This window comes from Arthrobacter sp. GW460-12-1-14-TSB2, from assembly GCF_059423525.1.
The window spans coordinates 8,951-122,137 of sequence record NZ_JBWKYC010000016.1 but is presented as its reverse complement, the minus strand read 5'-3'; the positions used below and the strand labels follow the sequence as shown (position 1 = coordinate 122,137).

99 protein-coding genes, 1 other RNA gene and 1 riboswitch are annotated in these 113,187 nt (G+C 64.3%); of the genes, 40 read left to right on the top strand and 60 right to left on the bottom strand.

The window, feature by feature from the left end; translation table 11 throughout:
• Window positions 1-73: 73 nt before the first annotated feature.
• Entirely contained in the window at window positions 74-910 is an 837-nt protein-coding gene (locus AC07YR_RS17800) for a sulfurtransferase (RefSeq protein ID WP_436058010.1), read from the bottom strand.
• A 112-nt stretch (window positions 911-1,022) separates the two neighbouring features.
• Between AC07YR_RS17800 and AC07YR_RS17795 the strand changes: the two genes are divergently transcribed.
• On the top strand, window positions 1,023-2,117 hold the full coding sequence (locus AC07YR_RS17795; RefSeq protein ID WP_494734713.1) for a PLP-dependent cysteine synthase family protein: 1,095 nt from the start codon (window positions 1,023-1,025) through the stop codon (window positions 2,115-2,117).
• Here AC07YR_RS17795 and AC07YR_RS17790 read toward each other — a convergent pair.
• The gene (locus AC07YR_RS17790; RefSeq protein ID WP_055796295.1) at window positions 2,114-2,770 is read right to left on the bottom strand and encodes an MBL fold metallo-hydrolase; all 657 of its coding nucleotides are present in this window, start codon (window positions 2,768-2,770) and stop codon (window positions 2,114-2,116) included. The genes AC07YR_RS17795 and AC07YR_RS17790 overlap by 4 nt on opposite strands.
• Window positions 2,771-2,889: 119 nt before the next feature.
• Between AC07YR_RS17790 and AC07YR_RS17785 the strand changes: the two genes are divergently transcribed.
• Window positions 2,890-3,354 (top strand): Fur family transcriptional regulator, encoded by a 465-nt coding sequence (locus tag AC07YR_RS17785; protein WP_055797229.1) that lies wholly within the window; start codon window positions 2,890-2,892, stop codon window positions 3,352-3,354.
• Between the two features lie 43 nt (window positions 3,355-3,397).
• On the opposite strand, the gene AC07YR_RS17780 is transcribed toward AC07YR_RS17785, so the two are convergent.
• The 6 genes from AC07YR_RS17780 to AC07YR_RS17755 form a co-directional block, all read right to left on the bottom strand.
• Window positions 3,398-4,285 (bottom strand): metal ABC transporter permease, encoded by an 888-nt coding sequence (locus AC07YR_RS17780; protein WP_494734712.1) that lies wholly within the window; start codon window positions 4,283-4,285, stop codon window positions 3,398-3,400.
• Window positions 4,286-5,101, bottom strand: coding sequence for a metal ABC transporter ATP-binding protein (locus AC07YR_RS17775; protein ID WP_494734711.1), 816 nt, complete (start codon window positions 5,099-5,101; stop codon window positions 4,286-4,288).
• Between the two features lie 107 nt (window positions 5,102-5,208).
• On the bottom strand, window positions 5,209-6,171 hold the full coding sequence (locus tag AC07YR_RS17770) for a metal ABC transporter solute-binding protein, Zn/Mn family (protein ID WP_494734710.1): 963 nt from the start codon (window positions 6,169-6,171) through the stop codon (window positions 5,209-5,211).
• Between the two features lie 124 nt (window positions 6,172-6,295).
• The gene (locus tag AC07YR_RS17765; RefSeq protein WP_055796304.1) at window positions 6,296-7,366 is read right to left on the bottom strand and encodes a hemolysin family protein; all 1,071 of its coding nucleotides are present in this window, start codon (window positions 7,364-7,366) and stop codon (window positions 6,296-6,298) included.
• Entirely contained in the window at window positions 7,363-8,700 is a 1,338-nt protein-coding gene (locus AC07YR_RS17760) for a hemolysin family protein (protein WP_055797234.1), read from the bottom strand. Before AC07YR_RS17760 ends, AC07YR_RS17765 begins: the two co-directional genes overlap by 4 nt.
• 329 nt (window positions 8,701-9,029) lie before the next feature.
• Window positions 9,030-10,511 carry a GuaB1 family IMP dehydrogenase-related protein gene (locus AC07YR_RS17755; RefSeq protein WP_494734709.1) on the bottom strand — a complete coding sequence of 494 codons (1,482 nt, stop codon included), beginning with the start codon at window positions 10,509-10,511 and terminating at the stop codon, window positions 9,030-9,032.
• 330 nt (window positions 10,512-10,841) lie between these two features.
• Here AC07YR_RS17755 and AC07YR_RS17750 point away from each other — a divergent pair, with 330 nt between their 5' ends.
• The 6 genes from AC07YR_RS17750 (at window position 10,842) to AC07YR_RS17725 (ending at window position 18,526) form a co-directional block, all read left to right on the top strand.
• On the top strand, window positions 10,842-14,651 hold the full coding sequence (locus AC07YR_RS17750; RefSeq protein WP_494734708.1) for a multifunctional oxoglutarate decarboxylase/oxoglutarate dehydrogenase thiamine pyrophosphate-binding subunit/dihydrolipoyllysine-residue succinyltransferase subunit: 3,810 nt from the start codon (window positions 10,842-10,844) through the stop codon (window positions 14,649-14,651).
• Window positions 14,652-14,842: 191 nt separating this feature from the next.
• Entirely contained in the window at window positions 14,843-15,442 is a 600-nt protein-coding gene (locus AC07YR_RS17745) for a GDSL-type esterase/lipase family protein (protein ID WP_055796312.1), read from the top strand.
• Window positions 15,443-15,579: 137 nt separating this feature from the next.
• Window positions 15,580-16,839: a serine hydrolase domain-containing protein gene (locus tag AC07YR_RS17740; RefSeq protein WP_494734707.1), complete on the top strand. Its 1,260-nt coding sequence runs from the start codon at window positions 15,580-15,582 to the stop codon at window positions 16,837-16,839.
• Between the two features lie 77 nt (window positions 16,840-16,916).
• Complete coding sequence (locus AC07YR_RS17735; protein ID WP_436058018.1) at window positions 16,917-17,744, top strand: DUF4097 family beta strand repeat-containing protein; 828 nt, start codon at window positions 16,917-16,919, stop codon at window positions 17,742-17,744.
• On the top strand, window positions 17,745-18,368 hold the full coding sequence (locus tag AC07YR_RS17730) for a PadR family transcriptional regulator (protein ID WP_494734706.1): 624 nt from the start codon (window positions 17,745-17,747) through the stop codon (window positions 18,366-18,368).
• A gap of 83 nt (window positions 18,369-18,451) precedes the next feature.
• The gene (locus AC07YR_RS17725) at window positions 18,452-18,526 is read left to right on the top strand and encodes a 50S ribosomal protein bL37 (RefSeq protein ID WP_369299106.1); all 75 of its coding nucleotides are present in this window, start codon (window positions 18,452-18,454) and stop codon (window positions 18,524-18,526) included.
• A 123-nt stretch (window positions 18,527-18,649) separates the two neighbouring features.
• Here the strand turns inward: AC07YR_RS17725 and rsrA are convergent, their stop codons facing one another.
• Complete coding sequence (rsrA, locus tag AC07YR_RS17720; RefSeq protein ID WP_028270137.1) at window positions 18,650-18,910, bottom strand: mycothiol system anti-sigma-R factor; 261 nt, start codon at window positions 18,908-18,910, stop codon at window positions 18,650-18,652.
• A complete protein-coding gene (locus AC07YR_RS17715; RefSeq protein WP_494734705.1) occupies window positions 18,907-19,716 on the bottom strand; it encodes a sigma-70 family RNA polymerase sigma factor in 810 nt (269 codons plus the stop codon). Before AC07YR_RS17715 ends, rsrA begins: the two co-directional genes overlap by 4 nt.
• Window positions 19,717-20,075: 359 nt before the next feature.
• Between AC07YR_RS17715 and AC07YR_RS17710 the strand changes: the two genes are divergently transcribed.
• The 11 genes from AC07YR_RS17710 to AC07YR_RS17660 all read left to right on the top strand — a co-directional run bounded on the left by AC07YR_RS17710 (window position 20,076) and on the right by AC07YR_RS17660 (window position 28,856).
• Window positions 20,076-20,624, top strand: coding sequence for a DoxX family protein (locus AC07YR_RS17710; RefSeq protein ID WP_055796325.1), 549 nt, complete (start codon window positions 20,076-20,078; stop codon window positions 20,622-20,624).
• Window positions 20,625-20,630: 6 nt separating this feature from the next.
• Window positions 20,631-22,007 (top strand): 3-phosphoshikimate 1-carboxyvinyltransferase, encoded by a 1,377-nt coding sequence (aroA, locus tag AC07YR_RS17705; protein ID WP_494734704.1) that lies wholly within the window; start codon window positions 20,631-20,633, stop codon window positions 22,005-22,007.
• A complete protein-coding gene (gene rsgA, locus AC07YR_RS17700) occupies window positions 21,997-23,112 on the top strand; it encodes a ribosome small subunit-dependent GTPase A (protein ID WP_494734703.1) in 1,116 nt (371 codons plus the stop codon). Before aroA ends, rsgA begins: the two co-directional genes overlap by 11 nt.
• A 64-nt stretch (window positions 23,113-23,176) precedes the next feature.
• Window positions 23,177-23,989, top strand: coding sequence for a histidinol-phosphatase (gene hisN / locus AC07YR_RS17695; RefSeq protein WP_055796334.1), 813 nt, complete (start codon window positions 23,177-23,179; stop codon window positions 23,987-23,989).
• Between the two features lie 218 nt (window positions 23,990-24,207).
• Window positions 24,208-24,321, top strand: a riboswitch (SAM riboswitch).
• A 35-nt stretch (window positions 24,322-24,356) separates the two neighbouring features.
• Window positions 24,357-25,769, top strand: a complete 1,413-nt coding sequence (locus tag AC07YR_RS17690; protein WP_494734702.1) for an aminotransferase class V-fold PLP-dependent enzyme — start codon at window positions 24,357-24,359, stop codon at window positions 25,767-25,769.
• Between the two features lie 90 nt (window positions 25,770-25,859).
• The gene (locus AC07YR_RS17685) at window positions 25,860-26,633 is read left to right on the top strand and encodes a class I SAM-dependent methyltransferase (RefSeq protein ID WP_494734701.1); all 774 of its coding nucleotides are present in this window, start codon (window positions 25,860-25,862) and stop codon (window positions 26,631-26,633) included.
• Window positions 26,634-26,664: 31 nt separating this feature from the next.
• Complete coding sequence (locus tag AC07YR_RS17680) at window positions 26,665-27,378, top strand: metal-dependent transcriptional regulator (RefSeq protein WP_494734700.1); 714 nt, start codon at window positions 26,665-26,667, stop codon at window positions 27,376-27,378.
• Window positions 27,379-27,393: 15 nt separating this feature from the next.
• Window positions 27,394-27,810, top strand: coding sequence for a fluoride efflux transporter FluC (locus AC07YR_RS17675; protein ID WP_055796344.1), 417 nt, complete (start codon window positions 27,394-27,396; stop codon window positions 27,808-27,810).
• Window positions 27,807-28,175: a fluoride efflux transporter FluC gene (locus tag AC07YR_RS17670; RefSeq protein ID WP_436058027.1), complete on the top strand. Its 369-nt coding sequence runs from the start codon at window positions 27,807-27,809 to the stop codon at window positions 28,173-28,175. The genes AC07YR_RS17675 and AC07YR_RS17670 overlap by 4 nt, the downstream gene beginning before the upstream one ends.
• 95 nt (window positions 28,176-28,270) lie before the next feature.
• Window positions 28,271-28,642, top strand: coding sequence for a hypothetical protein (locus AC07YR_RS17665; RefSeq protein ID WP_028270148.1), 372 nt, complete (start codon window positions 28,271-28,273; stop codon window positions 28,640-28,642).
• A 79-nt stretch (window positions 28,643-28,721) separates the two neighbouring features.
• Entirely contained in the window at window positions 28,722-28,856 is a 135-nt protein-coding gene (locus tag AC07YR_RS17660; protein WP_268760395.1) for a hypothetical protein, read from the top strand.
• A gap of 114 nt (window positions 28,857-28,970) precedes the next feature.
• Here the strand turns inward: AC07YR_RS17660 and ssrA are convergent.
• The 17 genes from ssrA to AC07YR_RS17575 form a co-directional block, all read right to left on the bottom strand.
• Window positions 28,971-29,339, bottom strand: a transfer-messenger RNA (tmRNA) gene (gene ssrA / locus AC07YR_RS17655).
• 136 nt (window positions 29,340-29,475) lie between these two features.
• Entirely contained in the window at window positions 29,476-29,946 is a 471-nt protein-coding gene (smpB, locus tag AC07YR_RS17650; RefSeq protein WP_028270149.1) for an SsrA-binding protein SmpB, read from the bottom strand.
• Between the two features lie 91 nt (window positions 29,947-30,037).
• Window positions 30,038-31,426, bottom strand: coding sequence for a M23 family metallopeptidase (locus AC07YR_RS17645; RefSeq protein ID WP_055796355.1), 1,389 nt, complete (start codon window positions 31,424-31,426; stop codon window positions 30,038-30,040).
• Between the two features lie 27 nt (window positions 31,427-31,453).
• Window positions 31,454-32,368, bottom strand: a complete 915-nt coding sequence (gene ftsX, locus AC07YR_RS17640; RefSeq protein WP_494734699.1) for a permease-like cell division protein FtsX — start codon at window positions 32,366-32,368, stop codon at window positions 31,454-31,456.
• Window positions 32,365-33,162 (bottom strand): cell division ATP-binding protein FtsE, encoded by a 798-nt coding sequence (ftsE, locus tag AC07YR_RS17635; RefSeq protein ID WP_494734698.1) that lies wholly within the window; start codon window positions 33,160-33,162, stop codon window positions 32,365-32,367. The genes ftsX and ftsE overlap by 4 nt, the downstream gene beginning before the upstream one ends.
• 188 nt (window positions 33,163-33,350) lie before the next feature.
• The gene (gene prfB / locus AC07YR_RS17630) at window positions 33,351-34,466 is read right to left on the bottom strand and encodes a peptide chain release factor 2 (RefSeq protein WP_055796362.1); all 1,116 of its coding nucleotides are present in this window, start codon (window positions 34,464-34,466) and stop codon (window positions 33,351-33,353) included.
• A gap of 54 nt (window positions 34,467-34,520) precedes the next feature.
• On the bottom strand, window positions 34,521-34,934 hold the full coding sequence (locus AC07YR_RS17625; protein ID WP_436058028.1) for a pilus assembly protein TadG-related protein: 414 nt from the start codon (window positions 34,932-34,934) through the stop codon (window positions 34,521-34,523).
• A 44-nt stretch (window positions 34,935-34,978) separates the two neighbouring features.
• Window positions 34,979-35,476 (bottom strand): hypothetical protein, encoded by a 498-nt coding sequence (locus AC07YR_RS17620; protein WP_494734697.1) that lies wholly within the window; start codon window positions 35,474-35,476, stop codon window positions 34,979-34,981.
• Window positions 35,457-35,801: a TadE family protein gene (locus tag AC07YR_RS17615; RefSeq protein ID WP_494734696.1), complete on the bottom strand. Its 345-nt coding sequence runs from the start codon at window positions 35,799-35,801 to the stop codon at window positions 35,457-35,459. Before AC07YR_RS17615 ends, AC07YR_RS17620 begins: the two co-directional genes overlap by 20 nt.
• Before the next feature lie 105 nt (window positions 35,802-35,906).
• Window positions 35,907-36,158, bottom strand: coding sequence for a hypothetical protein (locus tag AC07YR_RS17610; protein WP_494734695.1), 252 nt, complete (start codon window positions 36,156-36,158; stop codon window positions 35,907-35,909).
• 65 nt (window positions 36,159-36,223) lie between these two features.
• On the bottom strand, window positions 36,224-37,165 hold the full coding sequence (locus tag AC07YR_RS17605; RefSeq protein ID WP_494734694.1) for a type II secretion system F family protein: 942 nt from the start codon (window positions 37,163-37,165) through the stop codon (window positions 36,224-36,226).
• Window positions 37,162-38,016: a type II secretion system F family protein gene (locus AC07YR_RS17600; protein ID WP_494734693.1), complete on the bottom strand. Its 855-nt coding sequence runs from the start codon at window positions 38,014-38,016 to the stop codon at window positions 37,162-37,164. Before AC07YR_RS17600 ends, AC07YR_RS17605 begins: the two co-directional genes overlap by 4 nt.
• Complete coding sequence (locus AC07YR_RS17595; protein ID WP_494734692.1) at window positions 38,016-39,239, bottom strand: TadA family conjugal transfer-associated ATPase; 1,224 nt, start codon at window positions 39,237-39,239, stop codon at window positions 38,016-38,018. Before AC07YR_RS17595 ends, AC07YR_RS17600 begins: the two co-directional genes overlap by 1 nt.
• Window positions 39,240-39,368: 129 nt before the next feature.
• Window positions 39,369-40,784 carry a glycosyltransferase family 39 protein gene (locus AC07YR_RS17590; RefSeq protein WP_494734691.1) on the bottom strand — a complete coding sequence of 472 codons (1,416 nt, stop codon included), beginning with the start codon at window positions 40,782-40,784 and terminating at the stop codon, window positions 39,369-39,371.
• Between the two features lie 128 nt (window positions 40,785-40,912).
• Window positions 40,913-43,009 carry an acyltransferase family protein gene (locus tag AC07YR_RS17585; protein ID WP_494734690.1) on the bottom strand — a complete coding sequence of 699 codons (2,097 nt, stop codon included), beginning with the start codon at window positions 43,007-43,009 and terminating at the stop codon, window positions 40,913-40,915.
• 331 nt (window positions 43,010-43,340) lie between these two features.
• A complete protein-coding gene (locus AC07YR_RS17580; protein ID WP_494734689.1) occupies window positions 43,341-44,759 on the bottom strand; it encodes an oligosaccharide flippase family protein in 1,419 nt (472 codons plus the stop codon).
• On the bottom strand, window positions 44,760-45,752 hold the full coding sequence (locus AC07YR_RS17575) for a glycosyltransferase family 2 protein (protein ID WP_494734688.1): 993 nt from the start codon (window positions 45,750-45,752) through the stop codon (window positions 44,760-44,762).
• A 738-nt stretch (window positions 45,753-46,490) separates the two neighbouring features.
• Between AC07YR_RS17575 and AC07YR_RS17570 the strand changes: the two genes are divergently transcribed.
• Window positions 46,491-48,329, top strand: a complete 1,839-nt coding sequence (locus AC07YR_RS17570; RefSeq protein WP_494734687.1) for a GH25 family lysozyme — start codon at window positions 46,491-46,493, stop codon at window positions 48,327-48,329.
• Window positions 48,330-48,447: 118 nt separating this feature from the next.
• On the opposite strand, the gene AC07YR_RS17565 is transcribed toward AC07YR_RS17570, so the two are convergent.
• The 3 genes from AC07YR_RS17565 to AC07YR_RS17555 are packed head-to-tail and all read right to left on the bottom strand — an operon-like array spanning window position 48,448 to window position 50,534.
• Entirely contained in the window at window positions 48,448-49,344 is an 897-nt protein-coding gene (locus AC07YR_RS17565) for a glycosyltransferase family 2 protein (protein WP_494734686.1), read from the bottom strand.
• Between the two features lie 3 nt (window positions 49,345-49,347).
• Complete coding sequence (locus tag AC07YR_RS17560; protein WP_436058040.1) at window positions 49,348-49,758, bottom strand: DUF2304 domain-containing protein; 411 nt, start codon at window positions 49,756-49,758, stop codon at window positions 49,348-49,350.
• Window positions 49,755-50,534 (bottom strand): glycosyltransferase family 2 protein, encoded by a 780-nt coding sequence (locus AC07YR_RS17555; protein WP_436058041.1) that lies wholly within the window; start codon window positions 50,532-50,534, stop codon window positions 49,755-49,757. Before AC07YR_RS17555 ends, AC07YR_RS17560 begins: the two co-directional genes overlap by 4 nt.
• A 113-nt stretch (window positions 50,535-50,647) precedes the next feature.
• Here AC07YR_RS17555 and AC07YR_RS17550 point away from each other — a divergent pair, with 113 nt between their 5' ends.
• Complete coding sequence (locus AC07YR_RS17550) at window positions 50,648-52,690, top strand: DUF6541 family protein (protein ID WP_494734685.1); 2,043 nt, start codon at window positions 50,648-50,650, stop codon at window positions 52,688-52,690.
• Between the two features lie 89 nt (window positions 52,691-52,779).
• On the opposite strand, the gene AC07YR_RS17545 is transcribed toward AC07YR_RS17550, so the two are convergent.
• The 5 genes from AC07YR_RS17545 to glf all read right to left on the bottom strand — a co-directional run bounded on the left by AC07YR_RS17545 (window position 52,780) and on the right by glf (window position 58,732).
• Window positions 52,780-53,841 carry an ABC transporter substrate-binding protein gene (locus tag AC07YR_RS17545; RefSeq protein WP_436058043.1) on the bottom strand — a complete coding sequence of 354 codons (1,062 nt, stop codon included), beginning with the start codon at window positions 53,839-53,841 and terminating at the stop codon, window positions 52,780-52,782.
• A gap of 92 nt (window positions 53,842-53,933) precedes the next feature.
• Window positions 53,934-54,683 carry an ABC transporter ATP-binding protein gene (locus AC07YR_RS17540; RefSeq protein ID WP_436058044.1) on the bottom strand — a complete coding sequence of 250 codons (750 nt, stop codon included), beginning with the start codon at window positions 54,681-54,683 and terminating at the stop codon, window positions 53,934-53,936.
• The gene (locus AC07YR_RS17535) at window positions 54,684-55,550 is read right to left on the bottom strand and encodes an ABC transporter permease (RefSeq protein ID WP_436058045.1); all 867 of its coding nucleotides are present in this window, start codon (window positions 55,548-55,550) and stop codon (window positions 54,684-54,686) included.
• Window positions 55,551-57,548 (bottom strand): glycosyltransferase, encoded by a 1,998-nt coding sequence (locus AC07YR_RS17530; RefSeq protein WP_436058046.1) that lies wholly within the window; start codon window positions 57,546-57,548, stop codon window positions 55,551-55,553.
• The gene (gene glf, locus AC07YR_RS17525; protein ID WP_494734684.1) at window positions 57,545-58,732 is read right to left on the bottom strand and encodes a UDP-galactopyranose mutase; all 1,188 of its coding nucleotides are present in this window, start codon (window positions 58,730-58,732) and stop codon (window positions 57,545-57,547) included. The genes AC07YR_RS17530 and glf overlap by 4 nt, the downstream gene beginning before the upstream one ends.
• 199 nt (window positions 58,733-58,931) lie before the next feature.
• Between glf and AC07YR_RS17520 the strand changes: the two genes are divergently transcribed.
• Window positions 58,932-62,993 (top strand): FtsK/SpoIIIE domain-containing protein, encoded by a 4,062-nt coding sequence (locus AC07YR_RS17520; protein WP_494734683.1) that lies wholly within the window; start codon window positions 58,932-58,934, stop codon window positions 62,991-62,993.
• On the opposite strand, the gene AC07YR_RS17515 is transcribed toward AC07YR_RS17520, so the two are convergent.
• Complete coding sequence (locus tag AC07YR_RS17515) at window positions 62,950-63,456, bottom strand: hypothetical protein (protein WP_436058049.1); 507 nt, start codon at window positions 63,454-63,456, stop codon at window positions 62,950-62,952. The two genes, AC07YR_RS17520 and AC07YR_RS17515, sit on opposite strands and share 44 nt — an antisense overlap.
• A 239-nt stretch (window positions 63,457-63,695) precedes the next feature.
• Between AC07YR_RS17515 and AC07YR_RS17510 the strand changes: the two genes are divergently transcribed.
• Window positions 63,696-63,944, top strand: coding sequence for a WhiB family transcriptional regulator (locus AC07YR_RS17510; RefSeq protein ID WP_003804966.1), 249 nt, complete (start codon window positions 63,696-63,698; stop codon window positions 63,942-63,944).
• Window positions 63,945-64,046: 102 nt separating this feature from the next.
• On the opposite strand, the gene AC07YR_RS17505 is transcribed toward AC07YR_RS17510, so the two are convergent.
• The 4 genes from AC07YR_RS17505 to AC07YR_RS17490 are packed head-to-tail and all read right to left on the bottom strand — an operon-like array spanning window position 64,047 to window position 72,413.
• On the bottom strand, window positions 64,047-65,516 hold the full coding sequence (locus AC07YR_RS17505) for a sensor histidine kinase (RefSeq protein ID WP_028270180.1): 1,470 nt from the start codon (window positions 65,514-65,516) through the stop codon (window positions 64,047-64,049).
• A gap of 34 nt (window positions 65,517-65,550) precedes the next feature.
• Entirely contained in the window at window positions 65,551-70,404 is a 4,854-nt protein-coding gene (locus tag AC07YR_RS17500) for an NAD-glutamate dehydrogenase (protein ID WP_494734682.1), read from the bottom strand.
• 57 nt (window positions 70,405-70,461) lie between these two features.
• Window positions 70,462-71,772, bottom strand: a complete 1,311-nt coding sequence (locus AC07YR_RS17495; RefSeq protein ID WP_494734681.1) for a CpaE/TadZ family protein — start codon at window positions 71,770-71,772, stop codon at window positions 70,462-70,464.
• Window positions 71,769-72,413 carry a CpaB family protein gene (locus AC07YR_RS17490; protein WP_436058052.1) on the bottom strand — a complete coding sequence of 215 codons (645 nt, stop codon included), beginning with the start codon at window positions 72,411-72,413 and terminating at the stop codon, window positions 71,769-71,771. The genes AC07YR_RS17495 and AC07YR_RS17490 overlap by 4 nt, the downstream gene beginning before the upstream one ends.
• 153 nt (window positions 72,414-72,566) lie before the next feature.
• Here AC07YR_RS17490 and AC07YR_RS17485 point away from each other — a divergent pair, with 153 nt between their 5' ends.
• Window positions 72,567-72,782 carry a helix-turn-helix domain-containing protein gene (locus tag AC07YR_RS17485; protein ID WP_436058053.1) on the top strand — a complete coding sequence of 72 codons (216 nt, stop codon included), beginning with the start codon at window positions 72,567-72,569 and terminating at the stop codon, window positions 72,780-72,782.
• A gap of 64 nt (window positions 72,783-72,846) precedes the next feature.
• Here AC07YR_RS17485 and AC07YR_RS17480 read toward each other — a convergent pair whose 3' ends face one another.
• Window positions 72,847-73,419: a hypothetical protein gene (locus AC07YR_RS17480; RefSeq protein WP_494734680.1), complete on the bottom strand. Its 573-nt coding sequence runs from the start codon at window positions 73,417-73,419 to the stop codon at window positions 72,847-72,849.
• Window positions 73,420-73,576: 157 nt separating this feature from the next.
• Here AC07YR_RS17480 and AC07YR_RS17475 point away from each other — a divergent pair, with 157 nt between their 5' ends.
• Both AC07YR_RS17475 and AC07YR_RS17470 read left to right on the top strand, forming a co-directional pair.
• The gene (locus AC07YR_RS17475; protein ID WP_494734679.1) at window positions 73,577-74,338 is read left to right on the top strand and encodes a LysM peptidoglycan-binding domain-containing protein; all 762 of its coding nucleotides are present in this window, start codon (window positions 73,577-73,579) and stop codon (window positions 74,336-74,338) included.
• A 60-nt stretch (window positions 74,339-74,398) separates the two neighbouring features.
• A complete protein-coding gene (locus tag AC07YR_RS17470) occupies window positions 74,399-74,851 on the top strand; it encodes an Rv3235 family protein (protein WP_436058056.1) in 453 nt (150 codons plus the stop codon).
• Between the two features lie 129 nt (window positions 74,852-74,980).
• On the opposite strand, the gene secA is transcribed toward AC07YR_RS17470, so the two are convergent.
• From secA to mtrA, 7 genes are all read right to left on the bottom strand, one after another.
• The gene (gene secA / locus AC07YR_RS17465; RefSeq protein WP_436058057.1) at window positions 74,981-77,722 is read right to left on the bottom strand and encodes a preprotein translocase subunit SecA; all 2,742 of its coding nucleotides are present in this window, start codon (window positions 77,720-77,722) and stop codon (window positions 74,981-74,983) included.
• A 70-nt stretch (window positions 77,723-77,792) separates the two neighbouring features.
• The gene (locus AC07YR_RS17460) at window positions 77,793-79,040 is read right to left on the bottom strand and encodes a winged helix-turn-helix domain-containing protein (RefSeq protein WP_494734678.1); all 1,248 of its coding nucleotides are present in this window, start codon (window positions 79,038-79,040) and stop codon (window positions 77,793-77,795) included.
• A 49-nt stretch (window positions 79,041-79,089) separates the two neighbouring features.
• Window positions 79,090-79,815 (bottom strand): ribosome hibernation-promoting factor, HPF/YfiA family, encoded by a 726-nt coding sequence (gene hpf, locus AC07YR_RS17455; RefSeq protein WP_028270189.1) that lies wholly within the window; start codon window positions 79,813-79,815, stop codon window positions 79,090-79,092.
• 177 nt (window positions 79,816-79,992) lie between these two features.
• A complete protein-coding gene (locus tag AC07YR_RS17450; RefSeq protein WP_494734677.1) occupies window positions 79,993-80,904 on the bottom strand; it encodes a ComF family protein in 912 nt (303 codons plus the stop codon).
• A gap of 102 nt (window positions 80,905-81,006) precedes the next feature.
• Window positions 81,007-82,728, bottom strand: coding sequence for an LpqB family beta-propeller domain-containing protein (locus AC07YR_RS17445; protein ID WP_494734676.1), 1,722 nt, complete (start codon window positions 82,726-82,728; stop codon window positions 81,007-81,009).
• Window positions 82,725-84,710, bottom strand: coding sequence for an MtrAB system histidine kinase MtrB (gene mtrB, locus AC07YR_RS17440; protein ID WP_436058061.1), 1,986 nt, complete (start codon window positions 84,708-84,710; stop codon window positions 82,725-82,727). The genes AC07YR_RS17445 and mtrB overlap by 4 nt, the downstream gene beginning before the upstream one ends.
• Window positions 84,682-85,356: an MtrAB system response regulator MtrA gene (gene mtrA / locus AC07YR_RS17435; protein WP_011692552.1), complete on the bottom strand. Its 675-nt coding sequence runs from the start codon at window positions 85,354-85,356 to the stop codon at window positions 84,682-84,684. Before mtrA ends, mtrB begins: the two co-directional genes overlap by 29 nt.
• Before the next feature lie 258 nt (window positions 85,357-85,614).
• Between mtrA and AC07YR_RS17430 the strand changes: the two genes are divergently transcribed.
• Genes AC07YR_RS17430 through AC07YR_RS17405 form a run of 6 tightly spaced genes read left to right on the top strand, consistent with a single transcriptional unit; the run spans window position 85,615 to window position 91,982 of the window.
• Complete coding sequence (locus tag AC07YR_RS17430) at window positions 85,615-87,012, top strand: DUF7847 domain-containing protein (RefSeq protein WP_436058062.1); 1,398 nt, start codon at window positions 85,615-85,617, stop codon at window positions 87,010-87,012.
• Between the two features lie 23 nt (window positions 87,013-87,035).
• A complete protein-coding gene (locus AC07YR_RS17425; RefSeq protein WP_436058063.1) occupies window positions 87,036-87,689 on the top strand; it encodes a DUF4129 domain-containing protein in 654 nt (217 codons plus the stop codon).
• Complete coding sequence (locus tag AC07YR_RS17420; protein ID WP_436058064.1) at window positions 87,686-88,918, top strand: DUF4350 domain-containing protein; 1,233 nt, start codon at window positions 87,686-87,688, stop codon at window positions 88,916-88,918. Before AC07YR_RS17425 ends, AC07YR_RS17420 begins: the two co-directional genes overlap by 4 nt.
• Window positions 88,915-89,943 carry an AAA family ATPase gene (locus tag AC07YR_RS17415; RefSeq protein ID WP_436058065.1) on the top strand — a complete coding sequence of 343 codons (1,029 nt, stop codon included), beginning with the start codon at window positions 88,915-88,917 and terminating at the stop codon, window positions 89,941-89,943. The genes AC07YR_RS17420 and AC07YR_RS17415 overlap by 4 nt, the downstream gene beginning before the upstream one ends.
• A 4-nt stretch (window positions 89,944-89,947) precedes the next feature.
• On the top strand, window positions 89,948-91,240 hold the full coding sequence (locus tag AC07YR_RS17410) for a DUF58 domain-containing protein (RefSeq protein WP_436058066.1): 1,293 nt from the start codon (window positions 89,948-89,950) through the stop codon (window positions 91,238-91,240).
• 28 nt (window positions 91,241-91,268) lie between these two features.
• Complete coding sequence (locus AC07YR_RS17405; RefSeq protein ID WP_436058067.1) at window positions 91,269-91,982, top strand: DUF4166 domain-containing protein; 714 nt, start codon at window positions 91,269-91,271, stop codon at window positions 91,980-91,982.
• Here AC07YR_RS17405 and AC07YR_RS17400 read toward each other — a convergent pair.
• The 6 genes from AC07YR_RS17400 to AC07YR_RS17375 all read right to left on the bottom strand — a co-directional run bounded on the left by AC07YR_RS17400 (window position 91,979) and on the right by AC07YR_RS17375 (window position 99,162).
• Window positions 91,979-93,004: a uroporphyrinogen decarboxylase/cobalamine-independent methonine synthase family protein gene (locus AC07YR_RS17400; RefSeq protein ID WP_055796498.1), complete on the bottom strand. Its 1,026-nt coding sequence runs from the start codon at window positions 93,002-93,004 to the stop codon at window positions 91,979-91,981. The genes AC07YR_RS17405 and AC07YR_RS17400 overlap by 4 nt on opposite strands.
• Window positions 93,005-93,007: 3 nt before the next feature.
• Window positions 93,008-93,451 carry a chorismate mutase gene (locus tag AC07YR_RS17395; RefSeq protein ID WP_055796502.1) on the bottom strand — a complete coding sequence of 148 codons (444 nt, stop codon included), beginning with the start codon at window positions 93,449-93,451 and terminating at the stop codon, window positions 93,008-93,010.
• A gap of 135 nt (window positions 93,452-93,586) precedes the next feature.
• Window positions 93,587-95,281 carry an ABC transporter ATP-binding protein gene (locus AC07YR_RS17390; RefSeq protein WP_436058068.1) on the bottom strand — a complete coding sequence of 565 codons (1,695 nt, stop codon included), beginning with the start codon at window positions 95,279-95,281 and terminating at the stop codon, window positions 93,587-93,589.
• Window positions 95,278-96,303 carry an ABC transporter permease gene (locus AC07YR_RS17385; protein ID WP_436058069.1) on the bottom strand — a complete coding sequence of 342 codons (1,026 nt, stop codon included), beginning with the start codon at window positions 96,301-96,303 and terminating at the stop codon, window positions 95,278-95,280. Before AC07YR_RS17385 ends, AC07YR_RS17390 begins: the two co-directional genes overlap by 4 nt.
• Window position 96,304: 1 nt before the next feature.
• Entirely contained in the window at window positions 96,305-97,396 is a 1,092-nt protein-coding gene (locus AC07YR_RS17380; protein WP_436058070.1) for an ABC transporter permease, read from the bottom strand.
• A 131-nt stretch (window positions 97,397-97,527) separates the two neighbouring features.
• Window positions 97,528-99,162 (bottom strand): ABC transporter substrate-binding protein, encoded by a 1,635-nt coding sequence (locus AC07YR_RS17375; protein WP_055796513.1) that lies wholly within the window; start codon window positions 99,160-99,162, stop codon window positions 97,528-97,530.
• 297 nt (window positions 99,163-99,459) lie between these two features.
• Here AC07YR_RS17375 and AC07YR_RS17370 point away from each other — a divergent pair, with 297 nt between their 5' ends.
• On the top strand, window positions 99,460-100,287 hold the full coding sequence (locus AC07YR_RS17370; RefSeq protein ID WP_436058072.1) for a caspase family protein: 828 nt from the start codon (window positions 99,460-99,462) through the stop codon (window positions 100,285-100,287).
• A 43-nt stretch (window positions 100,288-100,330) separates the two neighbouring features.
• Here AC07YR_RS17370 and AC07YR_RS17365 read toward each other — a convergent pair whose 3' ends face one another.
• Window positions 100,331-102,025 (bottom strand): gluzincin family metallopeptidase, encoded by a 1,695-nt coding sequence (locus AC07YR_RS17365; RefSeq protein ID WP_494734675.1) that lies wholly within the window; start codon window positions 102,023-102,025, stop codon window positions 100,331-100,333.
• 82 nt (window positions 102,026-102,107) lie between these two features.
• Entirely contained in the window at window positions 102,108-103,247 is a 1,140-nt protein-coding gene (gene mnmA, locus AC07YR_RS17360; RefSeq protein WP_055796522.1) for a tRNA 2-thiouridine(34) synthase MnmA, read from the bottom strand.
• A 235-nt stretch (window positions 103,248-103,482) separates the two neighbouring features.
• On the opposite strand from mnmA, the gene AC07YR_RS17355 reads away from it, so the two are divergent.
• On the top strand, window positions 103,483-104,733 hold the full coding sequence (locus AC07YR_RS17355) for an NAD(P)/FAD-dependent oxidoreductase (protein ID WP_436058074.1): 1,251 nt from the start codon (window positions 103,483-103,485) through the stop codon (window positions 104,731-104,733).
• Here the strand turns inward: AC07YR_RS17355 and AC07YR_RS17350 are convergent.
• Window positions 104,712-105,941: a cysteine desulfurase family protein gene (locus tag AC07YR_RS17350; RefSeq protein WP_055796526.1), complete on the bottom strand. Its 1,230-nt coding sequence runs from the start codon at window positions 105,939-105,941 to the stop codon at window positions 104,712-104,714. The two genes, AC07YR_RS17355 and AC07YR_RS17350, sit on opposite strands and share 22 nt — an antisense overlap.
• A gap of 57 nt (window positions 105,942-105,998) precedes the next feature.
• Here AC07YR_RS17350 and AC07YR_RS17345 point away from each other — a divergent pair, with 57 nt between their 5' ends.
• A complete protein-coding gene (locus AC07YR_RS17345; RefSeq protein ID WP_436058075.1) occupies window positions 105,999-106,877 on the top strand; it encodes a DMT family transporter in 879 nt (292 codons plus the stop codon).
• Here AC07YR_RS17345 and AC07YR_RS17340 read toward each other — a convergent pair.
• Window positions 106,864-107,526: a helix-turn-helix transcriptional regulator gene (locus tag AC07YR_RS17340; protein ID WP_436058076.1), complete on the bottom strand. Its 663-nt coding sequence runs from the start codon at window positions 107,524-107,526 to the stop codon at window positions 106,864-106,866. The two genes, AC07YR_RS17345 and AC07YR_RS17340, sit on opposite strands and share 14 nt — an antisense overlap.
• Window positions 107,527-107,615: 89 nt before the next feature.
• Here AC07YR_RS17340 and AC07YR_RS17335 point away from each other — a divergent pair, with 89 nt between their 5' ends.
• On the top strand, window positions 107,616-108,035 hold the full coding sequence (locus AC07YR_RS17335) for a hypothetical protein (RefSeq protein WP_436058077.1): 420 nt from the start codon (window positions 107,616-107,618) through the stop codon (window positions 108,033-108,035).
• Between the two features lie 10 nt (window positions 108,036-108,045).
• On the opposite strand, the gene AC07YR_RS17330 is transcribed toward AC07YR_RS17335, so the two are convergent.
• Complete coding sequence (locus tag AC07YR_RS17330) at window positions 108,046-108,756, bottom strand: hypothetical protein (RefSeq protein ID WP_494734714.1); 711 nt, start codon at window positions 108,754-108,756, stop codon at window positions 108,046-108,048.
• A 90-nt stretch (window positions 108,757-108,846) separates the two neighbouring features.
• On the bottom strand, window positions 108,847-109,755 hold the full coding sequence (locus AC07YR_RS17325) for a diacylglycerol/lipid kinase family protein (protein WP_055796538.1): 909 nt from the start codon (window positions 109,753-109,755) through the stop codon (window positions 108,847-108,849).
• Between the two features lie 124 nt (window positions 109,756-109,879).
• Between AC07YR_RS17325 and AC07YR_RS17320 the strand changes: the two genes are divergently transcribed.
• The 4 genes from AC07YR_RS17320 (at window position 109,880) to AC07YR_RS17305 (ending at window position 113,124) form a co-directional block, all read left to right on the top strand.
• Window positions 109,880-110,824, top strand: a complete 945-nt coding sequence (locus AC07YR_RS17320) for a J domain-containing protein (protein ID WP_436058079.1) — start codon at window positions 109,880-109,882, stop codon at window positions 110,822-110,824.
• Between the two features lie 95 nt (window positions 110,825-110,919).
• Window positions 110,920-111,387 carry a tRNA (cytidine(34)-2'-O)-methyltransferase gene (locus tag AC07YR_RS17315; RefSeq protein ID WP_436058080.1) on the top strand — a complete coding sequence of 156 codons (468 nt, stop codon included), beginning with the start codon at window positions 110,920-110,922 and terminating at the stop codon, window positions 111,385-111,387.
• Window positions 111,388-111,656: 269 nt separating this feature from the next.
• The gene (locus tag AC07YR_RS17310) at window positions 111,657-112,262 is read left to right on the top strand and encodes a sigma-70 family RNA polymerase sigma factor (RefSeq protein ID WP_436058081.1); all 606 of its coding nucleotides are present in this window, start codon (window positions 111,657-111,659) and stop codon (window positions 112,260-112,262) included.
• A gap of 1 nt (window position 112,263) precedes the next feature.
• Window positions 112,264-113,124, top strand: coding sequence for an anti-sigma factor (locus AC07YR_RS17305; protein WP_055796548.1), 861 nt, complete (start codon window positions 112,264-112,266; stop codon window positions 113,122-113,124).
• The last annotated feature ends 63 nt before the right edge of the window (window positions 113,125-113,187 follow it).

The following is a 113,187-nucleotide window of genomic DNA, read 5'->3' as shown; positions in this document are numbered from 1 at the left end:
GCGGTACGGGGCGTCCGGGGGTCATGCTCCGACGCTACCCCCGCCCCCGGCCGGCGTTCCAATCGGCCCAGGCCTACGGGGCCGCTCCCGCGGCCACCTCGTTGGCGGGATCATTGGACCACTGCGAGAACGAGCCCGGGTACAGCGCCGCGGGGAACCCGGCGATTTCCAGGGCGGCGATTTCGTGCGCGGCCGTCACGCCCGAGCCGCAGTACACAGCGGTGGGCACATCCGGCCGCACGCCCAGGGCCGTAAACCGCTCGCGCAGCTCCTCCGGCGGCAAAAACCGTCCGTCGCCTCCAATGTTCCCGGCCGTGGGGGCACTCACGGCCCCCGGAATGTGCCCTGCCCGCGGATCCACCGGCTCGACCTCCCCGCGGTATCGTTCGGCCGCCCGTGCGTCCAGCAGGACACCCCGTTCCGGCCACTGCGCAGCCTGCGGCGCATCGATGACGGGCATGGCACCGTCGGTGAGCGTGACGTCGCCCAGCGAAGCCTGCTCAAGGCCGCCTTCCACGGCGTATCCGGCCGCCCGCCAGGCGGACAGGCCGCCGTCGAGCAGGAAAACGGTGGACATCCCCGCGTTGCGCAGCATCCACCACAGCCTGGCGGCGGCAGTGCCGCCCGTGTCGTCATAGGCAACCACGACGTCGTTGTCCCGGATGCCCCAGCATCGCGCCGATTCCTGGAACTGCTGCAGCGGCGGCAAGGGATGCCGTCCCTGGGCGGGGTCCGCCGGCCCGGCCAGCCTGGTGGGCAGGTCCACGTACACGGCGCCCGGAATATGTGCCTCAAGGTAGTGCTCACGGCCGTGGGGGTCGCCCAGCGCCCAACGCACATCCAGCAGAACGGTGCGCTTGCCGGAGGTCATCCGGTGGTTCAGCGCGGACACGTCCATCAGGGGGTTCATCAAATCTCCTTTGGTTCGGATGACAGGCTGTCCGGCCTGGTCCGCAGACGCGGGCGGGCAGCCGGTTCCAACTGTAGCCGTGGACGCCTCCGGTCCCGGGTAGGCTGAATCGGTGAACACAGTGGGTAGCCGTGCGGGCAAGCAGGACCGGGCGTGGGCGGATGAAGCCGTCCGCAGGATCAACGCCGAGAACAACAGATCAGCGGACACACACCTATACTCCGTCCCGTTGCCGGAGCACTGGGGCGTCCAGCTGTACCTGAAGGACGAATCCACGCACCGCTCCGGCAGCCTGAAGCACCGGCTGGCCCGTTCACTGTTCCTGTTCGGACTGGTCAACGGCTGGATCCGGGAAGACACCACCATCGTGGAGGCTTCCAGCGGCAGCACGGCGGTCTCCGAGGCCTACTTCGCCCAGCTCCTCGGACTGCCGTTCGTCGCCGTCATGACCCGCACCACCAGCCCCGAAAAGATTGCCCTGATCGAGCAGTTCGGCGGGTCCTGCCTCCTGGTGGAACACGCCTCGGAGGTTTACTCCGCCGCCGAGGAAGTCGCCCGGACCACACGCGGCCACTACATGGACCAGTTCACCTATGCCGAGCGGGCCACGGACTGGCGGGGGAACAACAACATCGCCGAGTCCATCTTCCAGCAGCTGGCCCTGGAAGAGCACCCGGTCCCGCGGTGGATCGTGGTGGGCGCAGGCACCGGCGGCACCAGCGCCACCATCGGCCGGTACCTGCGGTATCACCGCCACGGCACGGAGCTCGCCGTCGTGGACCCGGAGAACTCCGCCTTCTACCCCGGCTGGAGGGACGGCGTGCCCGGGTTTAGCACCGGCATGCCCTCCCGCATCGAGGGCATCGGCCGGCCGCGGATGGAGTCCAGCTTTGTGCCCGCCGTCATCGACCACATGATCCAGGTGCCCGATGCGGCATCGGTGGCCGCCATGCGGCACCTGTGGGACCTGGCCGGGCTGCACGCGGGCCCGTCCACCGGGACCAATCTCTGGGGTGTGTGGCAGCTGATCGCCGGGATGGTCTCGGAGGGCCGGCGCGGCAGCGTGGTCTCGCTGATGTGCGACGCCGGAGACCGGTACGCCGGCAGCTACTACAACGAGGAGTGGCTGCAGGCCCGGGGGCTGGATCCCAGGCCGCATGAGGCCGCCATCAAGGAATTCTTCGAATCCGGAACCTGGCGGGCTTAAACCTCCACGGAGTCTCCGCTGGAGAGGTGGATGTACTCGGTGCCGTACTTGGCTCCCAGCCGCTTCACGTGACCTTCGATGAGGCCCAGTCCGGTCTCATTGAGCAGTGCGTCGTGGATGGGGAATGCCTTGGCGGCCCGGACTCCGATGACGAAATCCACTACCTCGCCAACTTTGTTCCAGGGCGCGTGGACCGGGACCAGGAGGGTCCGGACTCCAATGCCGTCCGGAATCACGAACGAGTCGCCCGGGTGGTACACGTTGGAGTCAATCAGGTACCCGATGTTGGCCACCACGGGGATCTGGGGGTGGATCAGCGCGTGCTGTCCGCCGAACGTCTGAACGTCGAATCCCACCGCGGTGAACGTCGACCCGGGCTCGACGTCCCGGATCCGGGACTCCGCAAACGGCGCCTCGGTCCGCAGCTTGGCGGCTACTCCCCCGGGGGCAAAGACCAGGAGCGACGCATTGCCCCGCAGGGCTGAGACCACGGCAGGAACGTCAATATGGTCGCCATGTTCATGGGTGACGAGGACCGCCCCCGCGGCATCGAGGGCCTTGCCGGTTTCGGAGAACGTGCCGGGATCGAGCACCAGCACCTGCCCGTCCTTTTCGAGCCGGACACAGGCGTGGGTGTATTTAGTCAACTTCATGGAGCCAGCCTAGGGCGGCCTGCGCGGGAGTGTCCATGAACCCGCCCACGCACCCGTCCATCAGGTCCCGGCTGGTAATCTTGGACATTGCACCACCCCTGAGGGAAGCGAGTTATTCCATGGCCCACGGCGCCAAGGCCGACGCCACAAAGCTGTCCGCACCGGCTTCCGCCGGCGGCCGGGAGCAGCGTGTCACCAAGCAGCGAGTGGCCGTCAGCGCCGCCCTGGATGAGCTGGACGACTTTGTCAGCACCCAGGAGCTCTACCGGATCCTGCAGAACCAGGGCACTTCCGTGTCCCTGGCCACTGCCTACCGGATCCTGCAGTCGCTCGCCGACGACGGGCTGGTGGATGTCCTGCGCAACGGCGAGGGCGAGGCCGTCTACCGGAGGTGCGCCGTCACCGGGCACCACCACCACCTGCTGTGCCGCAACTGCGGCAAGGCTGTGGAAGTGGAAGCTCCCGCCGTGGAAACCTGGGCTGCGCGGACGGCCGCGGAACACGGTTACACCGAAGTGGCCCACACCGTGGAGATCTTCGGCCTGTGCCCGGACTGCACGGCCCGGAAATCCGCCGCAGGCTAAGGGGCGCCGTCGCAGCCGCTGTCGCAGCCTGGGAGGCGCCGGCCTAGGAGGCTTCTGCCCCTGCCGGCAGGACGCGACCGTTGAGGCCGCGGCCGGCCCGGACGCCGCCGATGGTCCGGCAGACGACGTAGATCAGGAATGACAGCGTGGTCACGTACGGACTGATGGGGATCCGCCCGCCCAGGGCAAGCAGGATGCCGCCCACAGTAGCCGTCACCGCGAAGGCCACGCTGAGCATCACCACCAGCCGGGGCGAGGAGGTCACGCGAAGCGCCGCGGCGGCCGGAGTGATCAGCAACGCGAGCACCAGGAGCGCCCCCACCACCTGGATGGACAGCGCCACACTGATGCCCAGCAGCACCATGAAGCCGATGCCGAGTGTCCGGACGGGCACACCCCGCGCTTCCGCCACTTCCGGGTCCACGCTGGCAAACGTGAGCGGGCGCCAGATGGCCACCAGCGCCAGCATCACCACGAGGGCCGCTGTGGCCAGCACCTGCAGCTGGACTGTATCCACGGATACGATCTGCCCCGTCAGGAGACCGAACTTGTTTGATGCCCGCCCTTCGTAAAGGGAAAGAAAGAGGATGCCCAGGCCCAGGCCGAAGGGCATGATGACGCCGATAATGGAGTTCTTGTCCCGTGCCCGGACCCCCATCACTCCCAGCAGCAGCGCCGCCAGCACCGAACCGATGAGGGATCCGAAAACGATGTCGGCTCCGATCAGCAGCGCAAAGGCGGCACCTGCGAATGAAAGCTCGGAGATTCCGTGGACGGCGAATGCGAGGTCCCGTTTCATCACGAAGGTTCCGATCAGGCCGCCCAGCAGTCCGAGCAGCGCTCCTGCCCAGATGGAGTTCTGGACCAGTGCCAGGAGCTCGCCGTAGTTGTCGAAATTGAAGATGGAACCCAGGATGCTGTCGAAATCCACTTAGCCCACCTCCCCCGCCACCGAATGCGCGTCCTCGTGGTGGTGCGTGGCCCCCTCCGGGAGCCCCACCACGATCATCCGGCCGTTGGCACGGATGACTTCGACCCGGCTGCCGTAGAGCCCGGAGAGCACTTCGGTAGTCATCACTTCTGCCGGCTTGCCTACCCGGAAACGGCCCCCGGCAAGGTAGAGCACGCGGTCCACGTAATCGATGATCGGATTGATCTCGTGCGTTACGAAGACCACGGCACTGTCCTGCGTGCGGCATTGCTCGTTGATAAGTGCGCTGACGGCCTGCTGGTGCTGAAGGTCAAGGGAAAGCAGCGGCTCGTCACAGAGCAATATCTGCGGATCGGCGGCCAGCGACTGGGCAACCCTTAGTCGCTGCTGTTCGCCGCCGGAGAGCTGGCCTATCGGAACGTTGGCATAGTCCGCGGCGCCCACCAGGTCCAGGAGTTCATCGATCCTGCGGTTGGCCTTTGCTGCACCGAGCCGCAGTCCCCAGCGGTGGCCGTCAACGCCCAGCCCCACCAGGTCCCGCGCACGCAGGGGCGTGTCCGGGGCGAAGGATTTCTGCTGCGGAATGTAGCCGATCAGGTTGCTGCCGCGTTCCACCGGACGGCCGCCCAGCGTTGCCGTCCCGGAATGGAGTTCCTGCAGTCCCAGCAGGACCTTCAGGAACGTGGTCTTGCCGCTGCCGTTCGGGCCGAGGACGGCAAAGAACTCGCCGGGATTGATATCGAGGTCCAGGTCCTCCCACAATGTCCGTTTGCCGAACTTCAGGGTGGCTCCGCGGAGGCTCACTACCGGTTTCAACGTTCTTTATCCTCGATTCATACGGGGCGAAGCGCCCCCACCATCTTAGGACTGCCGGTCCGTGGATGCTTCAGCACGGCTTCCCGGGGCGGAATAATCCCAGCGGGCTACTTGCCCAGGGCCTGTTTGATGTTGTCCACGTTGCCGCTCATCCACTGTACGTACGTCTTCCCCTCGGGAAGCGTTTCGCTGAAGTCCAGCACCGGGACGCCGGCGCCCTCGGCTGCTTTCTTGAGGGCCTGCGTCTGCGGACTCTCCGTCTGTGTGTTGTACGCCAGGAACTTGATGTCTTTCGAACCGGCCAGTTCCGTGGCTTCTTTGAGGACCGCGGGCGGCACATCGGAGCCTTCCTCGATGGCGGCCGTGTAGTCGGCAGGGGTCTTGTTCACGAGGCCTGCAGCCTCGAGCAGGTACAGCGGCACCGGTTCAGTCACAGCGACGGGCGCCTCGGCCGACGTCGCGGCAAGTCCGACGGCCTGGGCGTTCAGCCCGGCGATCTCCTCCTTGAACGAGGCGGCGTTGGCCTGGAAGGTCGAGGCGGACGCCGGCTCAAGCGCTGCGAGCTTGCCTTCGACGGCGTCGGCCAGCTTGGTCATGGCACCCAGGCTGTACCAGACGTGTTCGTTGAATGTTCCGTCATGGGAGTGTCCGTGCTCGTCGTCCGCGGCAGTGGACGCCGCCGACGGCTCTTCTGCCGGGGCAAGCCCGGAAACCTCGACTGCGCTGATGATGTTCTCGTGGCCCAGGTTGCTGTCGTCCGCCAGCTTGTGCATGAAGTCGTCGTAGCCGCCGCCGTTTTCAACGACCAGCCGGGCCTTTGAGACCGCCAGCTTGTCCTGGGTGGTGGCTTCGTAGGAATGCGGGTCCTGGCTCGCCTTGGTGATCAGTGCCTTGACGTTCACTTTATCGCCGCCGATTTCCTTGACGATGTCGCCGTACACGTTCGTTGAGGTGACCACGTCGATGGTGCCGGGATCCGTCTGCGGGCCGCCCGACGTCGTACTGCAGGCTGACAGCAGCAGGCTCAGGCCGGCAAGGGCGGTGGCGGAAAGGGCTGCGGAACGGCGCACGGAAGGACCTCGGATCTGGTTATCGGAAACTTGCCACATGAGAATCAGGAGCATTAGCAACAAGACGAGTGTAGCCCTAAATAGGAATGATTCCTATTTAGGGCTACGGCATCCGGCGCGGGAGCTACTCGCCGTCCGGCTGGCCGAGCCGGCGGATGCCCTTCGCCTGCGTGGCATCACGGATCTCGCCCACGAGCTGCTCGATCACGTCTTCCAGGAACAACACGCCCTTGGTGTTGCCATCCGGTCCGATGACGCGCGCCAGGTGCGACCCGGTGCGCTGCATCACGGACATGGCTTTTTCGATCTCGTCATCCATGGCGAGGTTCGCCAGGGACCTGATCCTGCTCTCGGCAATCGGGTGCTCGTATCCGGCTTCCGGGATGGACAACACATCCTTGATGTGAAGGTAGCCCGAAAGCATGCCGTCCTCGTCCATCATCGGGAACCGGGAGAATCCGGTGCGGCTGACGGCTTTTTCGAACTCCACCGGAGTGGTGGGCGACTTCATCATGACCAGCTTGTCGAGCGGAACCATAATGCGCGACGCCGTATGCTCGGAGAATTCAAGCGCACCGGTGATCAGGCCGGCGTCGTCATCCACGAGCCCGTGCCGCGTGGATTCCTGCACGATCGACTGGACTTCCTCCAAAGTGAACGAGGAGTTGACCTCGTCCTTGGGCTCAATCCGCATCAGGCGCAGAATGTGGTTGGCGGACCAGTTGAGGGCTGCAATCACCGGGTTCACCAGCCGTGCAATGAACATCAGCGGCGGCGCCAGCAGCAGGGCAGCCTTGTCCGCAACGGACACCGAGATGTTCTTGGGCACCATCTCGCCGAAGGTCACGTGCAGGAAGGTCACTACCAGCAGGGCCACGGTGAACGCCACAATGTCAGCGAGTTCCATCGGCATGCCGACGGCTTCAAGGGGAACCGCCATCAGGTGGTGGATGGCCGGTTCGGCCACCTGCAGGATCAGCAAGGAGCAGACCGTGATGCCCAACTGGGCGCACGCGAGCATGAGGGACACGTTTTCCATGGCCCGCAGTGTCGTCTGCGCCCGCACGGAGCCGGCCTCCGCCAGCGGCTCGATCTGGCTCCGCCGCGCGGACATCACCGCGAACTCGGCCGCAACGAAAAAGGCGTTGCCGAATAGCAGGACTACCAGCCAGAGAATTCCTACCCAGTCGCTCATGCCGTGCCTCCCTGGCCGGCCGCGTGCTCTTCGCCGCGGACCGGAGAAGGCTTGAAGCAGATCCGGTCGATCCGGCGCCCGTCCATGCGGGTCACACTCAACGTGCCTCCGCCGACGTCCACCTTGTCCCCCACTGCGGCGATCCGGCCGAGCTGGCTCATCACGTAGCCGCCCACTGTTTCGTAGGCCGACTCGTCAGGAACCGTCAGTCCGGGAATCTGTTCCGAGAGTTCATCCGGGCGCAGGAGCCCGGGGAAGTACCAGTCCCCCGACGCACTCTGCAGCAGTCCGGGACGTACCTTGTCGTGTTCATCCGCGACCTCCCCGACAATTTCCTCCACGAGGTCCTCCAGGGTGGCGATGCCGGCAGTGCCGCCGTATTCGTCCAGCACTACCGCCAGCTGCATGTTTCCTTCACGGAGTTCCGCCAGCAGGGCATCCAGGTGGATGGTTTCGGGAACCCTGAGGACGTCCGTCATGATGGCGCCTGCCTCAAGGTTGGCGCGCCGGTCCGAGGGCACGGCGATTGCCTTCTTGACGTGGACCAGGCCGCGGATGTCGTCGGCGGACTCACCAATGACCGGGAAGCGTGAATACCCGGTCCGCCGTGCGGCGTCGACAATGTCCGAAACCGGCTGCCCGGCGGCAATGGTCTCCACCCGGATCCGCGGGGTCATCACGTCGGCCGCAGTGCGGCCGGAGAACTTCAACGTCCGGGCGATGAAGTTCGCCGTTCCCGGGTCAAGTGTTCCCATGGCGGCGGAGCGCCGCACCAGGGATGCCAGTTCGGCCGGGGTCCGGGCGCCGGAGATCTCTTCCTTGGCTTCGAGTCCGAAGACATTCAGCACTTTGTTGGAGAAGCCGTTGAGCACGATGATTGCCGGCTTGAAGACGGCGGTGAAGACCAGCTGCGGACGGGCCACGGCCTTGCCGATGGGCAGGGACAGGGCGATGGCCATGTTTTTGGGCACCAGCTCGCCGATCAGCATGGATCCAAGGGTGGCGATAGTCATGGCCATCACCAACGAAACAGATGCGGCTGCGGCTTCCGGAACACCGGCCGCGGCCAGCGGACCTTCCAGCAGCTTTCCGACGGACGGTTCCATGACGTAGCCGGTCAGCAGGGTGGTCATGGTGATCCCGAGCTGGCAGCTGGATAGTTGGGTGGACAGTGATTTGAGGCATTTGAGCAGCGGCACGGCCGCAGCGTCGCCGCTGTCGACGGCCCGCTGGACCGTGGCCTGGTCCAGGGCGACGAGGGAAAACTCAACGGCGACGAAGAAACCCGTGCCAAGGATGAGCAGGATGCCTGCTCCAAGTAGTAACCATTCCATCAGCGGTTAGCCTCCGGCGAAGATGCCGGCCGCGTAGCGGCTGAAGAAAGGGAGGTGCTGCCGGGGAAACCGCCCGGCGGAGGATGGTCGGCCGGCGCCGACCCTGTTTCCTGGAAGGCTGCGGCGTGGACTGCTGCAGAATGATGGGCACGTGAACGGGGTTTGCCGGCTCTGTGGGTGGACTGCGGGGAGCTCGTGTTCATGCTCCGCTGACAGCCCCCAGGCCGGCACCTAGATTTACTGTCCATAAGAATTTCAGTCTACAGGAGCAGATGCGGCGCACAGGGTAGGTGCGGCGCCGCCGGGCCGCTCCTCCGAAGGGCTTTTCGTCACCAGCTTTGCGGAACAGGCCGGCCCTCCTCGTAGCCGGCTGCGGACTGGATTCCCGCCACGGCACGCTCACGGAATCCGGCGAGGTCCACTGCGCCGGCGTAGCTGATGGAGCTGCGGAGCCCTGCGGTGATCATGTCAACAAGGTCCTCCACGCCCGGCCGCGCGGGGTCCAGGTACATGCGTGACGTGGAGATGCCCTCTTCGAAGAGCGCCTTGCGGTCCTTTTCAAAAGCGCCCTCGCGCTGGTTCCGGTTCTGCACAGCCCTGGCCGAGGCCATGCCGAAGCTCTCCTTATATAGGCGGCCGTTCGCGTCCGGCTGCAGGTCCCCCGGGCTTTCGTGGGTTCCCGCAAACCACGAACCGATCATGACCTGGCTTGCCCCGGCCGCCAGCGCCAGGGCCACGTCCCGCGGATACCGCACGCCGCCGTCGGCCCAGATCAGCCCACCTGCGGCGCGCGCCGCGGCGGCGCACTCCAGCACCGCGGAGAGCTGGGGACGGCCGACGGCCGTCATCATGCGCGTGGTGCACATGGCCCCCGGACCGACGCCGACCTTGACGATGTTCGCGCCGGCGTGGATCAGTTCCCGGGTTGCATCCGCTGTCACGACGTTGCCGGCCACGATGGGTACGGCGGGGTCAAGCCCGCGGACAGCCGCCAGGGCGTCGAACATCTTTTGCTGGTGACCGTGTGCGGTGTCGATGACAAGGACGTCGACACCGGCGGCCAGCAGTTCCGCCGCCCGGCCCGCCACGTCACCGTTGATTCCGACGGCGGCAGCCACCTTCAGCTTCCCCGCCGCGTCCAGCAGGGGCCGGTAAATAGTGGAACGAAGGGCACCCTTGCGGGTGAGGACTCCTGCGAGGGTGCCATCCTGGTGGACCGGGGCGAAATCCGTGCCCGCGGCGTCCATCGCCTCGAAGGCCTTCCGCAGGGAAGCGTCACGGATATCGGAGCCCGTTCCGCCCGCGGCCGGGTTCCCCGGGCCCAACGCGCCGGCGTCCAGCACCAGCGCCTGCCGCATGATCGACGCGAGGGAGGCAAAACGGTCCTGCCCCTCGCAGTCCGCAGCGCGGACCACGCCGGCAACCCTGCCGGCGTCGTCCACCACCACCACGGCACCGTGCGGCCGTTTGCCCATCAGATGGAGGGCGTCGATGACGGTTTCCGAGGCCAGCAGGCTGACCGGAGTTTCGAACACCGTGTGGCGCGACTTAATCCAGGCGGTGACATCGCGCAGCACATCAAGCGGAACGTCCTGCGGCAGGACGGCCAGCCCGCCGCGGCGGGCCATGGTCTCGGCCATGCGCTTTCCCGTCACCGCCGTCATGTTGGCCACCACCAGCGGGATGGAGGACCCGGTGCCGTCGTCGGCCGCAAGGTCCACATCCAGCCGCGACGTGACGTCCGAACGCGAGGGCACCAGGAAGGCGTCCGAGTAGGTCAGGTCGGTGGACGGTTCACTCAAAAAACGCACGGCTGCTCCTCGTCGAAAAGGGATACTCAGTGCGAGTCTAGGCGAGATAGCGCCCGCAGCGGGACGGCCCCGGGGGCGCCTCCAAGGAAGGCTCCGGGAGGGGCTCCGGTGACGGCGGCGGGACGGCTCGGACGGAGGCTCCGGCAGCTTATTCGCGCAATAGTTTCGCCGCTACATGATTTGGGTCACCCTTATTGGCAGTTAACCAAGGATCGTCACTAGACTGGCAAAGGTCTGGGTTCACAGGACGCAGAGACTGGTTCGATTGTTGTGCTGAGGCACCGAAGGCGACCAGAGGGAAATCAAACTCATGGAAGAGGCGTATTTCAAGTGCCAGAGCAGCCTAGCCACCGTCTACCAGAGGAATTTGGCGGAAACGAGTGGCTCGTTGACGAACTGTACGAGCGTTACCAGCAGGACAAGAACACGGTAGATGCCAAGTGGTGGCCCCTGTTCGAATCCTTCGACGCCGGTGACAGCTCGTCTTCCAACGGGACCTCCGGTGCACCGGCGCCCGCAGATCCCTCAACCCGCGAACTTCCAGTTGTAGCTCCCGCTCCGGCCGCACCGGCACCGACGCCGGCAGCCGCCGCCAAACCGGCCGCTGCCGCCCCGACCGCTTCCGCCCAGGCTCCCGCAGCCCCGGCGAAGAAAGCACCCGCCACTGTTGCCCGCGACGGCGCAAAGAAGCCCGAATCCGCAGGAACTCCGCCCATCCCCGCCCAGCTGCCGAAGAACGTCAAGGCTCCCACGGCTCCCGAAGAGGACGTTGTCTCCGTTCTCCGCGGGCCGGCCAAGGCCATCGCTTCCAACATGGTCACCAGCCTGGAAGTTCCCACCGCGACCAGCGTCCGCGCGATTCCCGCGAAGCTGCTGATCGACAACCGTGTGGTCATCAACTCCAACCTGGCCCGGGCCCGCGGCGGCAAGGTCTCTTTCACGCACCTGATCGGCTATGCCGTCATCCGCGCACTTTCCCAGTTCCCGTCGATGAACGTCTACTACGACGAAGTGGACGGCAAGCCCGTCGCGGTCCAGCCGGCACACGTGAACTTCGGCATCGCCATCGACATGCCCAAGCCGGACGGCACGCGCCTGCTTATGGTGCCGAACATCAAGAAGGCGGAGACCCTCAACTTCTCCGAGTTCTGGCACACCTACGAAGACCTGATCAAGCGCGCCCGCAACGGCAAGCTGACCGCCGATGACCACTCCGGCACCACGGTCTCCCTCACCAACCCGGGCGGCATCGGCACCGTGCACTCCGTGCCCCGCCTCTCCAAGGGCCAGGCTGCCATCATCGGCGTCGGCGCACTGGATTACCCGGCCGAGTTCCAGGGCGCCAGCGAGAAGATCATCGCGCACAACGCCATCAGCAAGGTCCTCACGCTGACCTCCACCTATGACCACCGCGTCATCCAGGGTGCCGGCAGCGGCGAGTTCCTGAAGCTCGTGCACCAGCTCCTGCTCGGTGCGCAGAACTTCTACGACGAGATCTTCGAGTCCCTGCGCATCCCGTACGAGCCCGTGCGCTGGAGCCCGGACCTGCAGGTGGACCCGGCCGACGAAATCAACAAGGTCGCCCGGATCCAGCAGCTGATCCACTCCTACCGCGTCCGCGGCCACCTCATGGCGGACACCGATCCGCTGGAATACGTACAGCGGAAGCACCCGGACCTGGACGTCCTCACCTACGGCCTGACCCTGTGGGACCTCGACCGCGAGTGGCCCACCGGAGGCTTCGGCGGCAAGCCCATGCTGGCGTTCCGCGATATCCTCGGCGTGCTCCGTGACGCCTACTGCCGCACCACCGGCATCGAATACATGCACATCCAGGACCCGGCCGAGCGCAAGTGGTTCCAGGACCAGCTGGAGCACCCGTACTCCAAGCCCAGCCGCGAAGAGCAGCTGCGCATCGTGTCCAAGCTCAATGCCGCGGAAGCCTTCGAAACGTTCCTGCAGACCAAGTTCGTGGGCCAGAAGCGGTTCTCGCTCGAGGGCGGCGAATCGCTGATCCCGCTGCTGGACGCCATCATCTCCGATGCGGCCGACGACGATCTCGACGAAGTGGCGATCGGTATGGCCCACCGCGGCCGCCTGAACGTGCTCACCAACATCGCCGGCAAGACCTACGCCCAGGTCTTCCGCGAATTCGAAGGCACGCAGGACCCGCGCTCCGTGCAGGGCTCCGGTGACGTCAAGTACCACCTCGGCACCGAGGGCACGTTCACCTCGGACAACGGCAAGGAGACGAAGGTCTACCTCGCCGCCAACCCCTCGCACCTCGAGGCAGTGGACTCCGTCCTCGAAGGCATCGTCCGCGCCAAGCAGGACCGCCTGGACCAGGGCGAGGCCTTCCCCGTGCTCCCCATCATGGTGCACGGCGACGCTGCCTTCGCGGGCCAGGGCGTGGTGGCGGAAACGCTCAACCTCTCCCAGCTGCGCGGATACCGCACCGGCGGAACCATCCACGTGGTGGTCAACAACCAGGTGGGCTTCACCACCGCCCCCTCCTCGTCGCGTTCCTCCACCTACTCCACGGACGTCGCCAAGATGATCCAGGCTCCGGTGTTCCACGTGAACGGCGATGACCCGGAGGCCGTGGTCCGCATCGGCCAGCTCGCCTACGAGTTCCGCCAGCGATTCCACAAGGACGTTGTCATCGACATGGTCTGCTACCGGCGCCGCGGGCACAACGAGGGCGACGACCCCTCGATGACCCAGCCGCTGATGTACAACCTGATCGAAGCCAAGCGCTCTGTACGCAAGCTCTACACCGAATCGCTGATCGGCCGCGGAGACATCACCGAGGAAGAAGCCGAGCAGCTGCTCCGCGACTACCAGGAACGCCTGGAACGCGTCTTCGCGGAGACCCATGCTGCGCAGACCTCTCCGATCCCGATCATCACCGCGGATTCAGCAGCCGTGTCCGATATCGAACGGCCCAGCGCCCAGCAGTCCGACTCCGGCATCAACGCGCCGGCGTCCACCGCAATCTCCCCGGAGACCCTGGCGCGCATCGGCAAGGCCCACATCGAGATTCCCGAGGGCTTCACGGTCCACGCCAAGCTCAAGCAGTTGCTGGAGAAGCGCGAACAGATGTCCCGCGAAGGCGGCATCGACTGGGGCTTTGGCGAGATCGCCGCCTTCGGCTCACTCATCATGGAAGGCGTTCCCGTCCGGCTCGCCGGCCAGGACTCGCGCCGCGGCACTTTCGTGCAGCGCCACGCCGTGTTCCACGACCGCGCCAACGGCAATGAGTGGCTGCCGCTGGGCAACCTCTCCGATGACCAGGCCAAGCTGTGGATCTACGACTCCCTGCTGTCCGAATACGCTGCAATGGGCTTCGAATACGGCTACTCCGTCGAACGCCCTGACGCCCTGGTGCTGTGGGAAGCGCAGTTCGGTGACTTCGTCAACGGTGCGCAGACCATCATCGACGAGTTCATCTCCTCGGCCGAGCAGAAGTGGGGCCAGCGCTCCTCGCTGGTGCTCATGCTGCCCCACGGCTACGAGGGCCAGGGCCCTGACCACTCATCCGCCCGGATCGAGCGGTTCCTGCAGATGTGCGCCGAAGAAAACATGATCGTGGCCAACCCCACGACGTCGGCCTCGCACTTCCACCTGCTGCGCCGCCAGGCGTACAGCCGGCCGCGGAAGCCGCTCATCATCTTCACGCCGAAGCAGCTGCTCCGCCTGAAGGCCGCAGCGTCTTCCGTGGAGGACTTCACCACCGGCGCCTTCAAGCCTGTCATCGGAGAGCACGAGCAGCTGCAGGCGGATGCCGTTGAGCGTGTGCTGCTGGTGTCCGGCCGCCTGTACTACGATCTCCTGTCCACGCGGCAGAAGACCGGCGACAAGACCACGGCGATCGTCCGCGTCGAGCAGCTCTACCCGCTGCCCGCCGCTGAAATCGCCGCCGAGCTCGCCAAGTACCCCAACGCCGACGTGGTGTGGGCACAGGACGAACCGGCCAACCAGGGACCGTGGCCGTTCATGGGCCTTAACCTGCCCGAGGCGCTCGACCGCCGGGTCAAGCTGGTATCCCGTCCGGCTTCGGCCTCCACGGCCGCCGGTTCCATGAAGCGGCACGCTGCGGAGCAGGACGCCCTCCTCAAGCAGGCGTTCGCACGGAAGTAGCTTGGACGCTGCCCGGCCGGAACTCGACATTCACGACTCCGGCCGGGCAGCGCTGCTTAATGGAAGGGGCGGCGCTGCCCGACGCAGGTGCTGACCGACGCCGGCGCTCCCCAACGCGGGTCGCGGAGTTGGCTGGCAGCCCCTTTCCATGGAACGCTGAACCAATTGCATATTGAGGTAAAGAGGTAGTCGTGGAAGACAGGAAGCTGCGGATTGCGGCTGTTGGAGATGAACTGTTGGCCGGCCTGGGCGATCCCCGTGCGCTCGGCTGGCTGGGCCGCGTGCTGGCCCGCACTCCGCAGGACGGCATCACCGTTGAGTGCTATCCCCTCCCCTGCCCGCAGGAAGGCACCGAGGGCCTGGCCGCCCGCTGGCTCGACGAGGCCGGCCGCCGCTTCGGCAACAACCACGAAAACCGGCTCGTGATCGGCCTGAGCGGGCGTGACCTCGAGTTTGGCCTGTCCACGGCCCGCAGCCGCCTGAACCTTGCCAATATCCTGGACTCCGCGTCCCAGAACAAGATCGAAGTCTTTGTGGTGGGTCCGCCGCCGTCACTTGACCCCTCGCAGAACCGCCGGCTGGGGGAACTGAATACGGCCTTCGCCGATGTCACCACGCGGCGCAAGCACTTGTACGTGGACACCTTCTCCCCGTTGCTCAACCATGAGCAGTGGCGGCAGGATCTGGCAGCCAACGGCGGAACGCCGGGACAGGCCGGCTACGGGCTGATGGCCTGGCTGGTGCTGCACCGCGGCTGGTTCCAGTGGCTCGGTATCGCTGCCCCGGAGTAGATCCGGAAGCCCGGGCGGCTTTGCCCGCTCGGGGTGCTGCATCGAAACAGATGCGCACGTGCTCGGGGTGCTTGACACCCCAGTCCCGCCCGTGACCCAATGGGCCCATAACGCCGTCGACAAAAGGTTGTGGGTCCATGAACGTTCCCGGAATCCCCAAGGGCTCCCCCGCCCCGGCAGCGCTGGCCGTAGCGCTGATGCTTGCTGTGGCAGGTTGCAGTGCGGGCCCGGCTCCTGCCCCGTCTTCGCCTTCCCCCTCCGCCGCAGCCTCCTCCCCGGCAGCTTCGTCCAACGACGGGCTGCAGGAGTTCGACCAGGCGGCGCTGGAACAGACCTTCAGGGATGCCGCCCGGGAACTGCGCGTCCCCGGCGCGGTAATGCTCCTGCGGACCCCAGCTGGGAACGTCACGTACGCATACGGCGTGCGTAGCTTCGGCGGAACCGATCCCGTGACGCCGGCGGACCACGTCCGGATCGGCTCCGTCACAAAGACCTGGACCACCACTGTCATCCTGCAGCTGGTCCAGGAAGGGAAGATAGAGCTCGACGACCCGGTGGCGGACTACCGTCCGGACGTGCCGAACGGCGCCAACATCACCATCGAACAGTTGCTGACGATGCGCAGCGGACTCTACAACTACACCGAGGCACTGGAAGTAAACCAGGTCCTCGATGCCGATCCCGGAAAGGCATGGCCCCCCGAAGAACTGCTCGCCGTTGCTTTCCGCCATCCGCCGTATTTCGCTCCGGGCGAGGGCTTCCACTATTCCAACACCAACACGGTGCTGCTCGGCCTGATCGCGGAAGCCCTGGACGGCAAGCCGCTCACTGCGGCGTTCCGGGACAGGCTGTTCACACCGCTGGGACTGACCGGATCCGTATTTCCGGAGCAATCGTCCAACGCCATTCCGGAACCGCATCCGCAGGGGTACATGTACGGGAACAACGTGCTGACGCTCAACGACCCTGCCCTTCCCGCGGACATGCAAAAGGCTGCCGCTGACGGAACCCTCTTGCCCACGGACCAGACAGCCATGAACCCCTCGTGGGCCTGGGCCGCCGGGTCCGGAATTTCGACCGCGGAAGACCTCGCAACGTGGGCGGAGGCACTCGGCGGCGGAAAGGTCCTGGGACCCGCCCTGCAGAAACTGCGGTTGGACAGTCCCCAGCCGGTCAAGGCCGACGACCCTGGAGGGGCTCTCTACGGGCTGGGGATCGCCAAATTCGGGAAACTCTTCGGGCATACCGGCGAACTGCCCGGCTTCAACACCTTCGCAGGCCATGACCCTGCCGCCCAGGTCACCCTCGTCGTCTGGACGAACCTGGCCCCGACGCCGGATGGCAGGGATCCGGCGACCACGATCGCCCGGACCCTCATCGGAAAGATCTACCGCTAGCCAGCGTCTATTGCTTTTGGGCAAGACGCGATATATCGTCAAATCATATTCACGATATATCGCAATATGGAGGCGCAGTGGACGAGAACACCTGGACCGTCACCGGTCCGCAGACGATCGACGTCGACGGCGTCAGGTCACTCAAGCTCGGAATCATCCGGGGACGGTTCGATGTGGTCACCCACGCCGAGGAGGTCACGCGGATCGAAGTATCCGAAATCCACGGGGATCCGCTGACGGTCACCCTGGTCAACGGGCGACTCGAGGTTCGGCACCAACTGCAGGGCGCCCAGGGCTGGTTCAAGAACCTGATGGACACGGTCAACAACAGCAGCACCAACTCCGTGGTCATCAGCATTGCGTTGCCGGCGGGCGTGGAAGTGGAGGCCGGCACGGTCAGCGGGGACGGCCTCGTCTCCGGGATCAGCGGCCACACCAAGCTCAACACCGTCTCCGGATCCGTCATGGCGGACGGCACCAGCGGCGAACTCCACGTCAACACGGTCAGCGGCGAAGTCATCGCCCGTAACCACGAGGGCGTCCTAACCGCCAAGAGCGTTTCCGGGGAAGTCACCGCGTCCGGCCGGTTCAGCAACATCCGCGCCAACACCGTCAGCGGCGACATGAGCTTCGACCTCCGCGGCTTCACCCACGACTTCGGGGCCAATTCGGTGTCGGGCGACCTGACCGTCCGGCTTCCCCAGGACGTCGGAGTCGATGTCGTGGCCAAGTCCGCCGGCGGCACCGTGGTCATCGACGACCAGAAGTACGTCCATCCGGGCGGCAAGGTCCAGACGATTGCCGGCCCGGATGCGCAGCTGATGATTGTGCGAACCAACTCCGTCTCCGGAAAGACGTCCATCATCCACAGCCTGTCGCCTGCGGACACCGAAACGGAGGCCTAGATGCCTCCGGTCTTCGCCCATGGCGCGCTTCGCCTCTACCTGCTTTCCCTCCTGGAGTCGGGCCCCAAACACGGCTACGAACTCATCAAAGCCCTCAGCGAACGCTTTGGGGGGACCTACTCCCCCAGTGCCGGGACGATCTATCCGCGGCTCGGCAAGCTGGAAGAAGAAGGGCTCGTGGCCACGGAAGCCGAGGGGCGACGCACCAACTACCGCATCACCCAAGCCGGCCTAGTGGAGCTCAACCGGCGCCGGGACGAACTGGCCGGCGTGGAGAATGACATTTCCGCCTCGGTGCGCCGGCTGGCCGACAATCTGCGGGAGGATATCCGCGTCAACATGCGCGGGCTCCGGGCCGACCTTGCCGCCACTGCCGAGGCCGCGCGGTCGTCTGCGCGTTCCGCAGGGTTCCCGGACCGCGGTACCCGGCACACGCCCGAAGGCGACCGCACGCTCAAAGAGGCGGAAATGCTGGTGCAGTCGTTCAGGGACAACCTGCGTGTGGAGCTTCGGGTAAAGGCCAGCGCTGCACCAATCAGCGGCGTCACGCTCGAGACGATCCGGACGGTGCTGGACCAGGCCGAAATATCGATCCGCAACTCGCTGAACGCCGGCAGTCATTGAGCGGGCCCCGGTTCGCGGGCCGTCGCGTGATGTGGGAGACTTGAGGGCAGCTCTTTTGAGTACCAAGATTAAGGAGGCCAGCTATGAGCAAGCGTGCACGTAAACGTCGTGACCGTAAGCGTGGCGGCGCGAACCACGGGAAGCGCCCCAACACCTAAGCTACGGTTTGGAACATGAGCTTTAAAGCAGAGGGCCCCGGAAACCACATGGTTTCCGGGGCCCTTCGCCGTTAATGCCGTGAAATCGGGGTCAGCTGCCGTCCGGCCGGGTTTCGGGCGGAGCTAGGCCTCGACAGGACGGATCGAATGGATCCGGTCCAGGATGGCGTTCTTCAGGTTCTCCGGGGCGGCTTCCGTACAGGAGCGCTTGACCACCTTGCGGATGACGCACTCGAGATCGTACTCTTCAAGGCACTCCGGGCAACCGTCCAGGTGATCCTTGATCTCGGCGATGTCGCTGTGTGTCAGCGCACCGTCCAGATATTCGTAAATACGTTGCATCCGGGCATCGTCGCAATCGCCCAGTCCCTGGCAGTCGCTCATTTCCTGTTCTCCTGTGTTGTGCTTTCGGCCGCGGCACCGGAATCGGTTGCGGCTTTGAAACCCCGCTCTGCGGCGTAGTCCGCAAGCATGTCGCGCAGCATTTTGCGGCCGCGGTGAAGCCGGGACATCACAGTGCCGATGGGGGTGTTCATGATGTCTGAGATTTCCTTGTACGCGAACCCCTCCACGTCGGCAAAGTACACCGCGAGGCGGAATTCCTCCGGAATCGCCTGCAGCGCCCGCTTCACATCGGAATCCGGAAGGTGGTCCAGCGCTTCCGCTTCGGCAGAACGCAGGCCGGACGAAGTGTGCGATTCCGCCCGCGCCAACTGCCAGTCCTCAATGGTGTCCGAGTTCGACTGCAGCGGCTCACGCTGCCTCTTGCGGTAGAGGTTGATGTACGTGTTTGTGAGGATCCGGTAGAGCCACGCCTTGAGGTTGGTTCCCGGTTTGTACTGATGGAACGCCGAGAAAGCCTTGGTGTAGGCCTCCTGCACCAGGTCCTCAGCGTCGGCGGGATTCCGTGCCATCCTCATGGCGGCCGAATACAGCTGGTCGACGTACTGCATGGCGTCGCGTTCAAACCGCAGCCTGCGCTGCTCGGGGGTCTCGGACACGACGTCGACCTCCGCCTCCGCGGACCGCGCGCCGTCCGGGCTTGTCCCGACGTCAGGGCTCACCCCGGTGTCCGCGCTGGCTGCAGCGTCCGCGCTGGCCCCGGCGTCCGCCGGATGCCTGCTGTTGTTTTTGGCCTCGTTACCGGCAGCCTCGTATATGGCCGCAACGGCCGGATCAATGGTGCTCATTGCCTTCAAGTCTACTGTGACACGTCCCGGGCCTACCGGCGGGTGCCCGCCAGCCTCATCACGCCCCGAGAACTCAAACGGCGCAAGGAGTTCCGCGCTGTCCCTAACCAATGTCAAAGCTTCATCTCCGCTCTGTGTCCTTGTGTCGGCGTCCATCCTGGAGGCGCCCGTGCGAACGCATTCAGCGTTCAGCCGCCCGGCGTCCGCAAGCGCCTTAGGCCGTGGCCAAGCACAGCCCGTGACTCATCGGGACCTGCTTTCCATAACCACTGCCGGCGGGCAAATATTCCGCAAAAGTGCAAGACTAGAACCGGTTCCCCCGCAGATGTTCCGCGGCTCGTCCACCCAGGAGGAAATTCATGTCGTTAGTCCGCATTCTCGCCCGGCCCATGCTGGCCTCCAGTTTCGTTCTCGCCGGCCTGGACAAGCTAAAGAACGCGGATGACACTGCGACGCAGCTGTCGCCGCTGTTGCGCCGGGCAGCGGATTCCCTCCCGTTCGCCACCAACGAAAAAGTACTGGCACGCGTCATTGGAGGCACTCAAGTGGGCGCTGGCGTGCTGTTCGCCATGGGCAAGTCGGCCCGGCTCGCAGCCTCCGTACTCGCCGTCATTTCAGCGCTGAACGCCTTCGTCGAGTGGCGCAGCGCCGACATCACCACCAAGGAAGGCCGGGACGCGCGGCGGACCCAGCTCCTGAAGAACGTCACGCTCACCGGCGGCGTACTGCTTGCGTCCGTGGACACCGCGGGCAAGCCGAGCCTGGCCTGGCGGGCCGAGCATCTGGCCGCCGACGCCCGCAAGGGTGCCAGCCACCTGGCTGCAGACGCCCGGAAGACCACCAGCAAGAATCTCAATAAGGCCGAAAAAGCAGTCCGCAAGGCCGTGGACCACGCCGTGAAAGCATAGGCACGAATGACAGGCACTGCCCCCGCCCCAGTACCGTCCGCGCCGGTTGCGGACGACACCTGGCCCGCACCGTTCGCCGAAGCGCCGGTCGACGCCACAGTCACCGTCCCCGGTTCGAAGTCCCTCACCAACAGGTACCTGGTCCTTGCTGCCCTGGCCGACGGGCCGTCCCGCCTCCGTGCACCCCTGCACTCCCGCGATTCGGCCTTAATGATCCAGGCACTCCGCCAATTGGGTGCCGGAATCCGGGAAGTCCCGGGGGACGGCTCATTCGGGCCCGACCTTGAAATCACTCCCCTCGCCCCGGACGCGACGGCGGCGGATGCCGCCATCGACTGCGGACTCGCGGGTACGGTGATGCGCTTCGTTCCCCCTGCGGCCGCCCTCCGCAGCGGCGCCACAGTCTTCGACGGCGACCCGCACGCCCGCAAGCGGCCGATGGGCACCATCATCGAGGCGCTGGCAGCCCTCGGCGTCGATGTCCGGGCCGCCGACGGAACCCGGCCGTCATCGCTTCCCTTCGCGGTGGCCGGCACTGGCGAAGTGCGCGGCGGCCACCTGGTGATTGATGCAAGCGCCTCATCGCAGTTTGTGTCGGCGCTGCTCCTTGTGGGAGCGCGTTTCACCGAGGGCCTGCACCTTGAGCACGTGGGCAAGCCGGTCCCCAGCCTCGACCACATCAATATGACCGTGGCCGTACTGCGCGAAGTCGGCGTGTCGGTCGACGATTCCGTCCCCAACCACTGGGTGGTGGCACCGGGCTCGATCCGGGCCTTCGACCGCCGCATTGAACAGGATCTTTCCAACGCGGGCCCCTTCCTCGCCGCGGCGCTGGCAACCGGCGGTACCGTCCGCATCCCCAACTGGCCCGCGCCCACAACGCAGGTGGGTGACCTGTGGCGCAGCATCCTGGCTGCGATGGGCGCCACGGTCACGCTGACCGACGGGACACTCACCGTGACGGGCGGACCGGAAATCAAGGGCGCAGACTTCGCCGACACCAGCGAACTGGCACCGACCGTGGCAGCGTTGTGTGCGTTGGCAACAACCCCGTCGCGGCTGACCGGCATAGCGCACCTCCGCGGCCACGAGACCGACAGGCTTGCCGCACTCGTCACGGAAATCAACCGCCTGGGCGGGGACGCTGAGGAAACCGCCGACGGCCTGATAATCCGGCCTGCAAAGCTCCACGGCGGAACAGTTCACAGCTACGCCGACCACCGGATGGCCACCGCCGGGGCCATCCTCGGCCTCGCCGTTCCCGGCGTCGAGGTTGAAGACATCGGCACCACGTCCAAGACGATGCCCGACTTCCCGCAGCTGTGGGAAGCCATGCTGGCACCACAGCCGGGCCGGCAGACGGAACAGGCCAGTGGGGCGTAGCACCGGTACATGGGACGAGTCCGATATCCGGGTCCGTCCCAACAAGAAAGGTACGCGTCCACGGACCAAGGACCGGCCCAGCCATGACGACGCCGTGACCGGCCGGATCATCACGGTGGACCGCGGGCGCTACACGGCGGTGGTGGGCGAAGACAGCGGCAACGAACGCATCGTGGTCGCCGCGCGGGCGCGCGAGCTGCGCCGTTCGCCGGTAGTGGCCGGGGACTTCGTGTCCCTGGTGGGTGATGTTTCCGGAGAGCCCGACACCCTTGCCCGGCTCGTGAAGATCCAGGACCGGCGCACCCTTTTGCGGCGCAGCGCCGACGACACGGATCCGATTGAGCGGGCGGTCGTGGCGAATGCGGACCAGCTCGTGGTGGTGGTCGCGGCCGCCAATCCGGAACCGCGCACAGGATTTATCGACCGCGCCCTGGTGGCGGCCTACGACGCCGGCATCGAGCCGCTGCTGCTGGTCACCAAAGCAGACGTCAAGGATCCCACCGAGCTCCTGTCCAACTACCGGCACCTTGATTTCCCGGTCATCATCAGCCGGACCGCCGACGCCGCCGCCTCCGGCATCGATGCCCGCTCGGACGACGGGCTGTCCGCGCGCCTCGACAGCGACGCCGTCTCGCAGCTCCGTGCACACCTCGACGGCAAGGTCACCGTCATGCTTGGGCATTCGGGCGTGGGGAAGTCCACCATGGTCAATGCCCTGACCGGCGCTGAGCGGGCCACCGGAGGAGTCAACGCCGTCACCGGACGGGGACGGCACACGTCGTCGTCGGCACTGGCCCTGCGGATCAGTGACGCGCCCGCCGGAAGCTGGATTATTGACACCCCGGGTATCCGGTCGTTCGGCCTTGCCCACGTCGATCCGGACCGGATCCTGCGTTCGTTCCCCGATCTCGAACCCGGCACGGATGCCTGCGAACGCGGCTGCAAGCATGATGCATCCGCCGTCAACTGCGGCGTGGACGCCTGGGTGGCCGAAGGACACGCAGGGCCGTCCGGCGCGGCGCGTCTCGCGTCCCTGCGGCGGTTGCTCGGCACCGATCCCCGGATGGAAGCGCAGGAAGCGAAGGAACTCGGCATCGTTTCGTAGCAGGCAGAGGGGCCAAGGACCTGACATCCCGCCCGGCCGGCCACAGAGACGGTAGTTTGGAACCATGACCCAACCCGCTTCGAGCTACAACGACGACCTGCGCCTCGCCCATGTACTGGCTGACTCTGTCGACTCCCAGACCATGAGCCGCTTCAAGGCGCTGGACCTTCAGATTGAAACCAAACCGGACCTGACCCCGGTCACGGATGCTGACAAAGCAGCTGAAGAGTCCATCCGCGGCCAGCTGTCCCGTTCCCGCCCGCGGGATGCCGTCCTCGGCGAAGAATTCGGCAGCTCCGGGCACGGTTCCCGCCGCTGGATCATCGATCCGATCGACGGCACCAAGAACTTCGTGCGCGGCGTGCCGGTGTGGGCCACCCTGATCGCCCTCGTGGATGAGGGCGAGCCGGTGGTCGGCCTGGTCAGCGCACCGGCGCTGGGAAAGCGCTGGTGGGCCGCTAAAGGGGCTGGCGCCTACATGGGACGGTCGCTTGCGGCAGCCACCCGGCTGAAGGTTTCGAACGTGTCCAAGCTCTCGGACGCCTCCCTCTCCTACTCGAGCCTTAGCGGCTGGAAGGAACGCGGCAACCTGGATGAATTCCTGGGCCTCACGGAGGACGTCTGGCGGACCCGGGCCTACGGCGACTTCTGGTCTTATTGCATGGTGGCCGAAGGGTCCGTGGACATCGCCTGCGAGCCAGAACTGAACCTCTACGACATGGCCGCCCTGGTGCCCATTGTCACCGAAGCCGGCGGCCGCTTCACTTCGCTGGAGGGAGTGGACGGCCCCTTCGGCGGGAATGCCCTCGCCACCAACTCGATCCTCCATTCGGAGGTCCTCAAGCGCCTGAACCCGGACCTCGACGACCTCCTCTGACGCGCAGCGCACCCCCCCGGTCGCTAGGCGCGAGGGCGGCAGATCAACGCAGCGCCGAATGAACGCAGTGCCGAATAAACGACGGCGGACGCCCCTCCCAAGGGTGCGTCCGCCGTCGTTTGTTCGGCCGCAACGCCATTCTTCTGCCTCGCGTAACAAAGTGCTTAATAATTGCCGCAACTTTCCCGCGGCGCTGTCAATGTCCTAATCTCGAAACAGGTCACGAGTGCCAGCGCTAAACCCCGGTTTGCTGGCCGGCAACCCTCCATTCGCGGTGGGGTGCCCCGGGTGACGACCAGGCCGGTCCGGAACGGACCCGGCAAGCGCGGATCCCCGGAGTGAGGGGTCCCTTTACAGTGAGGTCCCCATGACTACTGCCACGTTCCCCGCAAACTCCGGAACCGCCCCCGCCCCAGCCCGTCTGGATGAACGGTTCAGCGTCGCCCGGCGCCCCCTCTCGGCCGTCACCGGCGCGGAGATCCAGGCTCCGCTGATCCAGGGCGGCCACGTCCGCTACGCGAACCTGGACTACGGCGCGTCGGCACCGGCACTGTCCGTCGTCTCGGCCTACCTCAACGAAATCCTGCCGTACTACGCCAGCGTGCACCGAGGCGCGGGCTACGCTTCGCAGATCAGCACGTCCGTGTACGAAAACGCGCGGAATATCGTCCGCGGCTTCGTGGGCGGCAGGCCGGACGATTCCGTCATTTTCACCAGGAACACCACCGACTCCCTGAACCTGCTGGCGGGCTGCCTGCCGGTGGCGGACGGCCGCCACACCGGTGAAGTGCTCTACCTGGACATCGAGCACCACGCCAACCTGCTCCCCTGGCAGGGCGTGCCGCACCGCAGCGTGGTTGCCGCGTCCACCCTGAAGGCAACCCTGGAGAGCCTGCGCACTGAACTCCGGCAGGGTGACATCAGCCTGCTGGCCGTCACCGGCGCCTCCAATGTCACCGGCGAAATCCTTCCGATCCGTGAACTGGCCGCTTTGGCGCACGAACACGGCGCAAGGATTGTGGTGGACGCGGCGCAACTGGCCCCGCACCGCCGCATCGACATCGCAGCGGACGACGTCGACTACCTCGCCTTCTCGGGTCACAAGCTGTATGCACCCTTCGGCTCCGGCGTCCTCGTGGGCCGGCCGGACTGGCTCGACGCCGGGACCCCCCACCTGGCAGGCGGCGGAGCGGTCCGCGAGGCCCGGCTGGATTCCGTCAGCTGGGCCACGGGACCGGCACGGCATGAGGGCGGCTCGCCCAACGTGCTCGGCGCCGCCACCCTTGCCCGCGCCACGCAGGTCATCGGCGCTCTGGAACAGGAGCTGTGGCACGCCCACGAGACCGCCATCCGGTCCTTCCTCGTGGAGGGGCTGCAGAGGATCGACGGCGTCACGGTGCACCAGATCTTCAGCGACACCAATGACACCATCGGGGTGGTCAACTTCTCCGTCGCCGGCTACGACGCGGGCCTTGTTGCGGCCTACCTCTCCGCCGAACACGGCGTGGGCCTGCGGGACGGCCGCTTCTGCGCCCACCCGCTGCTCAAGCGGCTGGGACTGCCCTCGGGCTCGCTCCGCGCAAGCTTCGGCGTCGGATCCCGGCTGGAGGACGCCCAGCGCCTGCTCGCTGGCATTGAGGAACTCCGCCGCACGGGCCTGGGCTGGGACTACGTTGTGGACGCCGGCCGCTGGGTGCCGGCCAACGACACCCGCAGCTACCCGGAATGGGCGCCCAATACCCCCGGCACCGCCGGCGCGGCGCCCTGCACCGACGACTGAGCGTTGGGCCTGAGGCCCGAGGACTGGGGACACGGTCTGTGCGGTAAATTCGAGGGGTAAGAATTCCAGCCTGCCCGAAGGAGATTGCACGTGGCACGGGGAGGCCCCAAACTGCACCACCAGCGCCGGCACGAGCTCGGCCAAAGCTTCCAGGACGGCGGTGAACACTACGACCGGGTCCGCCCAAGCTACCCTGGCGACTCTGCGGACTGGCTGATCGAAAGCGTCGGCGGGATGGCCGGAGTGTCCGACGCCGCTGACATTGGGGCGGGGACGGGCAAGTACACCGCATTGCTGGTGCAGCGCGGGCTGGCAGTCTCCGCGGTGGATCCTTCACCGGACATGCTCGCCCAACTGCGCCTCGTCCTGCCGGGAGTTCCAGCGACGGAGGGCACAGCGGAGGCAACCGGACTCCCGGACGCGGCGTTCGACGTCGTCGTTGTTGCCCAGGCCTGGCACTGGTGCGATCCCCTCCTGGCAAGCACCGAACTGTCCCGCATCCTCCGCCCTGCCGGCGTGCTGGGACTGGTGTGGAATCAGCTGGATACGTCCGTCCCGTGGGTCCACCGCTTGTCCCGGATCATGCATGCAGGGGACGTGCACAAGCCGGACTTCCGTCCCGCAATCGGGCCGGAGTTTGCCGGGCTTGAGAGCCACCTGACACGCTGGGAAGACTCAGTGACCACCGGAGACATCGTCGAACTGGCAAAGTCCCGCAGCTATTACCTCGCGGCCGGCGAAAGTACGCGCGCAAAGGTCCGCCACAACCTGGACTGGTACCTCCACGAGCACCTGGGCCATTCCCCGGCGGACACCATCGGACTTCCCTACCTCACCCAGACCTGGCGGGCGTTCAAAGCATGAGTGCCGCAGCCAAAGCGGTAGGCTTGGACTCGTGAAGACCAGCGCGCCCTCCTCCTCCATCGAGGACTACGTCAAGGTCATCTACTCCTTTACGGAGTGGCAGGACAAGCCCATCACGTCCTCGCAGCTGGCCCAGCGGCTTGGCGTCGCAAACTCCTCGGTCTCGGAGATGGTCCGCAAACTCAAGGACCAGGGCCTGGTTGACCACAAGCCGTACAGCGCCATCACGCTCACGGCGGACGGAATCCGCCTCGCGCTCTCGATGGTCCGGCGTCACCGCCTGATTGAGACCTACCTCGTCCAGGAACTCGGCTACAGCTGGGATGAAGTCCACGACGAAGCCGAACTCCTGGAACACGCAGTGTCGGATACCTTCATCGAGCGGATGGCCCGCAAGCTCGGCGATCCCCTGCGCGACCCGCACGGTGACCCCATCCCGGCAGCGGACGGCACGGTCCATATGCCGCACGCCCATCGGATGAGCGAACTCGACGACGGCCACACAGGCCGGATCACCCGGATCAGCGACGACAACCCCGATCTCCTGCGCTATCTTTCCGCGCAGGAGATCAATCTCGATGCCGACATCGAAGTGCTTGGCCGGAAACCCTTCGGCGGCGCACTGGTGGTCCGGATCGGCGCTGCCGGAGCCGGCCGCGAATTCGACCTCGCCGATGAGGTGTCGTCAGCGCTGTGGGTATACAGCGATTCACGCCACGCCGGATGCCGGCTGGCGGACGCCTGAATGCGTGCCGCCTGAATGAAGGCCCTCAGAAGCGCCGGCTGGCGTGCCTGGACGGCAGTCGCCCTCGGGGCTCTCGTGGGGACGGAACTCCGCTACGGTCTGGGCGTCCTCCTGCCCGAACCCCCTGGCGCGATCCCGTGGACCACCTTGGCCATCAACGTTTGCGGAAGCTTTGTCCTTGCCGCGCTCACCACGGTGTGGATGGCACGCCCCAGGACAGCGTTCTGGCTGCGGGCGGGGATTGGGCCCGGGCTGCTGGGCTCGTTCACAACTTTCTCCGCCGTGGTCTTTTCCGTTAACCAGGAGGCCCGTTCCGGGCAGCACGTGACCTGGCTGATCTATCTCGGCCTCTCGCTGGTTCTGGGTCTCGGTGCGGCCGCCGCGGGCTGGAAAGCAGGCAAGGCCCTGAGCGACCGGACAGGTGGATCATGACAGCGCTGCTGGTAGGAATTTTCGGCGTTGCAGGAGGCCTGCTCAGGTTCTCCGTCGACACGTACTTCGCGCACCGCGCTGGCGACCGCCGGCACTGGCCCTGGGCTACCCTGGTGGTCAATGTCATCGGGTCGCTGATCATCGGCCTTTCCCTGGGCGTTACCGGCAGGCTGGGGCTCGGCGGGGAATGGCATGCGGCGATCGCCACCGGGCTGGCCGGCGGGCTGACAACCTTCAGTTCCTGGACCACTGCCACCATCCGGCTGGTCAGTGAGGTGCGGTACGTTGCAGCTGCCCTGAACGTCACGGTCAACCTCGTGGCCGGGCTCAGCGCCGCCGCCGCGGGAATTGCCATCTCTGGCTGAGGCTTGCCGGCCGACAGCGTGTGGAGACCCGGCCTCTGCGCCGGAGTCCCGCCGTCGTGAACGAGGAGCGGCCCCGCATCCCGTATCGTTAAACGATGGTTACGCGACGTGAAGCAGCTCAAATCCTCGACATCCCGCTGGAAATGGCACACCGTCACGGTATCCCCGCCAGGCTGTCGGACGCCGAACTGTCCGAACTCCTGGACAATCCCCCGGCCTGGCTCGTCCAGTCCAAGGCAAACCGGACCGGCAAGCGGCCGGTCTGGGTCCAGCTGACCTGCGCGGTCTGCGGTTTCTCGGAAGCCGCCCGGCCCAAGAAATGGTGGCCGCCGTTCACGTATGTCTGCTGCGTCCATCACGCGGCGTCGGACCTGCCCCCGGTCCTGCCGGGTCTGGTCCGTAGTGAATACGAGGGCATCGGGAGCCGGTTCGTCGGCATCGTCGACGTTGAAGTGCCGGGTTCCTGACCAGTTACATTCGGGACAAAACAGGCGTACCTTACAAGCACGGGGCCTATTCGAGGGCCCCGACGTTAGGGAGGGCGACATGCCTGACAAATCGCCGCACCGGCAGGTTACCAAGAAGTCGGACAAGTCCATCAAGCAAAAGAGGGCCGAAAAGAAGTCCAAGCATGAGCTGGACACCCACGTGGACCCCGTCGCGCACATCAAGAAGCGCTGACCCGGGGCCGCGGACGGCCGCTGGAGAATGCCAGATCGGTGCCGAAAACAAAAGGCCGGAAGCTTACGCTTCCGGCCTTTTGCACGGGGTGGGACCGCGTTGCCGCTGTCCCGATGGTGGAGATGGGGGGAATTGAACCCCCGTCCGATGTCGTGTTGTCAGGGCTTCTCCGGGCGCAGTTTGCGTCGGATTTTCTCGGCCCCAGCTATCCTGCAAACGAGTAGCTGATCCGGGCCCAGTCATTTAAGAGTCCCGTTCACCCCAATGACGAAGGTAAACAGCAGTGGCTATCTTAATGACGCCAGGATCCGGGACGATAGCAATCCCGGGCTGACGGACTGTCTTACTGCTTAGGCAGCGAGAGCGAAGTCAGTGCGCGTTTGTTTGGCACTTATTGTTTTGCAGACAGCGTTTACGAGATAATTCTGCATCCTCGGCCCGCTTCACCTGTCGCGACTAACATCGTCGAAACCGATCATCCCCGTATTTTGTTACCAAACCGGTCAGGTTCCTTGCGGATTCTTTGCGGAATCCACGCCGTTCCTTCCCGGACTACCAATCATAACGCACTGCCGCCCGGAATCATTCCCCGACGTTCGCAGCCGCTCCGCGGCCAGGTTTAGCTGCGGTTCTTTTCGCGCATGACGCGCAGCGCTTCGCGCTTGTCCTGCTGCTCGCGGAGCGTCTGCCGCTTGTCGTATTCCTTCTTACCGCGGGCGACGCCGATCTCCACTTTCGCTTTACCATCCAGGAAGTAGAGCTGGAGCGGCACGATGGTGAAGCCTGATTCGCGGACCTTGTGCGAGATCTTGGTTAGTTCCTCGCGGTGCAACAACAGTTTGCGCCGTCTCCGGGCGGAGTGGTTCGTCCAACTCCCCTGGTTGTATTCGGGGATATGGATTCCCTCCATCCACAGCTCGTCGTTGTAGAACGTGCAGAACCCGTCAACCATGGAGGCGTGGCCCTCGCGAAGGGACTTCACTTCTGTCCCCATCAGGGCAATGCCCGCCTCGTAGGTGTCGAGGACGTGGTAGTCATGCCGGGCCTTTCGGTTGGTGGCCACTACCTTACGGCCACTTTCTTTCGGCACGGTGGAACTCCTCAGCTCTTGGTCTGGATGGTTGCCCCGACCGTTGAGGCTCGGGGCTATTTAATTCTACGGCAGCCGCAGGGCCTGCCTGTCAGAGCAGGATCATCGGATCGACGGCCTGGCCGTTGAGCCACGTCTCGAAGTGTGAATGGCAGCCGGTTGAGTTACCCGTTGTTCCCGAATAGGCGATGAGCTGCCCCTGGCTGACCTGCTGGCCCAACGAAACGACCACGCTGCTGTTGTGGTAGTAAATAGTGGTCAGCGAGTTGCCTTGGACAACGCCATGCGAGATCTTCACGTTGTTGCCGCCGCCGTCGTTGCTCCACCCCGCGGATACGATCGTGCCGGCCGCCGGGGCGTAGACCGGGGTCCCGCAGCTGGCACCAAAGTCGATGCCGGTGTGCATGTATCCGCCGGAGCCGTAGAAGTCGACCGTGCCGGGCGGCGTCGCACGCCAGCCGAAACCTGAGGTGATGGGGACGTCGGCCGAGAATGGGTGCCGCAGGCCGAAGGCCGAAGGCGGCCCGACCTGCGGAACGTAGGGCTGGGCTGCCTGGCCGGCTGCCCTGGCCGCCGCGGCGGCGGCCTCGGCGATGCGGCGCTGTTCGGCCTCCCACGCTTCGCGCAGCTTCCGGTCACGTTCGACGATTTCCGCAGCCACGGCATCCTGGGCTGCCTGTACCTTGGAGAGTTGGCTTTGGATGCCCGGCTTTGCCGCCTGGAGTTCGTTGTTGATGCGGGTGGTGTCAGCGATCAGCTTGTCCACCTGCTCCTTCTTGGCGGCGGCTTCATCCCGGGCGGCCTTTTCCCGGGCCAGCGCGGCATCCGCCTTGGCCTTGAGGTCCTTGATCTCCGCCTCAACCGCCTGCAGCCGCGCCTCCGAATTGACGTTCGTTGCGTTCTGCTGGGAGAGCTTGTCCATGGCGGAGTTCTGGCTCCGCATGGCCTGGTCTGCCAGGTCCATGGTGTCCGTCAGGCTGCCGCCGCCCTTGGAGCCAAAGAAGAGCGTGAGGTTCGAGGGAACCCCGCCGGACTTGTAGGCCTGGGTGGCGATCTGACCGATGAGTTTCTTGGTGTCGGCGATCTTCTTCTTGTCGGTCTCGAGCTGCTGCGTGATCTTGGCCTTGTTCTGCTGCGCCAGATCCACCCGCGCAGCCAGTGCCTCGACTTCCTTGACGGCACTCGCAACCCGGCCCTGGGCTTCGAGCAATGCCTGCTGTGCGGCCGGGAGCTGGCCCTGGTAGATCACCAGGTCGCCGGCTGCCTTGGCAATCTTGGCATCCACAAACTCGAGGGACTGCTGCACCCGGGCTGCCTCGGCTTCCAGCGCCGCCTGCTTGTCTTCCAATTCGTCCGCGAAGGCCACAGGGGTGGAGGCGCCCAGGCTCGCGGCCAGGAGCAGTGCGAGGGCAGCGCTGATGATGCGGCTTCCCCGTCCCGCGGTCCGGCGCCGGCGGGCCTTGCGGTCCAGATCTGTCATGGTCATTCCTTCGTTGGTATGCACAGCCTAGACCCGCAAATATCTACGTAAGGTCAAGAGAGACGAAATTCCAGCCAAAGTTGCGCCCAGGCCGAGCAGTGCCGGAGCCAGGATCAGGGTTTGCGCCGGCGAGATGAACGCCGTGTCCGGATACTGCTTTGACATGTATTCGCCGAGGAAGAAATGGGCCACGGCCCAGAGCGTGCCCGAGGCCAGCGCCGCTCCGATCACGGCGGCGATGACGCCTTCGAGGATGAACGGCAGCTGAATCACGGTCTTGGAGGCGCCCACCAGCCGCATGATTCCGGTCTCCCGGCGCCTGCTGAAGGCGGACAGCCGGATGGTGGTGGCGATGAGCAGGATGGCGCAGACGATCATCACGCCGGCGATGATGACGGCGACCAGGGAAGCCGCGTTCATCACCGAGAAGAGCCGTTCCAGGACCTGGCGTTGGTCGATGACCGTCTCAACGCCGGGCTGCGAGGAGAAGGTCTCACTGATGATCTGGTATTTCTCCGGATCCTTCATGTTGATCCGGAAGGAGGCAGGCAGCTGGTCGGGTGTCACCGAGTCAACGATCGGTGAGTTGGAGAACTGCTCCTTGAAGTGCTTGTAGGCGTCGTCCTTGGACTCAAACTGGAAGTCGTTGATGTACTGGGCCACGGCCGGTGATTCCAGCAGGGCGCGCAGGTTTTCCTGCTGCTCCGGCGTTGCCGTCCCGGTGGCGCAGCCAGCCGCCGTCGAGCCGTCACCGCATAGGAAGATGGCCACCTGGACCTTGTCGTACCAGTAGCCCTTCATCTGGTTGATCTGGAGCTGCAGCATGCCAGCGGCACCGACGAAGGTCAGCGACACGAAGGTGACCAGGATGACCGAGACCACCATGGACAGGTTGCGCCTCAGACCGCTGCCGATCTCGCTGAGGATGAAAGCCAGCCTCACAGTTCCTCCCCCGGCTGGGAGGAAAGGGGCCCGTCACCCGGGTCCGCTGCGGACCCGTCCGGGCGTCCGCTGGCGTCTTTGAAACGGCGGGACTGCCCCACAACCGGCATCATCGACGTGTACAGTGCCCGGGCTTCGTCGCGGATGACGATACCGTTCCTTAGTTCCACCACACGTTTGCGCATCTCATTGACGATGTCGTCGTCGTGCGTTGCCATAACCACTGTGGTGCCGTTCTGGTTGATCTTGTCCAGGACGCCCATAATTCCCATCGACGTCGTGGGGTCAAGGTTTCCGGTGGGCTCATCCGCCAGGAGGATCCCCGGGCGGTTGACCACGGCACGGGCGATCGCCACACGCTGCTGTTCACCACCGGAGAGCTCGTGCGGCATCCGGTGCTCCTTGCCTTCCAGGCCCACCGTCTTGAGTACTTCGGGAACAGTGTCCCGGATGATGCTGCGGCTCTTGCCGATGACCTGCATGGCGAATGCGACGTTCGCGAAGACGTTTTTTTGCGGAAGGAGCCGGAAGTCCTGGAACACGACGCCGATCCCGCGGCGCAGCCGCGGTACACGCCAGCTTGAAATGTTCGCGACGTTCTGGCCGGCGACATACACGGCGCCGGACGTAGCCCGGTCTTCCTTGAGCACCAGTCGGAGGAAGGTTGATTTGCCGGAACCGGAGGCGCCCACAAGGAACGCAAACTCACCACGGTCAATTTCAAGGTTGACAGAGTCCAGCGCAGGCCGGGCTTTCTGGTCGTAGACCTTGGTGACATTCTCGAAACGGATCATTGCCCTAAGAACCCTGCAGGACATGGCTTATGGAGCCCCGTACTGCAGCCGGTGCACGGGCTTTCTTTTGGGGGAAGTAGAGCTCCGGCTCCTCGACTATACGCACCGGCACCTGCAGAAAAGCTGGAGCTACCTGGCGTGTCGCGGGATTTCAGCCACCGAATGGAGCACCCCCGCCGGTCCCGACCCTAGTTGGCGGCGTTGCGGTTATCTGTCCGCCAGCGGATGCCGGCGTCGATGAAGTCGTCGATTTCGCCGTCGAACACCGCGGAGGTGTTGCCCACTTCGTGCTCGGTCCGGAGGTCCTTGACCATCTGGTAGGGGTTCAGGACGTAGGAGCGCATCTGGTCGCCCCATGAGGCCTTGACGTCGCCGGCGAAGGCCTTCTTTTCCGCGTCTTCCTGCTCCTTCTTGAGCAGCAGGAGCCGGGACTGCAGCACGCGGAGGGCGGCCGCACGGTTCTGCAGCTGGGACTTCTCGTTCTGCATCGAGACCACGGTGCCGGTGGGGATGTGCGTCAGGCGCACCGCCGAGTCCGTGGTGTTGACGGACTGGCCGCCGGGCCCGGAGGAACGGAAGACATCCACGCGGATTTCGTTGTCCGGGATCTCGATGGAGTCCGTCTGCTCGATCAGCGGAATCACTTCCACCGCCGCGAACGACGTCTGGCGGCGGCCCTGGTTGTCGAAGGGGCTGATCCGGACCAGGCGGTGGGTGCCGGCCTCCACGCTGAGCGTGCCGTAAGCATAGGGTGCGTTGACCTCGAAGGTGGCCGACTTGAGCCCGGCTTCCTCGGCGTAGGAGGTGTCCATGATGGTGGTCGGGTAGCCGTGGCGTTCCGCCCAGCGCAGGTACATCCGGAGCAGCATTTCGGCGAAGTCCGCGGCATCAACTCCGCCAGCGCCGGCACGGATGGTGACCACTGCTTCGCGTTCGTCGAACTCGCCGGACAGCAGCGTCACCACTTCAAGGTCCTTCAGGGACTTCCGGATGGACTCGAGTTCGGCGGCCGCCTCGCCCATGGAATCGGCGTCGTCCTCGTCCTGGCCGAGTTCGACCAGGACCTCAAGGTCGTCAATCCGGGAAACGAGCTTGTTGAGCCGTTCGAGCTCGCTCTGCCGGTGGGAGAGCCTGGAGGTGATCTTCTGTGCAGCGGCCGGGTCGTCCCAGAGGTTGGGCTCGCCTGCGCGCTCGCTCAGTTCAGCGATGTCTTCCTTCAGCTCCTCAACATTCGAGACGTTTTCGATGGAGGTGTAGGTGGCGCGCAAAGCGCGGATTTCTGCGGAAAAATCTATTTGAGCCATGGTCGTTAAAGCCTACGCTATGGTTCCTAGCCGTCCGGCACCGGCTCTGCGGCGCTACCGGACCAGTCGGGAGCGCGCTGTGGAGGTGGCCTCAATCCTGATCCCGTCCGGAATGAGGAAGTTCACGATTGGAGGATGCACCTCAGCGCTCAGCACAACGACGGCGGTAGAACCGTCGGGGCTCCCGGTGTCCGGCGCGACGGCTAGGCCGTCGAACCTGGCAAAGGCGCCGTTCCGGCTTAGGTAGTCTGCGGCGACGCTGCGCACCCGTCCGCCGTTGAGGACCGCGGACGGGCTGCCGCCGCCCGTCTCGACCTGGCCCAGCGTGTAGCTGTCGGCCGCTGCCACCGATGCCCCGTCTGCCGCGGACAGCAGCTTCTTGTGTTCAAGGTAGAGCGAAGAGGCCGCCATGACTGCGGTGCTTACCAGGAGCGCCAGGAGCACGTAGCCGATGATCAGGACCATCATCTGCCCGCCTTCCCGGCTTGGTTCAGTGTCACGGCGTTGGGACGCTATCGGAATCGCCCCACAATCTGCGTGGCGGAGGCGTCCAACCGACTTGCATTGAGCTGCATCGAGTCGCTGAACGGTACAAAAGGCAGCGGCACAGTGAGGTGGACGGTGATGGTGACGGCCGAGCCCGGGGCGAGGCAGTCCGAGGGCTGGCAGCTCGCGTCCATGCTCGCGTTGTCCGCCGTGTGTCCGTAGTCCGCCAGGGCAAGCATGACGGCCTGCTCGGCTGCAAGACGGCCGCTTTCTGCGTCGGGCTGGGCAACATACACCTTGGCGGCCTGGTCGGCCGCGCCGACGACAGCGAAGGCGCCGCCCTGGATCTGCCCCACGGTAATGATGAAATACACGAGGGGCACCATCAGGAGAAGGGCGAGGAACGTGAATTCGACGACGGCGCTCCCGCGCTCGTCAGAGGTGGCTTCCCCGCTCCCGGGCAAGGCTTCCCCGTTCCCGGCCAAGATCAGCCTGGCCGCGGTCCTACGGCTGGATGGCAGCATGGCCTCTCACCTCCAGAGCCTCCCGGGGACCGATCAGCCCGATCACCGGCAACGGCGCCCTGACCGTGACTTCGAGGGCGCGGATTCCCTGATAGGTGACCTCCGAGGTGGTCACGTCTTTAGCGAAGTCCGCGTTGAGCGCCATTCCGATGAGCTCGCTGGTGCGGTCCCTCGCGTCGGCCGCGTTCCGGTCGGCGAGCGTGCCGTATCTGGCCCCCGAAGCCGCAGCGTCGATCAGCGTGTTGCGGACATGCAGCACCAGCGTCAGCTGGATGATTGCCAGGAAGAACATCGTGAGAAGCCCGCCGACTAGAACGAAGTCCACAACGGCGGAGCCACGTTCCCGCGGGGACGTAGCATCGCGATCAGCCGGGTTCTCCGATGTCCGGCAAGCCGGATCGTCCGCCGCCGCGACCGCCGGGGGCATCTGCTAGTTTCCGACCTTGTTCATGGCCTGGTTGAACAAGCCTTCGAGGGCAGGTCCGGCCAGGGCCAGCAGTGCAGCCACGAGCACTGCCGACATCAACGTGATCATTACCCAGCCCGGTACGTCCCCTCGTTCCGGATGGTCCGCGCTCCGGGCAGGCCCACGGCTGCTGTTCTCGACGAACGCTGCCGTTGTCCGGAGCAGCAGGACGATGGTGTGGATGAGGGCCAGGGCGCGGATTCCTAGGTGTTTCATCGAGATTCCATTCTGTGGGTTCGGGCTGGAGTTCTTGTCCGGCGATCCGGGCGATCTTGATTCAGTCATAGTCCGAGGCTGATGGCGGCGAGGCCGGGAAACACGGCAAAGATGACCGTCAACGGGAGTATGCCAAAAACCAGCGGAACCATCATGGCGATCTCCTTCTTTCCGGCCGATTCCATCAGCTCACGTTTGGCGGTGTCGCGAACATCCTGCGCCTGGGCCCTGAGGACATCAGCAAGGGGTGTCCCCCGCTCCACTGCCACGATGATCCCGTCAACGAATCGCACCAAAGGCCCCAGGTCGGTCCGTGCCGAGAACCGCTGCAACGCTTCGACCAGCGGTTTTCCGGCCCGGGTTTCCCCAAGGACCAGCTCAAATTCGCCGGCGAGTTCGCCATGCGATGTCCTGCAGACCCTGTCCAGGGCGCCCGAGGCACTTTCGCCAGCGCTAACGGCAAGTGCCACCAGCTCGGCGAGGCTCGGGAACTCGGCCATCATCCGCTTTTCCCGCCAGCTGATCTGGGCGCCAAGCCAGTAGTCCCTGAACAGGAATCCGCCAAGGGCGCTGCCGAGGATGGCCACAACAGCGAGGAACGGATTGAACTGTCCTCCGGCCACTCCGACTAGCACCAGGCCCGTGGCAACGACGAAGGCCAGGACAGCCCACAGCAGCTGCTCTGCCCTGAAGTCGACGACAGACTTGCGGATTCCTGCCTGCGCCAGCCTGCGGCTCAACGCCGAGGACCCCAGGTTGAACCGGGTGAGGAACGAGTGCGCGTCTTTCAGCATCGGGCGCAGGATGCGTTCGAGGGGACCGAAGGGCGTGAGGTTGTCCGCAGGGGCCATGAGCAGCCTGGACTCCAGGTTCTGGGGCTTGAGTTGCGGTTCAATGCGCTCCGAAAAGCTCATGGGCCGCATGAATGGCAGCCGTACAACCAGAAGCCAGAGTCCGGCTCCGAGCAGGAGACCGTAGATCACGGCAGCGGCCGCGGGCGACGTCATCTGAGCACCCGCTCGTCCTCGGGAAGAGCCCCGATGCGCAGCATGACGGCGTAGCAGATGGCGGACACGACCAGCCCGCCGAGGAGCACCGCAGCCCCCATCGCCGTGTTGTAGGCGGCGACCGCTTCGGGTCTGGTGGCCAGCAGGACCATGACAATCCACGGAGCAGCCACTGCAAGCCGGGCCGCATTCACCGTCCAGGACTGCCGGGCTTCGAGCTCGCTTCTGGTCCGTGCGCTTTCCCGTAGGAATTCGCCCAGGGTTCCCAACAGCCGGCCCAGGTCGGAGCCGCCCACTTCGCGCGTGAGCCTCAGGGCTTCGACAATCCGGTCCGCGACGGGATCAGCAAGCCGTTCTTTGAGCCTGTTGAGGGCCGGATCGAACTGGCCGCCGGCGCGGTAGTCGGATCCAAAATCACGAAAGACGTGCCGCAGTTCCTCGGGACCCTTGTCACCCAGTTGGATCAGCGCCTCAGGCAGGGACAACCCTGCCCTGATTGCGGAACGAAGGTGGTCAACAACATCCGGCCAGAGCTGACGCAGCGTCGCCGTGCGTTTGCGGGCGCGCCACCTGACAACTGCCATCGGGAGCCAGCCGCCAAACAGGCCGAAGCAGGCCGAGATGGGCCAGGACCTGGTCACGGCGAAGAACACCAGACTGACGAATGCCCCGAGGCCAAGACACGTAGCTACCAAACCCAGCCCGGAGACGTTTTCGATTCCCGCTGCCCGCAGCAGGTCCCGGAGCCGACTGGAGCGGGGAGGGCGTTTGACGGACTGGGGCTGTTCCCATGCCGACCACCAGATAAGGAACAGACCTGCACCGAGAACCACGCCCAGCATGGGGGCCATCAGCGGACCTCCAGCAGTGCCGCAACGTCGAATCCCGCAGCGGCGAACTTCTCGACGGCGGGCATGGAGTTGGCCCTTGGCTGCAGCTGGCCGTCGACCATCGAGAAAACCATCGACGACTCGATGATGCCATTCTCAACCCGCCTGCCAAGGGAGAGGATCTCCGTCACCTGGCGGCGGCCGCTCGCGTGGCGGCTGCAGTGGACCACCAGATCAATGCATGAGGCGACCGTCGGCACTACGAACGCACTGGAGATGTTGTCACCGGCCAGCAGCGGAAGGGTGCACAGCTTGGTAACGGCGTCGTGCGCGGAGTTCGCATGCACAGTACACATGCCGGGCAAACCGGAGTTGAGCGCGATGAGCATATCCAGGCTTTCCGCCTCGCGGACTACGCCAACAACCAGGCGGTCCGGCCGCATCCTCAGCGCTTCCTTGACAAGCCTTCGCAGCGGGATCTCTCCTTCCCCCTCAAGGTTCGGCTGCCGGCACTGCAATCCGACAACATCACGCAAGGGAAACTGCAGTTCAAAGATTTCCTCGACCGTGATGACTCGCTCACGTGCCCCAATGCTGGCAGCCAGGCAGTTCAGCATGGTGGTTTTCCCGGCTTGCGTAGCCCCCGACACCAGTATGTTGAGCCCGCTGGCTACTGCGGCACCCAGGAACCGGGCCGACTGGGGAGTAAGGGTGCCCAGCTCCACGAGGTGGTCGAGCCGGCTTGCCTTGACCACAAACTTTCGGATGTTGACCGCCCAGTGGCGCCTCGTGACATCCGGGATAACAACGTGTAGCCGGGATCCGTCCGGGAGGGCGGCATCCACGAACGGCGAGGACATATCGAGGCGGCGGCCTGAGCTTTTCAGCATACGTTCCACAAGGTCCCGTACCTGCTGGTCCGAGAGACTAAGGGACGTGAGTTCAGATTCGCCGTTCCGCGCCACGTAAATTTCGCTCGGTGCGTTGATCCAAATTTCTTCGATGGCGGGGTCATCCAGGAGGGGCTGCAACGCGCCGAAACCTGCAACGGCGTCGTAAACGTGCCGGCGGGCGATATCCAACGGGCCGATCGGCGGAAGCGGTCCCATGAGCGCACGCTCGTCATAGTCGCTGACCGCCGCTTCGACCAGGCGCCTGACCTCGCCGGCCTGCCGAAGCGGGTCAAGGCCGCGGCGCCGGATCAGTTCGCGGACCTCGTCCTCCACAATTCGAACAGCATCCATGAGTTCCCCAATACGACTGCCGCCCCCGACTGAGGCAGTACAACTTAAAACTAAGGGGCCAAGACGTGTCGACCAAGTCATATCTTCGATCTGTGGATAAATCTGCGATGGCGATGATTCGAACTTTATCTATTTGAGCCTGTATTTCGTCACAGTTGTGGAGGGTCCCACCTGACTGGCGGCGGAAGAATAACCCATGCTTTGCAAGGCATCAGCCATTGCGGATTCGCCGGACTTTTCAATGAGAATTACCGTGCGGTACTGGCGGATCCGGTCCGCCGACGCCTTCACGTCGAAACGTTGGTTGAATATCCTCTTCCACTGGGCGGCGGTGATTCCGATGGTGGGGTCACCCAATCCGGCAAACGCCTCGGGGTATGCCTGGTACGCCAAGTCGCTGGCTGGACTCAGCACAAACGAATCTCCGGGTGTGCCAAGCTTTTGAACGGAGTCCGCAACAAAACGAAAATCGTCCTGACGATCACGTCCGTACTGGGTCCGTTGGCCCGCGTAGGACGGAACGCAGATGAGGAGAACGACTGCAACTGCAGACGCTATGGCGGCTTTGAGCTTTCGAGTTGTTCCTGTCCGCATTACCGGCAGCACTGCGGCCGGCGCCGCCGCCAGTAGCGCCATTGCGGGGAGCTCGAACGTCAAGTATCGCGGCAGGTAGTAGTTGCCACCCGAAACCAGTGACCCGACAATCACAACCGCGGCCGGACCAATCAGCCAAGGTATTGTTAGGCGCACAAGAAAATGCCGCCGACACAACACAACACCGATCGCCGCGGCCGTCCACATGAAAATCGCAAGTCCCACCATTGACAAATCCTCGCCCGGCGTTGGCACCGGCACGACTTGGCCGTCGTTGGCGAAATAGCCGTCGGCGAAAAACTGGAGGAATGTGAATTCGAAGGGAAAAGCGGGACCGACTTCGCGAATCCACGAGATCTGGAACTGCTGCCGGCTGGCTGCAATTCCTACATAGAGTGCGGGCAGAAGCCACCCTAGGGACGCCGTCAGCATGCCGCGCCACTCCTTGCGCAACATCCGGTCCCAGAGAAGGGATACGGCGTGCGCAAGCAGGAGTAAGACGCAATAGAAAGACAAACTAACAGTGACGATTCCAACCACTAAGTAGGCGGCCCATTTGATCCGTCGCGGATTCTCACGGATGGAGACCAGAATATACGTAGCGGCCACAGCGCCCAGGAGGGTCAGAGCGTAAGACCGGGCATCTGTCCCCACGTATTGTGTCCGCGGCATAACAATCAGGAGCGCCGCGGCAAACAAACCGAAGGATGTGCTGGCCAGTTTCCGCCCAAGCTCAACCAGCAGGACGGCAGCGCAACTGATGGCGATCAGGCTGGGCAGGCGAAGTGCCAGCTCCGAAAAACCGAACAACCTTGTCCAGCCAAACATCAAAAAGTAATAGGCTCCATGAACCGCGTCCACCGTCCCCAGCAGGGCGGACAGGTCCGGCAATTCCCGCCTCACGGCGCTAAGTGTTGCCGCCTCATCCGTCCAAAAACTCGGTTGCCACATGCCAAACCCTGAGTAACAGAATGCCAGCAACCCCATAGCCCAGGACCACTTAGAGAACCGATTGCCAGCGCGGTCCAGCGCGACCCGGCTGAAGCCTTTGCCTACGGGCCTGGCTCGATGAACCCTGCTCAGGATGGATTCACCTGGTTGAAGCGCTGCTCAAGCACGGGAGCCACTGACTTGATGTAGCTGCGTGAGGCATGATCAGCGTCAAAGAAGACATGTATTCCACCGATCGCCGCGTAGCAACGCTGGTCGTCACAGAACTGATCGGAAAGATCCAGCACGTGCACTTGATCACTCTTCATGGATGTGGCAGCTTCGGCCAGCGGGTCCGGGGGCAGCGCTTCCTGTCTTGCGTTAGCACAAGCCAAGGCATTGTCCCGGTTCATCTGCAGGCACTCTGCCGGGCTCTTCCTAAGAGTCAGCGGGGTGTCCCTGAGCACAAAAACCTTGGTGCCGGCAGCAGTCCAATCCTTCACACGGTTTGTTGCAGCGTCCCGGTACTGCTCCAGTTGGGAGCGGCCCGTACCGTCGTCGATTTTCTCCTTGGCAGCGAAAGACGAGAGGAAGACGTACTGTGGCTGTTCCTGTCGGATGCGATCAGATACAGCGCTTGCCCATTGCCTGCAACGCTGCTGGTTGTTGGGGTCGCGGTTCTCCACGTCCATAAAGGCAACACGGTCAACGTCCACCAGGGGGCAACCACCCATAAGGCTCTCGCGAATTCGCCACTTGTGTTTTCGTCCCAGTTCGTAGACTGCCACCTTCCACTGTTCCGCGTGGGAGTCGCCGGCGAGCCACACCGTGGCAGTCGGTTTGCCCGGGGCCGCAAAATCGCAGTCCCGCAGAAGCTTCATGTCTTTAACCACGATGGGGTCCGGCGCCGACGAGCATTCGGGTGTATCAAACCATGGCGCTTCATTCTGACCGACATTTGCAACCTCGGGCGGGCCGAAGGGATCAGGACACTCGGCGCCGGCGATAAGGCTGCCCGCACCGTAGCAACTCCCGCTAGCGATGTTTGCAAGCTGGCGTTCCGCCTTCTCCTGCGCTGCCTGCGTCGCGACCAGGAGCGCTCCACAGAGCGCCACGCACACTGCCATCGCCCCCGCGGCGGCAAAGAAGGTGGACTTCGCCGGAGACTTCGGGAAGAGTGCTGCCCGGCCCGGATCTTCCACGAACTTCTTTGTGGCAGCGGACAGAAGCAATGCCACAATCAGGATTCCGGCACGGTCGGGGGTAGTCAGCGTTCGGTCCAGCACCGCCGGCGCAAGGATGATCAGCGGCCAATGCCACAAGTAGAGCGAATAGGAAATGTCGCCGATGAACTGTACAGGCCTGGCAGCTAGCACCGTATTTGGCGACCAGCGGGGCGAGTGGGGGCCGGAGGCAATCACGAGCACAGTTCCTGCAACAGGGACAAGAGCTGCGAATCCGGGGAAGTACGTCGTCTCGTCGAAGGTGAAGGCCGCATATGCAACGAGGAAGTACCCGGTCCACTGGCCTGCACCCCGAAGGGTAAGTCCAAGGGCACCAAGTGGGCCGGAAGCGCCCCCTGTTACCAGCAGGCCAACCAATGCTCCAGCTCCGAATTCCCAAACCCTTGCCGGGGTAACGAAGTACGCCTGGCTCCGGTTCGTGAAGGTGAAGTAGATGCAGAAGATCAACGCCAGTAAGCTGACAAGCGCCAAACCCAAAGTCATGATTCGGCGGGTCCTCAACCGCAGCTTTCCGGCCAAGGCAAAAAGGCCGAGCAGGAGCAGCGGCCAGAAGAGATAGAACTGCTCTTCCACGGACAGCGACCAGAAATGCTGCACTGTTGACGCGGCGTCGTTGTGCGCAGAGTAATCGATGGATTTCGCGGCCAGCGCCCAGTTCTCGAAATAGAGGACTGAGGCGAACGTTTCTTGGACAATCACCGCCCAGCGGGAAAAGGGCAGAAATATCCACGCAGCAACCAAGCTGGCGGCCGCTACCAGCAAGGATGCCGGCAGCAACCGTTTAGCCCTACGGGAATAAAAGGCCCCGAGCCGTATCGAACCGGACCTGTTCAGTTCTCGTACCAGGTGCTGGGTGATGAGATAGCCGGAGATCACAAAGAAGACATCAACGCCCACATACCCGCCAGGCATCCGACCCCCCCACAGGTGGTTGAAAACGACTAGTGCAACAGCAATAGCCCGCAGTGCTTGGATGTCCTTCCGGGTTGCGCTGGTTGCCATTTCGGCGCGCCGACTTGCCCGCGTAGCCGTAGCCGTGACTTGCTGTGCCACGCATTCTCCTTTTGCTCAGTGTCCGGCCGGAAGTGGGTGATGACAGTCACCATTTATTTGGTTAGCACGTGTTCGCCGGTTCGCGCCGTTAGCCTACCGTGACGAACCGAGGCAGGCGGGCGGGCCCAGCGGCCAATAGTCAAAAGGCTTTCCGGTCATCGCGGGTCCTGGGCCTGCATCCTGCGTTCGAAACCCATGGAACACGGAGCCTTGTCACTGCCAGCCGATTCTACCTGCTCGCTCCCCCACCTACTGCTTTAGATGAAGCTGCTAGGTACTTCTAGAGGCTTTGCAGCCTGCGTAGATAGAAGACTCCTGCCACAAGACCCACCGCGCAAGTGGCAATTGCGCTCCCGATGCCCCAGCCGATGGAGTCCGGCAACAGCAGCATGAGGAGAGTAACGCCGACAGCGCCAGCCATGCCTTTGAGCATCAGTGGCAGGTTAACCAGTTCGCGGTCGTAGCTCCGGACTACTAAGGCGTAGACAACGCCAAGGAGCAGATACGCGACGACTTTGATCACACCCACGAGCAGCAGATTCCCGCTTCCGGCCGGGAAGAATGCCAGTCCCAGACCGACAACTGCGATGGCCGGCGTAACGACAGCCATCAGTCGCGTCTTCCCAATGGCAAACAACTGGGACGTTGAAACGAGGAAAACCACGTATCCGTAACCCAGAAGCGGCAGGATCCGTGCCAGCAGGAGGAGGACCGGCTCTGGATCGTTGACCAGCACGTGAGTTGCAAACACCGCAACGCCGCTTCCCCCGAGCGTCAGCATCAGACCAATAAAGACGGCCTCACGCTGCACCTTTGCAACCTGCCCGGTTGTATCCAACCCCCGATGAGAAAAAATTGTCGTTTGCCACACATTGGAAAGGGCCATGATGACCGCAAGTGGACCCAAGGCCAAGGGCATCACTGCGTTATATCGTCCGACCAGTTCCTCGCCGCGCAACAATGTAATCAGGATCGACTCGCCTTGCAGCATCAGCACGAGCGCGATGCTATGCGGCAGCACCGGCAGGGACGTTCTCACTGCGGACCTAATGGATTCACGATATTTCAGTGGTGCTCCGGGCTTGCTGAGCGCAAGCCCCGCCAGCGAAGCCAGCAAAACGCACACGGCGAAACTCGCCATGTACACCGTCGCCGTGGGGGCGATTATCAGGATGGCTGCGAGGCCCGCGACGTGTCCCAACACCGTGGCTACAATCGTTATCACTACGAACGCCAGGGCTCGGTGCTGAGAACGCAAATAGGCGAGGGCCATTTGCGTAATGCCGTGGAGGCCGATTATTCCTATGGAAATCAGGTAAGCAGAGACATCTCCCAGGGACCCGGTAACGGACGCAATGACGGCGAACAGCAGACCAGCCACGCTGGCACCGACAATGCTGAGTCCGACGCCGAACCCGTTCAGGGAACGCGCCCGCTCGGGTCCCCGATCAGGATCGAAGTACATCGTGCTGAGGACCATCGGGAGGCCCGCCGAGAGTGCAATCAGGCCAATCGAAATGAAAGACAGGGAGAAACTCACCTGTCCCCACTGTTGAGGGTCCAGCAAGCGTATGGCGAACGGCTGCACTGCTACGGCACCAATGCCCTGGGCGACGGCGGCAACGAGATAGAGAAGACGGTGGTGTGATGGAACTGCCACCGGTGACGTCTCGCCGGTCAGCCGCGGTTCAGTAGTCATCTACTTGGCCATGTCGAAGGTCCGCCGGACATGCCAGAGATAGAGCTTGGCATACAGTGCCGGGAAGACTTTGATGAGCATTCCGGACAGGCCCAGGTGCGGCGCAGCCAAGGTCACGTCAGCAAGATCCCTGAACGAGAGTTCCTCACGAACGTAGCGCACAATCCTGTCGACGCTTTGTTTAGGGCTCCCCGCAAACAGCCCGCCCGAAATGGTAAGCACGCCCAGAAATGTCCGCAGTGTATTCCAGGAACGCGTCTTGACCTTTGCCGCCAGATCCGGGTTCAGACCTTCACGGACGCAGGCCAGCGGACCGTCGACAAATTCCATCGAGGGCTCTTGGCTCCAGGTGAGTGACTGGCCTTGGACGTGGTAGACGTAGACCGGTGTGGACACTATGCGTACCTTGCGGCTATACGAATAGGCAATGGAATTAACTACGAGGTCCTCATAACGGACCAGGTGGTCCGGAAACGAAAAATGGTCAAAAAGCGAGCGGCGATAGACCTTGGCATGGAGGAAGTTCCACAGCTTGCCCTGCAGCGCCGCGTCCACAGTCTCCAGTCCAGTCAGCAGCCCCTGCGCAGAGTCCGGCCTTGGATACCGGCGGCCCGCCGGAGTCTGCGCCACGTGGGCAGCGACGACTATGTCGATGCCTTCCGCAATGTTCGCTTCCATCGTGGCGAGATAGTTTGAGAGCAGCTCGTCGTCACAGTCCAAAAAACCCACGAATTCGCCGACCGCCTCTGCAACGCCAGCGTTCCTGGCCGCACTCGGACCTCCGTTTCGCTCCTGCCTGATGAGCCGGATCCGGCCGTGCCCTTCTGCATCGACGAGGGACTCGACCAAGTCACGGCTGTTGTCCGTGGAGCAGTCATCTACGACCAGCAACTCCCAGTCGTCGCGACCCTGCGCCAGCACACTCCTGATGGCACGCTCCACCGTCGCGCCTCCGTTGTATAGGGGCATCACGAAGCTGGTCCTGATCGGCATGGAGTGTCCTTACTTATCGCTCACGGAACGGATCCCACTTAGGGTCGACGGCCCTGCCCCGGCATCCGCGGCAGCATATCTACTCTACCGGTCTCAGTACTTAGCCCCTTCGCGCTGCAGCTTTTGTCACTCCAGCAACCCTAGTAACACACGCAACAGGAGTGTTATCTTAGATCAGCTATTCGGGACCGTTGACGTGGTCGACGCAACCGCCACTGCCCTACCCTGATCCCGACGGTCAATCCGAGTTCGCACGGTTACCCTGGGGAGCCCGTTCCGGAGTTGTATATGAATAAGTCCAAGCACAAAATGCCAAGCTTGCACTCGGAAGGTGCGGCGCGTAGGCAGATCGCCGCAATGCTATCGACAGCATTCACGGCCGTGGCCATTGGGCTCGCAGGGACCCTGATAGCGGTCCCCTCCGCCACCGCGTCGCCACTCCCGTCGCCCTCCCCCTCGGCCACAGCGTCAGCATCGCCTACAGCGGACTCAGTCGCCACCGCAGCGGCACCGACTATCCCGGCGTCACCTGAACCAACTCCGACGGCGACGGCGACGCCCACGGCGACAGCGACACCCTTGCCAACCGATAGCGCGCCCAATCCGAATCCCGACCGTTCCGGCGTCATGCCTCTCTCTCCTGCCGACGCTGCCGCGCTTGAAGCCGAGATGGGTCAGGGAGGCGGATATATGGGTGTCGGAAAGCGGGCTGCATCGGACCCTGGTCCGGGATCTCCTTTGCCGGGCAAGAGCGCTCTGCTAACCACAGAGGCTTTTAACACCTGGAAGCCGGCCGGCATCCAGGGTGTCGATGTCAGCGGCTGGCAAACCGGCATTGACTGGGACTCACAGTTCAACCAGGGAGCCCGTTTTGCGTACGTGAAGGCTACAGAGAGCACCACCTACACCAACGACGAGTTCTCAAGCCAGTACACGGGCTCCCGGGACGCAGGCATGATCCGCGGCGCATACCACTTCGCCACACCAAGCACTTCGTCCGGCACTGAACAGGCCCGCTATTTCGTGTCACACGGTGGCGGCTGGTCGGCGGATGGTATGACTCTTCCGCCCCTTCTAGATATCGAGTACAACCCCTACAGCACACTGGGTAACCTGTGCTACAACATGTCCCCCAGCCAGATGGTGAACTGGGTACGCGATTTCTCCAACACGATCGTCGCCTTGACCGGCCGCAAACCCGCTATCTACACCACCACGGACTGGTGGAAGACCTGCACAGGAAACAACGCAGGCTTTGCGGACCACCCTTTGCATCTGGCCAGTTACTCGACCAGTCCCGGAGTCCTTCCCAGCGGCTGGACGTTTTACAGCATTTGGCAGTATTCACCGGATGGCCCCTATGTCGGGGACTCCAATGTCTGGAATGGAACCTATGCCCAGCTCAAAGCCTTCGCGTACGGGCGTGCCCTGAACGCCGGGGAAAGTGCCATTTCCAGCCTGGCAGAAGGTATGCCGATTGGGGCCCCCGCGGGCACGATTGTCTGTGGGATAAGAGACAACGGATGCTACCAAGGCTTCCGCAACGGAGAAGTGCTGTGGTCCCCTGCGACCGGCGCGCGGGTCTCGCGCGCGGGTGCCATTCGCTCCCTATACCGCCTAATTGGGGCGGAGAACAGCTCAATGGGCTACCCCGCCAGCGGTGAACAGTGCGGGCTCAGGGACGGCGGCTGCTATCAGATGTTCCAGGGCGGCGCCATCATGTGGTCCCCGCAAACGGGCGCCCAACTCTCCCGCCATGGGGCCATTCGCAATGCGTGGGCCGCCGGAAATTTCGAAAACGGGGTTCTAGGCTATCCGACAAGCGGTGAAATCTGCGGTCTCAAGAACAACGGTTGCTTCCAGGCCTACCAGAATGGCGCCATCCACTGGAGCGCCGACGTTGGCGCCCACCCTACCCGCAGTGGTGCCATCCGCAATGTGTGGGCCTCCAGCGGCTACGAAACAGGTGTGCTGGGATATCCGACAGGTACCGAAACCTGCGGGCTCAAAGACGGCGGCTGCCTCCAGTCGTTCGAGAATGGCCAGGTTCATTGGACTGCTACAACTGGCGCGAACCTCACCCGCGGCGGTGCTATCCGTAGCCTTTGGGTTTCGACGCGTTCCGAAGAGGGAGTGTTGGGCTATCCCACCGGCGCCGAAGCCTGCGGGCTCAAAGACGGGGGCTGCTACCAGTCCTTCCAGAATGGACAGATCCACTGGACGGCCAAGACTGGGGCCCAGTTGACACGCAACGGTGCCATTCGGAACGTCTGGGCCGGCAGCGGCTACCAAGACGGCGTGCTGGGCTTCCCCACAGGTATTGAGACCTGCGGGCTCAAAGACGGCGGCTGCTACCAGTCCTTCCAGAATGGACAGATCCACTGGTCGCCTGCTACCGGAGCGCACCCCACCAGGGCCGGTGCAATCTCCAGCTACTGGGCACAGTCCGGCTGGGAAAACGGACCGTTGGGATACCCTACAGGTAGTGAAACATGCAAGTCCGGCGGCGAGTGCTATCAGTTGTTCCAGAATGGGACCCTGCAATGGACGCCGATAAATGGAGTAACACGCCGCTGACGTGGCCGCTGGCCCCGATGGTTGCCAGGGTCATTCACTTCAGAGACAACGACGGCGGGCCCCCTGTCGGGACTGCCCGCCGTCGTGGTTTATCCAGACTTTTCTTGATGTGCCCCGATCAGGGGCGGAAAGCGTGCTTGACCAGTTTGCCAAGGCCGGGCCACATCCGCTTGCTAACCACCTTTGGGGTCAGCGACACGGCGTTGAGCCGCGACGTCAGATGAAGGCGGGCAGCCCGTGCCGCCTTAGTCCAGCCCAGCTTGGAAAAGTCCCGGGCGCACTCGTCGAAGAAAGCTCGTTCCTCCGCGAACCTGCGTCCGTCGAGGGCACGCACAGAGGAATCCGACTCCCTGTGGCGGCGGTACTGGAAGCAGACGGTGTCTGTCACGAGCATCTTGCCTCCGTCCATGATGATGTCCATCGCCAAGGCAATGTCCTGCACTACGTTGTACTGCTCGCGGAAGTCGTGTTTCAGGATCGCGTCGGCGCGCCACGCGACAGACGGGAAGTACAACCAGTCCCCCGTGATGAGGCTTTCGGCAATCGGCTCGCCGGCGATGATCGCCTCGGACGAGCCCCCGATCGCCAGGCGGCGCAGTCCGGCTTTGACCTTGTCCCCCAGCGGCTCGTAGACCGCCCCGTTCTCGTCAATGACCTCGACGCCCGGCTGGACAATCTTGATCTCCGGATTTTGGAAAGCCTTGCGTACGGTACCCACGTAGTTCGGCAACATGATGTCGTCGGCACCCATAACAACCACGACGTCGTGCTGCACAAGCCCGAGGCACTTCTTATAGTTGCCGTTTGCGCCGAGGTTGACTTCGTTGCGGAAGTAGCGCACTCGGCCGTCGGAATCAACGAGGTTCTGGAAATAGGCCGGCAGGGACTCATCCAGATAGCCATCGTCGACGATCGTCAGGACAAAGTCTCTGTCCTCTTGGCCAAGTACCGAGTCGACGGCAGCCTTCATCATCGCCACGTCGCCGTAGTAGGGCAGCATCACATCAATGGTCAATTTTTACTCTTCTCTGGAATTACTGGTCTGATCTGCAACATGGTCTGCGGTCGGAGGACGCAGGCCCTCCGACTTCCCGTCAGAAAGCCGCGCGATGGAAGAGCGCAGGATCGCCACTTCTTCGGCGAGGATACGCGTCTCGTCTTCTAGAATGGTCAGCTCGCGGGAAACGTGAAGTCCTACCCCCACCAGCAGCACAATGGACAACGCGAACAGCAGGTTTGCGGGAACACGAACACCGACAACCGACGCAGCAAAGTCCAACATGCTGGGAAAAAGTCCCAGCACAATCGTCAGCCCGCCAACCACGAGCCAGAGCACCGCATATTTTTCGCGGAGTTTGCCCACTCGGAGCATCAGGAGAACGGCCAGAACCATCCCAATGGACGTGGCCAAAGAAAAAGCAACACTCACGCGGGAACACTTCCTTCTCCGGCGATGTCGCCCGGCCGGGGTGTAGCTGTATCGGTCTGCACGCGTGGCCTACGACGCGCCAAGGCAAAACAAAGAACAAGTCCCGAGCGTGCAAGGTAGATCATCGCTTTAAATGGACTGTGACTGGGCGTTCCTGCCTGCCGCACCTTCATCTCGACGGGGATCTGCACGACCCTGCAGCCGGACTTTATCGCCACCACCAGGGAGTCGATCGTGTCGCCCAAATACTCCGCAGGGAAATGGTCTATGTACTGATGCAGCGCCCGTTCGTTCGCCGCCCGAAAGCCTGACGTGACGTCGGTCAGCGGCGTTTGCGCAACTTTCGAGATCACCCTGGCGAGGACCGACATGGCCCACCGCCGCGGGCCTTTGGCATCATATGATCCGCGGCCGGCAAAGCGCGCACCAATTGAGATATCTGCGGTTTCCAGTCCGGCTAGTACCCGGTCAATGTCGTGGGGATCGTGCTGGCCATCTGAATCCACTTGGATGGCGGAGCTGTAGCCGTGGCGGATGGCATACTTGAAACCGGTCCGCATGGCACCCCCGACACCCAGGTTGAAAGGTAGCCGAAGAACCGAAGCGCCTGCCTGTTCAGCGATGGCGGCGGTGTCGTCGTGCGACCCGTCGTCGACCACGAGGATGTCATGCTGGGGAACGACGCGGCGTACTTCCCTGACCGTATTACCGATTGCTTCGGCCTCGTTCCAAGCAGGCATGATTATCAGCGTGCCGGACCGCGTCTTGTTACTCATGGTTTGTAACTATAGCAAGGGGCCCGGTGCTCCATACGACGGCCTGACCATGGCCCAGAGACGTAACCTGCATAATTGTACGGTTGACAACACACAATGAGGAGCCTTGATCGATGACTTGGTGGCAGACCGTACCGACTTTTGCGTCGGCGGCATTGATCTATTTCTTGCCGGGACTGTCCATACTGGCGGCGGCGGGAGTTCGCCGCCTCAACCTCGTTGCTCTGGCGGCCCCTGTTTCAACGTCAGTAGCCGCTTGCGCCGCCGTCGTCGCTCCTTACCTGCGTTTGCCGTACACACCTCTGGTGTATTTCGCTATAAGCGGTGTCCTGGCGCTCCTGACTCTGGCTGCCCGATGGTGGTGGGTCCGCGAGGGAAAGACTGTTGGCTCGCTGGCGGACAACGGCCCACTCAACGCCGGCGATCTTGGGAGGTGGACCGCTACCTGGGCCGTTCCGCTGGGCCTGGTTTTCGCCGCGCTGCTGATTGGCAGGCGCTTCGTGACCGGTTTCGGAAGCCCTGAAAACTTCTCGCAAACCTTTGACAATGTGTATCACCTCAACGCGGTGCACCACATCGCACAGACGCAGAACGGTTCGTCCCTGTCGCTGGGCAACCTCACCGAAGCCTCCAGCTATTTTTACCCCGCAGGCATGCACGACATGATGGCACTCCTCCAGATGCTGACGGGCAGCCCCGTTCCCGTCGTCGTCAATGTTGGAACAATAGTGATTGGCGCCATTGTCTGGCCGCTCGGTTGCATGTTCCTGGTTTCCAGGCTTGTGGCCTACCGCCCAGTGGCCCTTGTTGCAGCCGCAGTACTCTCGGCGGGCTTCAGTGCATTCCCGTACCTGCTCATCGGTTTTGGCGTCTTGTATCCAAACAACGCCGCCATAGCACTGCTGCCGGTCATTCTGGGACTGGCGGTGGAGATGCTGGGCATGTCGCGGAGCGCGCCTTCCTCGTTCATTGCGCCCGCCGTTGCCTTCTGCGCGGCCCTGCCGGGGATGGTTCTCACGCACCCCAGTGCCATGGTGGCGCTTCTGGGGTTCCTAGTGCCCGTACTGTTGGGCCGGCTGGTCAGGGTCTTCTTCGAATGGAGAGAAGGAAGCTCACCCAAAACGGCAGTCATTCGTTGGGCCGTAGTATGTACCGCATACATTGCGGCAGTAACCGCCGCCTGGATGGTTCTTCGTCCGGGCCTTGGCGCGGCACCGTGGCTGCCTTTCCAGTCGAACGCTCGGGCAATTGGTGAAATCCTGGGCAGTGCACCGATGGGCACAACTACCGCATGGGTCCTCGCCATCCTCACGGTCATCGGCCTGTACGTCATTGCCCGCACGCTGCGGCGCACATGGTGGATCCTCGGAATGTACCTGGTGGCCGCACTTTTGTACATGGTCGTTTCGAGCTGGCCTCCCGGCGCATTCCGAACGTTTCTGACGGGGGTCTGGTATAACGACAGCTTCCGACTGGCGGCCCTGTTGCCCGTTGTCACCTTGCCTATTGCTGTATTTGGCGCCGAGTGGCTGCTGTGGCGCATTCGGGCCTTGATGGACAATGCTTCAACGCTCCTGCCGGGTATCGGCCGTGCGTCCGCAGCCCCCATTTCGGATCTCGGCGAGGCGCGGCCTCCTGCTGTCAGCAAAGTGGTCGCCGTATGGGTGACGCTCGGACTCTTGGGCCTAGCCGCACAAGGTGGCACCCTGTCGCAGGTCCAGGACAGGCTCCACTCGATATTCGACATCACGAAGACGTCCGACCTTGTGGACGAGGATGAAATGAAGATTCTCAAAGAGGTGGGCGCCAAGGTGCCGGTCGACGGTGTCGTTGTCGCCAACCCGCTTACGGGCGGCTCATTGGTCTACGCACTAGCGGACCGGCAACCCCTTGCGCCCCACATTTTCGGTGAACGCACGGAAAAAGAGCAGCTCTTGCTGGACCACTGGGACGAGGCCGCCTATAACAAGGATGTTTGCCCTGCCATCAGGGAACTAAACGCGTACTGGGCGCTGGATTTCGGCACTAAAACGGTCATTCCGACCGAGGACCCGTTCCCCGGCCTGGCCGACGTAGCTGCGGGCACTGCAAAGGACATCGAAGTCTTGGCGACTTCAGATGAGGCCCGCTTGGTCCGTACTACGGCGTGTGACTAAGTTTCCCTGAAAATATATGTGGGCTCCGCAAGGTCTTGCGGAGCCCACATCTATGTTTAGCCGGGTCTTGATAACCGGGACCGGCTGCCCTACGGCCTGCGCTTCGTCTCGTAGGCCGCCCGTGCCAGTTCGGGCAACACTGTGAGAGTCGCCCATTTAACTCCAAGTGGCGATGCTTCCACCAAGGCGAGGGCATCGTCGGAGGTCTTCACGAGCACGAGGGCGTCCCGTTGGGCGCCTGGAAGGTCGTCGAGAACCCCATCTTTCAAGATGATCTTCTTGTCCGATATGACAGAGACAACATCGATGTCGGCTTCAAGTTCGCGCGCCCGCCTCGCTTCCCAAAGAACCGGACCGGTTCCCGCTTCGACACGTTTCCGATTGCCTCCTTCCACCACTTTCGCCAAGACAGGGGCTGGCACAACGCCGAAATCCTTGAGGATTCGAACGGGGTTCGACTCCTCGTCATACACTTCGAAATCGGCGCCTGGTGCCAGACTTGCGCCTAGATAGAGGAACGTTGAACCATCAAGCACATCGTAGCTGGACCTTGCTTTTGTGATGCCCTCTTCGACTTCCTCGATCAGCCTCTGCGCCCCTTGGGGTTTGCCAATCGCCGTACCGACCATCGTCGTCGTCGTGCGCCAATCCGTCCCAAAGGGAGCGCCCGGATAAGCAACTACCGGGGCTATCTCGCTCAGTTCATCGTATTGTTCCCTGGTCAGACCGGAATTAACGGCGAGAATCAGATCCGGCTTGAGCGATTCCAACTCTTTCAAGGGCGGTTCCTCGCTGTCCCTGTACTGTGCGGGCATTACGGCATTCATCGCTGTGACAGCCTTGTTGAACCAGAGGCTAACCCCGAATCCGCGCAATTCATACTGCGGCACCGCTGCCGGGACGACTCCCAAAGCGATGCAGACGTCCTGACTCGCGTAGCCCAGGGTAGCGATTCTCTTGGGGGCGGACTTGATGGTTGTGGAACCGAAGGAATGCGTCAACGTAACGGGAAACGTAGATGTCTCCCCCTGACCGGAAGGTCCATCGGGCTGGCCGAGGCAGCCGGACAGCAGAAGCGGCGAAGCTGCCGCTGCTATTAGGAATGAACGGCGTCCCATGCTCTTTGCGGAGCCGGACATGTGTTCCTGCATACTGTTGTTCTCCCGTCCTTCCCCCATTGCGGAGGCCCGCCCAAATTGGGCAACTTGCTAATTCTAATGGGGATCAGCAGCCGACCGGCGGCTCACAGGGCCCTTGAACGCTCACGGAGTTCAGCGACAACCTCGTGGACATCGCCATCCATCACGACGTGGCCGTGCTCGAGCAATACGCCACGCTCACAGATCGTGGCCACAAGGTCAAGGTCGTGGCTGACTACGAAGAGCGTCTTACCCTTGGCGGCAAGTTCCTTGATCTTCGCAATGCACTTGCGCTGAAACGGTTCGTCTCCCACGGCAAGGATCTCGTCAATAAGAAATACTTCGGGATCAGTGTGGACAGCGATGGAGAACGCCAGCCGCAGGTACATTCCCGAGGAATAGAACTTCACCTCCGTGTCGATGAATTCGCCGATCTCAGAAAACTCTACGATCGAGTCGAATTTCTCGTCGATTTCGGATTCGGTCATTCCCAGGATCGCACCATTTAGGTAGACATTGTCCCGTCCACTCAGGTCGTGATGAAAACCTGCGCCCACTTCAATGAGGCCCGCCACCCGCCCGCGGGTCAGAACTGTTCCACTGTCTGGCTGCAGTACCCCGGAGATGAGTTTCAGCAATGTGGATTTTCCGGAACCATTAAGACCCAGGAGAGCTACGGTCTCGCCATGCTGAACGTCCAAAGAGACGTCCTTCAGTGCGTCGAATTTCTTCGACAAGTCACCTTTGCGGCCCCGGATCAGCCACACAAGCGCTTCCTTCATGGAACGGGTGTGGCGCAGCACGAATTGCTTGCGGAGTCCGATGCAACTGATCGCCCGGTTGTCTACGATCATCTAGAGCTCCTGGGCGAAGTGGATAGCGAGCTTGCGGAATACTAGTTGGCCCACAAAGAGGACTAGGAGCGAAATGCCAAACGCGACGGGCAACCAGAGGGAGATAAGGTCCGGCGGCAGGGGGGCCAAGGGTATTTGGTCCGGTTTCAGCGTCGGATACCAGAACGCCCAGTGGAATATCTCCACGCCTACGGTGAGGGGATTCAGCTGGTAGATCCAATACCACGGTCCCATGACGCGTTCCACCATGGTCCACAGGTACAGGACCGGGGACGCCCAAGTGACGATCATCAAGATCATGTCGACAAGGTTTTCCGAATCCCGGAAGTAAACGTTGGCCGCTCCGAAAAGGAGACCAAGCCCCGTTGCCAGAATCGCAACCATTACAAAAGCCGCAATCACTGTCAGCAACTGAACGATGGAGGGTGCCCAGCCGGCGATCAGACAGGCCCCGACAAGAACCGCAGCCTGCGGCAGGAAGTGCGCAGCGGACACCCAGACTGTAGCCACCGGAAATAGCTCACGCGGAAGGTAGATCTTCCGTATAAGATCACGGTTGTCGACAATGGAACGCGTGGCATTACCCAGCGATTCGGTAAAAAAGTTCACGAAAACAATGCCCGAGAACAAGTAGATGGCGTAGTTTGGCGTCCCGTGCTGCAGGTTGAGGAAGACTCCCAACGCAACAAAATAGATGAGAAACTGCATCAGCGGCTTAACGTAGGACCAGAGCAGACCCAGAGCCGATCCGCGATAGCGGATCTTGATTTCCTTCCTGACCAGCAGCTTCAGCAGGAAGCGATTGGCGTAGACGTCCAGCAGTCCTCGACCGTAGCCCGGCTTAATAAGCTCCTCGGACGGGACCATCTACCTACGATCCTTCATCGGTGTACCCACGGTGGTGCCAAAGGTTCTTTCCCACGATTCCATGGAAGTGATCTCGGGGAGCGCCTTTCGGTATTCAGCCGACAGGCTTTCCCATTGCTGGAAGAGCTGCGCCTGTAGCTTCGAGGCTTCCATCAACTTGCTCTTCAGCAATCCTGGATCCCTCCGATACCACGAAATGCCAGTTCCCTCTGCGTTGGATACAAGGACACTGTCGTATTTGGACAAGGTCCACCATTTGTTCTCGCGGTGCGCAAGATGCGCCTGAGGCCGCTCTAAGGTTTGCGGATCCGGCTTGCGGAAAACTTGCCGCAGGACCGTCTTAGCAGCCCATTTGACGAGGTCTTTCTTGGCCGGCATTTCGTTGAGAGCGCCGCCGCGACCGCCGCGAGTCAATCCGGGTGCCGGGAAGTCGTCGATGTCGGACCGGATTTGGGCCTCAGGATGGCGTGAACGCAAGGCATTCACCTCGGCAAGTTTCGTACCAAGATCCGGGTGTAGGCCCGCAGGTCCCCGCAATACATCGCGAAGCGCCATAATTCGCGCTTCCTGGGCGAAGTACTGCATGGAAATCAAATGCTTGACGCTGTTTTGGAAGGACTCCCGCAATACACGTCCGCCCTTAGGGAATGGGCTGTGAATCAGCGCAGCGATCAGACGGTTCCGTTCGTGGAAGTACGACTGCCAGCCCAAAGAATCGTCTTTATCAATCCACGAAACGTGCCACAGCGCAGCTCCGGGAAGCGACACTGTGGAGTAGCCGGCTTCCTTGGCCCGCAGAGAATACTCCGCATCATCCCACTTAATAAAAACGGGGAGCGAAAGGCCGATTTCCCGAATGATGGCCGTCGGGATCAGGCACATCCACCAGCCATTGAAGTCCACGTCGACACGCCGGTGCATCCAAGGAGTCTGGCGAAGGTTTCGCTGCCGGAAGTCGTGGCGGTACTCAATATCGTTGTCCGGGCTGATCCAGCTCAGACGGTAAGGATCTACGACCTCTCCGAAAGTGTGCAAAGTCGTGCGGCTGAAGAGGTCAAACATGTGGCCACCAACGATCGTTGGCTTCCGGCTGAAGCGGGCGAAGGCGATGAGGCGCTCAATGCTGTCCGGTTCAACCACTACGTCGTCGTCCAGAAGCAGGACAAACTCGCTGCCGTTCCGGACTGATTCTGCCATCCCCCGGGAGAACCCGCCAGAGCCGCCAAGGTTGGGCTGATCCACCACTCTAAGCTTGCCCTCGAGAAGCTGGGTCACTTCGTCGAAGTCGTCCGCGGCCGTCACCTTGTCAGTCCCCTGATCAACAATGAGGACCTCCTTGACGCTCTTTAAAGCATGAGGGTTGGAACCCAGAATTCTTGCGTTGGCAATGCAAAAAGCCGGCTTGTTCATCGTCGTGATTTGTACCGTAGCCACTTCACCGGCGGGAATCGTGGGGCTATCTGACGTGGCCCAAGTGGCTTCCAGCAGCTTAAGCTCGGACTTGCCTGCCACCAACTCGAACCAGTACCAGCCGCCGTCACCGAACGTCTCCAGCGGCAGGTCCAGCCTCACTTCGTCCATGCCCTGGACCCCGATGGATTCAACGCGCTGCGGGACACCGCGTGCGTTGGATTTGTAGACCACAACGCTTCCGGTACCCTCCGTGCTGACGGCAAGTTGCACGGACCGGACCGTAGTCCATCGGCGCCAGTAGCTGGCAGGGAATGCGTTGAAGTAGGTTCCGAAGGAAACATGCTGCCCGGCGCGGATCTTCATCGACGTTCGAGACAGGAAGTCCTCATGGTGCGCTTCGACCGCGGTAGCCCCGACAAGGTGAAGCTTTTCCTCGGGCAGCTTCGGCGACCTGTAGAGGTCGTCGTCCTCCACGAGGTGCAACCCGACCGCACTGCCAGCATCGACGTAGAGTTCGATAGCATCCAACTCACCCGGGGGCGGAAAGATAACCCTCTGCAGTTCGAACGCCGCGGAAGCGGTCATGCGTCCACGCCTCCGCTTTCAAGCTGTGCGCCACTCTCAAAATGCGGCCGGATCTGGTTGTCAAACATGGTCAGGGCTGAGCCGATTGCCATGTGCATGTCGAGGTACTTGTACGTGCCCAGGCGGCCGCCGAACAGCACATCGCTTTCCGCAGCCGCGAGGTCGCGGTACTTCAGCAGGCGTTCGCGGTCGGCGGCAGTGTTGATCGGGTAATAGGGCTCATCGCCCTTCTCCGCCGCGCGGGAGAACTCCCGCATGATGACGGTCTTTTCCGTCTGGTAGTCGCGCTCGGGGTGGAAGTGGCGCGGTTCGATGATGCGGGTGTAGGGGACGTCGTCGTCGTTGTAGTTCACCACCGACGTTCCCTGGAAGTCGCCCACTTCGAGGACTTCTTCCTCGAAGTCGATCGTCCGCCAGGACAGGTCGCCTTCCGCGAAGTCGAAGTACCGGTCCACCGGACCCGTGTAGATCACCGGGATCTTTCCAACGACCTTGTTCTTGCTGTACTCATGCGACTCATCGAAGAAGTCGGTATTGAGCCTGACCTCGATGTTCGGGTGCTCCGCCATCTTCTCGATCCACGCGGTGTAGCCGTTGGTCGGCAGTCCCTCGTACTTGTCGTTGAAGTAGCGGTTGTCGTAGTTGTAGCGCACCGGGAGGCGGGAGATGATCCCCGCGGGCAGGTCCTTCGGATCCGTCTGCCACTGCTTGCCGGTGTAGTGCTTGATGAACGCCTCGTACAGCGGCCGGCCAATCAGCTGGATGCCTTTGTCGTTCAGGTTCTGGGGATCGGTGCCTGCGAGCTCGCCGGCCTGCTCCTTGATGAGGGCCTGGGCCTGTCCCGGGGTGAGGTTCGCACGGAAGAACTGGTTGATCGTGGCCAGGTTGATCGGCAGCGAGTACACCTCGCCCTTGTGGACTCCGTAGACCTTGTGAACGTAATTCGTGAACGTCGTGAACCGGTTGACGTACTCCCAAACACGTTCGTTGGACGTGTGGAACAGGTGGGCACCGTAGCGGTGCACTTCGATGCCGGTCTGCTCTTCCTTTTCGCTGTAGGCATTACCACCGATGTGGTGGCGGCGGTCGATGACAACGACCTTCAAGCCAAGCTCAGTGGCGGCCTGTTCTGCGATTGTCAGGCCGAAAAAGCCCGACCCTACGATGACGAGGTCAGCGGTCACAAAATCTCCTGATTCGAATGCGGGCAGCCCAATGTTGTGCATTGGCTGCTGCTCTAGCCTACCCGAGACTACGCCGACACCAGTGATTCCCGGGCATGGGCCGGGCTTATCCACATAGTGCGCCGGGGGCGATGCCCCGCGGTCCTGCCCGCAGGTAGCTTGGGCAGAAAGCCGCCTCCTTCCCAAGGGAAAGCACCTGATGACACTCCACTGCACCCTGGTCCGCGGGCCCGATGCCGCCAGTCCGGGACCTCCGCTCGAACTGATTATCGAGGCCCCGCCGGGAGGCTCCGGGCTCATGCTGCAGCAGGCCTTAACGCAGGAATACGGTGCCCGTGAACTCTCAGTGTCCGGCTTTCCGTTGTGCCGCTTGGTCGTCGGTGAGCCGCCGCTGGTTACCGGGGCCGTCATCGTTGACGGCGCCGGGGATCGCCCTCCGGAAAGCGGCGAGGGAAGGGCCTCGACGCTGCTTGTTGCCGTACACAGCGGTCCGGCGGCGGGGACAGTGCTGCCACTAAGGCGCGGTAGGTATCGGCTCGGCCGGAGCGGTACGGAAATCGCCATCCCCGATGCCGCCCTCTCCCGTGAGCACGCCAGGCTGGACATTACTGACACGGCCGTCACCATCACCGATCTGGACAGCGTCAACGGGACCTTTGTGGACGGCAAGCGGGTGTGGCAGGCCGCCGTCTCTACGAACTCGCTCATCAGCTGCGGGAATTCGACGCTGTCCATCGTGTTCGGGCCTGGTCCGGCCGGACGGCTGCCGGAGTGGGAGGCTGCCGGATCCAGTGTGGCTGATCCCCTGAAGATTCCGCACAGGCGGGAAGGCGGCAACCGGGGAATTCTCCTCCTCACGGCGGTCCTGCCAATACTCATTGGTGTGGGCCTGGCTGTCATCACCGGGATGTGGATGTTTCTGGCCTTTACGGCCGTTTCTGCTGTCTCTTTGCTGGTGCCCATGCTCGCCGGCCGCCGCCAGCGGCAGCGGCTGAAGGCATTAGTGGCTGCCGCCGTTGAAGAAGACAGGGAACGTCGACGCCGATCCGCACCGTCCGCGGCCGAGCTCGCCCTGAGGGGGCGATCGGAACACAACGGCCGGTGGGACGGGACAGCCGTACCCGACGATATTGGGCTCCGCCTCGGGCTGGCCGAGCAACGGGCAAACATCAGGTTGGACCCGGCGGACCCGGATTTCGAGGCGCCGGAGGCGGGCCTCATGCCGACCGTCCTTCAGCTTTTGGACCTTACGTTTGTCCGCGGAGCGCGGCAGGACGTCGCCGGGGTGGTCAGGTTCATGCTGATGCAGCTCACAAGTTTCAGGTCGGCGGCCCGGACCCGGGTCGTTGTGCATGGGTCACCCGGCTCCCTGCCGCTGACCGCCAGGTACCTTAGGCCGGTCATGCTTTCGTCCAGTCCCCGGACAACCTCGGAGGTTCTGGAGCACTGTATCGACCGGGCGCGGGAACGCGGCGTGCTGATACTTACCGGTGATGACCGCGGCCAGTCCGGATCCCACGGCATGGCTGCCACCGCCATCAACCGTGGCTGGCACGTTGTGGACTGCACACTCGATAGCGGCCCAGAGGACGGCGGTCCCGAATCGGGCGCGGTTGTCGAACTCGGAGGAGCCACCGCGACGTTAAGGATTGGGGGCGCGGCGAGGGACTTCCTGCCCGACCTCGTCCCGGAGGGAGTCTTCGACCGATATTGCCGGAACATGGCCGTGCGGCTTGAGCGCAGCCCGGACTCCGCACCGGTCGTGCCGCAGAGTTGCTCGCTCGCTGACGTCCTCCCTGGTGCCGCAGCGGACGCATCAGCCCGTTGGGTCGCCGGCAACAGCAGACCCGGACTCTGCGTTCCCATCGGGATGACTGCATCCGGGCCCCGCGTGCTGGACCTTGAGTCGGACGGCCCGCATTTTCTGGTGGCAGGAACCACCGGGTCCGGAAAATCCGAACTACTCCGGAGCCTGACCGCCGGCCTGGCACTCAGCTACCCGCCGGACAGGATCAACTTCCTCTTTTTCGACTTCAAAGGCGGTTCGGGCCTGGGACCGCTGACCGGCCTGCCCCATTGTGTGGGCATGCTCACCGACCTCACCAGAAATGAACTGGACCGCGCGCTAATCTCCCTGCGAGCGGAAATCCGGCACCGGGAGGAATTGCTGTCCGCCGCTCAGGCTCCGGACTTGGCCGGCTATCGGTCCGTTGGATCCCCGGCCGGGTCGCTCCCCCACCTGGTCCTCATCATTGACGAATTCCGCATGCTCGTTGAAGATGCTCCCGACGCACTGAAGGAGCTGATGAGGATCGCAGCCGTCGGACGGTCGTTGGGCCTGCACCTGATCATGGCAACGCAGCGGCCCCAGGGCGCACTCACGGCAGACATCCGCGCCAACGTCACCACAAGCATTGCCCTACGCGTCCAGTCGGACATGGAATCGGTGGACATCATCAATTCACGGCTTGCCGCCGGCATTTCGGTGGCCAACCCCGGGCGCGCCTACCTCGCCCGCGGGACGGAGGATCCAGTCGAGTTCCAGGCGGCAACCCTCTCGGGCGCCGCAGCAGCGGTGAGATCATCCCCGGTCCGCGTTCGCCCTGCGGCCGAGGCTCTTGTGGTGTCTGCGACCGGCCAGGAAGAGAACGCCGACCCGGGGTTCCCGCTTTCACCAGCCCGGGCGGCCGGTCCCATTGTGGAGTCGCTGGTGGAACTCTGGGACGGTCTGGGCGGTTCAGCACCCCGCCGCCCCGTGGCGATACCGCTGCCAACGATCGTGCTGCTTCCCGACCCCGGCAGAGAAGGCGGACCCGATCCCGGCATCTGGTCCGTACAGCTCGGCCTGCTGGACGAGCCGGACCGGCAGCGGGTCTCTCGGCTGACGTGGCAGCCAGCCAACCATGGTCACTTGGCCTTGGTCGGCGGAACGGCCAGCGGGGTGGACGAAGCCCTGGATCTGGTACTGCAGCAACTGATCGAACATGACATCGAATCGCATATCTACCTGCTCGATGCTGGCAATGCCTTCAGCTCGGTCCGCTCCCATCCGCGGGTGGGCGCGGCGGCCGGCCTTCACGAACTCCGCCGGGCCGTCCGGATCCTGGAACGGGTTGCCCTCGAGCTGTCACTGCGGCTCAGCCGCCCGGCGGAGTCACTGCCGCCACCGATTGTCCTGGTGCTTGCCGGCTGGGGCTCATGGGTCTCATCGTTCCGTGCCGGCCCGCTGGCCTGGGCGGAAGACCTAGTCCAGGACATCGTCCGGGACGGCGCCAGGGCAGGCGTTACGGTGCTCATTGCCGGAGACCGGGAGGTGGTAACAGCCCGATACTTCGCGTCCATCCCTAGCCGGGCCTACTTCCCGACTGGCTCCACCGAAGAGGGCCGGCTTGCCTGGCCACGGCTCCCGGACGTAGCGCTAATCCGCGGACGGGCAGTGATGTTCGGCCCGTTGGCGGGCAGCCCGGCCTCCCCGGCCCAGTTTTACGCAGCCCCTCCTACGTCGACTACATGCGCTGGCAGGGGCAAGGAACCGGCCGTCAGGCCCTTCAGAATTGAGGCGCTGCCCAGGCGCCTGAGCGTTGCGGATGTCCTGGCACGTGTCCCGAGCGTTTCCGCACCGCCAGCCAGCACAACAGCTGCAGCCGGAAACGATTCCAGAAGCCGCAAGTTAATAGTCGGGATCGGCGGTGATGAACTTGTCCCGGCTGCAGTCCGTCTTCCGCCGGGAGGCGTCCTGCCGGTTCTGGGAGGCCCGTCTTCCGGCAAGAGTTCCCTTCTTGCAGCCATCCCGGAGCTTAACGCTGATGCTCCAGGGTGGCTCCGCCCCGGCCCGGAAGATACAGCCGCCAGCTACTGGGCCGATGTGCTGGCAAACGCCGACGCGGGCACGCTAAACAAGGACTGGGTTCTCCTCGTGGACGATGCGGACATGCTGACAGCGGAAGCGCGCCGGCATCTCGAGGCCCTGCATGGTTTTGGTTTGAGGGTAATCCTGACTGCGGGGTTCAGCCCTTCACTCAGCCAGCGGGTTCCGCTGGCTGCACATGCCCGCGGCCAGGGGGCCGGCATCCTGATCGCGCCGCGGCACATCAACGACGGCGATTTCTTCGGCATTCGCTTTGAGGTGGAAGCCAACCCGCCGGCAGGGAGGGCCGTCATCATTGCAGAGGGCCGGGCTGTGCCCGTTCAGTTGGCGGCCGGACCGGGCCCCGGGGTCACAACGCCGGAGGCGCCCCGCCGGCACGTGAAGCAAAACTGATCACGCGCTTGTTAAAGAGCAGGACCACGGCAATGACCGCCGGAACCAGCATCGCGAATCCCGCGGCAATGTAACCGCCGGTGAGCGTCGGAAATCCGATCGTCAGCACAAACAGCTGGGCCACCAAAGCCCCCGCCCGCGGCCAGCGGAATCCCCGGAGGAGAAAATAGGCAACGGCGTAAAGCCAGGCCGAAAATGACATCAGGAGCGCCAGGGTAAACACAGCACCCCAAAACGAAAGGACGGGCGCTCCTGTGATCAGCTGAATTGCATACCAGCCCGCTGCCGCGAGCAGTGCCGTTGCTTCAGCGGCCACGATCAGGGACAGGACGGTGACCGGAGGCGGCCGCGTGGCCCGAACTTCCGGGGAAACAGGGCGCGGGGAAGCAACCGAACCGTCAGTGTCACCAGGCAAGCGGGGCTCGGGGGTGGCGTCGGAGTGGTCCTCTGGGGGTCTTGACACACTGGCACCATACCGGACATAGTCGACTCCGGGGAGAGCGCTGGCGAGCTATGTGACGTATCGCTCACGCTTATAAGGCACTTCGTGGACGATTACCCCTTGTTTACACAGCGTTAACATGACACGCTTAATTCAGATGACCAAGGGGACCCGGCTGGGTCCCTTTCTTATGTTGCCTCTAGTGAATATTTTCACAAGTGGCTAAAAACGAGTTCCCAGGAATGGAGTGACTGATCAGCATGGATTGGCGTAACCGCGCAGCGTGCCTCGACAAGGACCCGGAGCTGTTCTTCCCAGTAGGAAACACCGGGCCTGCTCTCCTGCAGATCGAGGAGGCCAAGAGTGTGTGCCGCCGCTGCCCGGTGGTGGACACCTGCCTCCAGTGGGCCCTCGAATCGGGCCAGGACGCCGGCGTCTGGGGCGGAATGAGCGAAGACGAGCGTCGGGCCCTCAAGCGCCGCGCTGCACGCGCCCGTCGGGCCTCCTGACCGTTTGGATTTCCGGCCTCCGGACAAAACGAAGCGGCCGCGGACTTCAGAGTCCGCGGCCGCTTCCCATTTAAGGGTCGAAGGTCATTTAGGGTTCCACCGTCACCGTTTTTGCAGGTTCAGGACGATCTGCACGGCGGTGCCGCCGCCCTCGCGGGGTTTCCACTGGATGCTGCCGCCCAGTTCGCTGGTGACGAGGGTCCTAACGATCTGCAGTCCCAGGCCTTCAACATGTGGAGTTTCCGGAAGCCCGACACCGTCATCGGCCACGGTCACGGTCAGGAACTCGTCGCCGTCGTCGCCTTCCGATCGGTCGGCCAGAAGCCAGACAGTTCCGGTTCGCCCCTCCAGGCCGTGCTCGACTGCGTTGGTCACCAGCTCGTTGATAACCAGGGCAAGCGGGGTGGCGAAGTCGCTGGGCAGTTCACCAAACAGCCCGGACCTGGCAGTCTTGACCTGCTGCGACGGCGAGGCCACTTCGGCGGACAGACGGAACTGGCGGCCGATCAGCTCATCGAAGTCAACGCTTTGCGTCAGCCCCTGGGACAGCGTCTCATGGACCAAGGCAATCGTTGCGACTCTCCGCATCGCCTGTTCCAGGCCCTGCTTGGCCTCATCACTGACCATCCGGCGAGACTGCATGCGCAGCAATGCCGCAACAGTCTGAAGGTTGTTCTTAACCCGGTGGTGGATCTCCCGAATGGTGGCGTCCTTGGTCACAAGCTCCATTTCACGGCGCCGGAGCTCGGAGACGTCGCGGCAGAGCACCAGCGCCCCGAACCTTTGCTGCTCATCGCGTAAGGGGATGGCCCGGAGCGAGAGGCTGACTCCGCGGGATTCGATTTCGCTCCGCCACGGCATCCGGCCGGTGACCACGAGCGGCAGCGTTTCATCCACCATGCGGCGGTCCCGCAGCAGACCCGCCGTGACCTCGGCGAGCGACCTGCCCTCGAGGGATTCACCGTCCCCCAGGCGCCTGAATGCGGAGACGCCGTTGGGGCTGGCGTACTGCACAATCCCGTCTGCGTCGAGCCGGATCAGGCCGTCTCCCACCCGCGGGGCGCCGCGGCGGGATCCGGTGGGCGAGGCAAAGTCGGGCCACAGTCCGAGCGTTCCCATCCGGAGAAGGTCATAGGCGCACTGCCTGTACGTCAGTTCAAGCCTGGACGGCATCCGTGAACTGGACAGGTCCATGTGTGTTGTCACGACGGCGAGCGTCCGGCCATTCCTGACCATAGGGACAGCCTCGACGCGGAGAGCCATGTCGCTGCTCCAGTTGGTCTCACTCGAGCGCTCAATGGTCCGGCTACTCCACGCCTTATCAACCAGCGGCTGCAGGTCCGACCTGATCCCCTCCCCCACGAAGTCGGTGTGGAACACCGTGTGCGTGGTGGAGGGGCGGACGTGGGCCAAGGCCACGTAGCCGAACTCAGGATGCGGAAACCACAAGGCAAGGTCAGCGAAGGCGAGGTCGGCGACCATCTGCCAGTCGCCCACCAGGAGGTGAAGCCACTCGGCATCCCCCGGCCCAAAATCAGCGTGTTCCCTGATGGGGTCCGTAAAGATTGCCACTACACCTCCAGATTCGACGCTAAGGAACGGATCCCTAGCGCCGGACGATTGACCTCAAGAGCCTCAATGCTACCGACAGTGACGCCATATCGTCCGCTTCGAGCGAGTTGACCTCCTCAAACATGCTCCTGGCACGGTCGAGCTGTTCGGCATTCAGGCCTTCCCACTTCAGTACCCGGTCCTCCGCAGGGGTCCCGGGCGACGTCGACTCAAGCACCGACGCCGTAATATCCGAAATGGTGGAGTAGAGGTCGTCACGCAAGGCGGCACGGGCCAGCGCCTGCCAGCGGTCACGCCGCGGGAGCTTGGTGATGCGTTCCAGGAGGGAATCCACGTGGAAGCGGTCGAACACCGTGTAATACACGTGTGCGATGCTTTCCACCGGCTCCGCGTTGATGTGGGCGATCTTGGCGATGTCCAGCAGCACAAAGCTTTCGAACAGCTCGGCCCAGCGATGGGCCAGGTCCTCCGGAAGTTCCCAGCTCCGGGCCTTTTCCAGCCACGCAGCCACCCGGGCACGGTCGTCGCCCCGCAGGTAATCGAGGAGCCGGGCCCGCATCGGATCCATCAGAGGCTTGAATTCAGCCACGATTTCGGAGATCGGCCGGGAAGCGCTGCCCTGGCCGATCACCCAGCGGACAGCCCGGTCCAGGAGCCGGCGGATGTCCAGGTGGACAGTGCTCCAGTGCTCGGTGGGGAAGGAGGCAGGCAGTTCATTGAGCTCGCCGACCATGATGTCCAGCTCGTAGATTTCGCGGAGGGCCACAAACGCCTTGGCCACCGCGGCTTCGTTGGCTGACGTCTCTTCGATGGTGCGGAATGCAAACGTGATGCCGCCAAGGTTGATCATGTCGTTGGCCACGACAGTGGCGATGATCTCGCGCCGCAGCGGATGGCTGTCGAGCTCGACGTCGAACCTCTCCCTCAGCTGCTTCGGGAAATAGGACCGCAGGGTCTGCCTGAACCACGGATCGTCGGCGAGATCGCTCTCACGCAGTGCCGTTGCGAGTTCGATCTTGGCGTAAGCCGCCAGCACCGAGAGTTCCGGGGAGGTCAGCCCCTGTCCCTGGGCCAGGCGTTCCCGAAGGGTCGCGGTTGTGGGCAGTGCTTCGAGCTCGCGCTTGAGGTCGGCCGACTTCTCCAGCCAGTCCATCAGCCGTTCATAGCTGGGGCTCCACTCCGCCACCCGGATTCTGTCATTGAGGAGCAGGATGTTCTGGTCAATGTTGTCTTCAAGCACGAGCCGGCCGACTTCATCCGTCATGGACGCCAGGAAATCGGCCCGCTCGGCGGACTCGAGCTTGCCCGCGGCGACCATCCGGTCGACGAAGATCTTGATGTTGACCTCGTGGTCCGAGCAGTCGACTCCGGCCGAGTTGTCAATGGCGTCCGTATTCAGGATGACACCCTGAAGTGCGGCCTCAATGCGCCCGCGCTGGGTCATGCCCAGGTTTCCGCCTTCTCCGACCACCTTGACGCGGAGGTCACGCCCGTCAACGCGGATGGCGTCGTTGGCCTTGTCCCCCACCTCGGCATGCGTTTCGGTGCTTGCCTTGACGTAGGTTCCGATGCCGCCGTTGTACAGCAGATCGGCGGGCGCCAGGAGAATGGCGCGAAGGAGCTCCGGCGGGCTCAGCTCGGAGGTGCCGTCCGGGAGTCCCAGGGCTGCGCGCACCTGGTCGGAGACCGGAATCGACTTGGCCTGCCGTCCGTAGACGCCACCGCCTTCGCTGATGAGGGCCTTGTCGTAGTCATCCCAGGAGGACCGGGGCAGGTTGAAGAGCCGCAGCCGCTCTTCGTAGGACGCCGACTCGTCAGGATTCGGATCCAGGAAGATGTGGCGGTGGTCGAACGCGGCAAGCAGCCGGATGTGTTTCGACAGCAGCATGCCGTTGCCAAAGACGTCCCCGGACATGTCACCGACGCCCACCACGGTGAACGGCTCCGACTGGGTATCAAGGTCGAGTTCGCTGAAGTGGCGCTTGACCGATTCCCACGCCCCCCGGGCGGTGATCCCCATGGCCTTGTGGTCGTAACCCACGGATCCGCCTGAGGCAAAGGCATCCCCGAGCCAGAAGCCGTATTCCGCCGAGAGCCCGTTGGCGATGTCTGAAAACGTTGCGGTTCCCTTGTCTGCTGCGACAACGAGGTAGTTGTCGTTGTCGTCGTAGCGGACGACGTCGGCCGGCGGAACCACAGCTTCGCCGTCCGGAGTGGTGATTAGGTTGTCCGTGAGGTCCAGCAGGCCGCGGATGAAGGTCTTGTAGCTCTCCACGCCCTCCGCCATCCACGCGGTCCTGTCGGCGGCAGGATCCGGAAGCTGCTTGGCAAAGAATCCGCCCTTGGCACCGGTGGGCACAATGACGGCGTTCTTGACCGTCTGCGCCTTAACAAGGCCAAGGATTTCGGTCCGGAAGTCCTCACGCCGGTCGGACCAGCGCAGCCCGCCGCGGGCCACCTTGCCGAAGCGGAGGTGCACGCCCTCCACCCTGGGCGAGTACACCCAGATTTCAAACATGGGTCGAGGGAAAGCCAGCCCGTCGATTGCGGCCGGATTCAGCTTGAAGCTCAGGTAGGGCTTCTGCTGATAGAAGTTCGTCCGGAGCGTGGCCTCGATGAGGTTCGCAAAAGTCCGAAGCACCCGGTCGGCGTCCAGGGTTGCAACCTGTTCAATGGCGGCTGCCAGCTCCGTACGGACGCTGGCTTGGCGCTCCGCCCGGACGTCGTCCTCGAGGGCGGGGTCGAAGCGTGCCGCGAACAGTGCCACGAGCGAACGTGTCACGTCAGGATTTGCCAGGAGCGTGTCAGCAATGAATCCGAACGAATTTGTGTTGCCCATCTGACGCATGTATTTCGCATAGGCGCGGAGGACCACAATCTGGCGCCACGGCATGCGCTCGCGCAGGACCAGGCGGTCGAAGCTGTCCGACTCGACGTCGCCGGAGACGGCGGCGCCGAAAGCGTCCGCCAACAACTGGCCCGTCGCGAGGGGAGCAACACCGGAGGGGTACTTCAGGCCCAGGTCATACAGGAAGAAATCCCGTTTGTCGGCCGTCTCGATTTCGAACGGCCGCTCATCGAGCACTTCGAGCCCCAGGTTGTGAAAAAACGGCAGGATCTGGCTGAGGCTCTTCGGCTCCAGCATGTAGAGCTTGACGCGTGCGTCCTCTTCGAGCGTGGCCCCTGCGCCCTCGGGCAAGTACACGTGTACCCCGGGCTTCTCAAGCCGTCCTTTTTCAGCCGGCTCGGCGGCCGACCCGTACTTCTCGAAGCGCGCAATGTCCGTCAGCGCATCTTCGACCTCGTAGTCCACGCGGTAGCTGGCCGGGAAGGCCTCGGCCCAGGCAGAGGCAATCGCCTTGTTGTCGCCGTTGGCGCCACTGGCACGCAGCACTTCCGTGATGCCTTCGCTCCACGAACGCGCGGCACGGACAAGCCTCTTCTCCAGTTCCTCGACATTGACGTCGCTGACGTCTGCGTCCTTCGGGAGCCGGATTCGGAAGAAGAGCCTGGCCAGCGCGGATTCGGTCATCCTGGCTTCGTAATCAATGGAGACGGCGTGAAAGGTCTCGCGGAGCTCCTGCTCGATGCGGAGGCGCACGTTGGTGGTGTAGCGGTCACGGGGAAGGTACACGAGTGCGGACATAAACCGGCCGTAGATGTCGGGCCTCAGGAACAAGCGGGTGCGCCGCCGCTCCTGCAGTCTTTGAATGCCTGTCGCCGTCGCTGCGAGGTCGGAAACCTCGATCTGGAACAGCTCATCGCGGGGGTAGGTTTCAAGGATACCCAGCAGGTCTTTGCCCGAATGGGAGTGCGGCGGGAAGCCGGCGCTTCGCAGGACGGCTTCGACCTTCTCGCGAACAATCGGAATGTTCCGGACCGAGCCCGCGTAGGCGCTCGTGGCGAAGAGGCCGATGAACCGCTGCTCGCCGTTGACGTTGCCGGCGGCGTCGAAGCTCTTCACGCCGATGTAGTCGAGGTATGCCGGACGGTGCACTGTGGAACGGGAGTTGGCTTTGGTGATCACCAGAGCGCGCTTTTCCCGCGCTTTCCTCCGGCCGGCGACGGTGAGGTGCTGGACGTGGTGCCCGTCCGCGCCGCTGCGGAGCAGTCCGAGTCCGCTTTCCTCCCGCAGTTCCAGGACGTCCTCGCCGGACTCGTTGACCAGGTCATATTCGCGGTAGCCAAGGAAGGTGAAGTTTCCGTCATCGAGCCAGCGGAGGAGGTCCTGGGCCTGACGAAGTTCCTCGATCTGGGAGGCATTGGCCACGTTGTCCAGGTCCTGGGCGATCTGGAGGGCCTTGTTGCGCATCTTGGGCCAGTCTTCGACGGCCGCCCGCACATCACCGAGCACGCGCTCAATGCCTTCGACGAGCCGCCCCTGCGCTTCCTCGCTGGCAAGGCCGATTTCGACGGCGATCCAGGACTCCATGTGCGAGGCGTTGTCACCCTGGGCAATCAGGTGCGACAGGCTTGGCATTGCGGCAGTGTCGCCGCTGGAGATGCCGATGCCGGACGGAACCCTGTCCACCTTCGTCAGACGGGAGGTTGCGCGGTTGCGTGTGACGACGAACAGCGGGTGGAGGACAAGGTGGATTGCCGAGTTCTGGCGAACGAGCTCGGCGTTGACGGAGTCCACGAGAAACGGCATGTCGTCCGTGACGATATACACGACGCTGCAGTCCGACTCGTCCACGATCCTGATGTTGGCCGTGCCCGGTACACGGACAGCGGCAACTTCGCGGTGGGTCTCGGCGCGGGCGGCCAGGACATCCGGCGAATAGGCCCGGGAATCCTCCTCCGCAAGGTGCTCGTAATAGTCTCCGAAGTACCCTTCACGGGCTCCGAGCAAAACGGACTGATCCTCCACATTGGAGCCAGACGACATCGACAAACGCCTCCATCACAAGTTCATAGCTGCCTCATTGCAGCCCTTATGGCGAGCCTAGCCCTTTAGGTGCCTCTTCGCTGTGGAAGAAAAGACAGAGGATCGGCGTTTTTGCTGGGCAGGTGCACAAACCAATTCGGCAATGGCCTGGCGCAGCCCGGACTCGGGTGCGGCCTCCAGCAGAAGACTCCCGGCGAGGAGCGCCGCGTCACTTGCTGCCCCGTCTGCCGGGAGGAACGCGGTGATCCCTTCTGACGGCCCGTACCTTTCCCACGCCTCGCGCAGCTGGCGCGCAGGGAAACGTCCGGCGGCAGCGGCGCGAACCTTGTTCAGGACCACCTTCGGTGACGCCTGGGGAACCGCTGCCTCAAGTTCGGCAAGACCGCGGACGAGCCGCGGCACGCCGATCGAGTCGGCCGATCCCACGGCATAAACGGTGTCCGCGAGCTCGAGGCTCCGCAGCGTGGCGGCATTCCTGCGTGGAGCCATGGTGTCAAAACTGAGTTCCTCGTCCGCTTCGAGGCAGAAGCCGGTGTCCACCACGACGAAGTCCGCCACCTCCCGCGCCCTCTCAAAGACGACACCCAGGGCTGTTGCGCGCAATTCGGTCCAGCGATCCGCGCGTGTGATGCCTGTCAGAATCCGGAGCGTCCCGGATTTGAGGACGACGGGTGTGGCAATCTTCAGCAGCGCGCCGGCATCCAGTTGCCCCAGGTCGGCCAGCCGGCACGCCTGGGCTAGACCTGCGGATTCGTCCAGGAGTCCCAGCATGCCCGCGACGCTGGCTCCATAGCTGTCAGCGTCAATCAGAAGCACTGAATTGCCGGCCGCGGCCAGTTCACCGGCCATGTTGACGGCCACCAGAGTCCGGCCGGGAGAACCCGCTGGACCCCAGACGGTGATGACTTGTCCGCTACCGGACGGCTCTCCCGGGACGGCATCGATCTCCTCCGGGACGGTCCGGATGGCGGCACCGGTGTCCGCGAATCCGCTGTCCCACGCCTGAAACGGCGCGGGACTGGCCCACCGGGCAACCGCGCCCGAAATCCTGCCGGCAAGTGCCGCCGAGTCAACCCCCGCAGGCGCCGCCGTGACACCGATCGCTGTCAGCCTCACCGTTTCTTCCGGACTGTCCGTCAATGCGATGACGACGACGCCCACGGCGGTGAGCCGGTCAACAAGCGAGGCCGTCAGTTCGTCACTCCCCTCCGCGACAACGGCAGCCCGGGCGAGGCCGCTCTGGCAGGCGGCCAGCAGCTCCGTCAGCTCCGAGCATCTCCTCACCACAGTGACCGGTCCATGGAGGCGTTCGAGGCCGCCGACCAGATCCTCCCGGGACTGGCCGACCGTGACGACGGGGATGCTCATGATGTTCCGCCGCCCGGGTTCCAGACCACGGAAATCCTCGCCTTGTTCGCCTGGGCACCAAGCAGCCTCGGCATCTGCTCGTCAGTGACAAGGACCATGACCACCGTGGAGCGGGAAGATCCCAACGTGGTCGAGCCCGGGGTAACTTCAGCGATCTCAGCCCCTGGAAGCAACAACTTCGGTTCGCTGAAGCCGTTGCGGGCATCAGGCAGGGCCACCCAGACGTCAACCCGTGAACCTGCTGCGGCCTGCTCCGGCAGGGCTTCGTCGACAGTAATTGCGACCGGCTTACGGTTCAGCGCATCGGGCTTGCCGAGGCTTCCCCGAGGAACCAACTGGTCCGGACCGATCCGCTGCACGGCAACCATGCCCTCGGGCAGTCCGGCCTCTGCGGTGACATAGTGGGATTCCACGTCGCCGAGCCTGACCTTCACACGGTTGACGTTTTCAGCAGTGACTTTCTCACCGACGGCGATCTGACCTTTTGCCGCAAACACCTCGGTGGTCTGGTCGGCGCCCCCGACCAGTGACACAACACCGGCCACGGAGGCCAGGACCAGCAGGAACCCGAGAAGCAGCCTCGGATCCTTCCAAGACGGCTTTTTGAGCCTGACTGCACTGGCCGTCGTACCTGAACTCACGTGCTGTTCCCCCCGTCGGTGCCGGCGGACTGGCTGATGCGCCGGACTACCTCATTGTTACGGCAAATGGGCCTGATCGAAAGTCAAAAGACCAAACAACGCCAAACTGTGGATAACAGCACCACCCGACGCCAATGGTGGCAAAATAGAAACATGCCCCGATTCCTCACCCTTGCAGACGTAGCCGAACAGCTGCAGATCAACTCCCCGGCGGCCTATGCGCTCGTGCGTAGCGGCGAACTCAAAGCCATCCAGGTGGGCGGAAGGGGACAGTGGCGCGTGGAAGAAAAGATGCTGGAACAGTACATCGAAGAGCGCTACGCGGAAGCCGAGCGCATGATTCAGGAAGCCAAGTCCAAGTCACTCTGAGCAGGGACGCCCGTCTGAGCCGGGACCGGGGCGCGGGCGCACGAACCGCCGCCAGGGAGTGCGTTCAGAGCTCCGCTCCGCGTATTGAACGTAGTGCACCAAGCGAGGAAAAAGGCACCGAGGCAACCTGGCTGACGTTGGCGGCGCGGCGGACCTCTCCGGGCCGGGTCATGGCCAGATCGAAATAGTCCCGCCCCACGCGATCAATAACACCACTCAGTCCCGCCGCGCCGTGTGCGCCGCCGATGAGAATAACCGACAGATCAGCCCTGTCGCGCCCCAGGCCGCGAAGGGCACTGGCCAGCCCCAGCTTTCGCCGGACGGATGACGGCTCGGCCATTGCCAGCCTCCCCAGGCCGTGGTACCGGGAAACTGCCGCGAAGGGGACCAGCACCTGCTGATGATGATCGTTGAGCACCAGGCTCTCTCCCCCCACGTGACTCAAGGCGCCCTCGAACACGGCTCCGGATGCCAGGTGCACCGCCACCCTGAGCCCCAGGGAACCGCGCAACCTGTCCGCCAGTTCCACACCCGCGACATCTGCCCGCGACCGCTCGGCGATTTCCGATTCGAGCTCCAGCCGGCCAACTGAGGCCAGTTGTGCCTCCATGTCCTCAAACAAGGCGTCCCAACGCATGCCGCCAATCTAGGCGCGCGTCGTCCCCCGGTCAATTCGCGGCTGGCCCATGCGACGAAAAACAAATCACTGGACAAAAGTCGGAAAGTAAGTTCAAACTAGGTTGAAATAGATCAAACAACATCAAACAACATCAAACAACCTGAGGAGTAGGATCATGGAGGTTTCACGCGGCAGGCTGCTCCGCTCAGACGCAATGCTGGCGGTGACGATCCTGCTTCTCGGGCTCTTCCTGGCGGCTACAGGAGCCTCGCTGACGGAGCGATGGGAGCGATCATCTGCCAGGGACCAGTCACTGGCTTTCGAAGACCTGCTCGGATTTGTCGTCAACACAACAGGACTCATCATTGTCACCTGGTGGATTCTGTCGATGTTGATTGCACTAACTTCCGCCGGCCTGGAACGCGCCGGAAGCCGCCGGGCTGCGGAGATCACCGGAAGATACAGTCCTTCCTTCATGCGCCGCCTCGCCCTCGCCGCAGTGGGACTTCAGCTGCTGGGAGCACCGCTTGCCCACGCCGGCAGGGTGACTGCTGACCCCCAGTGGAGTCCAACCTCCCCTCCGGCCACCTCAGCAGTGTGGATGCCCACCGAACACGCGGCGTCAGCACCTCACCCCGGTCCCGGCGCCACTGATCCGAGGTGGAAACCGCACGCGCCCGTCGTCAGCCCGGGCCCATTGTCGGCACAACCTGTACGGGCTGCCCGCCAACAGCCGGTTGACGAGGACGGATCGGTCACCGTGGTGGCCGGTGACTCGCTGTGGACCATTGCGGCCAACCAGCTGGGCTCCCCCGCTTCTGATCGCGACATCGCCCTGGAATGGCCTCGCTGGTACGAGGCGAACAGGGCCGTCCTGGGTGAAAGCCCCGATCTCCTTCTCCCGGGACAGGTACTCCGGCCTCCGTCCAGGTCCTAAATCCGCAGTAAAGCCACACCTTAACTTTTAGGTATCCGCCATCAAACAGAGGAAAACGTCATGAGCGCATTGCATCTGGTCCCCACACTGCCGCAGGCGGAACGATCCAGCGACGGTAGCCGGGTTCAAGCCACCGAGAGCCGGCGTGCCCTCCAGACGGTGGATGAGAACAGGGAAATCTGTGCCATTGCCCGAGGGACGGTGCAGGCCGCAATCGAGGTGCTGGCGGGAACGCGTCCTGTCCAGCAGCTCTCACGCAGGCTTGACCAACGATGCCTGGCATCACTGCAGCACCGTGCCGCACTGACCCGACGGCTTGCTGCCGGTCCGTCTCCGACAGCAGGGCGACTGCACCGCAATCCGGCCGTCCGGTCGGTCCGCGCCTGCCAAGTCGCCGCTGGGATCTACGAGGCAAGTGCCGTCGTGGTGGATGAACTACGGGTCCGTGCAGTGGCAGTGAGGCTTGAGCGCAGCAATCAGGTGTGGCGGATCACCGCGCTGGAGATCGGCTGACTGTTCTTCGTGAAGGCGCCGCCGCACAAGCCACCCCTCCACACCTGCGCGAAGACGAATGAGGACCGGAACAGTTGTTCCGGTCCTCATCCGTATTCAAGGTACGGCTGCTTCGGCAGCCGTCTTTTCCTAGCGCTTCTTCTTTTTCGGAGCGGGCTTCCGGGTGCCGTCCTGGGCAGCGGCCTTGGCCGGATTTCCCGAACGCCCGGAGGTCCTTCCCTCGACACGCGTCTGGCTGGCGCCGTCTTCTCCCGGTGCGGTGTACTGCAACTGCGCGGGCTTCTCCGGAGCCTCCAGGCCGGCCGCACGGATCTGCGGCTCATGGTGCTCCGTGTGTTCCCCGGCGCCGTCGGCTACCACCACGTCTTCCGCGGGAGTCACCTCGACCTCAAGGTTGAACAGGAATCCGACGCTTTCCTCACGGATGGCCTCCATCATGGCCTGGAACATGATGAAACCCTCGCGCTGGTACTCCACCAGGGGATCTCGCTGGGCCATCGCCCTAAGGCCGATGCCTTCCTTCAGGTAGTCCATCTCGTAGAGATGCTCCTGCCACTTCCGGCCGATCACAGACAGGACCACCCGGCGTTCCAGTTCGCGCATGCTCTCGGATCCGATGACCTGTTCCCTGGCCTGGTAGACCAGTCGGGCGTCGGAAAGAATCTCTTCCTTCAGGAAGTCCACCGTGATGCGGGACTTGCCGCCGGCCTCGTCGATAACGTCGTGGGATGTAACGCTGACGGGGTAGAGCGTCTTCAGGTTCGTCCAGAGCTGGTTGAAGTCCCAGTCGTCGCCGGTGCCTTCGGTGGTTGCTGCGTCGATGAGGGCAGTGATGGTGTCCTCGATGAAGAACTGCACTTTCTCGTGCAGGTCGTCTCCCTCGAGGATGCGCCGGCGGTCGCCGTAGATTGCTTCACGCTGGCGGTTGAGGACGTCGTCGTACTTCAGCACGTTCTTGCGCTGTTCCGCGTTGCGGCCTTCAACCTGGCCCTGCGCAGATGCAATGGCACGGGACACCAGTTTCGACTCCAGTGCGACGTCGTCCGGCACCGAACTGTTCATGAGCCGTTCGGCCGCGCCCGAATTGAACAAACGCATTAGGTCATCTGTGAGGGACAGGTAGAACCGTGACTCACCGGGGTCGCCCTGACGTCCGGAACGGCCGCGGAGCTGGTTGTCGATGCGGCGCGACTCGTGGCGTTCGGTGCCCAGGACGTAGAGTCCACCGAGGTTCAGCACTTCTTCGTGCTCGTCCTTGACTGCTTGTTTGGCCGCTTCGAGCGCCGCAGGCCAGGCTGCTTCGTACTCTTCCGAGTTTTCTTCCGGATCCAGGCCTTTGGCGGCCAGTTCGGCGACGGCGGTGAATTCGGCGTTTCCGCCCAGCATGATGTCGGTACCGCGACCGGCCATGTTCGTGGCGACAGTCACGGCGCCCTTACGGCCGGCCTGCGCGACGATCGCGGCTTCACGGGCGTGGTTCTTCGCGTTCAGTACCTCGTGCCGGATGCCTTCCTTGGCCAGCAGCCTTGAGAGGTATTCGCTCTTCTCAACGCTGGTGGTTCCAACGAGGACGGGCTGGCCCTTTTCGTGGCGCTCAGCGATGTCCTTGACGACGGCGTCGAACTTGACCGCTTCGTTCTTGTAGACCAGGTCCGACTGATCGATGCGCTGCATGTCCCGGTTGGTGGGGATGGCCACCACTCCGAGCTTGTAGGTGCCCATGAATTCCGCGGCTTCGGTTTCGGCGGTGCCGGTCATGCCCGAAAGCTTGTCGTACATGCGGAAGTAGTTCTGCAGCGTGACGGTGGCCAGCGTCTGGTTCTCGGCCTTGATTTCGACGCCTTCCTTGGCCTCGATCGCCTGGTGCATTCCCTCGTTGTACCGGCGGCCGGCCAGGATGCGGCCGGTGTGTTCGTCAACGATCAGGACTTCGCCGTCGAGGATGACGTAGTCCTTGTCCCGCTTGAAGAGCTCCTTGGCCTTGATGGCGTTGTTCAGGAAGCCGATCAGCGGGGTGTTGGCTGACTCATAGAGATTGTGGATGCCGAGGTAGTCCTCGACCTTTTCGATTCCGGCTTCGAGCACACCCACGGTGCGCTTCTTTTCGTCGACCTCATAGTCGGTGTCGGCCTGGAGCCGGAGGACCACCTTGGCGAATTCGCTGTACCAGCGGTTCGTGTCGCCTTGGGCCGGACCGGAAATGATGAGCGGGGTACGGGCCTCGTCGATGAGGATGGAGTCCACTTCGTCAACGATCGCGAAGTGGTGGCCGCGCTGGACCAGTTCTGATTTGTCCCAGGCCATGTTGTCGCGCAGGTAGTCAAAACCGAACTCGTTGTTGGTGCCGTAGGTGATGTCCGCGGCGTATTGTTCGCGGCGTACGGCAGGGTCCTGGTTGGACAGGATGCAGCCGCTGCTCAGGCCAAGGAAGCGGTAGACGCGGCCCATGAGGTCGGACTGGTATTCGGCGAGGTAGTCGTTCACGGTGATGACGTGGACACCATTGCCGGCCAGGGCGTTGAGGTAGGCCGGAGCGGTGGCCACGAGAGTCTTTCCTTCGCCGGTCTTCATTTCGGCAATGTTGCCCAGATGCAGGGCTGCGCCGCCCATCAGCTGAACGTCGAAGTGCCGCATTCCCAAGGTTCGGGAGGAAGCTTCGCGGACGGCGGCGAAAGCCTCCGGCAGGAGATCGTCGAGCTTTTCGCCGTCCTGGTGGCGTTCCCGGAGCCGTCCGGTTTCTTCACGCAGTTCGGCGTCCGTGAAGGTCTTGAAAGAGCTCTCCAGGGCATTGATGGAATCGGCATAGTTCCTCAATTGCCTCAGGGTTTTTTTGTCACCCGTACGGAGAAGTTTTTCGATAAGTGATGCCACGTGAAGTTGCTCCCAGTCTCAAGCTGCCGAATTCTGGCGTGTTCAGTCTACGGGAGACACGCACGGCACGTTACGCCTGTTCCCTGAGAGCGGATAGTCCGGTTTCGTGGGCAGCGACGGCCTCAGCAAGGGAAGCGGCAAGGTCGCCGACCGGCGAGACAACCACGCCGTCAAGCCCCAGCCATTCGGCCATGAGGCGGAGCTCCATGGCAAGTTCAACGGCGGTGTCGGCTGGAGCACCCGGTTCGGCGTGCGCCGCCCTCGCGAGGAGCAGGCCGGCCGGCCTGTCGGCTTTGAGGTCCACACGAGCCACGATGCCGTCCCGAAGCAGGAACGGGAGGACGTAGTACCCGAAGCGTCGCTTGGCCTCCGGAGTGTAGATCTCGATCCTGAAGTGGAAGCCGAAGAGCTCCTCCAGCCGCCGACGCTCAAAGACAAGCGAGTCAAAAGGACTCAGAAGCGCCCGCCCGGTTGCCGCGCGGGGCAACCGGGCGTCAACATGCCGGTAAACCGGCCGGTCCCAGCCCCGGACCGATACCAGCTCAAGTCTGCCCCCGTCGACCAGGTGCTCCACCGCGATGGCGGCAGCCTTCATCGGCGTGCGGAAGTAGTCGGCGAAGCAGCGCACGGTGCCGATGCCATGGGCCCTTGCAGCGGCTTCAATGAGCCGGTCCATCGCTCCCGCGGGGTCGGCGTCCTGCGCGCCCCCGCCGTCCAACGCGGTGTACACCTTGGCGGACAGCGTGTAGCGGCGTTCGAACTGTTCGGTCCGGGAGGAGGCCGATACAAGTCCTTCCTCGAAAAGGTGCTCCAGGACACGCTTGACCGCGTTCCAGTTCCACCCCCAGTTGTCCGTCCGACGGTCTTCGACATGCCCGATCCGTGCCGTGAGTTCAGGGGCAGTCAGGGGCTTGCTATTGGCCAGAGCTGTGAGGACCTTTTCGGCTACGTCAGTGCGAAGTTCGGGATCCATGCCGGATGCGCCGACCCATTTCCGGTTCTGCCACAGCAGCAGGTCCGGAAAATGGTCCGGCCGGATGAAGCTCGCTTCGTGTGCCCAGTACTCCGTCATTCTGCGCGGATGCGTTGAGGCCATCCGGTGCAGAATGGCGCGGTCATAGTTTCCGAGCCGGGAAAAGAAAGGCAGGTAGTGGCTGCGGGCGAGAACGTTGACGGAGTCAATCTGGACAAGGTGGAGCCGGTCAAAGGTACGGCCCACCGCCCGTGCACTCACGGGTCCGGCGGGCCGTCCTTTGTCCAATCCCTGGGCTGCCAAAGCGATCCGCCGCGCCTGGATAAGGCTCAGCGATGCGCCCATGTCAGTCCTTCCGTTGGCTGGTCAACACCAGCTTAGGCGGACTCGCGGCTCAAGGGCGCGCAGGTTCATCCTCCGAGCGGTAGGCGAGGATCTTTTCCTCGACGGCTGCTTCGCCCGGTTCGCACGTCTGGTCCAGGCTGATGACGCCGTAGGTCCACCCGTCGCGCCGGTACACCACGGACGGCGCTTTGGTTTCCTTATCCACGAAGAGGTAGAAGTCGTGGCCCACGAGCTCCATGTTGTCGACGGCATCGTCGAGTGTGAGGGACGCCGCCGGGAACACCTTGCGGCGGATCAGGACCGGTGAATCTCCTGCAGGGATGTCATTGTCGACCTCGTAGGGCGACTTCTCAACGGGTGCAGCCTGGGGCTCCTGGTGGTTGATGGCCTCTACATACAGAGGCTCGGTGGTGCTTGCCGGCTCAAGGCTGGCAGTCGCCTCGCGGACGGCCTTGGGTGTGTGCCGCCCATGGTGGACCTTCTTGCGATCCTTGGCCCGGCGAAGGCGCTCAAGAAGCTTGTTGTAAGCGAGATCGAACGCGGCGAACTTGTCGGCGGCGCTTGCCTCTGCACGAATGACGGGGCCGCGGCCCAAGACGGTCAGCTCAACCGTGAGCAAGTCTGCGGTCTGGCGTGCCTTGGTCTCCTTGGAGACCTTCGCGTCCACCCGTTGGACCTTGTCTCCCAGCGATGCGATCTTTGAGATCTTCTCGTCGGCGTATTCGCGGAAGCGGTCTGAAACCGTCAAATTCCGTCCGCTGATCATGAACTCCATGGTGCCCTCCAAATGACTTCGGTGACACGACGGCGGCACTTCCCGGGGCCGATCTGACTGACAGTCGAGCCCCTTTCCGAGCCGCTATCGACAGGTACAACTGATCTTGGTACCCACAACCGACGTTAGTTCATCGCTACCCGTTATTCACCTTTTCTTCATTTATTTTTTTCAATGTCAGCCGCCAGTCCCTGCTGGAGCACCGGGAACGGCCGATGGGTCGGCGGCGTCGGGCGGGCGTGTCGCTGCCAGCACGACGGCACCCATCACCACGCCTCCCGCCCGGTGGACGGCACGCGCTGCTTCCGCCAGTGTGGCCCCGGTGGTGAGGACATCATCCACGATGATGCAGGGGCGTCCCCGGATGTCCGGCGCGAGCGGCGAGGATCTTGCCCGCATGGACCCCCGGACACGTTTGGCGCGGGCGCCCCGCCCCAGTCCCTTTTGGCCTCCGGCCATCGGGTGGGCTTGAACCAGCGCCCGGAGGCGTCCGGACAGGTCATTATTGGCAGCAGACGGCCCTTGCGTAAAGGCACGGCTCTTGCGGAGTGCGTCGGCGAGGTTCCCGGCGCCGAGGCTCCCGCTGCGGTCCAGATTCCGCAGCAGGAGGTGCACAGGGCTGAAGCCCCGCTTCCTGAACGCGCTGTTGGTGGTGGGAACGGGTATCAGGCAGTATCCCCGCAGTGTTCCGCCCGCCCCGTTGATGGCTCGACCGAGCGCCTTGGACAACACCGATCCGAGCTGCCCCTGGCCATGTTTCTTGAACGACAGCACAGCCTGTGCAAGTTCCTCGCGATAAATACCGGCGGCCACGACGGGGAGGATCACCGAACCGTTCACGTCCATGAGGGCAGGAGCCTGCCCCTCAGCCCGGAATGGGGTCCTGGTGAGGATACGCACCGCCCGCTCGCAGGGTCCGCACAGCGCGAAGTCTTCCGTCCCGCAACAGACGCATTCAACAGGGGCCGCCAGCGCCAGTAGCTCGCGGCCAGCGTTCGCTGCACCGTCCGCAGCCCGCGGCCACCACTGTGAGTAGCCGCTGCGGTGCTTTGCCGCGGTGGGCGCCGGCGGTTCAAGATCGGGGTCCACGTTTCTCTCCACATGCAAAGGCTCCATGGCGGGCGGCTCCACCGGAAGTCTCCTGTCCGCCTATGTGGAATCGGCGCATATGTGGACAAGGCCCCGCCGGTCTTAGCCGGGGAATGACGGGTCCACCGGCCCCTTCAGCTGGGGCGACCAGCCGTTTCCAAGGCGCTGGAATATGCCGTCGGCGGACTGCCCGAAGATTTCCTCCGGGCCGTTGCCGGCGCTGATGGCCGTAAGCCCGGGCCAGGGTGCCAGCTGCTGGGGCTGTGACGCCGCCAGGGACAGCAATTCGGGCGTTACGTTGTCAGTTGCCGATGCTTTCATGACCGCGACTGTGGTGTCGCTGACCCACACGCCACGGTCCGGATCGCGGTCGGTCAGGAGGGTGGTCGGGGCCGTGAGGTCGCGGGGGGTGCCGTCTGCACTGCGGACGATTCCCGTCACCTGCACCCGGGTTCTTCCGTTTTGTTCAGAAATCACCAGTGCCCGAACGCCTTCACGCGATATGCGGAATTCTTTGACGGTGCGTCCGGCCAGCCAGGCAGGGGCCAGCGTGACGGTGGGAATGCTGGCCCCTTCCGGAATTCCGGTGGGCCGGAAGGCGAGTACTTCCGTTGCCCCATTGGCGCCGGGACCGGCCGTCCAGACCCAATCCTGCTGGCCGAACGACGGGCGGGTCAGGGTGGTGCGGGTGGTCAGGGCCCGCGCAGGCTGCCCCGGCAAGATGGAATACAACGTGGTCCGGCTGCCGTTGAGGAACGCCGCCGACTGCGATACCGGCGATTCGGCAGGGGAAACCGGGCCGAGGGCCCCCACCGACTGGATATCCGGGAGCGGCGAGATCCGGTTGTTCTCATATCGGACCAGTTGGCCGTCGCTCACGGCGATCTGGCGGGCCGGCACGTTCTTGTCCCGGACAGGAGGCAGCACTGACCCGTTGTCCTCGACCCGGACAAGGTCCTGGTTCGCGCGCAGTTCGACGTTGACGACATCCGGCTGGCCGCGGAAGGAGAGAGCCAGCTGTGTCTGCATCCGCAATCTGTCCTCGTTGGAAGCCTCCACGAGTTCCTTGGCTGACAGGTCAACCTGCGCTGCGCCGGAGACGACCGGGACGGATTCCCGCGTCAGTTTCATCCCGGACGGGAAGGCACTGACCACGGCTCCCTTGAGATAGGGAGCCGGACCGCTCAGCAAGGCGCTGGTCATCGCCTTGACCGTTTTCTTCTTGTTGAACCATCGGACGTCGGGCACGGCGTGAGTGAAGCTGGGATCGTAGAAATAGATGGGGTAGGCGCCGTATATCACTTTAAATGTCTGCTCCGGGATGGCGATCCCGTCCGGGATGGCGGAGATGCGCCACTGGCCGTCCACCTGAGTCAGCGTGACCGGAATCTTCTCCTTGGTGCCCTCGGGAAATTGTGTGGCAATCCCGTCCGCATCAACCGAGTAGGCAACGTCCATTTCGTAGTTGTAGACGTTTTCCACCCCGGTGCGGACCACTCTGGTTGAGCGGAAGACCAGGGTGCGCTGGTCCGGTTTCCACGCAACGGAGGCTGCCTGAGTGAGGTATTCCCTCGCCACGGCGTAGTCGTCCTCGTAGCCGCTGCCAGCGAGGTAGAAGTCTTCAATGACGGATTCAGGTCCGGCGCCTTCGCGCGGCGCAACCGGGAAAAAGACGGGCGCGTTGTTTGGCTTGCCCGCGCTCTCGTCGGTGCTTTTCCCCACGGGACCCGAGCGCGGAATCTGGGCGCAGGAGGTTAGCAGCAGGAGCAATACAGTCATTAGGGCCGCGGCCACCGTGCCAAACCGCCGTGGGATACGGGTCATTTTGCTTCTTCCCCGCCCTCGCCATGCTTTAACCCCGGAGCAGCTGCCGACGGCACGGCCGGCTGAGGCGCTGCCTGCCCTGTGGGCCCGGCAGGACCGGCGTCGGCTCCTGCTCCCTCCGGGAAAGCAACGGTTCCAAACAGCAGCATGGTGCCCTGCCCCGATCCGCCCGGCAATTCGACGTCGGCCGGTTCCAGTTGGAGCGGCGATTTGGTGATGGCTTCGCCCTGCCGAAGCGGCAGCGTCAGCCGGAAGTTCGCTCCCGTCCCCTTGCTGCCCCAGGCCTGGAGCCACCCGTTGTGGAGTTTCGTGTCCTCCGCGGCGATGGACAGGCCCAGCCCGCTGCCGCCCGTGGTGCGCGCCCGGGCGGGGTCCGCACGCCAGAAACGGTCAAACACCCTGGCGGCTTCCGACTGTGTCATGCCGATACCGTGGTCGCGGACGGCTACCGCCACGGCGGTGTCGTTAGCAGCGACGGAAATACTGACCGGCTTGCCTTCGCTGTGCTCCAGCGCATTCAGCACCAGGTTGCGGAGAATCCGCTCGATGCGTCGGTCATCCATCTCCACCACGATGCTCTCTTCCCGCGAATTGATGGTGACCTCCGAACCGTACTCAGCCGCGACCGGCCCCGCGTCTTCCACGACGTTGGCCACGAGCTGAAGGATATCGGTGGGCTCGGCGTCGAGTACTGCCACGCCCGCATCGAAGCGTGAAATCTCAAGCAGGTCAGCAAGGAGGGACTGGAAGCGTTCCACCTGGTTGTAGAGCAGTTCCGCCGAGCGCTTGTTGATGGGGTCGAAATCGTGCCGCGCGTCGTACAGAACCTCTGCTGCCATCCGCACAGTGGTGAGCGGCGTGCGAAGCTCGTGGGACACATCCGAGACGAAGCGCTGCTGCATCTGCGACAAGGTGGCCAGCTGCGTGATCTGTTCCTGCAGGCTGGCGGCCATGTGATTGAACGATGCGCCCAACCGCGCCACCTCGTCCTCGCCTTTGACCACCATTCGTTCCTGGAGCTGCCCGGCCGCCAGCTTTTCCGACACCACTGCGGCGTGGCTGACCGGGCTGACCACGTTGCGCGTCACGTACCAGGCAATGGCACCGATGATAAGAACGAGGACCGCGCCGCCGGCCAGGAGGACGTTCTGTATTTCGTCGAGGGTCTTTTGCGCAGTGTTGAGGTCGTAAATAAGGTACAGCTCGTACACGGTGCCGTTGAACGTGACCTTGTTGCCCACGGCGATGCCCGGCCGGTCTTCCGTTCCCACAGGGAACTCCGTGGATGCCCAGAACTGGTCCTTTCCGGACTCCTGAACGGCCTTCCGCAGCTCCGGCGGAATCACGCTGATGGTCAGCTGGTCCGAGGCCCGCGATTCCACCCAGCGGTTGCGGGGCTTGGTCTGCTCGGGCATCGCCTCAAACACGTACCGCCGCTGGATCACGTTTCCGCGCCCCTCCACGGCATTCAAAGTGTCGTAGACAAGCGTAATGACGCTCGACTGGTCGGTGACCTGGGCGCCGTCGAACGTGTCCTGGACCTGTTTGACGTTATAGAGCGTCTCCGACTCAGCCTGCGTCAACCGCTCCTGGAACAGGTTGTTGGCGATCTGGTTCGACAGGTAGGCGCCAACAACTGCGAAGGAACCGATCGACAGCAGAAGCGTGGTGAGGACCGTCCGGAACTGCAAGGACCGGCGCCAGCGCCTGTGGAGCGCCCGCAGCAGGAATCGGACACCGGGCAGGAGCCTGATCAGCCCGGTCCGGACGAGCCGCGAGACCCGCAATCCCACGATCCGGGCGCGACGGACCCAGATCCGGGCGCGGAACGGCAACCCGGAGAGCACACCCGCGATGGCGTCGGTATGTTCCGGAGCGCTGTGGACGTGGGTGTGTTCCGTTTTTTGCGGGCGGGCTACCTCCGGCTCATGGCCGGCTTCGCCGCTGGGCGGTTCAGGAACCTGCTTTGTAGCCGACACCACGGACCGTCAAAACTACTTCGGGGGCTTCGGGGTCTCGCTCGATCTTTGACCTCAGCCGCTGGACGTGGACGTTCACTAGGCGGGTGTCTGCCGCGTGCCGGTATCCCCAGACCTGCTCCAGCAGCAGTTCGCGGGTGAAAACCTGCCAGGGTTTACGGGCAAGGGCAACGAGCAGGTCGAACTCGAGGGGCGTGAGCGAGATGCGTTCGTCGTTCCGGCTCACCAGGTGGCCGGCCACATCAATGGTGATGTCTGCGATGCGCAGCGTTTCGGGTGCCTTCTGGTCGCCGGGGCGGAGCCGGGCCCTGACACGGGCCACCAATTCCGCCGGCTTGAACGGTTTGGGAACGTAGTCGTCCGCACCCGACTCCAGGCCGCGGACCACGTCCGAGGTATCCGACTTCGCGGTCAGCATGACAATAGGTGAATCCGACTCGGCGCGGATCTGCCGGCACACTTCGATCCCGTCCATGCCCGGAAGCATCAGGTCGAGCAGCACGAGATCAGGCTTCGAGGAACGGAAGACTTCCAGCGCCTGCCCGCCGTCCGCGCAAAAGACGGGTTCAAAGCCGTCATTGCGCAGGACAATCCCGATCATCTCGGCCAGCGCTTCGTCATCGTCCACTACCAGAATGCGTGCCTTCATAGTTATATATTCGCCTATTGAATGGGCTTTGTCCCGTTGAGGGCCGACACGGCATGGCGCGGGCAACCGCCGTACGGGGCGCGCTTCGGACGGCGGACCGCCGCCACAGCGGGAAGAATCAGCCGGAAGCTATGAGGCATGCAGGCAAAACTATAGGCTGGGAGCGGGCCGGACGGTGCAGGACGCCGCCGGTCCGGAGCGCCGGGCGGAAGTTGTGGCCGGGCGGCTCGCGGACAGCGTCTTTTGGGGAGGAACAGGTTGTCAGAGCAGGATCCGAACGCGCGGCCCCGGGAGGGCCAGCAGCAGCCGGTGCAGCCACTCCCCTGGGATGCCCCCGCGCAGTGGAACGCACCGCCGCCCGCGTACGGCGGCCAGCCGCAGTGGGGCTCCCCCCATCCCGGGACGCAGCCGGCTCCGCCGCCGGGGTACGGTCAGCAGGCGTACGGTCAGCCCGGATACGTTCAGCCTGGATACGTCGCCCCGCCGAAGCCAGGCATCGTGCCCCTGCGGCCCCTGATGTTCGGCGAGATCCTGGATGGATCGTTTCAGACCATCAGGCGGAACGCCGGGGCGATGCTGGGCGCGGCGCTTCTTGCACAAACCCTGGCAACCGTTGTCAGCGCGGTCGTTACCGCAGAGACCCAATCGCGGGGACAGTCGATCGCGATGTGGGTATCCGGCATGGCTCCGCCCGAGATGCTCGGACTCGGCTTCGGCCTCCTCATCGGCGCCGCCCTGCTGGGACTCTTGTCCTTCTTTATCTCCATTGTGCTGCAGGGTGTGATGGCGGTACCCGTGGCCCGGTCGGTCCTGAACTGGCGCACAGGATTCAAGGAGATGTGGAAGCTGTCGCGGTCCAGGATCGGATCGTTGCTGGCGTATGGCGGGCTGCAGATCCTCGCCGGCATCACCCTGGGCGTCGTTCTGGTCGGCGCAGTCGTACTCCTGATTGATGGCATGCGCGGAGCCTCTGCGCTGATCCTCGTCCCGCTGTTCCTCGGTTCCATGCTGATCGTCCTGTGGCTCTCCATCCGGCTCCTCCTGGCGCCGACGGCGATCGTCGTCGAGGAGTTGGACGTTCTTGACGGCCTGCGGAGGTCCTGGCAGCTCACCCGACACAACTGGTGGCGCATCTTCGGCATCGTTTTGGTCATTTCCCTCCTGATCGGCATCATCAGCCAGATTGTGCTGGTCCCCCTCGGGATTGCTTCCGGCGGGCTCTCCTCCGTCATCGCGCCGCACGGCGACGACGACGGCCAGCGCGCCCTCGACGCGGGTCTCGGGGTCGCTGCGATCATCGTCACCGCGGTGGTCGGGGCGGTCGGCTACGCTTTCCAGACCTCTGTGATGGGCCTTCTTTATTTTGACCTCCGGATGCGCAAGGAGGGCCTGGACCTCGCCCTCCAGCGGCAGCTCGAAGCGGGCAACGACGCCGACGGCGTTCCCGGGCGCGGTGTGGCCCCCGAAGCAAACTCTGCGGGGCGTCCTCCCTCCGGCATCTGGCCCCAGCCGCCGTACGGACCGTCCCCTTACGCACAGCCGCCGTACGGACCGTCCCCTTATAACCCGCCGCAGAGCTACGGACCCCCGCCCGGATACAACCCGCCGCAGAGCTACGGCCAGCACCCAACCAATCCGCCGCCGGGCGCCGGATGACGGGGCCAGGCATTTACGAGGCTGTGCCCGCGCCTCCCGTGGAACCTGGCGCTGATGAGGCCCGCAGGTGGGCCGTCGAGGAGCTCTCCAAACCCGTCTACCAGGACGCGCAGCCCGACTGGCTCACCGATCTGTGGCGGCAGTTCACCGATTGGCTGCGATCCCTCGGCAGCGGCGACCCTGCCATTGACAGCGGAGTTGCGGTACCGGCCATCGGAGTGACAATCCTGGTTCTCATCGCCGTCGCTGTCCTTCTCGCGCGCCCCCGATTGAACGCCCGGCGCCAGCGCCCCGCCGGGGACGACGTCGATGCCGATCCTTCCGTCAGCCCGGCCGAGTACCGCCGGCGCGCGGCCGCGGCCGCAGCGCGCTCCGAGTGGCGCACCGCCATCGTCGAACAGTTCCGCGCCATGGTCCGGTCTGCCGAGGACCGCACGGTCATCGATCCCCTGCCCGGCCGGACGGCGGACGAGGTGGCCGGCCAGCTGGCCGGGGCGTTCGGCAGCCATGCCGCCGAACTCCGGCACGCGGCCGGCATCTTCGACGCTGTCCGGTACGGCGGTGCCGACGCCACCGGCAGCGACCACGCCGTCATAGTTGCGCTGGATCAGCTCCTGGATGCAGCAAAGCCCGACTTCGGCCAGCCGGCCGCGGACCGCCTGGCGCTGCCGCGATGACGCCCGTCCTCGAATCGGCGAACCGGCCGGTACGCGATGGAGGCGCGGCCGACGGTGATCGCCCGGTCCACACCTTCGCCGCATGGATCCGCCGTCACCGGACGTGGACGCTGCTCATCCTGGTCTTTTCGGTTGGAGTGGGGCTGTCGATCATGGCGCAGCTCTCCCCCCACGGCGACAGCTTCCCCCTGTCCACGCGCAACGCAGCTCCTGACGGTGCGCGGGCGGCGGCCGAGATATTGCGGAGCCGGGGTGTGGACGTTCGCCAGACCGATAACTTCGGATCAACGATGTCGGCGCTGGAGGATGCCGCCGGGGCCGGCGCCTTCGAAGACAGCACCGGCACCACCTTGTTCCTCTACGATCGAAACGGCTACCTGGACCCCGTGCAGCTGCAGGCGTTGCGGGAGGCCACGGACAGGCTGGTGGTGGTCACGCCCCGCCTCAGCACGCTCAGCGCCCTCGACGGCGAAATCCGCCCCGCCGGAGTGGTGCCGTCCGGAGTGGCAACCTTGGAACCCGGCTGCAGGCTCCACGATCCCGCGGCCGCCGGGGCCGTCACAGCGGAGTCCGCGTACCTCTACAAGGCCGACCGCGCCTGCTATGAGCCTGCAGAGGGCCTGGGCGGACTGTATGCCGCCAGTGACGACGGCAGTCTGGTGGTGCTGGGCAGCACGCAATTACTCAGTAACCGCCTGCTCGATGAACACGGCAATGCGGCATTGACGCTGAGGACGCTGGGGGCCTCGGACAACCTGGTCTGGTACCTTCCCGGGCTTGCGGACGTGGCCGAGGAGGACACACCCAAGACCCTGGACCAACTTGCCGCGCCGTGGGTCGCCTTCATCGGCCCCTGGCTGGCGCTGGTGGCCGTGCTGGCAATGGCCTGGCGGGGCCGGCGGCTGGGACCGCTGGTCTTCGAGCCGTTGCCGGTGGTGGTCAAGGCCGTTGAGACTGCTGAGGGCCGCGCCCGGCTGTACCACGACGCCCACGCCGTGGACAGGGCTGCTGACAGCCTTAGGGCCGGTACGCTGGTCCGCCTCGCCCGGGTCCTCCGGCTGGGACCGGATGCCGAGTCAACGGCAATTGTCGACGCCGCCGCACGGCACCTTGGGCGAACCCGCGAGGAGACAGCCCGCGTGCTGGAAGGCCGCCCGCGCACGGAGAGCGAGCTGGTCCACTGGGCCCAGCAGCTGGAATCACTAGAGAAAGAGGTAACCGCCCAATGAGTGAGCAGACCAACGGATTCACACAGGGCGGCCCCGGCGGTCCGGCCTTGGCAACGGTGGAGGCAGCGCCCGGCAGCGATCCCGTCCGCCAGGCCCTCCTCAACGTGCGGCACGAAGTGGCCAAGGCGGTCGTCGGCCAGGACGCCACCGTCACCGGGATGCTGATCGCATTGCTGTGCCGCGGTCATGTCCTGCTGGAGGGCGTTCCGGGTGTGGCCAAGACCCTGCTTGTCCGGACGCTTTCCGCCGCCCTGAGCCTGGACACCAAACGCGTACAGTTCACACCCGACCTCATGCCCGGCGACATCACCGGCTCGCTGGTCTTTGACTCCCGGACCTCGGAGTTCAGCTTCCGCGAGGGCCCTGTGTTCACCAACATCCTTCTCGCCGATGAGATCAACAGGACACCGCCGAAAACGCAGGCGTCCCTGCTGGAGGCCATGGAGGAACGCCAGGTTTCGGCAGACGGCGTCTCCCGGCTGCTTCCCGTTCCGTTCATCGTGGCAGCCACGCAGAACCCGGTGGAGTACGAGGGCACCTATCCCCTCCCTGAAGCCCAGCTGGACCGCTTCCTGCTGAAACTTGCCATGCCGTTGCCGGGGCGCGCTGATGAAATCGAGGTCATCCGCAGGCACGCGGCCGGCTTCGACTCCAGGAACCTGGCCGCCGCCGGCGTGCGCGCGGTCGCGGGTGCGGCCGAGCTGGAGGAGGCCCGACAGGCAGTGGCTGCCGTGGTGGTGGCGCCCGAAGTTGCCGCCTACATCGTTGACATCGCCAGGGCCACCCGTGCTGCCCCTTCCTTCCAGCTCGGAGTGTCGCCGCGCGGCGCCACCGCCCTGCTGAGTGCCGCCCGTGCATGGGCCTGGCTGTCCGGGCGGCAGTTCGTGACACCGGACGATGTGAAGGCGCTGGCCCTCCCCTGCCTGCGGCACCGTGTTGCCCTGCAGCCGGAAGCGCAGATGGACGGCGTGCATGTTGACGGGGTCCTCGCCAGCATCCTGGCAACTGTGCCCGTGCCCCGCTGACGCCATGGCCATTTCCGGACGGTTCGTACTTCTGGCCCTGGCAGGGCTGTTGCCCGTGATGCTGTTTCCCGGCTGGGGAACGGTCCTGCTGGTCTGCCTGGTCCTGGGCGCACTCCTGCTGCTGGACCTTGCCCTGGCCGCGCCGCTGCGGAAGATCACGTTGGACCGCACTCTTCCGGGGAACGTCACGCTGACAGGCAGCTGCGAATCCGTCCTGACCATTGGGAACACCGGTCCGCGCCGGCTCCGCGGCCTCGTGCGGGACGCCTGGCAGCCGTCCGCCGGTGCGCAGAATCCGCGCCAATTCACCGACGTCCCGGCCGGCGAACGGCGGCGCATGAAGGTGCTGCTGAAACCTGCCCGGCGCGGCGACCTGAAGGCACCCCACGTGACCCTCAGGGCCTTCGGCCCGCTGTGGCTGGCCGCACGGCAGCGGACCCTCCCGTGTCCCGGCGCCGTGCGGGTGCTCCCGCCGTTCCACTCACGGCGCCACCTACCGTCCAAGCTCCGCAAATTGCGCGAGCTCGACGGAAAGGCCGCGGTCCAGATCAGGGGTGCCGGCACCGAATTCGATTCCCTCCGCGACTACGTCCGCGGTGACGACGTGCGCTCGATTGACTGGCGCGCCACGGCGAGACGGTCCGCCGTCGTCGTCCGTACGTGGCGTCCCGAACGGGACCGTCGCGTGGTCATCATGCTGGACACCTCCCGGACGGCGGCTGCGAGGATCGACGATGAACCCAGGCTCGATACCGGAATTGAGGCCGCCCTGCTGCTGGCCGTCCTTGCCGAACGCGGCGGCGACCGTGTGGATTTCTTCGCCTTCGACCGCCGGACGCGCGGACGGGCAGGCTCCGCGTCGAAAGGAAACCTGCTGGGACAGCTCGTGCAGGCGATGGCCCCGCTGGAACCGGAACTCATTGAGCTGGACTGGAGCCAGGTCCCGGGCCAGATCCGGCAAATATCGGCGCACCGTTCGCTGGTGGTGCTGCTGACACCGCTGGACAGCGGCGCACCGGAAGAGGGACTGCTGCCGATGGCCGCCCAGCTGGCGCAGCAGCATGTTGTGGTGGTTGCCTCCGTGCGGGACCCCATGCTCGGTACCATGCAAAAGGAACGCACGACGGCGGCGCAGGTGTTCCGGGCGGCAGCCGCCGAACGGGCACTGCTGGAACGCGAGGCGGTTGCCATCCAGCTGCGCCAGATGGGGGTGGAAGTGGTGGACGCCGAACCCCACCAGCTGCCGCCCGCACTGGCGGACGCCTATATCCGGCTCAAAGCCGCGGGCAGACTATGAAAGATGTGTCGAAAACCAGGAGGCCAACGTGACCACGCCTATCTATGAACGCGCCCTGGGCAGCGACTTCGCCCGGCTGCAACCCGAGCTCCAGGAGTACTTTTCGCTTGCTCCCGGCTCAGGACGCTACGGCGTCGGGGAGGGTGTCTTCGACGTTGTGGGGTGCCGGCAGCAGTGGCTCCGTCCGCTGCTGCGGCTGACCAGCGGGGAAGAAGCCTTCTTCCCGGAATACGGTGAGCGAATTCCCTTCCGGATCGAAAACCACGCGCACCTCGATCCGTTCGGCCGGTCGAGCCTCACCGCCAGGCGCGAGATCCAGTTTCCTGGCCGCACGCGGTTGTTCCATGACACCACCAGCCTTGACGACTCGCGGAGCAAGCCGGGGCTGGTGGACTATGTCGGCCGCTACCGGCGCCTGGTCACTGACCTCAACCTGAGCGTGACGGCCGAAGGCAGGCTCCGCGGCGTCTCCGAATCGTCCCGGCTGTTCCTGGGTGCCCTGCGCATCCCGCTGCCGGCGGCCTTGGATGCCAAGGCGTACGCGGAGCAGTGGTGGGAACCGGCGGAGGGCGAAAACGGCAAGCACCGGATCCAGGTCAAGGTGATCCAGCCGCAGCTGGGTCTCGTCCTGGTGTATGCGGGGAGCTTCGACTACCGCCTTCGCTCCTACCCCGGCCAAAGCGCGGGGCAGGGCCACCTCCCGGGCTACGCCCGGCCGGACCGGTGGGAGAGCCGCGTTTAGCCGAGGGCCAGCTGGTTGAGCCCGTCCGCCACCTGGGTGAGGCGGGTCAGCACGGCGGTGGCAGACGACGGCGTGTGCCCGGCCAGCCCCTCGGACGGCGTCACCCGGATGGAGCCGAGCGAGGAGGCGGGAAGGCCCAGCTGGCGCCACGGACGCCACACGTTCTCCACGGCTTCCTGCACTCGCGGCAGTGCGGCGGACCGGTTGCCCACCGCGAGCACCCCGGCCCACAGGCTCTTGCCGGCCTCGACCGCACCGGCGAGCTGTTCCCACTGGCGGGAGGTGAGCGCCTTGAGCGGGACGGCTATCCCATCTGCACCCGACGAAAGAATGCGGTCGAAGGGCGCCTCAACTTCGGCAACCGCGATCACCGTTTCGACGGCACCGGCTGCCTTGGCCGCATCGATGACCAGGCGCCACGCCTCTGTCACTTCCTGCCCCGGAACAGCCCGCAGGGTCCTGTAGCCGCTGGATGTGGGAATGGTGCCGGCGAGGACCGCCGCAATATCAGGTTCATCGATCTGGACCACCAGCCGCGCCCCGGGCACAGCCGTGCCGACGCGGGCCAGTAAATCACCGACGCCGGCTGCCAGCGATGCGGCGATATCGCGTCGGGCGCCGTAGTCGAGCAACACCCGTTCGCCGTTGTGGAGGTGGAGGCCTGCGGCCAGGCTCAGCGGTCCTCGCAGGTGGACCTTGAAGTCGCGGGCCGGGCTTTCTTCCGTCCCGGCAACGTCGGCCAGGACGTTGATGTCCGTTGACAGCGCCGACTTCGCCCGCATGAGGTCTTTCCCCGGACGATCCACGATCCGCCATCCGTGGGGCTGAACGTCGACGGCCAGGTCCACCAGGAGTGACGCGGTCCGGCCGAGGGCATCGGAGCCGACGCCGCGGTCCGGAAGCTCCACGAGGAACGGCAGGTGCGGGTTCCCGAGTTCGCCGCGGACGATCCGCGTCGCCTCCAAAGGATCGTCACCGGGCCACGGGCCCAGGGCAGTGGCAGTTACTTGCGATTCCGGCATGGCCTAGGCGTCGACGGCGGTGGACGGGGCGGGCGGGGAAAGCAGCGGCCGGCCGGCAGCGGACCCGTTGTTCCCGGCGGCCTGGTGGTCTTCGGCAATGGCTTCGTGGTGCCGGATGACCTCGCCGATGATGAAGTTCAGGAATTTCTCGGCAAATGCCGGATCCAGGTGGGCCTCCTCGGCCAGGCGGCGCAGCCGCGCAATCTGGGCAGTCTCCCGGCCCGGGTCCCCGGCAGGCAGCCTGTGCGCCGCCTTGAGGAAACCGACCTTCTGCGTGGCCTTGAACCGTTCGGCGAGGAGGAACACGAGCGTGGCGTCGATGTTGTCGATACTGGACCGGATGGACAGTAGTTCCGCCATGACCGATTGGTCGACTTGTCCGGCCAACGAGCTGGCTGAGGGGTCGTAGGATTCGGCGTCTGGAAGGTCTTGGTTCTGCTCGGTCATGGTCCCAGTCTATGGGCACCCCGCCAATTCCCGGTGGCTGTTAAGCGTCCCCGCAACGTTCCCGTGTGAGGCTGCCGGGGACGGAAATGCCCGCCGTCCGGAACGGACGGCGGGCATTTCCAGCAGGGAGCGGAACTAACCGGCCAGCAGCGCGCGGTTGGCTTCCCGGCGCTTGGCCTGTTCGTCCGGATCAGGGACGGGCAGCGACGCGATCAGCCGGCGCGTGTAGTCGTGCTGGGGGGCGCCCATCACCTGGGTGCCTAGCCCCTGCTCCACGAGCTTGCCCTTGTAGAGCACGCCGACCCAGTGGGACAGGATGTCGACGACCGCGAGGTCGTGGCTGATGAACAGCGCGGCGAAGCCGAATTCCGCCTGGATGTCCTTGAACAGTTCCAGCACCACAGCCTGGACGGAAACGTCCAGCGCCGAAGTGGGTTCGTCGGCAATCAGCAGCTTTGGGTTCAGGATGAGGGCCCTGGCCAGTGACGCCCGCTGCCGCTGTCCGCCGGACAGTTCGTGCGGGAACCGGTCAGCATACGACGCCGGCAGCTGCACCGATTCGAGCAGCTCACCAACGCGTTTCCGCGCCTGTGCCGGCGTGGGATTGCTGTGGATGATGAGCGGCTCGGCAACGCAGTCGCCGATGGTTAGTTGCGGGTTGAAGGACGCCGCCGGGTCCTGGAAAACGAAGCCGATCTCCTTGCGGAGGGGCTTGAACGTCCGTTCCTTGAGGTTCAGCATCTCGTAGTCCAGCACCTTCAGGCTGCCGCCCGTGGTGCGGTTGAGTCCGGCGATGGCGCGTCCGATAGTGGTTTTGCCGGATCCCGATTCACCGACCAGGCCGAAGACCTCACCCTCGGACAGCGTAAAGCTCACGCCGTCTACGGCCTTGAAAGCGGGGGTGCCCAGCCTGCCGGGGTACTCAATGGTCAGGCCCTTGGCTTCCACCAGGACTTTGCCACCCTGGTGGGCCCGCGTCGTCATTCCCTCGGAAGCGGAGTTCCTGCCTAGGTGCGGCACAGCCGCCAGAAGCTTCCGTGTGTACTCCTGTTTCGGCTCGGCGAACAGCACCCTGGCGGTTGCCTCCTCGACGACATCGCCCTGGTACATCACCACCACCCGGTCGGCGAGATCGGCCACCACCCCCATGTTGTGGGTGATGAGCACGATCGAGGTGCCGTACGTGTCCCGCAGGTCCCTGAGCAGCTGGAGGATCTCAGCCTGGACCGTAACGTCCAACGCTGTTGTTGGTTCATCGGCGACGATCAGCCCCGGATTAAGTGCCAGTGCGGCCGCAATGACGACACGCTGCTTCTGGCCTCCGGAAAACTGGTGGGGATAGTAGTCCACCCGGTTTTCGGGGTCCGGGATGCCCACTTTCCGGAGGGCCTCGATGGCGCGGGATTTCGCCTCCCTGGCCGACACTTTGCCGCCCTTGCCCTGCGCATGGGCACGGATGCCTTCTGCGATCTGCCATCCCACGGTGAAGACGGGGTTCAGGGCCGTGGACGGTTCCTGGAAGACCATGGCGACGTCCCGGCCGCGGATCTGCCGCAGCTTGGCGGCGCTGACACTGATGACGTTGTTCCCGTTGATCAGCACCGCACCGGAGCTGATGGCGGTCTCCGGGAGGAGGCCGAGGATGGTCTTGGCAGTAACCGTCTTGCCGGAGCCTGACTCACCGACGATCGCCACCACTTCGCCCGGGTTGACCTCAAGGCTGACGTCCTTGACGGCATAGACGTCCCCGGCATCGGTAGCGAAAGTGACCTTCAAGTGGTCAATATCCAGGACCGGGCCTGTGCCGTGCTTGTCGATGTTGGTGGTCATGAACTGCTCACTTCTGCTTGAATTCCTGCCTGCGCGGCTGCGTTCGAATCAGGCCCGCCCTTGCCGGAAGCGGCCTTCTTGCGTCCGCGCAGCCGCGGATCGTTGAGGTCGTTGATGCTCTCACCCATGAGGGTGAGGCCGACGACGGTCAGCACCATTGCGAGGCCCGGGAACACGCCCGTCCACCAGATGCCGGACGTGGTGTCGGCCAGCGCCTGCTTCAGGTCGAAGCCCCATTCCGCGGCGGAGCTGGGTTCGATGCCAAAGCCCAGGAAGCCCAGGCCTGCCATCGTGAGGATTGCTTCGGAGGCGTTCAGCGTGAAGATCAGCGGCAGGGTACGCGTCGCGTTCTTATAGATGTGCCGGCGCATGATGCGGATGTTCGAGGCCCCCACTACCTTGGCGGATTCCACGAAGGGTTCGGCCTTGAGGCGGATGGTTTCGGACCGGATCACCCGGAAGTACTGAGGAATGAAGACCACGGTAATCGAGATTGCCGCGGCCATGATGCCGCCCAGCAGGCTGGACTGGCCGCCGCTGATGACGATTGCCATGACGATTGCGACCAGCAGCGAGGGGAAGGCATAGATGGCGTCCGCGATGACAACAAGGATCCGGTCCAGCCAGCCGCCGATGTAGCCGCTGACGAGTCCCAGGATGACGCCGATGAAGATCGACATCAGGACGGCCACAACGATCACCATGATGGCCGTCTGCGTTCCCCAGATAACCCGGGACAAAACGTCGTAGCCGCCCACCGTGGTCCCCAGCAGGTGCTTTCCACCGGGCGCCTCCTGGGCGGGGAAGTTGCCGTCCGCGTCCGAAAGCTGGGCGTACCCGTAGGGAGCCAGGAGTGGCGCGAATATGGCCGTCAGCACAAATGCACTGGTCAGGACGAGTCCTGCAACCAGCATTCCGCGTTGCAGGCCCACGCTCTTGTTGAAGTGCGAGATGACCGGCAGCCGGCGGAAGAGCGAAGCGCGGGGATCCGCTGCGGGTTCAACAGTTGTTGGGGTGCTCATGTCAGTACCTCACGCGGGGGTCGATCAGCGCGGCAACAATGTCCACGATGAAGTTGGTCACGGCCACGATGACGGCGAGGAGGACCACGATGCCCTGGACCGCAACGAAGTCGCGTGCCGTGAGGTAGGTGGCCAGCTGGAATCCCAGCCCTTTCCATTCGAAGGTTGTTTCCGTCAGCACGGCGCCTCCGAGCATCACTGCGATTTGCAGGCCCATCACGGTGATGATGGGGATCAGCGCAGGCTTGTAAGCGTGCTTGGTGACCAGCCGGAATTCGCTGACGCCGCGGGAGCGCCCGGCCTCCACGTAGTCCCGGCCCAGGGTTCCGATCACGTTGGTGCGGACCAGCCGCAGGAAGATGCCTGCGGTCAGCAGGCCCAGGGCGAGGGCCGGCAGGACCGCGTGCGCCATGACGTCACCCAGTGCTGCCATGTTGCCACTGCGGATGGCGTCCAGCCAGTAGATGCCTGTCGGCGACTGCAGGGAGGTGAGCTCCAGTTCGCTGGAGGTCTTGGCGCGACCAGCCACGGGGAGCCACCCGAGCCACACGGCGAAAGTGAGTTTCAGGAGCATGCCGGCGAAGAACACAGGAGTGCCGTAGCAGACGATGGCGAAAACGCGAAGTACAGCGTCGGGGGCGTGGTCCCTCCGGTAGGCGGCGACCATGCCCAGCGGAATACCCACCAGCAGGGCCACCAGCAACGCGTTGATGGTCAGTTCCAGAGTGGCAGAGCCGTAGGTGGCCAGCATTTCCGTGACCTGGCGGTTGTCCGAGAGGGTGGTGCCGAAGTTGCCCGTGGCCAGATGTCCCAGGTACTCGAAATACTGCACGAGGATCGGACGGTCATAGCCTGCGGCGGTGATCCGCTCCGCCAGCTGCTCAGGCGGCAGCCGGCCGCCCATGGCCGCAGTGATGGGATCGCCGGTGATGCGCATCAGGAAGAACACCAGCGTCACGAGGATGAAAATCGTAGGAAAGATCAAGAGGAACCTGATCAGGATGTATTGGCCCAGTCCCCCGCCGGACGATTTCTTTTTTGACGGCAGCAGGCCGTCGGCGTCGGTTGGCGGCGCCTCAATCAGTGTTGTCATTGGTACCTAAATGTGTGCTTCCGGCGGCTTCGTGGGCCCCGAAATCTGTTGCCCTGCTCCAGCACGAAAGGCGGGACGCCGCACGGGCGCCCCGCCTCCTCGGCTGGCCAGGACCGGATGGAGAACTGGACCTACTTGGAAATTACGCCAAGCCGGGTCTTGAAGGATGCGTCCAGGGTCTTTTCGACACCCTTGACATCCTTTCCGGCGACCATGAGCTGGGCGCCCTGCAGCAGCGGCAGCGTGGAAAGATCCTTGGCCACGGCCGTCTGGGCTTCGCCCAGCACCTTTTCGCGCTCTGCCTTGTCAACGGTGGTGAGCTGGGTCTTGATCAGCTCGGTGACGGATGCATTTTCGTAGTGGTTCTTGAGGAAGTTGCCCGGCACGAAGAACGGGGTCAGGTAGTTGTCCGCGTCCGAGTAATCGGGGAACCAGCCGAGCTGGTACACCGGGTAGGCGTCAGCAGTGCGGTCCTTGGAGTAGGTGACCCACTCGGTGGACTGCAGGTCAACCTTGAACAGTCCGGACTTTTCCAGCTGCTCCTTGATCATCGCGTACTCGTCGCCGGATGACTTGCCGTAGTGGTCCGGGTTGTACTGCAGCTTGATGTTCACCGGTGCCGTGACGCCTGCATCGGCGAAGGCCTTCTTGGCCTTGTCCAGGCTGGGCTTGCCGCTGCCGTCGCCGTACATTTCCTTCAGTGGCTGGATCGCGCCAACGAAGCCGTCGGGCACCACAGAGTACGCCGGCAGGTAAGTGCCTTTGTAGACCTGGGTTGCGATGGCGTCGCGGTCAACGACGTTGGCCATGGCCTGGCGGACGGCGAGGGCCTTGGCGGGATCCGCGTCGGCAGCCTTGGCACCGAACGGCATGGTGTCGAAGTTGAACACGATGTAGCGCAGCTCTCCACCGGGGCCCTTGTGGACCTTGACCTTGGAGTCCTTCTCCAGGTCTGCGGCGTCAGTTGCGGTCAAGCTCCGTCCGGCGACATCAATGTTCCCCTGCTGGACGTCCAACTTGAGGTTGTTTGAGTCGGCGTAGTACTTGATGGTGGCGCCGTCGTTCGCGGGCTTGCCGAGCAGGCCCTTGTAGTCCGGGTTGACCTTGAGGCTGACAAGCTCGTTCTTCTTGTAGCTGTCGATCGTATAGGGGCCGGCGAACGGTTTGCCCTTGACGATTTCATCGTCCGTCATCAGCTTGTCGGCCGGGAAGACCTCTTCGTCGACGATCGGTCCGGAGTTGGCTGCAAGAACGCCCGGGAAGACCTGGTCATTGCCGGCCTTCAGCTTGAAGACAACAGTGGAGTCGTCCTTGGCGGTGACCGACTCAAGGTTTCCCAGGAGCGAAGCCGGACCGTTCGGGTCAGCGATGCTGACGACGCGGTCGATGGAGAACTTCACGTCCGAGGATGTGAGTGCGTGCCCGTTGGCAAATTTGAGGTCCGACTTGAGCTTCACGGTGTATTCCGTGGGGCTGGTGAATTCCGCGGACTCCGCGATGTCGGGCGTGGCGTCTGCCGTGCCCGGCTTGGCGTTCAGGAGGAACGGGTAGATCTGGTTCATCACCATGAAGGAACCGGCATCGTAGGACCCCGCAGGATCGAGGGTAACGACCTTATCGGTGGTGCCGTAGGTAATGGTTCCGCCTCCGGCACCGCCGGTGGAAGTTCCGCCGCCGCCGGACGGACCTGTGCAGGCTGTCAGTGCAAACGCGGAAACACCCGCGAGCGCGATAGCGCTGTGCAGGGCCTTTTTGTTCATTGCCATCTGTGGACTTTCTGTTCGATGAGTACACGCGTGCCGCCGCGCAACTGGATCAGTTGGACTCGGTGGGCGGGACGTTGTCCTGATCACACGATTCAATCAGACCCGAGCGCGGTGAATCGTTACAACCTGTGAGTTGAGACACAAAATTTACCTGATTGGGTCAAAACTATCGTTTTCTTCAGCATTCCGGCCTGATCAGCCTCCGACGGAACGATGAGTGAGTGCCCTAAGGAATTGCCATTGAAGAGTCTCCTTCCCGGGAATAGAGTTGCCCTACCCGGCTGAAGGGAACACATCATGAGCAAAGCCGCCCTCTGTGTGGGGATCAACGAATTTGAACACCTGCCGAAATCCAGCTGGCTGCAGGGCTGCGTCAACGACGCCCGGGACCTCGCCGCACTGCTGCAAACCGGGTATGGGTTCGCCGAGTCGGACATCTCGCTGTTGCTGGATTCCCAGGCCACAAAGAGCCAGGTGATGGCGCAGCTGGATTCGATGATGGACCGCGCGGCCGCCGGCGAACTCCGGCACATCGTCTTCACCTTCTCCAGCCACGGAACGCAGATTCCAGACACCAACAACGACGAAGCGGACCGGCTGGATGAAGCCTTCGCCTGCTTCGACATCAACAACACCGGCGACTCGTGGGATCCGGCCACCGTCATCTCGGATGACGAACTGTTCACCCTCTTTGCCCGCTTGCCGGACGGCGTGCTGATGGACGTTGTGCTGGACACCTGCCACAGCGGCACGGGCCTGAAATCACTGGACCTCCTGCCCGGGCGGCGGCCCCGCTTCCTGCCGGCACCGACCCCCCGCGGCGTTGCTGCCACGGAGTTCAACGACACGCGGGCACTGCGTGACCTGGTGAAGGCCGGCCGGGGCGTCAAACCCGTTCTTTTGGCCGCCTGCCGGGCCGATCAGACCGCCGCCGACGCATTCCTGGAGGGCCGGTACAACGGAGCCTTCACGTACAACTTCATCAAGGCGGTCACCGGCGACGGGGCCCTGGGCCGGGCGGACATCCTCAAGCTGGTCAGCAAGGGCCTCAGGGCCGGCGGCTTCGACCAGGTGGCCCAGCTGGAAGGCTCGACGCCCGCACGGAAGGCCCCGTGGGGAAGCTGATGCAGGCCGGAAGCTGACCGCGGCGCGGGAAGCTGACGGCGGCTCACTCCCGGCGCTCGTCCTCCGGGTGGAAGGTCGCCGCCGGCATCTTTATCCCTGCTTCCCTTTTGACGGTTTCCAGTTTCTCCTGCTGCCACTCCGCGTCCATGACCGGCTTGAGGGCTGCGAAACAGAGCCGTCCACCCTCGTCAAACCGCAGCAGACCGCCGCCGCGGACGGTGTAGTAGTCACTGTCCACCCGGAGGCCAAGCTTGTTCCTTGCTTCGGTTTTGGACATAGTGACTGACTGCACGTAGGACGCGCCGATTTCGGAGACAACGAAACCGTCCGGCCCCACCCGGGTACTTGGACGCACCCGGTTCACCACGATGCTCGTGTCCTGATCGATGCCGGCAGCCTCGATCAACCGCGGGTTCTCCCACATGAAGCGGTTGACCTCCTCGGGATCGGCAGCCAGGGCAGACAACCGGACCGGGTAGCGCAGATCGCGAAGATGCTTAAGGCCGTCCAGGAGTTCGTCGGGCTCCGTGGAAAGGTCAATGTCCCAAAAGGCGTCGCGCACGGCCTGCCGGTATCCCATCATGTCCGTCGGCACCAGGACGGCGTCAGCTGCGAGGATTCCCCGCAGCAGGTCCTCCCAGCCCGGGTCCACCGGCGGCATGTAGGCGAGCCCCCGCAGCACCATGCCCAGCATCTGATGCCCAAGATGCGCCCCCGCTTCCGCCACCTGGTACCGGCTGGAGCGGCCGCCCGGCCTGTCCAGCCGCTGTAGCCAGAGCCTCACGACGGCGTCCAGCACACCCTTCACCGCAATCTCGCCCCGCCGGTGGGGCTCGGGATCCAGCCGCCATTCGAAGGGCACGTCCACGTCGAGGGGCCGCCTGGCGGCGCCCCGCGAAAACAGCCCGTCGGCCAGTCCGAACAGCCCGGAGGCCAGGACTTCCTTCTCCATGTTCCGGGCGGGTATGGCTCCGCGCTTCCCGTCCGGACCCGGAACAGCCACTGACAATTGTTGTTCCACCCGCTCAGGCGAGGAAAAGACGCTCAGCATGGCCACCAGGTCGGCAATGCATTCGTGCAGCGCGTAGCCGTCGAGCAAGGCATCGCTGTCTGTCCACTGGCGCCGGTAGCCGTCCAGGATCGCATGAGTCACCTCATGGGCGACGAGGTCATGATAGAGCGCCAACGGGACGGAACGCGTGGAACGGTCGTCGGTTCGGTGCCCAAAACGGATCAAGCCGCGTTCGCGGTCGTATCCAGTGGAGGCGTAGGGGATCTTGTCATACACACTGATGAGCAGCCGGTGGCCCGAGGCCCAGCCCATCCGGCGCCCCAGGGTGACTTCAAATGCCTGAAGTGTTGCGGTCGCCACCGCATAGACGTGCTGTGCGAGAAACCGGCTGTCGGTTAGCAGCTCTTCCAGCCCGGCGGGTGCGTCCTGGTCGTCGATGCACCATTCGTTGCGGTCCACGGACAGGGAAATGGGCCGGGGACCGTCAGCCCCGGGAGCCCGCACGCGCAGCGCCAGGCGTGCGCCGGCCGGGCCGTTGACCACCCTCTCCACCGGCACCCGAATGCTGGTGGTGAGCGGCTTTCCTGCCTTGCGGGTGAAGGGGCCCTCGGCAAGGGCGGTCAGCGCGACCATTTCGAGGCCGTGACCGATGCCAAGCGCTGCAGAGACCATGCCGGGCCCGCTTTCCTCAACTTTGCAGGCCACCCGTGAAGCGGTTGCCTGCATGAAGCCTGGTTCCCCAGGCCTCAATTATTGCGGGAGCAGGGGTGATTGACTACGGCAAACCGCCGCGGGCACCCGATTCCGATTAAAGCGCCGCGCGCTGCAGCGAACGCGCTGCGTCAATGGTGGCCTGCCCCAGGACCCGGCTTCCCTGGTAGAGCACCACGGTCTGTCCGGGGGCCACTCCGCGCAGCGGGGTGGTCAGCGTGACCACAAGGTTCGTCCGCTCCGCGCCGCCGTCGTCCGTCAGCAGTTCCGTATGGGCGGTTGCGGGAACGGGATCGCCGTGGGCCCTGACCTGGGCGTGGCAGTCGAACTCGTCGCCGGTGGCGATTTCCGCAATCGGCAGGCCGGCCCACGATACTTTGATGCCGCGGATCTCGTCGATGGCCAGGAGCGCCTCGGGGCCCACCACCACCTTGTTTTCCTTGGGCCGGATCTCCAGGACGAAGCGGGGCTTGCCGTCGGCGGCGGGCGTGCCCAGCTTGAGACCGCGGCGCTGGCCTACGGTGAACGCGTTGGCACCGGGGTGCTCGCCCACCTTGGACCCGGTTTCATCAACAATGTCGCCCGTGGTCATGTCGATCTTCTCCGCAAGCCACCCCGCGGTGTCACCGTCCGGAATGAAGCAGATGTCGTGGCTGTCCGGCTTGTTGGCCACTGACAGCCCGCGGCGTTCGGCCTCGGCGCGCACTTCGGCTTTCGAGGGGGTGTCCGCCAGCGGGAACATGGAGTGCTTGAGCTGTTCGTGGGTGAGGACGCCGAGCACGTAGCTCTGGTCCTTGGCCCAGTCGGCCGCGCGGTGGAGTTCCGGGTTTCCGTCGGCGTCGGTGATCACCTTGGCATAGTGGCCGGTGCAGACGGCGTCGAAGCCCAGTGCGATGGCCTTTTCCAGCAGCGCCGCAAACTTAATGCGTTCATTGCAGCGCATGCAGGGGTTCGGAGTGCGTCCGGCGGCATATTCGTCGATGAAGTCCTGGACCACGTCCTCCTTGAACCGCTCCGAGAAGTCCCAGACGTAGTACGGGATACCCAGGACGTCGCAGGCGCGCCAGGCGTCGCGCGAGTCTTCGATCGTGCAGCACCCGCGGCTTCCGGTACGGAGCGTTCCGGGCATCCTGGACAGCGCCAGGTGGACGCCGACGACGTCGTGTCCTGCCTCGACGGCGCGGGCGGCGGCAACGGCGGAATCGACTCCGCCGCTCATGGCTGCAAGAACTCGCATGCTGGCTTTCTCTAGGGGAAGGTGTGATGGTGCGGCCGCAGCTGGTACCGGGCCGGCGCACAGAACGCGGCCGGATACACTGCATGCCCAACTATTCTACTGCCTCGCCCAAGGGGGACCCGAAATCGCCCCCGCGACCCCTTGACGCCCACAGATGCGGATTCTATTGTCAGGAATAGTATTTTTAGAAGCGGGCCGCCGACAGGGTCGGCCCTCCAGGGAATCGAGCGGCGTCATGGCTGTCGAACACACCACCGAAAGCATCGTCATAGCGGGCGCGGGGCTGGCTGGCGCCACCGCTGCCCGCACCCTGCGCAGCGAGGGGTTTGCCGGCAGGATCAGCCTCATTGGCTCCGAACTGCACCACCCATACCTTCGTCCGCCGCTTTCCAAGGAGTACCTGCTGGGCAAAGCCGGCGAGGACGCGCTCCCCGTGGCTCCCGAGGCCTGGTATGCAGAGAACGACGTCGACCTCCGACTCGGCGTGACCGTCGCCGCCGTCGACCCCGGCTCGCACTCAGTACGTCTCAGCAGCGGCGAGTCCCTGGACTACGATGCGCTCCTGCTGGCTACGGGCGCCCTCCCCCGTCGCCTTTCCCTGCCGGGGAGCGGGCTGGACGGCGTCACCATGTTCCGGACCCTGGATGACAGCCGCCGCCTCCGGGAACAGTTATCGCCGGGCGGACGGAACGTGGTGATGGTCGGCTCGGGCTGGATCGGGATGGAACTGGCGGCTGCTGCCATCAGCTACGGCAACCACGTGACGCTGCTCGGACTCGAGGATGTCCCGCTGGCCTCCGCCATCGGACCTGAACTGGGCGGGTTTTTCCGCTCCGTTCATGAAGCACACGGTGTCCGGTTCCGCCCGGGCGCAACCGCATCCGAGCTACGCGGCGACTCCGGCCGCGTCACCGGCGTGGTCACCGGCTCGGGCGACGTATTGCCGGCCGACGTCGTGGTGATTGCCGTGGGCGTGGCACCGGACACCCGGCTCGCGGAGCAGGCAGGACTGGTCCTTGACAACGGGATACTGACGGACGCCTCCCTGCGGACCAGCGTCCCGGATATCTTCGCCGCCGGGGACGCGGCAAACGCGCTGCACCCGTTCACGGGGCAGCACCACCGCAGCGAGCATTGGCATAATGCGCTCAGCGGCGGAAAGATCGCGGCCAAAGCGATGCTTGGCCAGGGTGCAACTCTGGACACGATTCCGTACTTCTACACCGACCAGTACGACCTCAGCATGGAGTACTCGGGTTTCCCCACCCTGGCGGCGGCCGCCGAACCGGTTATCCGCGGGTCACTGGAGGGCAGGGAATTCATCGCATTCTGGCAGCATGAGGGCCGCGTGGTGGCAGGGATGAACGTCAACGTTCCCCGCACACAAAAAGCCATCAAGGCACTGATCTCCAGCCGGGAGACCATCGGGCCGGGCCGTCTGGCAGATCCCGGCGTCGCGCTGGATCAGCTCCTGGCGGACGACTGACGGGCCACTGTGGCGGCGGTCTGGATGGTCGATTCGTGCCCGGCCATGCCTGCCTGGCGGGCCCGGTCGTAGGCGCCCGGCAGTGCCGCCAGGAGGGCGTCGACGTCGGACTCTGTGGACGCGTGCCCCAGGGAGAAACGCTGCGCGCCGCGTGCGGTGTCCTCATCGAGCCCCATGGCCAGCAGGACGTGCGAGGGCCGTGGCACGCCGGCGGTGCAGGCCGAACCCGTGGACGATTCGACGCCGGCAAGGTCCAGCAGGAAGAGCAGGGAGTCACCCTCGCAGCCCGGGAAGGTGAAGTGCGCGTTGCCGGGCAAGCGTCCATCGCCCGGCGCTCCACGGAGGACGGCGTCGGGGACGGCGGCCCGCACGCCGGCGATCAGCCTGTCCCGCAGCCCGGCGATGCGGGCCGCTTCCCCGGGGAGGTCTTTGGTCACGGCTTCGGCAGCTGCGGCGAAGGCGGCGATCGACGCCGTGTCCAGCGTGCCCGACCGCACGTCGCGTTCCTGCCCTCCGCCGTGCAACACCGGCGTTAGCTTGACGGCGCGGCCCAGCAGCAGGGCACCGACCCCCACCGGGCCGCCGATCTTGTGGCCGGAGATGGACATGGCGTCCAGCCCGCTCGCCCGGAAGTCCACCGGCAATGACCCAAAGGCCTGGACTGCGTCCGAATGCACCGGAACGCCCACGGCATGGGCCGCCGCGACCACCTCATGCACCGGCTGGATGGTGCCAACCTCGTTGTTTGCCCACATCACCGAGACGAGGGCGATGGTCTCCGGGTTTCGGGAGAGCTCCGACCTCAGCGCATCCAGGACCACTACGCCGTCGGAATCCACGGGCAGCCACGTGACCTCGGCGCCCTCGTGCCGCTCCAGCCACTCCACCGTGTCCAGGACAGCATGATGTTCGACGGCGGAGCACAGGATCCGCGTGCGCTCCGGCTTCTCAGCGCGGCGGGCCCAGTAAAGGCCCTTGACAGCCAGGTTGTCAGCCTCCGTGCCGCCCGAGGTGAAGATGACTTCCGACGGGTGGGCCCCGGCTGCTGCGGCTATTGCCTCGCGGGCGTCCTCCACAGATCGTCGTGCCCGGCGGCCGGATCCGTGCAGCGACGACGGGTTGCCGGTCCTGGCCAGTTCGCGGGTGAGTACCGCCAGGGCCTCGGCGGCGATGGGCGTGGTGGCGGCATGATCGAGGTAGACGGACACAAGCCAATTCTAGCCGCGGCAACCCTGCCTGCCCCGGCACCGGGGTAGATTCGAGCGGTGAAAGCCTCGATTTACCTGGTGCTGGCCACCCTGTTCTGGTCCGGCAACCTTGCGGTGGGGCAGGCAGCCGTGGACACCATGACGCCGCTGGAACTCACCTTCTGGAGATGGGCGCTGGCCGCCCTTCCACTCGTGGCGCTGGCCCATTTTGTGGAACGTCCCGACTGGCGCGCCGTCCTTGGCCGCTGGCGGGTACTGCTGCTCCTGAGCGTGCTGGGCATGGGCTGCTACACCCTGCTGCTCTACACCGCCCTCCAGCACACGTCCGCTCTCAACGCTTCGCTGATCACGGCTGCCAATCCGGCGCTCATCGTGGTGATGGCCATCTTCATGCTCGGTGAAAAGCCCGGCCTCTTCGGCTGGCTGGGCATCGCCCTGGGTCTCACCGGGGTGCTCCTGGTCCTGACCCGGGGCGAACTGCTCCGGGTGTTCAGCATTACCTTCAATTTCGGTGAACTGCTGATGATCGGGGCGATTGTTGTGTGGGGTTTCTACACCATTATTTCCCGGCGGCTGGGCTTGCCGGCCATCGCGGCCACAGCCGTTCAGGTGGTGATGGCCACGGTCCTGCTGGGTCCGGTGGCACTCGCCGCGGGCGCCGGTTTCCCTGCTACCGCAGCCGAAGGATGGTCGATCGCCTACATCGCTGCCTTCCCTTCGCTGGGGGCGTACCTGTGCTGGAACCTCGCACTCAAAACGACGGCGCCCGCCACCGCCGGCAATTACCTGAACCTGATCGTTGTGTTCACGGCGGCCATCACGGTGATGATGGGCATTCCGGTCAGCCTGCCCCAGATCGTCGGGGGCATGCTTGTCGTAGCCGGTGTGCTGCTGGCAGGCCGGCCCCGGAAACCCGCGGAAATCAGGGCGGCGTAATCCTGGCGCAGCACTGGCCGGCGGCCTTGTTCCCCACGATGCGGTCCTCGGCAACACCGCAGCCGGCAGCCGCGCCGGTGAGGAACGCTCCGTTCATGGCACAGACCACGTCGGCATGGCCGTCCGCAAGCCGGTGAAACGGGCAGTTGCGCAGTGCGAAGCCGCCCGCACCGTCCGGATCCGGCAGGTACCCTTCCGCGGAGAGGAATTCCTCGAGGCTGTGACTCCCCTCCGCCATTTCCAGGCCCTTCGCGTAGGAGGTGGCCAGCAGCGCGTCCCGGACGGGCTCGCCGGCGGCACTGGACCGTTCGATCGCGGCGGCCATGAGTTCACCGGCCAGGTCATAGTTACGGTCGGGCACGGAAGCACTCAGTTCCGGCTGGGCCGGCCGGTACAGCTTTGCCGGCCGGCCAGAGCCGGGTCCGGCCTTCCCTCCGAGCTTGCGGAACTCAACGGTAAGCACGCCGTCCTGCACCAGCCTGTCCAACTGGAACGATGCCGTACTTCGCGGGATCTCCAGGGCGGCGGCCGCTTCGTCCCGTCCTACCGCCCCGGAGGACGACGAGACGAATCCGAAGAGTTTCCTGCGGTTCTCATCACCAAGCGATGCCACGGCCGCGATCCGGCGGGCCCAGGGAAGTCTGCGCATGGAACACCCTAACTCTAAAAACAAGATTCATTGCTTAATTCAGGATCTCTTTCTAAAATTATGTTACCTACTTTTAGAAGGAGCAAGCCATGAAATCATCCTCGGTGCTGACCACGCCCTCCCGCAGCCTGGCCTCCGAGCCGGGCAGGCAGGCCTTCCTGCTGCTTCGCACGGTCTTCACGGTCGCCCCGGTCATTTTCGGCCTCGACAAGTTCACCAACCTGCTCGCCGACTGGACCATGTATCTGGTCCCCGTGGCCACAGCCGTGGTTCCGTTGCCGGCCCAGACCATCATGTACATCGTTGGTGTCGTGGAGGTTGTTGCCGGTATAGCGGTGGCGCTCCGGCCACGCTTCGGATCGATGCTGGTGGCCGTGTGGCTGCTGGGAATCATCATCAACCTGCTGCTCCTGGGCAGCTTCTTCGACGTCGCACTTCGCGATTTTGGCCTGCTCGTGGCCGCCCTGGCCCTCAACCGGCTGTCACCCCGGAGTTCCCGCAAGGCCTAGCGGGAACGGCTCAGTCCGTTGGCGGAACGACAACCAGGCGTTCCGCCACGTCAGCCCGGGCCACTGCGAGCGCAGCGGAGTCCGGGCACACGAGTGAAATGTAAACAGACGACCCCGCTTTGCCAAAAAGCCTGGCCAGCACCGCTGCCGACCTTCCGCCTGGCGCCGATACGCCGTCGTAAGCCAGCACCTCAACCATCGGCCCGGGTTTGCCCGGTTCGCCGCCCCAGCGCAGGGTGTCGGTCTTCAGGTAGCCGGGGACCACGGTGGGATCCAGATACCGAAACAGTTCAGCGGTGGAGGCCTTGTCATCTCCGGTAACGGCCAGTGAGCCCTGATTCACGCGGACCCTGGCCGACACAACGCATCCGTCGGCTTTGACGTAGCGGTTCTCCCCGGCCACGTTCTCCTTGACCGGCTTCCAGCCCGGCGCCTCACGGAGCCCGTCCGAAAGGCCGACGGCGACTCCTGGGGCAAGGGAGTCCCCGGCAGTAAACGGAAGGTCCTTCGCGGCCACGGCCGCCGCATCGTGGCCCGGCGTAATGGTGGGCGTTGCCAGCGATGGCGTGGTCTGGACAGCGCTCGGGGCTGCAGGATCCGGGACGCCCACACTGCAGCCGCCCGCGCCGGCCAGCACCACTGCCAGGGTCAGCGTCCGCGCCAACTGCCGGATCACCCCGGTCAGAGTGTACGAACGGTTCGCAGCGTGTCCCCTGCCCATCGATTGCACACGGCCCCCACATACGCTCTGCCGGCGGCGCTGTTCCGGCCGGTCCTCCGCAAGAGTTTAGACGCTCCGGCCGGTATGCCGTCACGGCACGGCCAGCACCCTGATGGCCCCGGGCACCACCTCGATGGTCAGCGGCAACGGGCCGACCCGCTCGCCGTCGGCGTACGCAACAACGTTCGCGGCGGAGAGCTCAACACGGCGCACTTGCCTGATGTGCACTGCCCGGTGCCCGGTATGGCGGCCGGAAAAGACTTTCGGGAAGACTGCCAGGAAGCGCACCCTGGACAGCGGCTTCACGATGAACAGGTCCAGGAACCCGTCGTCGAGCACGGCGTCGGGGGTCACCTTCATGCCGCCCCCGATGGACTGGCCGTTCGCCACCGAAATGAGCATGGCCCCCTGCCGCCAGGTTTCGCCGTCGGCTGTCACGGTGTAGTCCACGGCTTTGAACGTGGCCAGTTCACGGAGCATGGCCAGGTTGTACCTGCTCCTGCCGCGGGGCCAGCGCCACGCGTTGGCGCGTTCGTTCACGGCGGCGTCGAAGCCGGCGGAAACCACTCCGGCGAACCATCTGGTTGCGCCATTCCCTGTGACGCGCCCTGCATCAATAAGGCGCCCGCCACCGTCGAGTGCAGCCAGGATCCGTTCACAGGCGGCCGTTGCATCGTTCAACGGGAGGCTCAGGGCCCGCGCCATGTCGTTGCCCGTACCGCTGGGAACGATACCCAGCGGCACCGTTCCGTAGGGCACGGCAAGTCCGGCGAGGGCGTTGATCCCCAGATGGACCATTCCGTCGCCGCCCACAACTACCAGGGCGTCGCAGCCCGAGTCCAGGGCCTCAACCACGGCAGCCGCGAGCCGGTCATAGCTGGCCTTTCTCAGCACGATCACATGTGCCCCGGCAGCGCGGAAGAAGGCCACTACGGCCTCTCCCGTGTGCCGGGTACCGCCGAACGAAGCACGCGGGTTGATGGCCACTGCGATGATCATGCGCTGAATTATGCCAGTGGCCGGGAACCAGAGCCGCCGGCGCGGACGTTGAGGCTGTACACGGTTAAACTGGGCGGACCGGACTGCCTGAGTGGACTGGAACCGACAAGATAAGGATCAGTGCTTGACCCAGGGCAGCAGCTCCCATTACCAGGTCCTTCGCCTTCCCGTGACGGCGACGGACAAAGAGATCAAGGTGGCCTACCGCAAGGCTGCCAGGCGGGCACATCCCGACCACGGCGGCGACGCCGCCGTTTTCCGGCAGGTGACCCTTGCCTACGAGACGCTGATTGATCCGAAGCGGCGGGCCGCCTACGACCGCTCGTACGCACATGGAACTGGCGCGACTCCGACGGAAGGCGCCCATTTCGACGCGCCCGCTGCCGGGAGCCGGGCGTCGGCAACCGTCCACCGGCCCAACAGTCCGCGCAACACGGCAGGCGACGCTCCGGTCTACGTCCCTCCGTTCGAGGACCAGGAGTCCGGCAGCGTTCCGCTGATCCCCGCGGAGCTTGCCGCCCGGCAGGTCCACGGCATGCCGCGGAAGCGGGGCATTTTCGGTGCGGAAGCCCGTATCCAGCGGGAAATGCGGACCGTTCAGCTGATCAGCAGGCAGATCCTCCCGGCCATTCCCGCCGCACGGCTGATCAACGGGCTGCAGTCACCGGCGGACAACAGCCACATCGACCACGCACTGCTGTCCGGCTACCGGCTCGCGCTGATCGGATCCATGCTGTTGCCCAAGGGTGCGTACGCCTGGAACGGCAGCACCCTGACGCACGGCGGCCGGGCCATTGCTCCGCCGCAGCTGGCGCACATCGTCCGGCGTATGCAGGACATCTTCCCGGAGCTGAACGTGACGGGATGGACCGTCATCCACAGTCCGGACGGCAACCTCCATGAGCCGGTGATCGACCACCACCGGCGATCACCCCGCGGGCATGAAACGGTACAGGTGGTCAACGGGGCCGGACTGGTCCGGGGACTCAAGGAGTTCCTGAGCTCCGGGCCCGCTCCGAATACCGTCAACGTCCCCGCCCTCGCCAGGCTGCTCCGCGGGATGCACTGACGGCTGGCTTGCACGGGCTGGCCTGCATGGAACGGACATCCGGGGGACGGGCGGCACGGACAGCGGACGGGGCGGGCGGTCGCTAGGATGGGACGGTGTTTCGCATCCTCTTCCACTCCCCCGAAATTCCCGGCAACACCGGCAATGCCATCCGGCTGGCTGCCATCACCGGTGCCGAGCTGCACCTGGTGGAGCCGCTGGGCTTTGACTTTTCCGACGCCAAACTACGCCGTGCCGGCCTGGACTATCACGACCTCGCCGTCGTGACGGTGCATAAAGACCTCGGCGCTGCCTGGAAAGCTTTGCAGCCCGAGCGCGTCTACGCGTTCACGTCCGATGGCGAAACCTCCTACACGGACATCAGCTACCTGCCCGGCGATGTGCTCCTCTTTGGCCAGGAATCCGTGGGACTGCCGGAGGATGTCAAGCACGACCCGCACGTAACGTCGCGGGTGCGGCTGCCGATGCTTCCCTCGCTTCGGTCCCTGAACCTCGCGAACGCGGCGTCCATTGCGGTTTTTGAAGCCTGGCGCCAGAACGGCTTCGCCGGCGCCAAGCTCTAGCCCGGCTCGCCCCGACCACGGCCCCGGGCACTGCCGCTGCCCCGACCGGCCGGCCGGCAATTAGTGGCACTCCTCCGCCCATCCTTCCGCGCCTGCACTCCGAATAACCTGTGAAGGCCAACCCGGGCCCCTACAGGATCGAGGAGCGGCAGGTGACTACAGTGCAGGTCCGCAGGTCCCCGGCCCGGAACAGTCGCACCGCCCACGGCGACGTTCCGAGCGCTCCCGGTGCCAAGCGTTCGCCCGAAATCGACTTATGCTTGGGGGTAATGGAAACTCCCAACGCCCCAAACCCCGAAGCCACCGCTTCCCCGGGCACTCCCGTCGAAGTGAACCGGCGGCTCGGTGAGCTGCTGGCACTCATCGCCAACGGTGACCAAGGGGCGTTCGCGGAATTCTATGAACTGACTTCCCGGCGCGTCTTCGGCATGGCACGCCGCGTGCTGATCGATCCCGAGCTCAGCGAGGACACCACTCAGGAAGTCTTCCTGCAGGTCTGGCAGAACGCGGCGAAATTCAATCCTGAGGCGGGCAGTCCGCTGGCATGGCTGATGACGATCTCGCACCGGCGTGCCGTGGACAAGGTCCGCTCCTCCCAGTCGTCCACTGACAGGGAAGCCAAATACGGCGCGAGCAGCCAGGACATTGACCATGACTCCGTTTCCGATGAGGTCGGCAGCAGGCTGGAAGCAGAAGCCGTTGTCAGGTGCCTGGATACCCTCACCGAGACGCAGCAGCAATCCGTCCGGCTGGCCTACTACGGCGGACTAACGTACCGCGAAGTCGCGGAGAAACTGAACGCCGCCGTACCCACCATCAAGTCCCGCATCCGCGATGGGCTGATCCGCTTGAAGACCTGTCTGGGGGTGAGTTGAGATGACCGACGTGAACCAACCGAACAGCAGCCGTCCGCCCGGGATGTTTGCCCACGATATCGCCACGGACCTGGCTTCCGGCCGTGCCGTGGAACTCGCCGAAGTGTATGCCCTGGACGCTGTGACCCCCGCCGAACGGGCCGCCATTGAGGAATACATCTCGGCCGCGCCGGGGCCGGAACGGGACGCCTTCGACGAACGCGTCCGGCAGGCACGCGAAACGCTGGCCTTCACCTTCACTGCGGAGGAGGAACCGCCCGCGGGGCTGTTCGACCGCATTGTGGCCCAGCTTCCGGCGCAGCCCGGCATCGTTCCGGTTTCCACCCCCATAGTCCACGGGCATGCGCAGGAACCGGGCCAGGCGCCTGGCACTGACGAACTCGGCGCCGCCCGTCAGCGCCGTGAAGAACGACGCCGGGCGCCCGGGCTCCGTAACTGGTTTATCGGGGTGGCCGCTGCCGCTGTCATCGCGCTGGGCGGCGTCGGAGTGGGAGCCTATGTGGCAAACCAGAACGATCCGCTGAACCAGGTGCTCCAGGCCCAGGATGTCCGGCAGGCAACCGTCGACGTCAGTGGCGGAGGAACGGCCACGGTTTCCATCTCGTCTTCCAAGGACGCAGTGGTGGTCAAGATGAACGGGGTGCCGGCTCCTCCGTCCGGCAAGGTGTACCAGATGTGGCTGATCCCCAAGGACGGCTCCGCTCCGGTTTCGCAGGGGCTCATGGACGCAGAGGCGTTGTCCAAGCCGGCCGTGGTGAAGGGCATCCATTCCGCGGCCGCGCTGGGCATCACCGTTGAACCGGTGGGCGGCTCGGCTTCGCCCACGTTGCCGACAGTCGCAGCGGCCCCTCTCGGCGCGTAGCCTGCTGCCGCCGCCAAGGCCGCGGGCTGGGAGCTCGGCTACGGTCCGCTGGAACCGCGAGAC

Excerpts from the sequence above, each read along its gene's own strand:
- AC07YR_RS17800 (WP_436058010.1), bottom strand. The coding sequence starts at position 910 with ATGAACCCCCTGATGGACGTGTCCGCGCTGAACCACCGGATGACCTCC.
- AC07YR_RS17790 (WP_055796295.1), bottom strand. The coding sequence starts at position 2,770 with ATGAAGTTGACTAAATACACCCACGCCTGTGTCCGGCTCGAAAAGGAC.
- AC07YR_RS17785 (WP_055797229.1), top strand. The coding sequence starts at position 2,890 with ATGGCCCACGGCGCCAAGGCCGACGCCACAAAGCTGTCCGCACCGGCT.
- AC07YR_RS17765 (WP_055796304.1), bottom strand. The coding sequence starts at position 7,366 with ATGAGCGACTGGGTAGGAATTCTCTGGCTGGTAGTCCTGCTATTCGGC.
- AC07YR_RS17760 (WP_055797234.1), bottom strand. The coding sequence starts at position 8,700 with ATGGAATGGTTACTACTTGGAGCAGGCATCCTGCTCATCCTTGGCACG.
- AC07YR_RS17740 (WP_494734707.1), top strand. The coding sequence starts at position 15,580 with ATGAACGTTCCCGGAATCCCCAAGGGCTCCCCCGCCCCGGCAGCGCTG.
- AC07YR_RS17730 (WP_494734706.1), top strand. The coding sequence starts at position 17,745 with ATGCCTCCGGTCTTCGCCCATGGCGCGCTTCGCCTCTACCTGCTTTCC.
- rsrA (WP_028270137.1), bottom strand. The coding sequence starts at position 18,910 with ATGAGCGACTGCCAGGGACTGGGCGATTGCGACGATGCCCGGATGCAA.
- AC07YR_RS17715 (WP_494734705.1), bottom strand. The coding sequence starts at position 19,716 with ATGAGCACCATTGATCCGGCCGTTGCGGCCATATACGAGGCTGCCGGT.
- AC07YR_RS17710 (WP_055796325.1), top strand. The coding sequence starts at position 20,076 with ATGTCGTTAGTCCGCATTCTCGCCCGGCCCATGCTGGCCTCCAGTTTC.
- aroA (WP_494734704.1), top strand. The coding sequence starts at position 20,631 with ATGACAGGCACTGCCCCCGCCCCAGTACCGTCCGCGCCGGTTGCGGAC.
- hisN (WP_055796334.1), top strand. The coding sequence starts at position 23,177 with ATGACCCAACCCGCTTCGAGCTACAACGACGACCTGCGCCTCGCCCAT.
- AC07YR_RS17690 (WP_494734702.1), top strand. The coding sequence starts at position 24,357 with ATGACTACTGCCACGTTCCCCGCAAACTCCGGAACCGCCCCCGCCCCA.
- AC07YR_RS17675 (WP_055796344.1), top strand. The coding sequence starts at position 27,394 with ATGAAGGCCCTCAGAAGCGCCGGCTGGCGTGCCTGGACGGCAGTCGCC.
- AC07YR_RS17670 (WP_436058027.1), top strand. The coding sequence starts at position 27,807 with ATGACAGCGCTGCTGGTAGGAATTTTCGGCGTTGCAGGAGGCCTGCTC.
- AC07YR_RS17665 (WP_028270148.1), top strand. The coding sequence starts at position 28,271 with ATGGTTACGCGACGTGAAGCAGCTCAAATCCTCGACATCCCGCTGGAA.
- AC07YR_RS17660 (WP_268760395.1), top strand. The coding sequence starts at position 28,722 with ATGCCTGACAAATCGCCGCACCGGCAGGTTACCAAGAAGTCGGACAAG.
- AC07YR_RS17645 (WP_055796355.1), bottom strand. The coding sequence starts at position 31,426 with ATGACAGATCTGGACCGCAAGGCCCGCCGGCGCCGGACCGCGGGACGG.
- ftsE (WP_494734698.1), bottom strand. The coding sequence starts at position 33,162 with ATGATCCGTTTCGAGAATGTCACCAAGGTCTACGACCAGAAAGCCCGG.
- prfB (WP_055796362.1), bottom strand. The coding sequence starts at position 34,466 with ATGGCTCAAATAGATTTTTCCGCAGAAATCCGCGCTTTGCGCGCCACC.
- AC07YR_RS17625 (WP_436058028.1), bottom strand. The coding sequence starts at position 34,934 with ATGATGGTCCTGATCATCGGCTACGTGCTCCTGGCGCTCCTGGTAAGC.
- AC07YR_RS17620 (WP_494734697.1), bottom strand. The coding sequence starts at position 35,476 with ATGCTGCCATCCAGCCGTAGGACCGCGGCCAGGCTGATCTTGGCCGGG.
- AC07YR_RS17610 (WP_494734695.1), bottom strand. The coding sequence starts at position 36,158 with ATGAAACACCTAGGAATCCGCGCCCTGGCCCTCATCCACACCATCGTC.
- AC07YR_RS17605 (WP_494734694.1), bottom strand. The coding sequence starts at position 37,165 with ATGACGTCGCCCGCGGCCGCTGCCGTGATCTACGGTCTCCTGCTCGGA.
- AC07YR_RS17600 (WP_494734693.1), bottom strand. The coding sequence starts at position 38,016 with ATGGCCCCCATGCTGGGCGTGGTTCTCGGTGCAGGTCTGTTCCTTATC.
- AC07YR_RS17595 (WP_494734692.1), bottom strand. The coding sequence starts at position 39,239 with ATGGATGCTGTTCGAATTGTGGAGGACGAGGTCCGCGAACTGATCCGG.
- AC07YR_RS17590 (WP_494734691.1), bottom strand. The coding sequence starts at position 40,784 with ATGTGGCAACCGAGTTTTTGGACGGATGAGGCGGCAACACTTAGCGCC.
- AC07YR_RS17585 (WP_494734690.1), bottom strand. The coding sequence starts at position 43,009 with ATGGCAACCAGCGCAACCCGGAAGGACATCCAAGCACTGCGGGCTATT.
- AC07YR_RS17580 (WP_494734689.1), bottom strand. The coding sequence starts at position 44,759 with ATGACTACTGAACCGCGGCTGACCGGCGAGACGTCACCGGTGGCAGTT.
- AC07YR_RS17575 (WP_494734688.1), bottom strand. The coding sequence starts at position 45,752 with ATGCCGATCAGGACCAGCTTCGTGATGCCCCTATACAACGGAGGCGCG.
- AC07YR_RS17555 (WP_436058041.1), bottom strand. The coding sequence starts at position 50,534 with ATGAGTAACAAGACGCGGTCCGGCACGCTGATAATCATGCCTGCTTGG.
- AC07YR_RS17550 (WP_494734685.1), top strand. The coding sequence starts at position 50,648 with ATGACTTGGTGGCAGACCGTACCGACTTTTGCGTCGGCGGCATTGATC.
- AC07YR_RS17545 (WP_436058043.1), bottom strand. The coding sequence starts at position 53,841 with ATGCAGGAACACATGTCCGGCTCCGCAAAGAGCATGGGACGCCGTTCA.
- AC07YR_RS17540 (WP_436058044.1), bottom strand. The coding sequence starts at position 54,683 with ATGATCGTAGACAACCGGGCGATCAGTTGCATCGGACTCCGCAAGCAA.
- AC07YR_RS17535 (WP_436058045.1), bottom strand. The coding sequence starts at position 55,550 with ATGGTCCCGTCCGAGGAGCTTATTAAGCCGGGCTACGGTCGAGGACTG.
- AC07YR_RS17530 (WP_436058046.1), bottom strand. The coding sequence starts at position 57,548 with ATGACCGCTTCCGCGGCGTTCGAACTGCAGAGGGTTATCTTTCCGCCC.
- AC07YR_RS17520 (WP_494734683.1), top strand. The coding sequence starts at position 58,932 with ATGACACTCCACTGCACCCTGGTCCGCGGGCCCGATGCCGCCAGTCCG.
- AC07YR_RS17510 (WP_003804966.1), top strand. The coding sequence starts at position 63,696 with ATGGATTGGCGTAACCGCGCAGCGTGCCTCGACAAGGACCCGGAGCTG.
- AC07YR_RS17500 (WP_494734682.1), bottom strand. The coding sequence starts at position 70,404 with ATGTCGTCTGGCTCCAATGTGGAGGATCAGTCCGTTTTGCTCGGAGCC.
- AC07YR_RS17495 (WP_494734681.1), bottom strand. The coding sequence starts at position 71,772 with ATGAGCATCCCCGTCGTCACGGTCGGCCAGTCCCGGGAGGATCTGGTC.
- AC07YR_RS17485 (WP_436058053.1), top strand. The coding sequence starts at position 72,567 with ATGCCCCGATTCCTCACCCTTGCAGACGTAGCCGAACAGCTGCAGATC.
- AC07YR_RS17480 (WP_494734680.1), bottom strand. The coding sequence starts at position 73,419 with ATGCGTTGGGACGCCTTGTTTGAGGACATGGAGGCACAACTGGCCTCA.
- AC07YR_RS17475 (WP_494734679.1), top strand. The coding sequence starts at position 73,577 with ATGGAGGTTTCACGCGGCAGGCTGCTCCGCTCAGACGCAATGCTGGCG.
- AC07YR_RS17470 (WP_436058056.1), top strand. The coding sequence starts at position 74,399 with ATGAGCGCATTGCATCTGGTCCCCACACTGCCGCAGGCGGAACGATCC.
- AC07YR_RS17460 (WP_494734678.1), bottom strand. The coding sequence starts at position 79,040 with ATGGGCGCATCGCTGAGCCTTATCCAGGCGCGGCGGATCGCTTTGGCA.
- hpf (WP_028270189.1), bottom strand. The coding sequence starts at position 79,815 with ATGGAGTTCATGATCAGCGGACGGAATTTGACGGTTTCAGACCGCTTC.
- AC07YR_RS17445 (WP_494734676.1), bottom strand. The coding sequence starts at position 82,728 with ATGACCCGTATCCCACGGCGGTTTGGCACGGTGGCCGCGGCCCTAATG.
- mtrA (WP_011692552.1), bottom strand. The coding sequence starts at position 85,356 with ATGAAGGCACGCATTCTGGTAGTGGACGATGACGAAGCGCTGGCCGAG.
- AC07YR_RS17420 (WP_436058064.1), top strand. The coding sequence starts at position 87,686 with ATGACGCCCGTCCTCGAATCGGCGAACCGGCCGGTACGCGATGGAGGC.
- AC07YR_RS17415 (WP_436058065.1), top strand. The coding sequence starts at position 88,915 with ATGAGTGAGCAGACCAACGGATTCACACAGGGCGGCCCCGGCGGTCCG.
- AC07YR_RS17410 (WP_436058066.1), top strand. The coding sequence starts at position 89,948 with ATGGCCATTTCCGGACGGTTCGTACTTCTGGCCCTGGCAGGGCTGTTG.
- AC07YR_RS17400 (WP_055796498.1), bottom strand. The coding sequence starts at position 93,004 with ATGCCGGAATCGCAAGTAACTGCCACTGCCCTGGGCCCGTGGCCCGGT.
- AC07YR_RS17395 (WP_055796502.1), bottom strand. The coding sequence starts at position 93,451 with ATGACCGAGCAGAACCAAGACCTTCCAGACGCCGAATCCTACGACCCC.
- AC07YR_RS17390 (WP_436058068.1), bottom strand. The coding sequence starts at position 95,281 with ATGACCACCAACATCGACAAGCACGGCACAGGCCCGGTCCTGGATATT.
- AC07YR_RS17385 (WP_436058069.1), bottom strand. The coding sequence starts at position 96,303 with ATGAGCACCCCAACAACTGTTGAACCCGCAGCGGATCCCCGCGCTTCG.
- AC07YR_RS17380 (WP_436058070.1), bottom strand. The coding sequence starts at position 97,396 with ATGACAACACTGATTGAGGCGCCGCCAACCGACGCCGACGGCCTGCTG.
- AC07YR_RS17375 (WP_055796513.1), bottom strand. The coding sequence starts at position 99,162 with ATGGCAATGAACAAAAAGGCCCTGCACAGCGCTATCGCGCTCGCGGGT.
- AC07YR_RS17370 (WP_436058072.1), top strand. The coding sequence starts at position 99,460 with ATGAGCAAAGCCGCCCTCTGTGTGGGGATCAACGAATTTGAACACCTG.
- AC07YR_RS17365 (WP_494734675.1), bottom strand. The coding sequence starts at position 102,025 with ATGCAGGCAACCGCTTCACGGGTGGCCTGCAAAGTTGAGGAAAGCGGG.
- mnmA (WP_055796522.1), bottom strand. The coding sequence starts at position 103,247 with ATGCGAGTTCTTGCAGCCATGAGCGGCGGAGTCGATTCCGCCGTTGCC.
- AC07YR_RS17355 (WP_436058074.1), top strand. The coding sequence starts at position 103,483 with ATGGCTGTCGAACACACCACCGAAAGCATCGTCATAGCGGGCGCGGGG.
- AC07YR_RS17340 (WP_436058076.1), bottom strand. The coding sequence starts at position 107,526 with ATGCGCAGACTTCCCTGGGCCCGCCGGATCGCGGCCGTGGCATCGCTT.
- AC07YR_RS17335 (WP_436058077.1), top strand. The coding sequence starts at position 107,616 with ATGAAATCATCCTCGGTGCTGACCACGCCCTCCCGCAGCCTGGCCTCC.
- AC07YR_RS17330 (WP_494734714.1), bottom strand. The coding sequence starts at position 108,756 with ATGGGCAGGGGACACGCTGCGAACCGTTCGTACACTCTGACCGGGGTG.
- AC07YR_RS17325 (WP_055796538.1), bottom strand. The coding sequence starts at position 109,755 with ATGATCATCGCAGTGGCCATCAACCCGCGTGCTTCGTTCGGCGGTACC.
- AC07YR_RS17310 (WP_436058081.1), top strand. The coding sequence starts at position 111,657 with ATGGAAACTCCCAACGCCCCAAACCCCGAAGCCACCGCTTCCCCGGGC.
- AC07YR_RS17305 (WP_055796548.1), top strand. The coding sequence starts at position 112,264 with ATGACCGACGTGAACCAACCGAACAGCAGCCGTCCGCCCGGGATGTTT.